The sequence below is a fragment of the Massilia oculi genome (assembly GCF_003143515.1).
GTDB classification, from domain to species: domain Bacteria; phylum Pseudomonadota; class Gammaproteobacteria; order Burkholderiales; family Burkholderiaceae_D; genus Telluria; species Telluria oculi.
The window spans coordinates 2,378,708-2,492,538 of the sequence record NZ_CP029343.1 but is presented as its reverse complement, the minus strand read 5'-3'; the positions used below and the strand labels follow the sequence as shown (position 1 = coordinate 2,492,538).

The 113,831-nt window shown below is 66.7% G+C and carries 103 protein-coding genes (2 of these 103 running past the window's edge); 68 read left to right on the top strand and 35 right to left on the bottom strand.

What is annotated here, in order from left to right; genetic code table 11:
- From DIR46_RS11515 to DIR46_RS11500, 4 genes are all read left to right on the top strand, one after another.
- A protein-coding gene (locus DIR46_RS11515; protein WP_109345359.1) for an RNA polymerase factor sigma-54 crosses the window boundary here: on the top strand, positions 1-1,057 show its 3' portion. Its footprint begins 419 nt before the window's first position; 1,057 of the gene's 1,476 nt are visible here — the last part of the coding sequence; the start codon falls outside the window, past its left edge; the stop codon is at positions 1,055-1,057.
- A gap of 75 nt (positions 1,058-1,132) precedes the next feature.
- Positions 1,133-1,492, top strand: a complete 360-nt coding sequence (gene hpf / locus DIR46_RS11510) for a ribosome hibernation-promoting factor, HPF/YfiA family (RefSeq protein ID WP_109345358.1) — start codon at positions 1,133-1,135, stop codon at positions 1,490-1,492.
- Between the two features lie 123 nt (positions 1,493-1,615).
- Entirely contained in the window at positions 1,616-2,701 is a 1,086-nt protein-coding gene (locus DIR46_RS11505; protein WP_109345357.1) for an enoyl-CoA hydratase/isomerase family protein, read from the top strand.
- Between the two features lie 84 nt (positions 2,702-2,785).
- The gene (locus DIR46_RS11500) at positions 2,786-3,856 is read left to right on the top strand and encodes a DUF5694 domain-containing protein (protein ID WP_109345356.1); all 1,071 of its coding nucleotides are present in this window, start codon (positions 2,786-2,788) and stop codon (positions 3,854-3,856) included.
- A gap of 63 nt (positions 3,857-3,919) precedes the next feature.
- On the opposite strand, the gene rapZ is transcribed toward DIR46_RS11500, so the two are convergent.
- The 5 genes from rapZ to ilvA all read right to left on the bottom strand — a co-directional run bounded on the left by rapZ (position 3,920) and on the right by ilvA (position 9,164).
- Positions 3,920-4,798 (bottom strand): RNase adapter RapZ, encoded by an 879-nt coding sequence (gene rapZ, locus DIR46_RS11495; protein ID WP_109345355.1) that lies wholly within the window; start codon positions 4,796-4,798, stop codon positions 3,920-3,922.
- 69 nt (positions 4,799-4,867) lie between these two features.
- Complete coding sequence (gene hprK, locus DIR46_RS11490; protein WP_005663306.1) at positions 4,868-5,803, bottom strand: HPr(Ser) kinase/phosphatase; 936 nt, start codon at positions 5,801-5,803, stop codon at positions 4,868-4,870.
- A 65-nt stretch (positions 5,804-5,868) separates the two neighbouring features.
- Positions 5,869-6,351 (bottom strand): PTS sugar transporter subunit IIA, encoded by a 483-nt coding sequence (locus DIR46_RS11485; RefSeq protein ID WP_109345354.1) that lies wholly within the window; start codon positions 6,349-6,351, stop codon positions 5,869-5,871.
- Between the two features lie 365 nt (positions 6,352-6,716).
- The gene (gene queF / locus DIR46_RS11480) at positions 6,717-7,544 is read right to left on the bottom strand and encodes an NADPH-dependent 7-cyano-7-deazaguanine reductase QueF (RefSeq protein WP_109345353.1); all 828 of its coding nucleotides are present in this window, start codon (positions 7,542-7,544) and stop codon (positions 6,717-6,719) included.
- Positions 7,545-7,625: 81 nt separating this feature from the next.
- A complete protein-coding gene (gene ilvA, locus DIR46_RS11475) occupies positions 7,626-9,164 on the bottom strand; it encodes a threonine ammonia-lyase, biosynthetic (protein ID WP_109345352.1) in 1,539 nt (512 codons plus the stop codon).
- Positions 9,165-9,369: 205 nt separating this feature from the next.
- Here ilvA and DIR46_RS11470 point away from each other — a divergent pair, with 205 nt between their 5' ends.
- The 6 genes from DIR46_RS11470 (at position 9,370) to DIR46_RS11445 (ending at position 18,190) form a co-directional block, all read left to right on the top strand.
- Entirely contained in the window at positions 9,370-9,873 is a 504-nt protein-coding gene (locus DIR46_RS11470) for a YqaA family protein (RefSeq protein WP_109345351.1), read from the top strand.
- A 10-nt stretch (positions 9,874-9,883) separates the two neighbouring features.
- Entirely contained in the window at positions 9,884-10,477 is a 594-nt protein-coding gene (locus DIR46_RS11465; protein WP_109345350.1) for a flavin reductase family protein, read from the top strand.
- A 198-nt stretch (positions 10,478-10,675) separates the two neighbouring features.
- The gene (locus tag DIR46_RS11460; RefSeq protein ID WP_109345349.1) at positions 10,676-14,698 is read left to right on the top strand and encodes a DUF3683 domain-containing protein; all 4,023 of its coding nucleotides are present in this window, start codon (positions 10,676-10,678) and stop codon (positions 14,696-14,698) included.
- Positions 14,695-15,123, top strand: coding sequence for an HIT family protein (locus tag DIR46_RS11455; RefSeq protein WP_109345348.1), 429 nt, complete (start codon positions 14,695-14,697; stop codon positions 15,121-15,123). The genes DIR46_RS11460 and DIR46_RS11455 overlap by 4 nt, the downstream gene beginning before the upstream one ends.
- An 11-nt stretch (positions 15,124-15,134) precedes the next feature.
- Positions 15,135-15,578 carry a gamma-butyrobetaine hydroxylase family protein gene (locus DIR46_RS11450; RefSeq protein ID WP_109345347.1) on the top strand — a complete coding sequence of 148 codons (444 nt, stop codon included), beginning with the start codon at positions 15,135-15,137 and terminating at the stop codon, positions 15,576-15,578.
- Between the two features lie 227 nt (positions 15,579-15,805).
- Positions 15,806-18,190, top strand: coding sequence for an eCIS core domain-containing protein (locus tag DIR46_RS11445; protein WP_229446576.1), 2,385 nt, complete (start codon positions 15,806-15,808; stop codon positions 18,188-18,190).
- 130 nt (positions 18,191-18,320) lie between these two features.
- On the opposite strand, the gene DIR46_RS11440 is transcribed toward DIR46_RS11445, so the two are convergent.
- The 7 genes from DIR46_RS11440 to DIR46_RS11400 all read right to left on the bottom strand — a co-directional run bounded on the left by DIR46_RS11440 (position 18,321) and on the right by DIR46_RS11400 (position 25,940).
- A complete protein-coding gene (locus tag DIR46_RS11440) occupies positions 18,321-18,527 on the bottom strand; it encodes a cold-shock protein (RefSeq protein WP_109345346.1) in 207 nt (68 codons plus the stop codon).
- A gap of 195 nt (positions 18,528-18,722) precedes the next feature.
- The gene (locus tag DIR46_RS11435) at positions 18,723-20,243 is read right to left on the bottom strand and encodes an SNARE domain-containing protein (protein ID WP_109345345.1); all 1,521 of its coding nucleotides are present in this window, start codon (positions 20,241-20,243) and stop codon (positions 18,723-18,725) included.
- A gap of 36 nt (positions 20,244-20,279) precedes the next feature.
- Positions 20,280-20,816, bottom strand: a complete 537-nt coding sequence (locus tag DIR46_RS11430; protein ID WP_109345344.1) for a hypothetical protein — start codon at positions 20,814-20,816, stop codon at positions 20,280-20,282.
- A gap of 14 nt (positions 20,817-20,830) precedes the next feature.
- Positions 20,831-21,505, bottom strand: a complete 675-nt coding sequence (locus tag DIR46_RS11425; RefSeq protein ID WP_109345343.1) for a C39 family peptidase — start codon at positions 21,503-21,505, stop codon at positions 20,831-20,833.
- A 7-nt stretch (positions 21,506-21,512) separates the two neighbouring features.
- Positions 21,513-21,914: a hypothetical protein gene (locus DIR46_RS11420; protein ID WP_109347994.1), complete on the bottom strand. Its 402-nt coding sequence runs from the start codon at positions 21,912-21,914 to the stop codon at positions 21,513-21,515.
- 99 nt (positions 21,915-22,013) lie between these two features.
- A complete protein-coding gene (locus DIR46_RS27630; protein WP_162819494.1) occupies positions 22,014-24,224 on the bottom strand; it encodes a hypothetical protein in 2,211 nt (736 codons plus the stop codon).
- A 378-nt stretch (positions 24,225-24,602) separates the two neighbouring features.
- Positions 24,603-25,940, bottom strand: a complete 1,338-nt coding sequence (locus DIR46_RS11400; RefSeq protein ID WP_109345340.1) for a sigma-54 dependent transcriptional regulator — start codon at positions 25,938-25,940, stop codon at positions 24,603-24,605.
- Between the two features lie 482 nt (positions 25,941-26,422).
- On the opposite strand from DIR46_RS11400, the gene ubiE reads away from it, so the two are divergent.
- The 17 genes from ubiE (at position 26,423) to DIR46_RS11315 (ending at position 44,705) form a co-directional block, all read left to right on the top strand.
- Positions 26,423-27,157 carry a bifunctional demethylmenaquinone methyltransferase/2-methoxy-6-polyprenyl-1,4-benzoquinol methylase UbiE gene (ubiE, locus tag DIR46_RS11395; protein WP_109345339.1) on the top strand — a complete coding sequence of 245 codons (735 nt, stop codon included), beginning with the start codon at positions 26,423-26,425 and terminating at the stop codon, positions 27,155-27,157.
- A gap of 22 nt (positions 27,158-27,179) precedes the next feature.
- Positions 27,180-28,163, top strand: a complete 984-nt coding sequence (locus DIR46_RS11390) for a Tim44 domain-containing protein (RefSeq protein ID WP_109345338.1) — start codon at positions 27,180-27,182, stop codon at positions 28,161-28,163.
- Positions 28,164-28,294: 131 nt separating this feature from the next.
- A complete protein-coding gene (locus tag DIR46_RS11385) occupies positions 28,295-28,972 on the top strand; it encodes a ubiquinone biosynthesis accessory factor UbiJ (protein WP_109345337.1) in 678 nt (225 codons plus the stop codon).
- The gene (gene ubiB / locus DIR46_RS11380) at positions 28,969-30,531 is read left to right on the top strand and encodes a ubiquinone biosynthesis regulatory protein kinase UbiB (RefSeq protein ID WP_109345336.1); all 1,563 of its coding nucleotides are present in this window, start codon (positions 28,969-28,971) and stop codon (positions 30,529-30,531) included. Before DIR46_RS11385 ends, ubiB begins: the two co-directional genes overlap by 4 nt.
- A gap of 340 nt (positions 30,532-30,871) precedes the next feature.
- Positions 30,872-31,195 (top strand): FmdB family zinc ribbon protein, encoded by a 324-nt coding sequence (locus DIR46_RS11375; RefSeq protein WP_109345335.1) that lies wholly within the window; start codon positions 30,872-30,874, stop codon positions 31,193-31,195.
- Positions 31,196-31,241: 46 nt separating this feature from the next.
- Positions 31,242-31,877 carry a DUF502 domain-containing protein gene (locus DIR46_RS11370; protein ID WP_109345334.1) on the top strand — a complete coding sequence of 212 codons (636 nt, stop codon included), beginning with the start codon at positions 31,242-31,244 and terminating at the stop codon, positions 31,875-31,877.
- Between the two features lie 69 nt (positions 31,878-31,946).
- Positions 31,947-33,749, top strand: coding sequence for an aspartate--tRNA ligase (aspS, locus tag DIR46_RS11365; RefSeq protein WP_109345333.1), 1,803 nt, complete (start codon positions 31,947-31,949; stop codon positions 33,747-33,749).
- A gap of 102 nt (positions 33,750-33,851) precedes the next feature.
- Complete coding sequence (gene nudB / locus DIR46_RS11360; protein ID WP_109347993.1) at positions 33,852-34,304, top strand: dihydroneopterin triphosphate diphosphatase; 453 nt, start codon at positions 33,852-33,854, stop codon at positions 34,302-34,304.
- A gap of 360 nt (positions 34,305-34,664) precedes the next feature.
- Positions 34,665-34,874 (top strand): hypothetical protein, encoded by a 210-nt coding sequence (locus DIR46_RS11355; protein WP_109345332.1) that lies wholly within the window; start codon positions 34,665-34,667, stop codon positions 34,872-34,874.
- Between the two features lie 141 nt (positions 34,875-35,015).
- On the top strand, positions 35,016-35,846 hold the full coding sequence (locus DIR46_RS11350) for an endonuclease/exonuclease/phosphatase family protein (protein ID WP_109345331.1): 831 nt from the start codon (positions 35,016-35,018) through the stop codon (positions 35,844-35,846).
- Positions 35,834-36,994 (top strand): cardiolipin synthase ClsB, encoded by a 1,161-nt coding sequence (clsB, locus tag DIR46_RS11345; protein WP_109345330.1) that lies wholly within the window; start codon positions 35,834-35,836, stop codon positions 36,992-36,994. Before DIR46_RS11350 ends, clsB begins: the two co-directional genes overlap by 13 nt.
- 18 nt (positions 36,995-37,012) lie before the next feature.
- On the top strand, positions 37,013-37,396 hold the full coding sequence (locus tag DIR46_RS11340) for an RNA-binding S4 domain-containing protein (protein WP_109345329.1): 384 nt from the start codon (positions 37,013-37,015) through the stop codon (positions 37,394-37,396).
- A 274-nt stretch (positions 37,397-37,670) separates the two neighbouring features.
- Complete coding sequence (locus tag DIR46_RS11335; RefSeq protein ID WP_109345328.1) at positions 37,671-38,288, top strand: TetR/AcrR family transcriptional regulator; 618 nt, start codon at positions 37,671-37,673, stop codon at positions 38,286-38,288.
- 46 nt (positions 38,289-38,334) lie between these two features.
- Complete coding sequence (locus DIR46_RS11330; RefSeq protein ID WP_109345327.1) at positions 38,335-40,125, top strand: acyl-CoA dehydrogenase C-terminal domain-containing protein; 1,791 nt, start codon at positions 38,335-38,337, stop codon at positions 40,123-40,125.
- 33 nt (positions 40,126-40,158) lie between these two features.
- On the top strand, positions 40,159-42,555 hold the full coding sequence (locus tag DIR46_RS11325) for a 3-hydroxyacyl-CoA dehydrogenase/enoyl-CoA hydratase family protein (protein WP_109345326.1): 2,397 nt from the start codon (positions 40,159-40,161) through the stop codon (positions 42,553-42,555).
- 27 nt (positions 42,556-42,582) lie between these two features.
- A complete protein-coding gene (locus tag DIR46_RS11320; RefSeq protein WP_109345325.1) occupies positions 42,583-43,779 on the top strand; it encodes an acetyl-CoA C-acyltransferase in 1,197 nt (398 codons plus the stop codon).
- Positions 43,780-43,931: 152 nt separating this feature from the next.
- The gene (locus DIR46_RS11315) at positions 43,932-44,705 is read left to right on the top strand and encodes an enoyl-CoA hydratase (protein WP_109345324.1); all 774 of its coding nucleotides are present in this window, start codon (positions 43,932-43,934) and stop codon (positions 44,703-44,705) included.
- A gap of 16 nt (positions 44,706-44,721) precedes the next feature.
- On the opposite strand, the gene DIR46_RS11310 is transcribed toward DIR46_RS11315, so the two are convergent.
- The 4 genes from DIR46_RS11310 to DIR46_RS11295 form a co-directional block, all read right to left on the bottom strand.
- Positions 44,722-44,886: a YdeI/OmpD-associated family protein gene (locus DIR46_RS11310; protein ID WP_502561151.1), complete on the bottom strand. Its 165-nt coding sequence runs from the start codon at positions 44,884-44,886 to the stop codon at positions 44,722-44,724.
- A 42-nt stretch (positions 44,887-44,928) separates the two neighbouring features.
- The gene (locus DIR46_RS11305; RefSeq protein WP_205289112.1) at positions 44,929-45,084 is read right to left on the bottom strand and encodes a hypothetical protein; all 156 of its coding nucleotides are present in this window, start codon (positions 45,082-45,084) and stop codon (positions 44,929-44,931) included.
- An 82-nt stretch (positions 45,085-45,166) separates the two neighbouring features.
- The gene (locus DIR46_RS11300; RefSeq protein WP_109345323.1) at positions 45,167-45,739 is read right to left on the bottom strand and encodes a hypothetical protein; all 573 of its coding nucleotides are present in this window, start codon (positions 45,737-45,739) and stop codon (positions 45,167-45,169) included.
- Between the two features lie 84 nt (positions 45,740-45,823).
- Positions 45,824-46,390 (bottom strand): GbsR/MarR family transcriptional regulator, encoded by a 567-nt coding sequence (locus tag DIR46_RS11295; protein WP_109345322.1) that lies wholly within the window; start codon positions 46,388-46,390, stop codon positions 45,824-45,826.
- Positions 46,391-46,651: 261 nt separating this feature from the next.
- On the opposite strand from DIR46_RS11295, the gene DIR46_RS11290 reads away from it, so the two are divergent.
- The 8 genes from DIR46_RS11290 to DIR46_RS11255 all read left to right on the top strand — a co-directional run bounded on the left by DIR46_RS11290 (position 46,652) and on the right by DIR46_RS11255 (position 54,324).
- Positions 46,652-47,047, top strand: a complete 396-nt coding sequence (locus DIR46_RS11290; RefSeq protein ID WP_109345321.1) for a DUF2946 domain-containing protein — start codon at positions 46,652-46,654, stop codon at positions 47,045-47,047.
- Between the two features lie 55 nt (positions 47,048-47,102).
- Positions 47,103-48,788 carry a thiol reductant ABC exporter subunit CydD gene (gene cydD / locus DIR46_RS11285; RefSeq protein ID WP_109345320.1) on the top strand — a complete coding sequence of 562 codons (1,686 nt, stop codon included), beginning with the start codon at positions 47,103-47,105 and terminating at the stop codon, positions 48,786-48,788.
- Positions 48,785-50,473: an amino acid ABC transporter ATP-binding/permease protein gene (locus DIR46_RS11280; protein WP_109345319.1), complete on the top strand. Its 1,689-nt coding sequence runs from the start codon at positions 48,785-48,787 to the stop codon at positions 50,471-50,473. The genes cydD and DIR46_RS11280 overlap by 4 nt, the downstream gene beginning before the upstream one ends.
- Positions 50,474-50,511: 38 nt before the next feature.
- Positions 50,512-52,137 carry a cytochrome ubiquinol oxidase subunit I gene (locus DIR46_RS11275; protein WP_109345318.1) on the top strand — a complete coding sequence of 542 codons (1,626 nt, stop codon included), beginning with the start codon at positions 50,512-50,514 and terminating at the stop codon, positions 52,135-52,137.
- A 4-nt stretch (positions 52,138-52,141) separates the two neighbouring features.
- Positions 52,142-53,299, top strand: coding sequence for a cytochrome d ubiquinol oxidase subunit II (cydB, locus tag DIR46_RS11270; RefSeq protein WP_109345317.1), 1,158 nt, complete (start codon positions 52,142-52,144; stop codon positions 53,297-53,299).
- 23 nt (positions 53,300-53,322) lie between these two features.
- Positions 53,323-53,499 carry a cytochrome bd-I oxidase subunit CydX gene (gene cydX, locus DIR46_RS11265; RefSeq protein WP_109345316.1) on the top strand — a complete coding sequence of 59 codons (177 nt, stop codon included), beginning with the start codon at positions 53,323-53,325 and terminating at the stop codon, positions 53,497-53,499.
- 130 nt (positions 53,500-53,629) lie between these two features.
- A complete protein-coding gene (locus DIR46_RS11260) occupies positions 53,630-53,950 on the top strand; it encodes an ArsR/SmtB family transcription factor (RefSeq protein ID WP_109345315.1) in 321 nt (106 codons plus the stop codon).
- A 47-nt stretch (positions 53,951-53,997) separates the two neighbouring features.
- Positions 53,998-54,324: a DUF4326 domain-containing protein gene (locus tag DIR46_RS11255; protein ID WP_109345314.1), complete on the top strand. Its 327-nt coding sequence runs from the start codon at positions 53,998-54,000 to the stop codon at positions 54,322-54,324.
- A gap of 47 nt (positions 54,325-54,371) precedes the next feature.
- Here the strand turns inward: DIR46_RS11255 and DIR46_RS11250 are convergent, their stop codons facing one another.
- Positions 54,372-55,001: a head GIN domain-containing protein gene (locus DIR46_RS11250; RefSeq protein ID WP_109345313.1), complete on the bottom strand. Its 630-nt coding sequence runs from the start codon at positions 54,999-55,001 to the stop codon at positions 54,372-54,374.
- A 119-nt stretch (positions 55,002-55,120) separates the two neighbouring features.
- Positions 55,121-55,708, bottom strand: a complete 588-nt coding sequence (locus DIR46_RS11245; protein WP_109345312.1) for an O-methyltransferase — start codon at positions 55,706-55,708, stop codon at positions 55,121-55,123.
- A gap of 104 nt (positions 55,709-55,812) precedes the next feature.
- Here DIR46_RS11245 and DIR46_RS11240 point away from each other — a divergent pair, with 104 nt between their 5' ends.
- The 3 genes from DIR46_RS11240 to DIR46_RS11230 all read left to right on the top strand — a co-directional run bounded on the left by DIR46_RS11240 (position 55,813) and on the right by DIR46_RS11230 (position 58,989).
- A complete protein-coding gene (locus tag DIR46_RS11240; protein ID WP_109345311.1) occupies positions 55,813-56,283 on the top strand; it encodes a GyrI-like domain-containing protein in 471 nt (156 codons plus the stop codon).
- A 263-nt stretch (positions 56,284-56,546) separates the two neighbouring features.
- A complete protein-coding gene (locus tag DIR46_RS11235) occupies positions 56,547-58,220 on the top strand; it encodes an acid phosphatase (RefSeq protein WP_109345310.1) in 1,674 nt (557 codons plus the stop codon).
- 136 nt (positions 58,221-58,356) lie between these two features.
- Positions 58,357-58,989 (top strand): DUF4142 domain-containing protein, encoded by a 633-nt coding sequence (locus DIR46_RS11230; protein WP_109345309.1) that lies wholly within the window; start codon positions 58,357-58,359, stop codon positions 58,987-58,989.
- Positions 58,990-58,994: 5 nt separating this feature from the next.
- Here DIR46_RS11230 and DIR46_RS11225 read toward each other — a convergent pair whose 3' ends face one another.
- Entirely contained in the window at positions 58,995-59,543 is a 549-nt protein-coding gene (locus DIR46_RS11225) for an FMN-binding negative transcriptional regulator (protein ID WP_109345308.1), read from the bottom strand.
- Positions 59,544-60,008: an OsmC family protein gene (locus DIR46_RS11220; protein ID WP_109345307.1), complete on the bottom strand. Its 465-nt coding sequence runs from the start codon at positions 60,006-60,008 to the stop codon at positions 59,544-59,546.
- A gap of 112 nt (positions 60,009-60,120) precedes the next feature.
- Between DIR46_RS11220 and pdxR the strand changes: the two genes are divergently transcribed.
- Complete coding sequence (gene pdxR, locus DIR46_RS11215) at positions 60,121-61,623, top strand: MocR-like pyridoxine biosynthesis transcription factor PdxR (protein ID WP_109345306.1); 1,503 nt, start codon at positions 60,121-60,123, stop codon at positions 61,621-61,623.
- Between the two features lie 4 nt (positions 61,624-61,627).
- On the opposite strand, the gene DIR46_RS11210 is transcribed toward pdxR, so the two are convergent.
- Positions 61,628-62,227, bottom strand: a complete 600-nt coding sequence (locus tag DIR46_RS11210) for a response regulator transcription factor (RefSeq protein WP_109345305.1) — start codon at positions 62,225-62,227, stop codon at positions 61,628-61,630.
- Between the two features lie 10 nt (positions 62,228-62,237).
- A complete protein-coding gene (locus tag DIR46_RS11205; protein ID WP_109345304.1) occupies positions 62,238-64,376 on the bottom strand; it encodes a sensor histidine kinase in 2,139 nt (712 codons plus the stop codon).
- A 154-nt stretch (positions 64,377-64,530) separates the two neighbouring features.
- On the opposite strand from DIR46_RS11205, the gene DIR46_RS11200 reads away from it, so the two are divergent.
- From DIR46_RS11200 to DIR46_RS11160, 9 genes are all read left to right on the top strand, one after another.
- A complete protein-coding gene (locus tag DIR46_RS11200; protein WP_109345303.1) occupies positions 64,531-65,892 on the top strand; it encodes an MFS transporter in 1,362 nt (453 codons plus the stop codon).
- Between the two features lie 471 nt (positions 65,893-66,363).
- Positions 66,364-67,140: a class I SAM-dependent methyltransferase gene (locus DIR46_RS11195; RefSeq protein WP_109345302.1), complete on the top strand. Its 777-nt coding sequence runs from the start codon at positions 66,364-66,366 to the stop codon at positions 67,138-67,140.
- Between the two features lie 151 nt (positions 67,141-67,291).
- Complete coding sequence (locus DIR46_RS11190; RefSeq protein ID WP_109345301.1) at positions 67,292-67,483, top strand: hypothetical protein; 192 nt, start codon at positions 67,292-67,294, stop codon at positions 67,481-67,483.
- Between the two features lie 138 nt (positions 67,484-67,621).
- Entirely contained in the window at positions 67,622-68,122 is a 501-nt protein-coding gene (soxR, locus tag DIR46_RS11185) for a redox-sensitive transcriptional activator SoxR (protein ID WP_109345300.1), read from the top strand.
- 10 nt (positions 68,123-68,132) lie between these two features.
- Positions 68,133-68,393: an antitoxin Xre/MbcA/ParS toxin-binding domain-containing protein gene (locus DIR46_RS11180; protein WP_109345299.1), complete on the top strand. Its 261-nt coding sequence runs from the start codon at positions 68,133-68,135 to the stop codon at positions 68,391-68,393.
- Entirely contained in the window at positions 68,393-68,959 is a 567-nt protein-coding gene (locus tag DIR46_RS11175; RefSeq protein ID WP_109345298.1) for a DNA-3-methyladenine glycosylase I, read from the top strand. The genes DIR46_RS11180 and DIR46_RS11175 overlap by 1 nt, the downstream gene beginning before the upstream one ends.
- Position 68,960: 1 nt before the next feature.
- Complete coding sequence (mnmC1, locus tag DIR46_RS11170) at positions 68,961-70,622, top strand: FAD-dependent 5-carboxymethylaminomethyl-2-thiouridine(34) oxidoreductase MnmC1 (protein WP_109345297.1); 1,662 nt, start codon at positions 68,961-68,963, stop codon at positions 70,620-70,622.
- Positions 70,623-70,735: 113 nt separating this feature from the next.
- The gene (locus DIR46_RS11165) at positions 70,736-71,437 is read left to right on the top strand and encodes a sensor histidine kinase (protein WP_109345296.1); all 702 of its coding nucleotides are present in this window, start codon (positions 70,736-70,738) and stop codon (positions 71,435-71,437) included.
- Positions 71,434-73,227, top strand: a complete 1,794-nt coding sequence (locus DIR46_RS11160; RefSeq protein ID WP_109345295.1) for a response regulator — start codon at positions 71,434-71,436, stop codon at positions 73,225-73,227. Before DIR46_RS11165 ends, DIR46_RS11160 begins: the two co-directional genes overlap by 4 nt.
- On the opposite strand, the gene DIR46_RS11155 is transcribed toward DIR46_RS11160, so the two are convergent.
- The 5 genes from DIR46_RS11155 to DIR46_RS11135 are packed head-to-tail and all read right to left on the bottom strand — an operon-like array spanning position 73,221 to position 82,278.
- Complete coding sequence (locus DIR46_RS11155) at positions 73,221-74,465, bottom strand: DUF2264 domain-containing protein (protein WP_109345294.1); 1,245 nt, start codon at positions 74,463-74,465, stop codon at positions 73,221-73,223. The two genes, DIR46_RS11160 and DIR46_RS11155, sit on opposite strands and share 7 nt — an antisense overlap.
- Before the next feature lie 31 nt (positions 74,466-74,496).
- Complete coding sequence (locus tag DIR46_RS11150; RefSeq protein WP_109345293.1) at positions 74,497-76,857, bottom strand: beta-galactosidase; 2,361 nt, start codon at positions 76,855-76,857, stop codon at positions 74,497-74,499.
- Positions 76,854-78,011, bottom strand: a complete 1,158-nt coding sequence (locus DIR46_RS11145; protein ID WP_229446575.1) for a glycoside hydrolase family 88/105 protein — start codon at positions 78,009-78,011, stop codon at positions 76,854-76,856. The genes DIR46_RS11150 and DIR46_RS11145 overlap by 4 nt, the downstream gene beginning before the upstream one ends.
- Before the next feature lie 8 nt (positions 78,012-78,019).
- On the bottom strand, positions 78,020-79,354 hold the full coding sequence (locus DIR46_RS11140) for a BNR repeat-containing protein (RefSeq protein WP_109345291.1): 1,335 nt from the start codon (positions 79,352-79,354) through the stop codon (positions 78,020-78,022).
- Positions 79,354-82,278, bottom strand: a complete 2,925-nt coding sequence (locus DIR46_RS11135) for a TonB-dependent receptor (RefSeq protein ID WP_109345290.1) — start codon at positions 82,276-82,278, stop codon at positions 79,354-79,356. Before DIR46_RS11135 ends, DIR46_RS11140 begins: the two co-directional genes overlap by 1 nt.
- A 306-nt stretch (positions 82,279-82,584) precedes the next feature.
- On the opposite strand from DIR46_RS11135, the gene DIR46_RS11130 reads away from it, so the two are divergent.
- Both DIR46_RS11130 and DIR46_RS11125 read left to right on the top strand, forming a co-directional pair.
- On the top strand, positions 82,585-83,598 hold the full coding sequence (locus tag DIR46_RS11130; RefSeq protein ID WP_109345289.1) for a LacI family DNA-binding transcriptional regulator: 1,014 nt from the start codon (positions 82,585-82,587) through the stop codon (positions 83,596-83,598).
- Positions 83,599-83,605: 7 nt separating this feature from the next.
- Positions 83,606-84,964: an MFS transporter gene (locus DIR46_RS11125; protein WP_109345288.1), complete on the top strand. Its 1,359-nt coding sequence runs from the start codon at positions 83,606-83,608 to the stop codon at positions 84,962-84,964.
- On the opposite strand, the gene DIR46_RS11120 is transcribed toward DIR46_RS11125, so the two are convergent.
- The 4 genes from DIR46_RS11120 to DIR46_RS11105 all read right to left on the bottom strand — a co-directional run bounded on the left by DIR46_RS11120 (position 84,955) and on the right by DIR46_RS11105 (position 90,083).
- Positions 84,955-85,242, bottom strand: coding sequence for a barstar family protein (locus DIR46_RS11120; protein ID WP_109345287.1), 288 nt, complete (start codon positions 85,240-85,242; stop codon positions 84,955-84,957). The two genes, DIR46_RS11125 and DIR46_RS11120, sit on opposite strands and share 10 nt — an antisense overlap.
- A gap of 51 nt (positions 85,243-85,293) precedes the next feature.
- Entirely contained in the window at positions 85,294-88,503 is a 3,210-nt protein-coding gene (locus tag DIR46_RS11115; RefSeq protein WP_109345286.1) for a patatin-like phospholipase family protein, read from the bottom strand.
- A gap of 105 nt (positions 88,504-88,608) precedes the next feature.
- Positions 88,609-89,358, bottom strand: a complete 750-nt coding sequence (locus DIR46_RS11110; RefSeq protein WP_109345285.1) for a PhaM family polyhydroxyalkanoate granule multifunctional regulatory protein — start codon at positions 89,356-89,358, stop codon at positions 88,609-88,611.
- A gap of 65 nt (positions 89,359-89,423) precedes the next feature.
- Positions 89,424-90,083: a TetR/AcrR family transcriptional regulator gene (locus DIR46_RS11105; protein WP_109345284.1), complete on the bottom strand. Its 660-nt coding sequence runs from the start codon at positions 90,081-90,083 to the stop codon at positions 89,424-89,426.
- 144 nt (positions 90,084-90,227) lie between these two features.
- On the opposite strand from DIR46_RS11105, the gene DIR46_RS11100 reads away from it, so the two are divergent.
- From DIR46_RS11100 to DIR46_RS11075, 6 genes are all read left to right on the top strand, one after another.
- Positions 90,228-90,968 carry an SDR family NAD(P)-dependent oxidoreductase gene (locus tag DIR46_RS11100; protein WP_109345283.1) on the top strand — a complete coding sequence of 247 codons (741 nt, stop codon included), beginning with the start codon at positions 90,228-90,230 and terminating at the stop codon, positions 90,966-90,968.
- A gap of 64 nt (positions 90,969-91,032) precedes the next feature.
- Positions 91,033-92,166 (top strand): DUF3108 domain-containing protein, encoded by a 1,134-nt coding sequence (locus DIR46_RS11095; RefSeq protein WP_109345282.1) that lies wholly within the window; start codon positions 91,033-91,035, stop codon positions 92,164-92,166.
- A 1-nt stretch (position 92,167) separates the two neighbouring features.
- Positions 92,168-92,935 carry a DUF3108 domain-containing protein gene (locus tag DIR46_RS11090; RefSeq protein ID WP_109345281.1) on the top strand — a complete coding sequence of 256 codons (768 nt, stop codon included), beginning with the start codon at positions 92,168-92,170 and terminating at the stop codon, positions 92,933-92,935.
- Between the two features lie 198 nt (positions 92,936-93,133).
- On the top strand, positions 93,134-94,510 hold the full coding sequence (locus DIR46_RS11085; protein WP_109345280.1) for a hypothetical protein: 1,377 nt from the start codon (positions 93,134-93,136) through the stop codon (positions 94,508-94,510).
- The gene (locus tag DIR46_RS11080) at positions 94,507-95,250 is read left to right on the top strand and encodes a hypothetical protein (protein ID WP_109345279.1); all 744 of its coding nucleotides are present in this window, start codon (positions 94,507-94,509) and stop codon (positions 95,248-95,250) included. The genes DIR46_RS11085 and DIR46_RS11080 overlap by 4 nt, the downstream gene beginning before the upstream one ends.
- An 8-nt stretch (positions 95,251-95,258) precedes the next feature.
- Positions 95,259-98,081 (top strand): ATP-binding protein, encoded by a 2,823-nt coding sequence (locus DIR46_RS11075; protein ID WP_109345278.1) that lies wholly within the window; start codon positions 95,259-95,261, stop codon positions 98,079-98,081.
- Positions 98,082-98,116: 35 nt separating this feature from the next.
- Here the strand turns inward: DIR46_RS11075 and DIR46_RS11070 are convergent, their stop codons facing one another.
- The gene (locus DIR46_RS11070) at positions 98,117-98,635 is read right to left on the bottom strand and encodes a CcdC protein domain-containing protein (RefSeq protein ID WP_109345277.1); all 519 of its coding nucleotides are present in this window, start codon (positions 98,633-98,635) and stop codon (positions 98,117-98,119) included.
- A gap of 119 nt (positions 98,636-98,754) precedes the next feature.
- Here DIR46_RS11070 and DIR46_RS26940 point away from each other — a divergent pair, with 119 nt between their 5' ends.
- Positions 98,755-98,916 (top strand): hypothetical protein, encoded by a 162-nt coding sequence (locus tag DIR46_RS26940; RefSeq protein ID WP_205289111.1) that lies wholly within the window; start codon positions 98,755-98,757, stop codon positions 98,914-98,916.
- Positions 98,917-98,980: 64 nt separating this feature from the next.
- On the top strand, positions 98,981-99,682 hold the full coding sequence (locus DIR46_RS11065) for a YjjG family noncanonical pyrimidine nucleotidase (protein WP_109345276.1): 702 nt from the start codon (positions 98,981-98,983) through the stop codon (positions 99,680-99,682).
- Positions 99,683-99,687: 5 nt separating this feature from the next.
- On the opposite strand, the gene DIR46_RS11060 is transcribed toward DIR46_RS11065, so the two are convergent.
- Positions 99,688-100,905: an MFS transporter gene (locus DIR46_RS11060; RefSeq protein WP_109345275.1), complete on the bottom strand. Its 1,218-nt coding sequence runs from the start codon at positions 100,903-100,905 to the stop codon at positions 99,688-99,690.
- Between the two features lie 141 nt (positions 100,906-101,046).
- On the opposite strand from DIR46_RS11060, the gene DIR46_RS11055 reads away from it, so the two are divergent.
- On the top strand, positions 101,047-101,652 hold the full coding sequence (locus DIR46_RS11055; RefSeq protein ID WP_109345274.1) for a TetR/AcrR family transcriptional regulator: 606 nt from the start codon (positions 101,047-101,049) through the stop codon (positions 101,650-101,652).
- A gap of 13 nt (positions 101,653-101,665) precedes the next feature.
- Here the strand turns inward: DIR46_RS11055 and DIR46_RS11050 are convergent, their stop codons facing one another.
- Positions 101,666-103,228 carry a GGDEF domain-containing protein gene (locus DIR46_RS11050; protein ID WP_109345273.1) on the bottom strand — a complete coding sequence of 521 codons (1,563 nt, stop codon included), beginning with the start codon at positions 103,226-103,228 and terminating at the stop codon, positions 101,666-101,668.
- A 202-nt stretch (positions 103,229-103,430) separates the two neighbouring features.
- Between DIR46_RS11050 and DIR46_RS11045 the strand changes: the two genes are divergently transcribed.
- From DIR46_RS11045 to DIR46_RS11035, 3 genes are read left to right on the top strand one after another with little or no spacing between them, the layout of a single operon-like run.
- Complete coding sequence (locus DIR46_RS11045) at positions 103,431-104,063, top strand: (2Fe-2S)-binding protein (RefSeq protein WP_109345272.1); 633 nt, start codon at positions 103,431-103,433, stop codon at positions 104,061-104,063.
- Positions 104,064-104,066: 3 nt separating this feature from the next.
- Positions 104,067-105,059 (top strand): FAD binding domain-containing protein, encoded by a 993-nt coding sequence (locus DIR46_RS11040; RefSeq protein WP_109345271.1) that lies wholly within the window; start codon positions 104,067-104,069, stop codon positions 105,057-105,059.
- Between the two features lie 7 nt (positions 105,060-105,066).
- Complete coding sequence (locus DIR46_RS11035; RefSeq protein ID WP_229446574.1) at positions 105,067-107,274, top strand: xanthine dehydrogenase family protein molybdopterin-binding subunit; 2,208 nt, start codon at positions 105,067-105,069, stop codon at positions 107,272-107,274.
- Here DIR46_RS11035 and DIR46_RS11030 read toward each other — a convergent pair.
- Positions 107,269-108,258, bottom strand: a complete 990-nt coding sequence (locus tag DIR46_RS11030; protein WP_229446573.1) for an AraC family transcriptional regulator — start codon at positions 108,256-108,258, stop codon at positions 107,269-107,271. The two genes, DIR46_RS11035 and DIR46_RS11030, sit on opposite strands and share 6 nt — an antisense overlap.
- Positions 108,259-108,366: 108 nt before the next feature.
- Here DIR46_RS11030 and DIR46_RS11025 point away from each other — a divergent pair, with 108 nt between their 5' ends.
- The 6 genes from DIR46_RS11025 to paoC form a co-directional block, all read left to right on the top strand.
- Positions 108,367-108,858 carry a (R)-mandelonitrile lyase gene (locus tag DIR46_RS11025; protein ID WP_205289110.1) on the top strand — a complete coding sequence of 164 codons (492 nt, stop codon included), beginning with the start codon at positions 108,367-108,369 and terminating at the stop codon, positions 108,856-108,858.
- 130 nt (positions 108,859-108,988) lie between these two features.
- Positions 108,989-110,038 carry an NAD(P)-dependent alcohol dehydrogenase gene (locus DIR46_RS11020; protein WP_109345268.1) on the top strand — a complete coding sequence of 350 codons (1,050 nt, stop codon included), beginning with the start codon at positions 108,989-108,991 and terminating at the stop codon, positions 110,036-110,038.
- Positions 110,039-110,115: 77 nt separating this feature from the next.
- Positions 110,116-111,324, top strand: coding sequence for an MFS transporter (locus DIR46_RS11015; protein WP_109345267.1), 1,209 nt, complete (start codon positions 110,116-110,118; stop codon positions 111,322-111,324).
- 102 nt (positions 111,325-111,426) lie between these two features.
- The gene (paoA, locus tag DIR46_RS11010; protein WP_109345266.1) at positions 111,427-112,083 is read left to right on the top strand and encodes an aldehyde dehydrogenase iron-sulfur subunit PaoA; all 657 of its coding nucleotides are present in this window, start codon (positions 111,427-111,429) and stop codon (positions 112,081-112,083) included.
- Entirely contained in the window at positions 112,080-113,033 is a 954-nt protein-coding gene (locus tag DIR46_RS11005) for an FAD binding domain-containing protein (RefSeq protein WP_109345265.1), read from the top strand. Before paoA ends, DIR46_RS11005 begins: the two co-directional genes overlap by 4 nt.
- A gap of 17 nt (positions 113,034-113,050) precedes the next feature.
- Positions 113,051-113,831, top strand: the beginning of a protein-coding gene (paoC, locus tag DIR46_RS11000; RefSeq protein WP_109345264.1) for an aldehyde oxidoreductase molybdenum-binding subunit PaoC. Its footprint extends 1,418 nt past the window's final position; only the first 781 of its 2,199 coding nucleotides appear in the window; its start codon is at positions 113,051-113,053; its stop codon lies off the right edge, out of view.

The window sequence follows — 113,831 nt, the reverse complement described above, 5'->3', positions numbered from 1 at the left end:
GATGGAGCAGGTGCGCGAAGCCACCTTGTCGGCGCGCGACCGTGCGCTGGCCGAGCTGGTGATCGATGCGCTGGACGACAACGGCTACCTCGAGGAGCCGCTCGACGAGATCCACGCCAGGCTGCCCGAAGAGCTCGGGATCGAGATCGACGAATTGCGCTGCGCGCTGGCGCTGGTGCAGAGCATGGACCCGGTGGGCGTCGGCGCGCGCAGCGCGGCCGAGTGCCTGGCGCTGCAGATCCGGCGCATGCCCGGTGTGCCGCTGGTGACGCGGCGCATGGCGCTGACCATCGTCGAGGGTTACCTGAGCTGGTTCGCCCAGCGCGAATACAGCAAGCTGAAGAAGGCGCTCGACTGCGACGACGAAGACTTGCGCGAGGTGCAGGCCGTGGTGCGCCAATGCAATCCGCACCCGGGCGCGGCGTTTGCCTCGAACGTGTCGGACTACGTGGTGCCGGACGTGATCGTGCGCCGTTCCAAGAGCGGCTGGGCGGTCACCCTGAACCCGGACGTGATGCCGCGCCTGCGCGTGAACAGCCTGTACGCCAGCCTGCTCAAGCAGGGCAAGAGCGAGGCGCAGATGGGCGCGCAGATGCAGGAAGCGAAGTGGCTCATCAAGAATATGCGCCAGCGATTCGACACCATCCTGCGTGTGGCGGAGGCGATCGTCGAGCGCCAGCGCAATTTTTTCTCGCATGGCGCGGTTGCCATGCGGCCCCTTGTTTTACGTGAGATAGCTGATACACTAGGCCTACACGAGAGCACAATTTCTCGTGTCACAACGCAGAAATACATGCTGACCCCGCACGGCATGTTTGAGTTGAAGTATTTCTTCGGCAGCCACGTTGCCACCGAGGCGGGAGGCGAAGCATCCTCGACGGCAATCCGTGCGCTCATCGCACAATTGACAGGAGCAGAAGACCCTAGGAACCCATTGTCCGACAGCAAGATCGCGGAGATGCTCGGGGAACAAGGCATGGTCATCGCGCGCCGGACGGTTGCAAAATACCGTGAAGCCCTCAAGATACCCCCTGTAAGCCTCCGCAAGTCCTTGTAACTGCGCCGTCCACACCCGTCGTGCCTTGTCGCGTTGGTGTGGTCCACACGGTGCAACCTTTTCAAAGGAGTGTGTATGAACCTCACAATCAGTGGCCATCATCTCGAAGTAACCCCCGCCATCCGTGAATACGTTCAGAATAAGCTCGAGCGCATCATTCGCCATTTCGACCAGGTGATCGACACCCACGTCTTCCTGGCCGTCGACAACCTCACTGAAAAAGAAAAAAGGCAGAAAGCAGAGATCAACGTCCAGGTGTCGGGCAAGACCCTGCACGTGGCAAGCGTCGCGCAAGACCTGTACGCCGCGATCGACACGCTGATGGATAAACTGGACCGACAGATCCTCAAACACAAGCAGCAATTGAAAGACCATAGCCGTACCTCGATCAAACGCATGCCGGAAATCGGCGGCGAAGACGCTGCTGTCGCCTGATCAGGCGCAGGGCTCACACTAGCTAAGGGCGTCTGAGGGGACGCCCTTTTTGCATCCAGCGTTTCAGTTCTACCCGAGGCGCGTGTTCGGTAAAATGCAGGTCTCTTCATGATGGATCAACCCATGACCGACCACGTCCTGACCCGCATCGCCAACCGCACCGGCATCATCACACTGGACCGCCCGAAGGCGCTCAATTCGCTGTCGCTCGAGATGGTGCGCGCATTGACCGACATCCTCCTTGGCTGGCGCGACAATGGGCGGGTCGATGCAGTCGTGCTCACCAGCAGCAGCGAGAAGGCCTTGTGCGCGGGCGGCGACATTCGCTTCTTCCATGAAGTCGGACAGAAGGGGCCGACCGGCGGCAGCGCGCTGCTCGAGGATTTCTTTACCGAAGAATACGCGCTGAACCACCTGATCCACTTCTATCCCAAGCCCTATATCGCCATCATGGACGGCGTCGTGATGGGCGGCGGCATGGGCATCGCCCAGGGCGGGCCGGATTGCGGCCTGCGCATCGTGACCGAACGAACGAAGATGGCCATGCCCGAAGTGAACATCGGCCTGTTCCCGGACGTCGGCGGCAGCCACTTCCTGTCGCATGCGCCGGGCCGGCTCGGCAACTACCTGGGCCTGACCGGCCTGACGATCAAGGCCGCCGACGCGCTCTACGTGGGCCTGGCCGACGTGTTCGTGCCCAGCGCCGAGCTGCCGGCCCTGAACGCGTTGATCGAGACGACCGGCGGCGCCGCACTTCCCGCCGCCATCCGCGCCTTCGCCGCGCCGTTCGCGCAAGCGGCAGGCGAGAGCGAGCTGCAGGCCCGGCGCACGCTGGTCGATACCCACTTCGGCGCCGGCTCGGTCGCCGCCATCATGGCCTCGCTCGAACGCGACGAGACGCCGTTTGCGCAGCAAGCCCTGAAGGCGATGCGCCAGCGCTCGCCGCTGTTGATGTGCGTGACCCACGAGCTGCTGGCGCGCGGCGCTGCGCTGTCCGTGGCCGATTGCCTGCGCATGGAGCGCTCGCTGGTGCGCCGCAATTTCGAGCATGGCGAAGTGCTCGAAGGCATACGCGCGCTCGTTATCGACAAGGACAATGCGCCGCAATGGAATCCGCCGGCGCTCGAACAGGTCACGCCCGACATGGTGGCGCGCTTCTTCGAACCGGTGTGGCCTGGTCACGCGCATCCGCTCAGGCATCTCGCATAAGCGGGAGCATGCATATCGATTTTTGCGTGACAGCGCATCGACGAGGTGTGAACATCGGGTCTTCATGACTCGAAAGGAAGACCGATGCGCCTGCGTGCCCTGCTGATCTCGATGACGCTATGCGGCGGCGCCGTCGCGCAAGATTACCAGCCGGCCTTCGATCCGAGCCGGCTCAAGGGCCCGGCCGCAGGGCCGGCCAGCGAGATCATGGTGCTCGGTTCGCCCCACCTGTCGCAACTGCCCAAGACCTTCCAGCCATCGAGCCTGTCCCTGCTGAACGACCGGCTCGCGGGCTGGAAGCCGCAGGCGATCGCGGTCGAGGAGCGTTCCGGGCCGCAGTGCGACTTCATGCACCGCTACGTGGAGCGTTACCGGGAGGCGATCGACAGCTATTGCTGGGACACCGCGCCGGCCAGGGCCGCCACCGGGCTCGATGTCCCGCAAGCCACTGCCGAAGCCGAAAAGCTGCTCGCCGCCTGGCCCGCGGCGCCATCAAGCGCCCAGCGGCGGCGCCTGGCGGCCGTATTCCTGGCCGGTGGCGAATCCACCTCGGCCATGGTCCAGTGGCTGCGTTTGCCCGCCGCCGAGCGCCACGCAGGCGATGGCCTGGATGAGGTCCTGGTCGCCCGGCTGCACCGGCTCGAGGTCCGTCCCGGTGAAAGCGTGATGATCGCGGCGCAGCTGGCGGCCCGCCTGGGGCATGACCGCGTGCATGCGATGGACGACCAGACGGCGGGCCGGCCCTACACCGACCGCAAGGCCGCCGGCGAGGCGATCATGAAGGCCTGGGACAATCCGGCCAACAAGCAGCGCGAGGAACAGGACAAGGTCCTGAAGCAGGAACTGGGCAGCGCCGAAGGCGTGCTGGCGCTGTACCGCGCCTATAACTCGCCGGCCCATGTCGCGGCGACCTTCGAGATCGATTTCGGCGCCGCCATGAACGAGCCGTCGCCGCAGCGCTTCGGCCGCAACTACGTGGGCTACTGGGAAACGCGCAACCTGCGCATGGCGGCGAACATCCGCGACGTGGTGGGCGTGACGCCGGGCACGCGCCTGCTGGTCATCGTCGGGGCGTCTCACAAGGGCTACCTGGAAGCCTACCTGCACCAGATGCACGATGTGCGCTTGGTGGATACGGCGCAGGTGCTGCGTTGATTCGCGCCGCCTGACTGCGCACGACGTCGGGTCGGCGGCACCGCCGCCAACCCTACCGCAGCATTATGCCGCCGGATTCTTCGGCTGCTCCCGGTGCCGCACGATCACGCGCTCGGTATCGGCGAAGTGCGCGCCGAGATGCTCGGCCATGTACACCGAGCGGTGCTGGCCGCCGGTGCAGCCCACCGCCACCGTCAGGTAGCTGCGGTTGTCGGTCTTGAACGACGGCAGCCACTTGGCCACGAAGTTGCGGATGTCGGCCAGCATCTCGATCGCGCTCGGCTGGGCGTCGAGGAAGTCGATCACCGGCTGGTCCTTGCCGGTGAGGGGGCGCAGGGCCAGGTCGTAATACGGGTTCGGGATCGCGCGCACGTCGAACACGAAGTCGGCGTCGAGCGGCACGCCGACCTTGAAGGCGAACGATTCGAAGAACAGGGTCAGCGGCGCATGGGCGACCTCGGCCAGCTCCTTGATCCAGGCGCGCAGTTTATTGGCCGAGAGTTCCGAGGTGTCGATCACGTGGCCCAGGTTCTCGATCGACGACAGGCGCTCGCGCTCTTCGGCGATGCATTCGATCAGGGTGCGGCGCGAGGCCGGGTTCTCGCCCGGGCGCAGCTCGTGCGACAGCGGATGGCTGCGCCGCGTTTCCGAAAAACGCGCGACCAGCGAATGGGTGCTCGAGGTCAGGAACATGACCTTGACCGCATGGCCGTCCCCGCGCATGCGACGCACGCTCACCGGCAGTTCGACCAGCGATTCGGCGCTGCGCGCGTCGACCGCGACCGCCATCTTCGCGGCGCCGGTCTCGTTGACCGTATTGACGAGGGCCGGCAGCAGGGCCGGCGGCAGGTTGTCGACGCAGTAGTAACCCGCGTCTTCCAGGACATTCAGGGCCACGGATTTGCCCGAGCCCGAGATGCCGGTGATGAGGACGATGTGCATGCGGCGATGATACCGCAACCTTCAGCCGATGGCACGCCGCCGGGCCGTCGATAGCGGTTCCTCAGTTGTTCAATCTGCGCTCATCGCCTGGCGCTGGCGCTCCATGAATTCCTGCAGCGTGTCGATGCCGCGCAGTTGCAGGATCGTGTTGCGCACCGCGGCCTCGAGCAGCACCGCGATGTTGCGGCCGGCCGCCACCGGAATGACGACCTTGCGGATCGGCAGGCCCAGCACGTCCTCGGTCGGGAAGTGGAAGGGCAGGCGCTCGACCTCCTCGTCCAGCGCGCCGCGCTTGACCAGGTGCACGATCAGCTTGAGGCGCATCTTGCGCCGCACAGCCGTCTCGCCGAAGATCGCCTTGATGTCCAGCAGACCCAGGCCGCGCACTTCGAGCAGGTTCTGCAGCAGCGGCGGGCAGCGGCCCTCGATCATGTTCGGCGCGATGCGCGAGAATTCCACGGCGTCGTCGGCCACCAGGCCGTGCGAGCGCGAGATCAGTTCCAGGCCCAGTTCGCTCTTGCCCAGGCCCGAGTCGCCCGTGATCAGCACGCCCACGCCCAGCACGTCCATGAATACGCCGTGCATGATCACGCGCTGCGCCAGCTTCTTGGACAGGTAGACGCGCAGGAAGTCGATCACCTGCGCCGCCGGCAGCGGCGTCGAGAACAGCGGGATGTTCTGCTCGTCGCAGATGGCCAGGATGTCGGGCGGGGTTTCCAGGCCTTGCGCGATGATCAGCGCGGGCGGGCCGCCGCCGATCAGTTCGCCAACCACGTGGCTGCGCGAATTGGCCTTGAGGCGGTGGTAGTAGTCGAGTTCCTGGTGGCCGAACACCTGGATGCGACCCGGGTGGATCAGGTTCAGGTGGCCGACCTGGTCGGCGGCCGAGGCGGCGTCGCCGGCGATCTGGCGTTCACCGCCGGGAAAGCCCGCGAACCAGCCGAGTTGCAGGCTGTCGCGGTTGTCGTCGTACAGCCGTTGGATGGTCAGCGGAGACTGCAGCATGGGCATTGTCGTCGTCGCAAGAATGGCGCGCGGCGTGATTGCCGCGCGTTCAGCAAACGATCAGTTTAACCCAGAGCCTGAAGGCTGGGTTGCCAGTTGATAATGCGGTCATGCACCGACTTCGGATCCGGGTCGGTCGCCAGGGCGGTGCGCACCGACTCGTCGGAGAACAGTTCGGCGATCTCGGACAGGATCTCGAGGTGCTGCTGGGTGACGTGATCCGGGATCAAGAGGAAGAACAGCAGGCTCACCGGCTGGCCGTCGGGCGACTCGAAGGGAATCGGCTCCTTCAGGCGCACGAAGGCGGCCAGCGGAGACTTGAGGCTCTTGCTGCCCTTGATGCGGCCGTGCGGGACGGCGACGCCGTGTCCCAGGCCTGTCGAGCCCAGGCGTTCGCGCGCGAACAGGTTGTCCGACACGATCGAACGGGCGATGCCGCAGTTGTTCTCGAAGATCAGGCCGGCTTGCTCGAAGGCTCGTTTCTTGCTCGACACTTCGATATCGAGTTGGACGTTCTCGAGCGAGAGGATTTTGCTTAGATTCGTCATAACGTGGGTGCGATGCACGCGTGGAGTGCTTGCGAGCACGGGATTATAGGCCTGTTTGGGGCCCGAGACACTCGATTTCGCGACAGTTTGGCCTTCTCGCCGAACGGCCGCACGATACCCGTCGAAACGGGATAAGCAGCTTGTTGACTTGCATCAACATCGTTACGCAATTTCCTCAACGAATCAGCTGTTGAGGCCAGCAATCGTATGCCGGTCCTCCTGTTTACCGATGATTGCTCGACGGTCTGCTCAGAACAAGGCAGGTCGTTCCGTATCGTATAGCAAAAGGTAAGGCCATGCACCGCGCATACCTGTCGCTAAAAACGCACAGGCGTGCGGGTAATATCCTGACAGAAATTGGATGTTTACTGGCGCGCGCCACGCAGATTACCCGGCTTGCCGGTGGTGAAATTGGCCCGCCACGGATTGATGTCCAGGCCGCCGCGCCGCGTATAGCGCGCATACACGGCCAGCTTGCTCGGCTGGCACTGGCGCAGCACGTCCATGAAGATGCGCTCCACGCACTGCTCGTGGAATTCGTTGTGCTCGCGGAAGCCGATCAGGTACTTCAGCAATCCCTCCTGGTCGATCTGCGGGCCGACGTAGCGGATCTGCACCGTGCCCCAGTCCGGCTGGCCCGTGACCAGGCAATTGGACTTGAGCAGGTGCGACACCAGCGTTTCTTCCACCGGCGCTTCCTCGTGGTTGGCCTTGAGCAGCTGCGGGGCCGGCGAGTAAGCGTCGACCTCGATGTCGAGGCGGTCGAGCAGCGTGCCTTCCAGTTCGCCCATCCTGATCGCCCCGAATTCTTCCGGGCTGGTCAGGGTGACGTGGACCGGCGCGCCGAAGCCGTTCGACAGGTCGTCGCGCAGCAGGGCCAGCAGGGCTTCGGGACCGGCGAGGCGGGTCTGGTTGAACGAGTTCAGGTAGAGCTTGAACGACTTCGATTCGATGATGTTCGGCGAATCGGCGGGCGCCGTCACGGTCGCGATCGCGACCTGCGGCTTGCCGCGCATGTTCAGCCACGACAGTTCATAAGCGTTCCAGATATCGACCCCGAAGAAGGGCAGGGAGCCCGAGAGGCCCAGCTCGTCGCGCTTTTGCTGGCGAGGGATCGGGAACAGCAGCTCGGGGGCGTACTGGCTCTGGTAGGCGGAAGATTTGCCAAGTGGCGATTGATCAGGAGTGTTCATAGTAGGGTGGACGGCATTGCCGTCCACGCGTTCAACAGGGGCATGCGCCCCCAAACAATTTAAAGAAGGGACAACCGGGGCCTACGCCCCCAAAAATAGCTTGTACACGGGATTCCCGCTCTCGTCCCAGTAGCGGTAACCGAGCGAGGCCAGGAATTGCCGGAACTCATCCATCTCGGCCTGCGGCACTTGCAGCCCGACCAGGATGCGGCCCACGTCGCCGCCCTGGTTGCGGTAGTGGAACAGCGAGATATTCCAGTTCGGCGCCATGCTGTCCAGGAAGCGCATGAGCGCACCCGGCCGTTCGGGAAACTCGAAACGATACAGCAATTCGTCATGCGCAAGTGAACTTTTCCCGCCCACCAGATGGCGGATGTGCAGCTTGGCCAGCTCGTCGTAGGTGAGGTCCAGCGTCTTGTAGCCGTGTTCCTCGAAGGTACGCGCCAGCAGGCCGGACTCGCTGCGGTTGCCCACCTGCACGCCGACGAAGACGTGGGCCTCGCTTTCATCGCTGATGCGGTAATTGAACTCGGTGACGTTGCGCGGGCCGACCAGCGCGCAGAAACGGCGGAAGCTGCCGCGCTGCTCGGGCACGGTCACGGCGAATACCGCTTCGCGCGATTCGCCCAGTTCGGCGCGCTCGGCCACGAAGCGCAGGCGGTCGAAGTTCATGTTGGCGCCGCAGGCCACCGCCACCAGCGTCTCGTTCCTGATCGGTTCGCGGTTCATCTGCGAGCGCTCGACATAGGCCTTGGCGCCGGCCACCGCCAGCGCGCCGGCCGGCTCGAGGATGCTGCGCGTATCCTGGAACACGTCCTGGATCGCGGCGCAGATGGCGTCGGTGTCGACCAGGATGATCTCGTCGACCACCTGCTGGGCGACGCGGAAGGTTTCCTCGCCCACCAGGCGCACCGCGGTGCCGTCCGAGAACAGGCCGACGTCGGTCAGGGTCACGCGCTGGCCGGCCTTCAGGCTGCGCGCCATCGCGTCCGAATCCAGGGTCTGCACGCCGATGATCTTGATGTCGGGCCGGATCTGCTTGACGTAGGCGCCGATGCCGGCGATCAGGCCGCCGCCGCCGATGGCGACGAAGATCGCGTGGATCGGGCTCGACAGCTGGCGCAGGATTTCCATGCCGATCGTGCCCTGGCCGGCGATCACGTCCGGATCGTCGAAGGGGTGCACGAAGGTCAGGCGTTGCTCTTTTTCCAGCAGCAGCGCGTGGTTGTAGGCGTCGGTGTACGAGTCGCCATGCAGCACGACTTCGACGCTGGCGCCGCCGCGTGCCTTGACCGCGTCGATCTTGACCTGCGGGGTCGTGGTCGGCATCACGATCAGCGCGCGGCAGCCGAGACGGCAGGCCGACAGCGCCACGCCCTGGGCATGGTTGCCGGCCGAGGCGCAGATCACGCCGCGCTTGAGTTGCTCGGGCGTCAGGTTCGCCATCTTGTTGTAGGCGCCACGCAGCTTGAAGCTGAACACGCTCTGCATGTCCTCGCGCTTGAAGTAAATGCGGTTGCCCATGCGCTGGGACAGGGTCGGGGCGAGGTCGAGCGGCGTCTGTTCGGCGACGTCGTAGACGCGGGCGGTCAGGATTTTTCTCAGGTAGTCGGTAGTCATGGTCGGATTGCAAAGGTCAGGCCGGCTGGGCCGGCGGGACGGACGACGCGAACTGTTCCGCTAGGGTGGGTGACCGTGGCGCGCAGTACGATTCGACAGGCTGGGTGACAGGCTCGTCGTATCGTGTCGTGACGAAAGTACCGGATCATTATAATGGAGGCTTATTGCCACCACTAGGCTGACGCAAGGCCGCAAATAAGCCCGCATGATCGAATCCGCTGTCCAATGGCTGCTTGACTTCCTGGCTGCACCGACCGTCGGGCTGACCTCGATCTTCATCGTCAGTTTCGTTTCCGCCACCTTGTTGCCGCTCGGCTCCGAGCCGGCCGTGTTCGCCGTGATCAAGGCCAATCCCGACATGTTCTGGCCGGCCATCCTGGTTGGGACGCTCGGCAATACCCTGGGTGGCGCCTTCGACTATTTCCTCGGCTACCGCGCCAAGGTCGCGTTCGCGAAAGAGCGCCAGAGCCGCTGGTTCGGCTGGCTCAAGCGTTATGGCGCCAAGACCATGCTGCTGTCGTGGCTGCCGGGCATCGGCGACCCGCTGTGCACCCTGGCCGGCTGGCTGCACCTGCCGTTCTGGCCCAGCGTGCTGTATATGGCGATCGGCAAGTTCGCGCGCTATCTGACCATGACGCTGGCGCTGCTGTATATCCCGGATGGTTTCTGGACCAATCTCGGTGATATGCTCACCCGTATCACCGGCTGAGGATTGCACGATGAGCGAACGCCTGCCCGTACCACTGGAAAAAGCCTACCGGCTGATGAACCACGGCCCGACGGTACTCGTGTCGAGCCGCCATGGCGAAGCCGTCAACGTCATGGCGGCCTCGTGGGCGATGCCGCTCGATTTCGCGCCGCCGAAAGTGGCGGTGGTGCTCGACAAGAGCACGCTCACGCGCAGGATGGTCGAGGCGTCCGGCGAGTTCGCCCTGATGGTGCCGTCGCGCGAACTGGCGCGGCTGACCCTGCAGGTCGGCGGGACCACGGGTAACGAGGTCGACAAGTTCGCCGCCTTCGGCGCCGGCTACTGGACCGGCACGCAAACCGGCGCGCCGCTGCTGGACGGCTGCCTGGCCTGGCTCGAATGCCGCCTGCTGCCCGAGCCGCACATCCAGGACACCTACGACCTGTTCCTCGGCCAGGTGGTCGCCGCCTGGGCCGATCCCGCCGTGTTCCGCGACGGGCACTGGCATATGGAAGAGGGCGGAAAGAAGAGCATCCACTACGTCGCCGGGGGCCATTTCTTTGAAACCGGCGCGGCTTTCGAGACGAGCGCGGCGCTGCCGGAACCGTCCAGCAATGCCGGATGACATATGCCGTTCGGGTCGCGCCGCATAACGAATGATGCATTGGCAGGCTTGCAAGCAAATTAAGTTTGGTCTTTGAAATTAGTATAGACATTTTGTTGTGTGGCCCAGCTTGGCGGCCCGGGCATTAACCGAGCGTGGTGCATCGCAATAAGCTAGAATGAACGTCCTTCGGGCCTGTCCGATCGTCGACCAGAATTCATGAACGCCCCCGCACACATCCATACCCTGCTTGCCGACAACGCACCCGCGCGCCTGCGCGAGATCCCCTATAACTACACCTCGTTCTCGGACCGCGAAATCGTGATCCGCCTGCTCGGTGAGTCATCGTGGGAGTTGCTCGACAGCCTGCGCGGCGCGCGCCAGACGGGCCGTTCGGCGCGCATGCTGTACGAGGTGCTGGGCGATATCTGGGTGGTGCGCCGCAATCCCTACCTGCAGGACGACATGCTGGACAACCCGAAGCGCCGGGCCAAGCTGATCGAAGCGCTGCACCACCGCCTGGGCGAGATCGACAAGCGCCGCACCACGGTCGATGCGCTCGACGCATCCGCAACGGACGGCGATCCGGCGATGGTCGCCATTCGCAGCGCCGCCGTCGAACAGCTGCTGGCGGCCGCGCGCCGCGCCGTGGACGACTTCGGCCGCGAGTTCGCCGAGACCTACGACCTGCGCAAGCGCGCCACCAGGGTGCTGGGCGCCTATACCGACAAGCGCAATATCCGCTTCGACGGCATGCACCGCACCTCGCACGTGACCGACGCCACCGACTGGCGCGTCGAGTATCCCTTCCTGGTCCTGCTGCCGGACAGCGAGGACGAGATGGCCGGCCTGGTCAAGGGCTGCATCGAGCTCGGACTGACCATCATCCCGCGCGGCGGCGGTACCGGCTACACCGGCGGCGCGATCCCGCTCACGCCGATGTCGGCCGTGATCAATACCGAAAAGCTGATCGGCATCGGCGAGGTCGAGATGACGACCATGCCTGGCCTGAACCGCGAATACGCGACCATCCACACCTATGCCGGCGTCGTCACGCAGCGGGTGTCGCAGGCGGCCGAGAAGGCCGGCTTCGTGTTCGCGGTCGATCCGACCTCGGCCCACGCCTCCTGCGTGGGCGGCAATATCGCGATGAACGCGGGCGGCAAGAAGGCCGTGCTGTGGGGCACGGCGCTCGACAACCTGGCGTCATGGCGCATGGTCGACCCGAACGGCGACTGGCTCGACGTCACCCGCATCAACCACAACCTGGGCAAGATTCACGACGCGCCGACGGCCGAATTCCTGCTCGAATGGACGCACCCTTCGGTCAAGGGCGCGCCAAAAGGCCAGCCGTTCCGCACCGAGACCCTGACCATCGAGGGCAAGCGCTTCCGCAAGGAAGGCCTGGGCAAGGACGTCACCGACAAATTCCTGGCCGGCCTGCCGGGCATCCAGAAAGAGGGCACCGACGGCCTGATCACGTCGGGACGATGGATCCTGCACAAGATGCCCAAGTTCACCCGCACGGTGGCGCTGGAATTCTTCGGCCAGGCGCGCGACGCGATCCCGTCGATCGTCGAGATCAAGGATTACCTCGACAGCCTGCCGAAGAACGGCGACCCGGCATTCGCCACCCTGCGCCTGGCGGGGCTGGAACACCTCGACGAACGCTACCTGCGCGCGGTCGGCTACGCCACCAAGTCCAAGCGCGGCGTGCTGCCCAAGATGGCGCTGTTCGGCGACATCGTCGGCGACGACGAGAACGCGGTGGCGCTGGCCGCCTCCGAAGTGGTGCGGCTGGCCAATACCCGCGTGGGCGAGGGCTTCGTCGCCGTCAGTCCCGAGGCGCGCAAGAAGTTCTGGCTCGATCGCGCCCGCACCGCGGCCATCGCGCGCCATACCAACGCCTTCAAGATCAATGAAGACGTGGTCATTCCGCTGAACCGGATGGGCGAGTACACCGACGGCATCGAGCGCATCAACGTCGAGCTGTCGATCAAGAACAAGCTGCAGCTGATTGACCAGCTGCGCGCCTACCTCGCCAGCGACCACCTGCCGCTGGCCAAGAGCGACGACGCCAGCGGCGACGGGGTCGACCGCGACGAGATCATGGGCGACCGTCCGCTGCAGGCGCGCGCCCTGGTCGACCTGGTCGACAAGCGCTGGACCTTCATCCTGGCCAATCTCGATGCGCCGCTGGCCGAAGTGCGCGAACGGCTGCAGACGCTGGGCCTGGACCACCTGAACGAAGCGATCCTGCAGCGCCTGGCGATCCAGCCCGATGCGCGCCTGTTCGACGCGGTGCAGGACCATACCGTGCGCGTTTCGTGGAAGGCCGAAGTGCGCGCGCCGCTGCGCCAGATCTTCAACGGCGCCGCCTACCAGTGCATCCTCGACGAAGCGGTCGCGATCCACAAGCGCGTGCTGCGTTCGCGCGTGTTCGTCGCCCTGCACATGCACGCGGGCGACGGCAACGTCCACACCAACCTGCCGGTGAACTCGGACGACTACGCGATGCTGCAGGACGCGCACAAGGCGGTCGAGCGCATCATGAAGCTGGCGCGCTCGCTGGACGGCGTGATCTCGGGCGAGCACGGCATCGGCATCACCAAGCTCGAATTCCTGCTCGATTCCGAAATCCAGGAATTCCGCGACTACAAGCTGCGCGTCGATCCGGAAGGCCGCTTCAACAAGGGCAAGCTGCTCAACCTGGAAGGCGCCCATGCCGACCTGCGCAACGCCTATACGCCGTCGTTCGGCCTGATGGGCCACGAATCGCTGATCATGCAGCAGAGCGATATCGGCGAGATCGCCAACAGCATCAAGGACTGCCTGCGCTGCGGCAAGTGCAAGCCGGTGTGCACGACCCACGTGCCGCAGGCGAACCTGCTGTATTCGCCGCGCGACAAGATCCTCGCCACCTCGGCGCTGATCGAAGCCTTCCTGTACGAGGAACAGACCCGGCGCGGCGTCTCGCTGCGTCACTGGGAAGAGTTCGAGGACGTGTCCGACCACTGCACCGTGTGCCACAAATGCGTCACGCCCTGTCCGGTCAACATCGACTTCGGCGACGTGTCGATGAATATGCGTAACCTGCTGCGCAAGATGGACAAGCGTAGCTTCAAGCCGGCCAACCGCGCGGCCATGTTCTTCCTGAATGCGACCGACCCGACCACCATCAACGCCACGCGCAAGGTGATGATCGATTTCGGTTTCAAGGCACAGCGCATGGGCAACCGCCTGCTGAAAGGCCTGTCCAGGCCACAGACCGCCGCGCCGCCGCCGACGGTCGGCAAGGCGCCGGTGCGCGAGCAGGTGATCCACTTCATCAACAAGAAGATGCCGGGCAACCTGCCGAAGAAGACGGCGCGCGCGCTGCTCGACATCGAGGACGACAAGATCGTCCCGATCATCCGCAACCCGAAAAAGACCAACGCCGACACCGAAGCCGTGTTCTACTTCCCGGGCTGCGGCTCCGAGCGCCTGTTCTCGCAAGTGGGCCTGGCCACCCAGGCGATGCTGTGGGAAGTCGGCGTGCAGACCGTGCTGCCGCCGGGTTACCTGTGCTGCGGCTATCCTCAGCGCGGCGCCGGCCAGTACGACAAGGCCGACAAGATGATGACGGATAACCGCGTGCTGTTCCACCGCATGGCCAACACGCTGAACTACCTCGACATCAAGACGGTGCTGGTCTCCTGCGGCACCTGCTACGACCAGCTCGCGACCTATGAGTTCGAGAAGATCTTCCCCGGCTGCCGCATCATGGACATCCATGAATACCTGCTCGAGAAAGGCGTCAAGCTGGAGGGCGTGAACGGCACCCGCTATATGTACCACGAGCCTTGCCACAATCCGATGAAGCTGCAGGATTCGGTGAAGACGGTCAATGCGCTGGTCTCCACGCATGACGACGTCAAGATCGAGAAGAACGACCGCTGCTGCGGCGAGTCGGGCACCTTCGCCGTGAGCCGTCCCGACATCTCGACCCAGGTACGCTCGCGCAAGGAAGCCGAGATGGTCAAGGGCGGCGATAAACTGCGCGCCGACGGCTTCAAGGGTGACGTGAAAATCCTGACCAGCTGCCCGTCCTGCCTGCAGGGCCTGAGCCGCTACAACGACGATTCGGGCACCACCGCCGACTACATCGTGGTCGAGATCGCGAAGCACCTGCTGGGCGAGAACTGGCTGCCCGAATACGTGGCGCGCGCCAATAACGGCGGCATCGAAAGGGTGCTGGTATGACGAGGGAAGCTGGCTGCGAGCTGTGCAACCTCGCCGTGCCGACCGTATGGCGCGGCGACAAATTCAGCGTCATCGTCGTCGACGACGCCAACTACCCCGGCTTTTGCCGCGTGATCTGGCACGACCACGTGCGCGAGATGAGCGATCTTTCGCGCGACGACCGGCTGCTGGTGAACGAGGCCGTGTTCCTGGTCGAGGAGGCGGTGCGCGACGTCATGCAGCCGCTGAAGGTCAATGTGGCCAGCCTGGGCAATGTGGTGCCGCACCTGCACTGGCATATCATTCCGCGCTACGCGGACGACGCGCACTTCCCGGCGCCCGTATGGGCCCAGGCGGTGCGTGAGACCGAACCCGACACCCTGGCCGCGCGCCGCGCGCTGGCCGGACAACTGGGCGCCGCGATCGCGCGCCGTTTCAACCCATAGAGAAAAGATTCATGCCTAATCCAACCGAACTGACCGTCCACCAGAAATCGCGCGTGCTCGACATCGCCTACGACGACGGCAGCGCCTATTCGATCCCGTTCGAGCTGATGCGCGTGTACTCGCCGTCGGCAGAAGTGAAGGGCCACGGCCCGGGCCAGGAAGTGCTGCAGGTCGGCAAGCGCGAAGTCGGCATCGCCGACGTCGAGCAGGTCGGCAACTACGCGATCAAGCCGACCTTCTCGGACGGCCACGATACCGGCATCTTCAGCTGGGACTACCTGTACGAGCTGGGCCGCAGCCAGGAGTCGCTGTGGAAGCAGTACGTGGCGCGCCTGCAGGCGGCCGGCTTCGACGAAGAAACCGGCCGCGCGCCGGGCAGCATGCTGCCGGGCTCGGCGCCGGCCAAGTCGGGCGGCGGCGGTTGCGGCTCGGGCAGCTGCGGCTGCAAGGGCTGATCGACGCCCGAGAGGCTGCATTCGTATCGGCGAAAAACGATCACGGCGACAAAAGAGAGAGCACGTCTACCCACGTGCTCTTTCTGCTTTTGGCGATGACACCGCCTATTGCTTCGTTTGTTCACACAAAGTTGGTTCTGGTACATTAGTTCATTCTGGAACAAGGCATCCCGGTCGATCCATTCCGCCAACGATCGCCAGGCTGCGCCAATGATGCGAGCTCAGTCATGAACGACACCGTCCCCTTGCAGCAAGGCGCTGAGGCACCTGTGCGCGACAGCGCCCGGGTGCAGGAGCTCACCCATAATGTCCCCGCAGTTACCGACCAGCGGGAGCAGACAAGAGCCCAGAAACAATTGCAGGAGCATGCCAACCATGGCGCTCGTAGTGTTCGCCTATCGCGTTTCGCCGGCACGTTGCAGGGCGGTGCGGGCGTCATGCAGCGTAGGACCATGCAGGCCATGGCGGATCGTCGGACTGCGGCGAGGGCCGGGGATGGCATGAGTGGGACCGCGATGAGTGCGCAGACGGTTCCGAACCCGACAGGTTTGCCAGACCAGCTCAAGGATGGCATCGAACACCTGTCCGGCTTGCGCATGGATCACGTGCGTGTCCATTACAACTCCTCGGAGCCGGCGCGGCTAGGTGCGCTGGCCTATGCGCAAGGTGCTGTCATCCATGTGGGACCAGGGCAGGAGCACCATCTGCCGCACGAAGCATGGCATCTGGTTCAGCAGGCCCAGGGGAGGGTGCGGCCGACAGTGCAAATGAAAGAAGGTGTCGCGATCAACGATGACTGCGGACTGGAGCGGGAAGCCGACGATATGGGGATGCGCGCCTTGGTCGCTGTCGCCGCGCAGGCGAAAGCGACAGGCGCCGCCGGGCGCGGCGGGCCGGCTTCCGTTCCAAGGCCAGCATCGCCAATTCAGCGCAAGATCAAGATCTCGAAGAAGGACGTTCCCTCCGAGACAGTACGGGACGTCATTGCGAGCATTCGGCAGTATCTCCGCACGAAAAGTTTGCTGTTTGTGCGCAAGGGCGACCGCAAACACGGTCTATTCAAGGCGATCGACAAGAAAGCCTACGAGGGACGCAAGGCGGCTATCTTGGACATCATCGAGAAGTGGCTAGGCGACGAGGTCGAAGATCGGGACTTTCGCAATTGGACCGAGGTCGTCAACCTGGCTAGCGTGCATCATGCAACACAGGAAGCCGCCAAGCAACGTACGCCGGAAGCACAGGAGCGGCTGAAGCGCAGCTTTGCGGAAATGATGGGCAACGACGACAGAGATGGCGAGGAACTCATCGAAGACAGCGCGCCTGGCACGGAAGCCGAGCAGCATCAGGCCAACAAATTGCCGCTGCTGCGGCGCAGGGCCAGCCTCACCACGGACCTCTTCAATACCGGGGATTTCGAGGACGAACGGATTTTGCTCGCCATCCGTCGACGCAAGAAACACAAGAGCGGCACTGGCGACTTGCCCGGCTATGCGATACGTTATCGCAGCTACAGCGGTACGATCAGTCCGAAGGCCAACGCGTTCGTTCTTGGCGGAAGCCTGGCCACCGATTACAAGCCGCTTATGAAAGAGCTGGTCGACTATATTAGTACCGAGATCGGCGAGCTCGACGGCGACGAGAGTGTAGGTGCGATTGATAAATATGTTGCGCGCCTGTTCTTGCGGGAAATGGCAGGGCATGATGCATTCAGCGCCTTTTCGCCGGACGCGCGCGAGCGCGCGCACAAGGTAATTGCGGTGATCCTGTTTGCCGAACTCTCGCGGCACTCGATTGCGTTGGTGAGCGCCGCGGCCGCGTTTCACGCGGTCGCAAGCAGAAAGGATGAGGCCGACCAGCCAGGCCTGGTCGAGTCCTTTGCAACCGGCTCGGGCGAAGAGCGTCCGCTGTTTGCAGGGACGAATGGCGCCGAGATCATGCGCAGCGAATCCACCGCCCTCTCGGACGTGACGGCGCGGACGGTCGTCACACGTCGGGCGCGCGGCGTCGTGGATCTCTTGAACTTCCTGGCTGCGAACAGGGCGGTGAAAGAAGAGCTGGGCGATGTCTTGAGCCGCAAAACCCTGGAATACCTGTTTGCCATGGCGCCGCATACCGGCGAAGATAAACTGACGATGAGCACGGTAGCCGGCGGATTGCACCGGTTCCTGGCGCGAGTGCAGATGGGGAAGAAGGACACGACCGATCCCCTTGTCACGCTGGCCGAACTCGGATTTAGCTATCGCGCCCAGGATGGTGACGAAAACAATTGCGCAATCTTTTCCTTGTACGATCAGCTTACGGTTCGCCATGGCATCCCGATTCCGAACCGGGCCGGCTTTGTCGAGCATGTGAGGGCCCGTGTCGGCGGGGCCACGGGAACGATGATCGACCTGGTTGCCCAAGGGCAGGCCCTGATCGACGCGGCCCGTGACTATATGAATACCTTGGGCTTACCGCAGGTAGACCTGTCACTGACCGTCTGGGCAAGAACAGGCGGAAGCACGCTGATGGAATTCAATGACGTTGCCAGTTCGGGCGCCAATGCTTTGCGATGCGTTTTTTATTTCAATGGTGTAAACCATTTCGATTCGCTGGGAGGCGGAGCGCTGTAGCTTGGCCGGGACATGCAGGATCGGGTTGCGGGCTGACGGTGAGTCCGCCACGGAAGGTGCAAAGCAAAAGAGCACGTCGGACGACGTGCTCTTTTGCTTTGCCTGCCCGCTGTCTGCGGGCAGCACGCCATTACGCCTGTGGCTGGATGTTTGCAGCCTGCTTGCCTTTCGGGCCGGCAGTGATGTCGAAGGTCACGCGCTGGTTTTCCTGCAGCGACTTGAAGCCGTTGGCGTTGATCGCCGAGAAGTGCGCGAACACGTCTTCGCCGCCGCCATCAGGGGTGATGAAGCCGAAACCTTTAGCGTCGTTGAACCATTTGACAATGCCAGTAGCCATGTTAATTCCCTCAAATATAAGTTGTTTTGCGTTGATGCCCTGTTTGCGTACCTAGGACAAAAACCAGGGCCACGCTCTACATTGCAAATCTGATTATAAGGATAATTTCTTAAAACGGAAGCAAGATTTTTCAACCGTGCTCGTATTTATCACACGTCATCCAGACCGCATGTTTGCACGCGGCCTTGACGCCGATCAGAACGTCATCGGCACACGCAGGGTCAGGGTGACGTCCGGGGTGTCGCGGGTCACGCCGGCGCCCACCGCGATGTTCAGCGTGCGCTTCGGGCTCAGGCGGTAGGAGTAGCCCAGCAGCAGGGTGCCGAGCTGGGTGCGCACCGAGCCGGCCACCGGCTGGCCGTTCTGCTTCATGCGCGCGATGGTGCTGTGGTCGTAGCCGAGGCTGAGCGAAGCCTTGTCGTTGAGCGCCAGGCCCATGCCGAAGTTAAAGCCGAGCACGTAACCCGGTTCCAGCTCGCCCAGCGGCTCGCGCACGCCGTTGCGCACCAGGCGCGTCACGTCCGAACGCTTGAAGTTGTGCACATAGCTCAGGTTGCCGAAGAAGACGGCCGGATCCGACGGATACAGCCAGGTCAGGGTGCCTTGCAGCGAATGGAAGCCGGAGCCGGTCGGCAGGTCCAGCGGCAGGCCGGTGCCGGTCACGTTCTCGCCGATGCAGCGCCGGTCGCAGTCGGTCACGACCTCGAACGGATCGCGCCCGGTGCGGCTCTTGTAGCGCAGGCCGGCGATGTAATAGCCCTGGTCCGGGCCGCCGTTGTTGAGCTGGTAGCGGCCGGCAACCTCGATGTCGCCCAGCCCCTTGCCGGAGGTGTCGAACACGCGCTCGACCGCGGTGCCGGTGAACAGCTCGCGGCTGACGGTGGCGTCCGAGCGGTACACATAGGGCACCTTGACCTCGACTTCCATCCGGTTGTTGATGCCGGTGCGGCCGGTGATCGCCGTGGTGAAGGTGTTGCGCTTGATCTCGCGCACGTCGACCAGGCCGATCAGGATCGCGGGGATCACCGTGTAGCCGACCAGGGCCACGCGGTTGCTCGACGAATAGCCGTACTGCACCGACGGCTCGAGCACATAAGTGCCGCGCTGGGTCAGCACGCCCGGCTGGTCGCCGATCGGCGCGACCTCGGGCGGACGGTTCGGCTCCTGCCGATTATTGTTCTGCGCCGTCTGCGGCTGCTGGCCTTGTTGCTGGGCCGGCCGCTGGGTCTGCGCCTGGGCCGGACCGGGGGTCGGAAGGGGAGGCTGGTTGGGACGCGGCTGCGGCGGCAGCGGGGCCGCCACGCCGCTTTCGGCCGGCGGCAGCACCGGCGGCTGGGCCACCGGCGCCTGCATCGACATGCCGGCGCCGCGCTGCTGCGACAGCAGCACGCCGTCGGCCAGCGCCGTCGGGATGGCGAACGGGGCGCCCGACAGCGGGGTGGCTTCTTCCACGACGCGCTCGCGCGCCGCCAGCGCCGGAGGCGTGGGGGCGGCCGTTGCCTGCATGCGCTGCAGCTGTTCGCGCTGCGCCTGGAGTTCGAGCATCAGACGGTTCACCATTGCCCGCTGTTCGGCCAGTTCGTCCTTGAGTTGGGACAACTCGGTCTGTCGGTCCTGCAGGCCTGGCGCGGCCGCGGGTTGTTGGGCGAGCACGGGCGGCGCCAGGAGGGCGGCCGCCAGGCCGGCGGCGCCAAGCCGCGCGACGTGTGGATACATCCAGATCTCCAGTTTTATATTAACAATATTGCAATGCTACAGTGTTCCCGGGGAACGCACTACGGCGTCACGAATCGTGCCGTGGAAATTCAAATCTTTTAGCAAGGACATGCTATTGACTGCCGAGGTAATGGTGGTGACCGAGCTGATCGCCTGGTTGTCGAGCGTGTTCTGTACCAGGGTCGCGCCATTGGGCAGGTTCAGGTCGGCTGCCGCGAAGTTGTTGCCGCCGATCTGGATCATGCGTGCGGCGCCCAGCGCGTCCTGGGTCAGGCGGGCCTGGTCGGCGGTCATCGCGGCCAGGTCGGGAATGGCGATATTGGTGCGCGACATGATTTCGCCGTTGACCGACACCACGCGCTCGATGCCGAGCGCTACCGACAGGCCGCCGGCGATTTCGAAGCCGCCTCTGGCGCCGTCGAGTGTCTCGGCCCCGACCGGGGCGCCGAAGCCGGCCACATTGTTCGCGCTGGCATCGGCGGCCTGCACCGCCGGCATCGTGCCGATCGCCGCGCACAGGGCGCCGAGCAGGGCGCCGCGTTGAATCATCGTCTTGAAGCTTGGCCAGCGCATATCACGTCCTTTGGTCAAAAGTCGCCCGGGCCGAACTTCGGCAGCGAGGCGCTCAGTTGGTCCTGGTGCATGCCGGTTCCGACTGGCGCGCGCGGGGCGCCGCGCCAGTCGCCCGGATTGTTGAAGGCGATGCCGTCCTTGTGGCTGTGGATCACGAACAGGATCTTGTTGCGCCAGATTTCCTGGAAGCGCTCCATGCTCACGACGCGGTTGCCGGTGGACGGGTCGCCGATCAGGATGCGGCCATCCTCGAAGCCCTTGACGACCACGAAGTGATTGAAGCCGCGGTCGGTGATCAAGACGATGGCCGGCAGTTTTTCGGCGATCAGTTTTTCGATCGGCAGCTTGAAGCCGTCGGCGCGAAAGCCCCGCGCGGCCAGGAAGCGCTGCATGTCGAGCAGCGAAAAGCCTTCCTTGTGAATCTTGGTCTTGTCCCCTTTTTCGTACATCTCCTGGAACACGTCCTGTTCTGGCGTCGGGGTGTTGTAGTGGTGTGATAGCAGGGTGGACAAGGCGGCGGCGCCGCAGCTGTAATCGTACTGCTGGCGCGTGGTGCGCTGGAATTTGATGTCCTTGAGGCTGGTGACGGGCACGTTGACGCGCCCGACCACCGCCAGTTCGAGTGCTGGCGCCGGAGCCGGCGCCAGCAGGGTGCCGCACAGGGCGGCGAGGAAGATCCCGTGCTTCATGCTCTTCCTATTGCAGTTGCAGGTTGATGACGGTCGCGTTCTGGATCAGGACGTTCGCGCCGGAGTTCTGGATCACGACAGGCAAGCCCGAGGAATTCGCGAACGAACCGTTGTCGATGACGTTGAAGCCGGTGGTCACGTTGGTGGCCGTGTTGTTGCCGACCGTGCCGCCGAGCGTCGCCTCGGTGGTCACGATGTCGGCGCCGCCACGCAGGCCGCCCAGTTCCTCGGCGTCGGTCGTCTTGCCCCAGCCTTTGGTGAAGTCGTCTTCCCGGCTCGGCGCGACATCCACCTTCGACAGGAAGCCCACCACCACCGGCAGCTTCGCCGGTTCCGACGCCTGGGCCGCCACCGGCAGCGCCATGCAGGCCGCCAGGAGGAGAGCGCTAATCTGGGTAATCCGTTTCATGATGCCTCGCTCGAAAAGCCGCCACGCGAAGAGGGCCGCGTGGCGGATCGCAGGCGGCTGGCCTGGCCGGCCGCCTGCGTGGTTGCAGCTCACACCAGATTACTGGCCGCCGACGTTCATGTTCGACTGAACGTTGACGCTTTGCTGGATCAGCGACGAGAAGCCGTTGTTCTGGCTGATGATCGAGATACCGGCAGCCGACTGGGCGATGTTGCTCATCGAGTTCGACATGTCGAAGGAACCCGCGCTCACGTTGTTGGTGCCGCCGTTGCCGCCCATGCCAGCGCCGCCGAAGCCGCCGGTGCCTGCGCCGGCAACCATTTCGCCGGTCGAGCCGCCAGCCCCGCCGGTGCTCGAGCCGCCTGCGCCGCCTGCGCCGCCGGCGCCCGAGGTGGCGTCGCCCGAGGTAGCCGAGCCGCCGGTAGCCGAGCCGCCGGTCGACGAGCCGCCTGCGCCGCCGGTGCCGGTCGATGCGGTCGCTTCAGCGCCCGAACCGCCCATGCCGCCCGCGCCAGCCGTGCCGCCCTGGCCCGCGCCGCCTGCGCCGCCCATGCCTTCGGCGCCGTTGCCGCCCATGCCTGCCGTGCCGGCAGCGCCCGAGCCGCCCGCGCCTGCGGTGCCGGTGGCGCCAGCGCCGCCGGTGCCGGCCAGTGCGGCGCCCGAACCTGCGGTGCCGCCGGTGGCCGCGCCGCCTGCTGCGCCGGCGCCCGAGGTGTTGGTGCCTGCCGCGCCCGAACCGCCTGCGCCGCCTGCCGCGCCCGCGCCGCCGGCGCCGGCCATCGAGTCACCCGCGGTGCCCGAGCTGGCGCCGCTGGTTGGGCTGCCTGCGGTCGAGGTGCCGCCGGTGTTGCCGGCTGCGCCGCTGGCGCCGCCCGCGGTTTCCGAACCCGCGGCGCCGCCGGCGCCCGAGGATGCCATTGCGTCGCCGATCGCAGCGCCGCCGCCGCTGGCGCCGTTCGATGCGGTCAGGGTCGAGCCCGACGAGTTGCCGCCCATGCCGCCTGCGCCGCCCATGCCGCCGGCCGCGCCTGCGCCGCCGTTGGATTCGCCCGCGCCGCCCATGCCGCCTGCGCCGGTGCCGATGGCGCCGTTCGCGCCGCCATTGCCGCCGGCCAGCGAGCCGGTCGAGCCACCGTTGCCGCCCATGGCCGCGCCGCCTGCCGCGCCGCTGCCGCCGTTGGCCGCGCCGCCCGAGGCGCCCGCGCCGCCCATGCCTGCGCCGCCAGCCGCGCCGTTGCCGCCGGCAGCATAGCCGCCAGCCGCGCCTGCGGCGCCCGCGCCGCCCATCGAATCGGCCGCGCCGCTCGCGCCGCCTGCGCCGCCGGCTGCGTTACCGACGGTCGACGCGCCGGTCGATGCGGTGCCGGCGGCAGCGTAGCCGCCTGCGCCGCCAGCCGCGCCAGCTGCACCCGAAGCCGAGCCGCCGGCTGCGCCGGTGGCCGAGGTCGAGCCGCCGTAGCCGGTGCCGCCGGTCGAGCCGGTGCCGGCTGCGCCGTTGGCGCCGCCTTGGTTCATGGCGTTGTTGCCGATGTTGCTGATGTTGTTGCCGGACACGGTGCCGGTCAGCGAGCTGACGGCGTTGGCCGACGAGGTGTTGAACGAGTTGGCGACCGACGAGGTGGCGCTGCCACCGTTGTTGGAAGCAGCGGCGCCGGCGGCTGCCGCGCGGGCGTCACCCGAGCTGTTGTTCTGGCCCGAGCTGTCCTGGCTGCTGTCGTTGGTGGTCGTGGTGTTGGTCGTGATCGTGTCGTTGCTGTCGATCATCTCGGTGTTGGTGCGGGTGTCCGACTGGGTATTCGTGTTCGTGGTGCTCGCGGTGCGGTTGTCCGAGTTGTCCACCTGGTTGTTGTTGTTGGTGGTGTTGGTGCTGTTGTTGTTCTGCTGGCTGTTGTTGTTGGCCTGGCTGTTGTTGGTGTTGGTCGTCGTATTGGTGCTGGTCGACTGGTTATTGCTGTCCGAGGTGTTGGTGCTGCTGTTGTTGGCCTGGCTGTTGTCGGTGTTGGTGTTGGTGTTCGTGTTGGTTGCCTGGTTGTTGCTGTTGGCCTGGCTGTTGTTGGTGTTGGTCGTGGTGTTCGTGTTGGTATTCGTGTTCGTCGCCTGGTTGTTGCTGTTCGAGCTGTCGGTGTTGGTCGACGAGTTGGTCGAGGTATTGCCGCTGTTACGGGTATCAGTGACGGTGCTGTTATCGGTGTTGGTCGTCATCGACGAGGTCTGGGTGTTGCCGCCGCGGACGTCGTTGACGGAGTTTTCTTGTGCGTGAGCCATGCTGAATGCCAGGGCGATCGCGGTTGCCAGGATAGTGCGCTTCATTGTTGCTCCCCTAATTGTCACTGAGTTGAATTCCCGGGGTCCCATGACACCCGGTCCACTCGTCCAATAGCAGTTCCCATGCCAGGTGAATGCCGCTTTTTTAACTCCTTGATTATGTAGGACTATTTTGATGAGTTTCAGCGGTGCTACAGGGGGAAATGAAGCAGAACAATAGCTAAAAAATAAAGTGTCTCAGACCTGTGACAAACTTAACAGAACGGTCATAAAACTGTATCAAGTTGCAACCATCGGGCCCCCGCGCCAGAGTGATAATGGCGCTGCAACGCGCTGCCGGGTGGCAACGCGCTGGCGGGAAAAGCCTGTCAAATCAAGGGGGATGGTCGTAGGAAGAGGACGACGCGAGGGGAGGGCCGAGGCTTACGAGGAAATCGCGTGCTTGGCCATCAGGCGATACAGTGTCATGCGCGAGACACCGAGGTCGCGCGCGGCCTGGCTGATGTTGTTGCCGCTGCGCGCCAGGCTCTCGCCGATGGCGATGCGTTCGGCCGAGAGGCGCGAATTGCCGAGACCTTCCCTGACCGGGCAGATCGGGCCGGCGCTGGGCAGGTCGAGGTCCTCCGGCATGACCAGGCGGTGTTCGGCCAGCACCATGGCGCGCCGTACCCGGTTGATGAGTTCGCGCACATTGCCCGGCCAGTCGTAGCGCGCCATCGCCTGCAGCGCTTCGCGGCTCACGCCCTTCAGCTGCGGACTGCGTTCGGCGGCGTACTTGTTAAAGATGAGGTCGGTCAGCAGCGGCAAGTCTTCCTTGCGTTCGCGCAGCGGCGGCACCCGGATCGGGAACACGCTGAGGCGGTAGTACAGGTCTTCGCGGAAGCGTCCTTCGGCCACGGCCTGCGGCAGGTTGACGTGGGTGGCGGCGATCACGCGCGCATCGACCGCGATGGTGCGGGTGCCGCCGACGCGATAAATGACGCGTTCCTGCAGGAAGCGCAGCAGGCTGGCCTGCAGGTCGAGCGGCAGGTCGCCGATCTCGTCCAGGAAGATGCTGCCGCCGGACGCCGCCTCGAGCAGGCCCTGCTTGTCGCGGGTGGCGCCGGTGAATGCGCCGCGCTCGTGGCCGAACAGTTCGGAATGGATCAGGGCAGGCGCCACCGCCGCGCAATTGATGGCGATGAAGGGGCCGCCAGCGCGTTGCGAGCGCAGGTGGATTTCCTGGGCCGCGAGTTCCTTGCCGCTGCCGCTCTCGCCGGCGATCAGCACCGGCGCGTCGACCATGGCGATTTTGTCGATGTGGGCGCGCAGGTGCACGATGGCGCGCGAGGCGCCGTCGATGTGGCTGGCCCGGTGCGCGGACTGGCGCCGCGGCGCCGTGTCCTTGGCCAGCGCGGCCATGCCGTGCGCGTGCCCCAGCGAATGTTTCAGGCGCAGGGCGTCGACCGGCCGGGTATGGAAATCGAACAGGTGGGCGGCGATCAGCTCGCGCAGCGCCGGCTGGTCGAGGCGCCCCGCATCGAACACGCCGATCCAGCGCGTGTGATGGTGCTGGCGCAGGAAGCGTTCGATCTCGGCGTCGCCCGCGCCGTCGCTGCTGTCGAGCAGCAGGCCGACGCCATAGTGCTGCTGCGACAGGACCTTGCGTGCGGCGGCAATGCTCTCGACCACACACAGGTCCCAGCCGGCCAGCTCGCCGTGGCAGGCCCGTGCGCGGGTGCTGCCTTCACCCGAAATGCATAAAAGACGTTTTACAGACACCGTGTCCCTCGTTATGACCGGCATTCGCCAGCTTCGTTGTTATGAGTTCCGGTGCGCGACGACGCGACGCATCCGTGCGCCAGCCGATCCCGTCAGGCGGATTGCTGACACGAAAAGTATTGTTCAATTAAACCTGAAAAACGCATGGCATGGCGCACAAACATTAATAGAAAATTAATGACATGTGCAACGGTGAACGAAGTATTTACTTTTCGGTATGAGTCTTGATGCTATTTCATTGATGGTATGGCATTGATCCTACCGGGGTCAGGCCTGGCGGGGAAGGGTGGATATGTCGAAGTGTCGCTGCTGAGCGCCTTGTTAGCGCTCGATGCGTTGTGCCTGTCCAACAAGGGCTTGTGAACGATGCCCCGAGGCAGCAAACGGTGTCGATCGGGCCGTGGCGGCGCCCCGGCCGCCAATGGCGCGGTCCAGCGCCGGCCTGCTTGTATAATGCGGCAACACCCAACCGTTTCGCACATATGACCAATACCACTCACTTCGGCTACAAGACTGTCGCCGAGGACCAGAAGGTCCAGGAAGTCGCCAAGGTTTTCCATTCGGTCGCCTCGAAGTACGACGTCATGAACGACCTGATGTCGGCCGGCCTGCACCGCGCCTGGAAGATGTTCACGATCGCCCAGGCCGGCGTGCGTCCCGGCTTCAAGGTGCTCGACATCGCGGGCGGCACCGGCGACCTGGCCAAGGCGTTCGCGAAGCAGGCGGGCAAGACCGGCGAGGTCTGGCTCACCGACATCAACGAGTCGATGCTGCGCGTCGGGCGCGATCGCCTCTTGAATAAAGGGCTTGTCACCCCAACCATGTTGTGTGATGCCGAAAAACTGCCGTTCCCGGACAATTATTTCGATCGGGTCAGCGTTGCCTTCGGGCTGCGCAACATGACCCACAAAGACCAGGCCCTGGCCGAGATGCGCCGGGTGCTCAAGCCGGGCGGCAAGCTGCTGGTGCTGGAATTCTCGAAAGTGATCGCACCGCTGCAGAAGCCGTACGATGTGTATTCGTTCTCGGTGCTGCCGTGGCTGGGCCAGAAGATCGCCGGCGATGCCGAGAGCTATCGCTACCTGGCCGAATCGATCCGCATGCATCCCGACCAGGACACCCTGAAGGGAATGATGCAGGAAGCAGGACTGGAGCGGGTCCAGTATTTCAACCTGACGGCGGGTGTGGCCGCATTGCACACCGGTATCAAACTGTAGTGTCATTCTAAGGACGGAGACGATGAAAAAATTCCTGGTCACGACGATGTTGGCGGTCACCGCGTTCGCGATGGTGGCGGACGCCTTCGCCCGACCAATGGGCGGCAAGCGCTCGATCGGACGGCAATCGCAGTCCGTGCAGCAGCAGGGCCCGGCCCCGGCGCCAGCCCAGAACATGCAGCGCCAGACCCCGAATTCGGCAGCGCCGGCTGCAGCGGGCGCAGGCGCCGCTGGCGCGGCTGCGGCTGCCAAGAAACCCAGCATGATGCGTAATATTCTGGGTGGCGCACTGCTGGGCCTGGGCCTGGGCGCGCTGCTGTCGCACCTGGGCATCGGCGGCGCACTGGCCAGCATCATCTCGACCATCCTGATGGTCGCGTTGATCGGCCTGGTCATCATGTTCATCGTGCGCATGGTGCGCCGCAAGGACACCCCAGCCAATCCGACCGCGGCGACCGCGGGCGGCTTCGGTGGCTTCCAGCCGCCTGCCGGTTCGACCGCCACGCCGGAGATCGGTTCCGGCCTGCGCAATCAGCCGGCTGCTTTCCAGGGCAATGTAGGCCTGGATAAAGGCGCCACAGCCGGCTTCGGCGGCGCTGCTGCTGCCGCGCCGGCCTACCAGCAATGGGGCGTGCCGGGCGACTTCGATACCGAAAGCTTCCTGCGCCATGCGAAATCGTCCTTCATCCGCATGCAGGCGGCCTGGGATCGCGGCGACACCGACGACCTGCGCGAATTCACCGCGCCTGAAGTGTTCGCCGAGCTGAAGATGCAGATCCAGGAGCGCGGCGGCGTGGCCGACTATACCGACGTCGTCAACATCGACGCCCAGCTGCTGGGCATCGAGAAGACCGCGACCGACTACCTGGCGAGCGTGCAGTTCAACGCCATGATCCGCAGCGCCAAGGACGCGCTGCCGGAACCGTTCGTCGAGGTCTGGAACATGTCGAAGCCGTTGTCGGGCTCGGGCGGCTGGGTGCTGGCCGGTATCCAGCAGACCAGCTGAGCTCGCATGGTTTTGACGGAATTATTTTTCGATAAACATTCCGTGCCACCGGGTTTGCGCCCGGCAAACTGGTAAGATCAAAACCGCCCGCATCAACCCGGGCGGTTTTGTTTTTTGAGGGTCGTTCTTCCATGTTTCCTAGTCTTTCCTCGTTGTCGCCTCAGCACGCTTTCACGCTGCCCGCGGTCGCCGCGATCAACCACTTGCTGGCCCAGGAAGCCTGGGCCAGGGCCTTGCTCATGCGCCATGCAGGCAAGGACGCCTGCATCGACGCCGGCCTGGCCCGGTTGCGCATGCGCGTCGGCCGCGATGGCCTGCTCGAAGCCGGCCAGGGAGAAGCCGCGGCCAGCGTCACGATCCGCGTGAAGCCGGCCGACCTGCCGCTGATCGCCCAGGACCGCACGCGCGCGCTGTCGTACGTGAAGATCGAAGGCGACGCCGAGTTCGCCAACGTGATCTCGCAGCTGGCCAATGGCCTGCGCTGGGACGCCGAGCACGACCTCGAGCGGGTGGTGGGGCCGCTGGGCGCCCATCGCCTGGTCAAGACCGCGCGCCGCGCCGCCGGCGGCGCGACCGAGGCGACGCGGCGCCTGGCCGAGAACCTGGCCGAGTTCCTGGCCGAGGAAAGGCCGGTGCTGGTGCGGCCCGCGCAGCGCGAAGCCTTCGCCGCCGACGTGGTGCGCCTGCGCGACGACGTCGAGCGTACCGCCAAGCGCGTGGCAAGACTCGAGCAAGCGCTGGCCCAGCGCGATGCCGCCACCCCCTCCGTCATATTGACCAGCGCAGACCACCACCCGGATCGTCGATGATATTGAAATTCCTGCGCCTGCTGCGCATCCTCACCGTCTTCACCAAGTACGGCCTGGACGAGATCGCCGTTACCAGCATCAATGCCCCGCGCACCGCGCGCCTGATGAACACCTTCTTCTTCTGGCGCAAGATCACCTCGCCGCGCGCGATCCGCCTGCGCCAGGCGCTGGAAGAGCTGGGCCCGATCTTCGTGAAGTTCGGCCAGGTGCTGTCGACCCGGCGCGACCTGGTGCCGCCCGATATCGCCGACGAGCTGGCGCTGCTGCAGGACCGGGTGCCGCCGTTCGGCTCCGACCTGGCGGTGGCCCAGATCACGCGCTCGCTGGGCGCCCATCCCGACGAGCTGTTCGCCCGCTTCGACCGGGAGCCGGTGGCCTCGGCCTCGATCGCCCAGGTCCACTTCGCCCAGCTCAAGGATGGCAAGGAGGTGGCGGTCAAGGTGCTGCGTCCCGGCATGAAGAAGCTGATCGACGAAGACATGGCCCTGATGAATCTGGCGGCCAGCCTGATCGAGCGCGTGTGGGGCGAGGCCCGGCGCCTGAAGCCGCGCGAAGTCGTGGCCGAGTTCGACAAATACCTGCACGACGAGCTGGACCTGATGCGCGAGGCGGCGAACGCCAGCCAGCTGCGCCGCAACTTCGCCGGCTCCGACTTGCTGATGGTGCCCGAGATGTACTGGGACTACTGCTCGAGCAGCGTGATCGTGATGGAGCGCATGTACGGCATCCCGATTTCGCAGATCGACCGCCTGGCCGCCGCCGGCGTCGACCTCAAGAAGCTGTCGAGCGACGGCGTGGAGATCTTCTTCACCCAGGTGTTCCGTGACGGTTTCTTCCACGCCGATATGCACCCGGGGAACATCCTGGTCTCGACCGCGCCGGAGACCCTGGGCCGCTATATCGCGCTGGACTTCGGCATCGTCGGCACGCTGAACGATTTCGACAAGGATTACCTGTCGCAGAACTTCCTGGCCTTCTTCCGCCGCGACTACAAGCGCGTGGCCGAGGCCCACATCGAGTCGGGCTGGGCGCCCTCGACCACGCGCGTGGACGAGCTGGAGGCCGCGGTGCGCGCCTGCTGCGAGCCGATCTTCGACCGCCCGCTGAAGGACATCTCGTTCGGCCAGGTGCTGCTGCGCCTGTTCCAGACCTCGCGCCGGTTCAACGTCGAGGTGCAGCCACAGCTCGTGCTGCTGCAAAAGACCCTGCTCAATATCGAAGGCCTGGGACGCCAGCTCGATCCCGACCTCGACCTGTGGAAGACGGCCAAGCCGTATCTCGAGCGCTGGATGACGGAGCAGGTTGGCTGGAAAGGCCTGACCGACCGCCTGCGCGCCGAAGCGCCGCGCTACGCCCAGATCTTCCCGCAGCTGCCGCGCCTGGTGTTCCAGCTGCTGGAGCGCGAGTCGAAGGGACAGTTGACCAACCCGCATGTTGGCAATGGCGACATGATGGCCATGATGCTGCTCGAGCAGCGCCGCACCAACCGCATGCTGGCCTTCCTGACCTGCATGGCGGCCGGGTTCGGGGTGGGGCTGGTGGCGCTGTACCTGCTCTGACGGCAGGACATAAAGAAAAAGCCCGCATACGCGGGCTTGGCAAACGAGTGTTCTTGTACGGACCGCGCTGATGGGGGCATCGCGCAGTCTTCTGTTTCTTCTTTGCGGTGAGTGGCAGGAGTTTCCTGTCACCAACATTCGGTGAAACAGGCCGTATTAAAACATCTGCGGCATCCTTGAGCAAACGAAACACCTGTTGACGATGGTGAAAAACAACATCGAAACGTGCGCACTTGCCCATACGCCGGGTCTGTGCCAGCCGGGGTAACCCGCAAACGGCAAATGCCCGTGTAAAAGCTTTATAATTCAGGGTTTTGAAGATTTTTGCGGAGCACCCAGCATGCCGATTTACGCCTACCGCTGCGAAGAATGCGGTTTTACCAAAGATGTGCTGCAAAAAATGTCGGATCCGGTCCTGACCGTGTGCCCGTCCTGCGCCAAGCCGTCCTTCAAGAAACAAGTGACCGCTGCCGGCTTCCAGCTCAAGGGCACCGGCTGGTACGTGACCGATTTCCGTGGCGGCACGCCGCCGGCTACCGGCGCCGCCGGCAATGGTGCGGCCGCAGCCACGCCGGCCGCGTCGACCGAGGCCAGTGCCCCGGCGGCGGCCCCAGCGGCCCCGGCCGCGCCAGGCACGTCCGGCGGCGACAAGAGCGGCGCCTGATCCGGCGCGGCTGGAGCCGCGCGCCAACAAGAACAACGGGAATCCGATGCGCAAATATTTCATCACCGGCCTGCTGGTCCTGGTCCCCCTGGTCATCACGGCCTGGGTGCTGAACCTGATCATCAGCACGCTCGACCAGTCGCTGCTGTTCGTGCCCGACGCCTGGCAACCACGCAGCATGTTCGGCATGGACGTGCCGGGCTTCGGCGCGGTGCTGACCCTGGCCATCGTGTTCCTGACGGGCCTGCTCACGAACAACCTGGTCGGCAAGTACATCGTGCGCCTGGGCGAACGCCTGCTCAAGCGCGTGCCGGTGGTCAGCTCGTTGTATGGCAGCGTCAAGCAGGTGTCGGACACGCTGTTCTCGCCGTCGGGCAATGCCTTCCGCCAGGCGGTGCTGGTGCCGTATCCGCATGCCGATTCGTACACCATCGCTTTCCTTACCGGCGCGCCGGGCGGCGAAGTGGCGCGACACCTGGGCGGCGACTACGTCAGCGTCTACGTGCCGACCACGCCGAACCCGACCTCCGGCTTCTTCCTGATGATGGAGCGCAGCCGCGTCAAAGAGCTGGACATGTCGGTCGATGCGGCATTGAAGTACATCGTCTCGATGGGCGTGGTCGCGCCGGTGGACGCAGTTGCCAACGCACCTGCCAGCGCGCCGGTCGCAACGATCAAGTAACACCGAATCAAAGAATAGTGGCCGCCTTCGATGGCGGCGCGAGCAATCAACCAACCTGGAACGAAAACTATGTCCACCATGCGTACCAACTACTGCGGCCTCGTGACCGAGGAACTGCTGGGCCAAACCGTCAGCCTGTGCGGCTGGGTGCACCGCCGCCGTGACCACGGCGGTGTGATCTTCATCGACCTGCGCGACCGCGAAGGCCTGGTGCAGGTGGTCTGCCATCCGGACAACGCCGCCGTCTTCAAGGCGGCCGAGCACGTGCGCAACGAGTACTGCCTGCGCATCGTCGGCACCGTGACCAACCGCCTGGAAGGCACGGCCAACGCCAACCTGAAGTCGGGCAAGATCGAGATCAACGCGACCGAAGTCGAAGTGCTCAACGCCTCGGTGCCGGTGCCGTTCCAGCTGGACGACGACAACCTGTCGGAAACGACGCGCCTGACGCACCGCGTGCTCGACCTGCGCCGCCAGCAGATGCAGCACAACCTGCGCCTGCGCTACAAGGTGTCGATGGAAGTGCGCAAATACCTGGACAACCTGGGCTTCATCGACATCGAAACCCCGATGCTGACCAAGTCGACCCCGGAAGGCGCGCGCGACTACCTGGTGCCGTCGCGCGTCAACGCCGGCAACTTCTTCGCGCTGCCGCAGTCGCCGCAGCTGTTCAAGCAGCTGCTGATGGTCGCCAACTTCGACCGCTACTACCAGATCACCAAGTGCTTCCGCGACGAAGACCTGCGCGCCGACCGCCAGCCTGAATTCACCCAGATCGACTGCGAGACCTCGTTCCTGACCGAACAGGAAATCCGCGACCTGTTCGAAGAGATGATGCGCGTCGTGTTCAAGAACACCACCGGCATCGAGCTGGCCAACCCGTTCCCGGTGATGGACTTCGCCACCGCGATGGGCAAGTACGGTTCGGACAAGCCGGACATGCGCGTCAAGCTCGAGTTCACCGAACTGACCGAGCTGATGAAGTCGGTCGAGTTCAAGGTGTTCAACAGCGCCGCCAACCTGCCGAACGGCCGCGTGGTCGGCATGCGCGTGCCGCAGGGCGGCTCGATGCCGCGTTCGGAAATCGACGCCTACACCCAGTTCGTCGCGATCTACGGCGCCAAGGGCCTGGCCTACATCAAGGTCAACGAGAAGGCGAAGGGCCGTGACGGCCTGCAGTCGCCGATCGTCAAGAACATCTCGGACGAGGTGCTGGCGCAGATCCTGGAACTGACGGGCGCCGAAGACGGCGACCTGATCTTCTTCGGCGCGGACAAAGCCAAGGTCGTCAACGACGCCCTCGGCGCGCTGCGCGTCAAGATCGGCCACTCGGAGTTCGGCAAGAAGGCCGGCCTGTTCGACGACGTCTGGGCGCCGCTGTGGGTGATCGACTTCCCGATGTTCGAATACGACGAAGACGGTGACCGCTGGAACGCGACCCACCACCCGTTCACCGCGCCGAAGGACGGCCACGAAGACATGCTCGAGACCAACCCTGGCGCCTGCATCGCCAAGGCCTACGACATGGTCCTGAACGGCTGGGAACTGGGCGGCGGCTCGATCCGTATCCACCGCGAAGAAGTCCAGAGCAAGGTGTTCCGCGCGCTGAAGATCGACGCCGAGGAAGCGCAGCTCAAGTTCGGCTTCCTGCTGGACGCGCTGCAGTACGGCGCGCCGCCGCACGGCGGCCTGGCCTTCGGCCTGGATCGCCTGATCACGCTGATGACCGGCTCCGAGTCGATCCGCGACGTGATCGCCTTCCCGAAAACCCAGCGCGCGCAGTGCCTGCTGACCAACGCCCCGTCGGAAGTCGACGAGAAGCAGCTGAAGGAGCTGCATATCCGTCTGCGTAACGAGCCGAAGGTGGCTTGATAACTGGCGTGGGGCGGACGGCGTCATTCGGTCCACTCGGCCGAATGACGCCACGCGTCCCGCCGGCGCGTGGATGGCCCGTCCCGCCATCCTTACCCCATGATGAAACCCCACAAGATCCCCGAATCGGTCCTGGTCGTCATCCACACTTCGGAGATGGAAGTGCTGCTGCTGGAACGCGCCGACCGCCCGGGCTTCTGGCAATCGGTCACCGGTTCGCTCGACACGCTCGACGAACCGTTGATGGCGACCGCCGCGCGCGAACTGTTCGAAGAGACCGGCATCGTGGCCGATGGCCAGCGCATTCGCCTGCGCGACTGGCGGCTTTCGAACGTCTACGAAATCTATCCCGTCTGGCGTCACCGCTACGCCCCCGGCGTGACCCACAATACCGAGCACGTGTTCTCGGTCTGTGTGCCGCGCGACATCCCCATCCTCCTCAGCCCGCGCGAGCATCTGCGCCATGCCTGGCTGCCGCACCTGGCGGCGGCGGACCGCTGCTTTTCGTCATCCAACGCAGAAGCCATCCTCCAATTGCCCCGCAAAATCGCTTAAAAATTGCGAAAAGAAAATAAAATTGCCTTAATGCAGGTAATTTGCCCAAAATCATCATTGAAATGTGGCATGCCTGAGCAATAAAATGACGTTTTTTAACAAAAGTACGTAGGTACTTTTTTTAGAAAACGGTCTGTGCGTGACCGCGCATATGCGCTGGCGCAAACGCACTCTCTCCTATGAAAATACATTTGAATACACTTCACCTGTCTTTTTCATAACAAGAGGAAATTTTGTTGAATTGCACGTGCACAAGATATTCCATGTTTGACAGCTGTAAATGCGTGGATTAAGGTCAACGGCTCACCCATGGTGAATTTTTGATGTGCAACTTTTAAGTGGATGATTCTGGGAGATAAAATGGATAACCTCGAACTGAATAGCGACAAGAAAGTTAAGGCAATCACCCTAGGGGACGACTGCATCTATATCGACCTCTTCGACGGCCTGCGCCTGAGCGGGCCGCTGGCGCCGCGCGAGGAACAGCAGGGCGCGCAAGAGCGCCGTCCGCGCCGCATGATCGTGTCGGGGCACGAAGCGGTGTACGACACGGCGCTGGCGCTTGCCTGAATGTCGGATTCAGCTCAGTTTCAGTAAGAGCGCGACGGCATTCACATCAACCGCCGCGCTCCGCGCTTCGCGCCAGCTTGGGAAGCGCACGATTGGGCCCGTTTCACGAGAACGCCGGTCCGATCCGGGTAGAATGCTTTCATGAAAATCCGTGTAGCCACCTACAACATTCATAAGGGCGTCTCGTCCCTGCGCAGCACGCCACGCGTGATCGCACTCAAGAAAGCCATTGCCGAATTCGACGCCAACGTCGTCTTCCTGCAAGAGGTGCAAGGGCGGCACGACCGCTTCCAGGCGCGCTACGGCAAGGAAGACCGCGGCCACCGCCATTGGCCAGAAACGGCCCAGTACGATTATTTCGCCGCCGACGCCCACCACACGGCCTACGGGATGAACGCGGTCTACGACCACGGCCACCACGGCAATGCCTTGCTGAGCTGCTGGCCGATCGAGAATTCGCACAACCACGACGTCTCCGACCACGCCTACGAGCAGCGCGGCATCCTGCACTGCATCCTGGGCGCGCCCGAATGCCGCGTGCACTGCTACGTGGTCCACCTCGGCCTGTTCGAGGGCAGCCGCGGCCGCCAGACCGCTTCGCTGATCGAGGCCGTCAACGCGTCGGCGCCGAACGGCGAACCGGTGATCATTGCCGGCGACTTCAACGACTGGCGCAATACCCTCAGCGACAAGCTGCGCAACGCCCTGGGCGTCAAGGAAGTGTTCGACGAACTCGGACCGCGCTCGCCGATGGGCGATATGGTGCGCAGCTGGGCTGGCCGCCAGCCGCGCCTGGCGCCGGCCCGCACCTTCCCGGCCATGCTGCCGTGGTTCAGGCTCGACCGCATCTATGTGCGCGGCTTCAAGGTCAACAACGCCAGGGTGATGCACGGCCCGCTGTGGGCCAAGCTGTCCGATCACGCCCCGATCGTGGCCGAGCTCGAACTCACACAAGGGCCATGCGCAGTCTGACCTTTGTCGACGACAATGACATCACGCTGCTGCAGAGCGGCATCGCTTTCTTCCCGGCGCTGATCGAGGCGCTCGATGCCGCCCAGCACGAGGTCTTGTTCGAGACGTATATCTTTGCCGAGGACGAGACCGGCGCCGCCGTGCGCGACGCTCTGGCGCGCGCGGCCCGCCGCGGCGTGAAGGTGAGGGTGCTGGTCGACTGGTTCGGCACCGGCCACCGCTGCTGCGGCCGGCTCGGGCCCATCCTGCTTGACGCCGGCGCCCAGTACCGCGTCTTCAATCCCTGGTGCCGGCGCGGCATCGCCCGTTCGCACCGCAAGATCGCCGTGATCGACCGCGAAGTCGCTTTCGTGGGCGGCATCAACGTCAACGACGACTGGCTGTGCGACCACGCCGACGGCCACCGCCTGCCGGCGCCGCGCTGGGATTTCTCGGTGCGCGTGCGCGGGCCGCTGGTGGCCCAGATCCACCACGAGGCGCAAGTCCAGTGGACCCGCAGCGGCCGCCTGCGCCTGCGCAAGCGCTTCCAGTTGTTCCGCGAGATGCGCAAGCAAGCCATTCCCTCTTGCGAAAGCCCGGCACGGGCCGCATTTGTGGTGCGTGACAACCTGCGTAACCGCAGCACGATCCAGAAAGCCTATCTGCAAGCGCTGGGGCATGCGCGCCACAGCGTGCTGCTGGCGACGCCGTACTTCGCGCCGGGCCGCAAGTTCCGCAAGGCGCTGGCGCATGCGGCGCGGCGCGGCGTGCAGGTGACGCTGCTGATCGGGGTGGGGGAGTTCAGGATCCAGGATGCGGTCGCGCATTCCTTCTATCCCAAGCTGCTGCTCGATGGCGTGCGGGTGGTCGAATACCGCAAGACCCAGCTGCATGCGAAGGTGGCGGTGGTCGACGATGACTGGGCCACGGTCGGTTCCAGCAACTGCGACGGCCTGTCGCTGTTCCTGAACCAGGAGGCCAATGTCGTGGTGAGCGATCCGGTGTTCGCCGCCACCATGCGCGCTCACATCGAGCGCGGCATCCTGGACGGCACCGAGGTCTGTCCTCAGGAGTTCGCGCACACCGGCTGGCTGCGCCGCGCCACCTATGGCATGGCGTATATGGCGTACAAGCTGGTGATGCGGGTGGTCACGTTCGGCTATACCTAGGGATATGTGAAAGAGAACATGGAAAACGAGAACGTACGAATCGATAAATGGCTGTGGGCGGCGCGCTTCTTCAAGACCCGCTCGCTGGCCCAGGACGCGGTGGACCGCGGCCGGGTGCGCATCGGCGGGGAACCAATCAAGCCGGCGCGCGCCGTCAAGATGAACGACCGCATCCTGATCGACAACGGTTCCGATCGCTGGGAAGTGATCGTGGCCGCGATCTCGGGCTCGCGCGGCCCGGCGCCGGTAGCACGCACCCTGTATTTCGAGACCGACGAGAGCATCGCGCGGCGCGAGAACGACAAGACGGCGCGCCGCCTGTATCCCGAGCCGAGCATGGACATCAAGGGCCGGCCGACCAAGCGCGACCGGCGCGCGATGGAGCGCGTCGGCGAGGAGTGACGACGGCGCAATGCCCCGTCAACGGGATACCCCGCTCCCTCAAAATGCTGTACCTTAATGGTTGAAACAACAAACTTCCATTCGCCGCCCGCAGTGGCGGATGGAAGCGCCTCACGACGCCGTCTCCCGGCATCGGTCCTTGTCTTGCGTTGTCTTGCATCAATAGAACGCCACCTCTAAGTTCCCGTTTGACATTCCTCGGCTGATAGATAATAGTACGAGCGTTCGGATTTTTTTCGATTCAGGGGCAGCCATCAGTACTTCAGCAAAATTCATGCGCAAGGGCGAACAGACGCGGGCCGCGATCCTCGACGTCGCGCTCGAGCTCGCCAGCCGAAACGGCCTCGAAGGCTTGACCATCGGCCTGCTGGCCGACCGGATGAGCATGAGCAAATCGGGCGTGTTCGCCCACTTCGGTTCGCGCGAAGATTTGCAGCTCGAGGTGGTCAAGCTGTACCACCACCGCTTCGAGCAAGAGGTGTTTTATCCGAGCATCAAGGAAGCGCGCGGCTTGCCGCGCCTGGTGGCGATGTACACCCGCTGGGTCAAGCGCGTGTCGGTCGAGATCGCGTCCGGATGCATCTATATCAGTGGCGCGGTCGAATACGACGACCGCGAAGGCCCGATCCGCGAGCAGCTGGTGTCGATGGTGCGCGCCTGGCAGGAAGCGCTGCTGCGCAGCGTGCAGCAGGCGGTCGAGCTTGGCCACCTGCGCGCCGACCTGGATGCCGCCCAGCTGGTGTTCGAGATGCACGGCCTGATCCTGGCGCTGCACCACGACGCCCGCTTCCTGCGCAATCCAGGCGCGGTCGAGCGCGCGCGGGCCGCTTTCGAGCGCCTGGTCGAGAATTACCGCAATCCCCAACTACCGCAAGACCATCAGGCGGCATGAGCCGCCTGCCACGTCCAACATCTTTACCATCGTTCAGGAGATAACCATGGGTCAGTACGTCGCGCCAATCCGGGATATGCAGTTCGTTCTGCACGAATTCCTCAACGTCACCGAAGAATTCAAGAATCTGCCGAAGTACGCGGAGATCGATGCCGACATCATCAACCAGGTGCTCGAGGAAGGCGCGAAGTTCACGCAAGAGGTGCTGTTCCCGCTGAACCACTCGGGCGACCGCGAAGGCTGCCATTTCAACGCCGCGGATAAAACCGTCACGACCCCGAAGGGTTTCAAGGAAGCCTATCAACAGTACGTCGAAGGCGGCTGGGCGGCATTGGCCTGCGATCCCGAATACGGCGGCCAGGGCCTGCCGATCTCCCTGAACAACTCGTTCTACGAGATGCTGAACTCGTCGAACCAGGCCTGGTCGATGTACCCGGGCCTGTCGCACGGCGCCTACGAGTGCCTGCTGGAGCACGGCACCGACGACCAGAAACGCCTGTACCTGCCAAAACTGGTCTCGGGCGAGTGGACCGGCACCATGTGCCTGACCGAAGCGCACTGCGGCACCGACCTGGGCCTCTTGCGCTCGAAGGCCGAACCGCAGGCAGATGGCACCTACCTGATCACCGGCTCCAAGATCTTCATCTCGGCCGGCGAGCACGATATGTCCGAGAACATCGTCCACCTGGTGCTGGCGCGCCTGCCGGACGCGCCGGAAGGCTCGAAGGGCATCTCGCTGTTCCTGGTGCCGAAGTTCCTGCCGAACGACGACGGCTCGCTGGGCGAACGCAATGGCATCGCCTGCGGCGCCATCGAAGAAAAGATGGGCATCCACGGCAACTCGACCTGCCAGATGAACCTCGACAATGCCCGCGGCACCCTGATCGGCCAGCCGCATAAAGGCCTGCAGGCGATGTTCGTGTTCATGAACGCGGCCCGCCTGGGGGTGGGCATGCAGTCGCTGGGCCTGACCGAAGTCGCCTACCAGAACGCGCTGGCCTATGCCAAGGACCGCATCCAGATGCGCAGCCTGTCGGGTCCGAAGGCGCCGGACAAGCCGGCCGACCCGATCATCGTGCACCCGGACGTGCGCCGTATGCTGCTGACCGCGAAAGCGTATGCCGAAGGCGCGCGTGCGTTCTCGTCCTATGTCGCGCTGCAGATCGACCGCGAGCTGAACCACCCTGACGAAGACGTGCGCAAGGAAGCGGCCGACGAAGTGGCCCTGCTGACCCCGATCATCAAGGCCTTCATCACCGACAACGGCTGGATCGCGACCTCGGAAGCGATGCAGGTGTACGGCGGCCACGGCTACATCGCCGAATGGGGCATGGAGCAGTATGTGCGCGACGCCCGCATCAACATGATCTACGAAGGCACCAACACCATCCAGTCGCTGGACCTGTTGGGCCGCAAGATCCTGATGGACAACGGCGCCAAGCTGCGCAAGTTCGGCGAGAAGATCAAATCGTTCGTTGAAGACAACGGCCTGGACGAGCAATTGTCCGAGTTCGTGACGCCGCTGGGCGAACTGGGCGACAAGGTCACCAAGCTGACCATGGAAATCGGCATGAAGGCCTTCCAGAACCCGGACGAGGTGGGCGCCGCCGCCGTGCCTTACCTGCGCGTGGCCGGCCACCTGGTGTACAGCTACCTGTTCGCGCAACAGGCCAAGATCGCGCTGTCCAAGCTCGATTCGGGCGACAAGTTCTACGAATCGAAGCTGGCGACCATCCGCTTCTACTTCGCGCGCCTGTATCCGGAGACCGCGATGCTGATCCGCCAGGCACGTTCCGGCGCCGCGAACCTGACGGCGCTGGACGCCGAACTGTTCTAACCATCACGCCGAGCTCAATTAAGGAATACTTACATGTCCAATTTCATCGTCAAGAAAGTCGCCGTGCTGGGCGCCGGCGTGATGGGTGCGCAGATCGCCGCGCACTGCGTGAACGCCAAGGTGCCGGTCGTGCTGTTCGACCTGCCGGCAAAGGAAGGTGCTAAAAACGGCATCGTCCTGCGCGCCATCGAGAACCTGAAAAAACTGTCGCCGGCCCCGCTGGGCAACAAGGACGACGCGGCCCTGATCGAAGTGGCCAACTACGAGGACAACCTCGACGTGCTGGCGGGCTGCGACCTGATCATCGAAGCCATCGCCGAGCGCATGGACTGGAAACACGACCTGTACGCCAAGGTCGCGCCGCACATCGCGCCGCATGCGATCTTCGCCTCGAACACCTCGGGCCTGTCGATCAACAAGCTGGCCGAAGGTTTCGACGCCGAGCTGAAGGCGCGCTTCTGCGGCGTGCACTTCTTCAACCCGCCGCGCTACATGCACCTGGTGGAGCTGATCCCGACCGAAGCCACCCGCCCGGAAATCCTGGACCAGCTCGAAACCTTCCTGACCTCGACCCTGGGCAAGGGCGTCGTGCGTGCGAAAGACACGCCGAACTTCATCGCCAACCGCGTCGGCATCTTCGGCATGCTGGCCACCATCGTCGAAGCCGAGAAGTTCGGCCTGTCGGTGGACGTGGTCGACGACCTCACCGGCGCCAAGCTGGGCCGCGCCAAGTCGGGCACCTTCCGCACCGCGGACGTGGTCGGCCTGGACACCATGGGCCACGTGATCAAGACCATGCAGGACAACCTGAAGGACGATCCGTTCTTCAGCGTGTACAAGACGCCGGACATCCTGGCCAAGCTGATCGAGAAGGGCGCGCTGGGCCAGAAGACCGGCGCCGGCTTCTACAAGAAGGTCGGCAAGGAGATCCAGCGCCTGGACTTCGCCACCGGCGACTACGTGCCGAGCGGCGCGAAGGCCGCCGACATCGTCGGCCGCATCCTGAAAGAAAAAGACCCGGTCAAGAAGTTCAAGGCCATGCGCGATTCGACCAACCCGCAGGCGCAGTTCCTGTGGGCGATCTTCCGCGACGCCTTCCACTACATCGCGTTCCACCTCGACACCATCGCCGACAATGCGCGCGACGTCGACTTCGCGATGCGCTGGGGCTTCGGCTGGAGCGTCGGTCCGTTCGAGACCTGGCAAGCCGCCGGCTGGACCCAGATCGCGCAGTGGGTGAAGGAAGACATCGAAGCGGGCAAGGCCCTGTCCGATGCGCCGCTCCCAGGCTGGGTGTTCGAGGGCTCGGTCGCCGAGAAGGGCGTGCACACCCCTGAAGGTTCGTACTCGGCTACCCGCAACGCCTATGTGCCGCTGTCCGACCTGCCGGTCTACAAGCGCCAGCAATTCCGCGCACCGGTGGTCGGCTCGACCACCTCGGACGCCAGGACCGCCGGCACCACCGTGTTCGAAGACGACTCCGTGCGCCTGTGGCACTCGGACGACGAGATCCTGGTCATCTCGCTCAAGACCAAGATGCACGTCATCGGCGATGGCGTCATCAAGGGCATCCAGCGCGCCTTGAAAGAAGCCGAGCAGGGCTACAAGGGCGTGGTGATCTGGAACACCGACGCGGCCGAAGGCGGCGCCTTCTCGGCCGGCGCCGACCTGCAATCGGCACTGCCAGCCTTCATGGCCGGCGGCGCGAAGGCGATGGAGCCGATCGTGCGCGAGCTGCAGGACACCTTCATGGCGATGAAGTATTCGAACATCCCGGTCGTGGCGGCCGTGGCCGGCCTGGCGCTGGGCGGCGGCTGCGAGCTGGCGCTGCATGCATCGAAACGCGTGGCCTCGATCGAATCCTACATCGGCCTGGTCGAAGTGGGCGTGGGCCTGGTGCCTGCCGGCGGCGGCCTGAAGGAAGCGGCACTGCGCGCGGCGAATGAAGCCAAGGGCAACGACATCCTGCAATTCCTGAAGAACGGCTTCATGAACGCGGCCACCGCGCAAGTGTCGAAGTCGGCGCTGGAAGCGAAGGCGATGGGTTACCTGAAGGAAGACGACGTCATCGTGTTCAACGCGTATGAACTGCTGCACGTGGCGAAGACCACCGCGCGCGCCATGTTCGACGCGGGTTATCGCGCACCGGCACGCCGTACCTTCCCGGTCACCGGCCGCTACGGCTGGGCCACCATCCGCGGCCAGATGGTCAATATGCGCGACGGCGGCTTCATCTCGGCCTACGACTACCACCTGGGCGACACCATCGCCGAGATCGTGACCGGCGGCGACATCGACCAGGGCAGCGTGGTGAGCGAGCAGTGGATCCTCGACCTGGAACGCAAGGCCTTCGTGGCCCTGCTGAACAATCCGAAGACCCAGGAACGCATCATGGGCATGATGCAGACCGGTAAGCCCGTGCGCAACTAACGCTGACGACTGAACAGGACTACTGACATGAGCAAACAACTTCAAGACGCATACATCGTCGCAGCGACCCGTACCCCGATCGGCAAGGCGCCGCGCGGCATGTTCAACAAGACCCGCCCGGACGACCTGCTGGTGCACGCGATCCGCGGCGCCATGGCCGCCGTGCCGAACCTGGACCCGGCCCTGATCGTCGACGCCATCGTCGGCTGCTCGTTCCCGGAAGCGGAGCAGGGCTTCAACGTGGCGCGTAACGCCGTCGTGCTGGCCGGCCTGCCGAACACCGTGGGCGGCGTCACCGTCAACCGCTACTGCGCTTCGGGCATCACCGCGCTGGCGATGGCGGCCGACCGCATCCGCGTGGGCGAAGCCGACGTGATGATCGCCGGCGGCGTCGAATCGATGTCGATGGTGCCGATGATGGGCCACCACCCGTCGATCAATATGGACGTGTTCAAGGACGAGAACGTGGGCCTGGCCTACGGCATGGGCCTGACCGCCGAGAAGGTCGCCAACCAGTGGAAGGTGTCGCGCGAAGACCAGGACGCCTTCGGCCTGGAATCGCACCGCCGCGCCATCGCCGCCCAGCAGGCCGGCTACTTCAAGGACGAGATCACCCCGGTCGAGATCATCACCCGTACGCCGAACCTGGCCACCGGTGAAATCAGCGTCAAGAAACGCACCGTGGACAGCGACGAAGGCCCGCGCGCCGACGCCAGCCCGGAAGGCATGGCCAAGCTCAAGCCCGTGTTCGCGGCCAAGGGGTCGGTCACCGCCGCGACCTCGTCGCAGATGTCGGACGGCGCCGGCGCGCTGATCGTCGTCAGCGAAAAGATCCTGAAGGAGCACAACCTGACCCCGCTGGCCAAATTCTCCTCGTTCGCCGTGCGCGGGGTGCCGCCGGAGATCATGGGCATCGGCCCGAAGGTGGCGATCCCCGCCGCGCTGGCCGCCGCCGGCATCACGCAGGACCAGCTGGACTGGATCGAGCTGAACGAAGCTTTCGCCGCCCAGGCGCTGGCCGTGATCCGCGACCTGGACCTGGACACCAGCAAGGTCAACCCGATGGGCGGCGCGATCGCCCTGGGCCACCCGCTGGGCGCCACCGGCGCGATCCGCGCCGCGACCGTCGTGCACGCGCTGCGCCGTAACAACCTCAAGTACGGCATGGTGACGATGTGCGTCGGCGCCGGCATGGGCGCCGCGGGCATCATCGAGCGCGTCTAAGCAAACATGGCGGCGCCTTGCAGCGCCGCCGCACCTCAAGCGTGGGCGGGAAATCCAAGCACCGTACGTCAATGCCGCGAGCGTGACGTGGGGTGGGCGGATCTCCCGCCCACGCGTCCAATCGGCCCATGAACAATTCTGGAGACAACACCATGAGCATCCGCCTCACCAAAGCCGACGGCATCCTCACCATCGAATTCAACCGCGTCGAACGCAAGAACGCGATCACCGGCGCGATGTACCAGGCCATGGCCGACGCGCTGCGCGACGCCGATCAGGACGCCGCGGTGCGCGCCATCCTGATCACCGGCCAGCCCGAGATCTTCACCGCCGGGAACGACCTCGACGACTTCCTGAACAACGTCGGCGAAGGCCCGATGACGGCCGAGCGTCCGGTATTCCAGTTCATGACGGCGCTGGAAGGCGCAACGAAACCGGTGGTGGCGGCCGTGGCCGGCGCCGCGGTCGGCATCGGCACCACGCTGTTGATGCACTGCGACCTGGTCTATTGCTCCGACAGCGCCAGGTTCTCGATGCCGTTCACCCAGCTCGGCCTGTGCCCGGAATTCGCCTCGTCGCTGCTGGTGGCCCAATCGGCGGGCTATACGCGCGCGGCAGAAAAGCTGCTGCTGGGCGAGCCGTTCCTGGCCCAGGAAGCGCTGGAGATGGGCATCGTGGCGCGCGTGCTGCCGGATGCAGAACTGCTGTTCTTCGCGCAAGGGCAGGCCGCCAAGCTGGCCAAGCTGCCGCCAGCGTCGATCCGCACCACCAAGGCGCTGATGAAGCGGGCACGCGGCGCGCTGGTGAAGGAGACCATCGCCGCCGAGAACGAGCGTTTCAGCGCCATGCTGACCGGCGCCGAGGCGAAAGAGGCGTTCACCGCCTTCTTCGAGAAGCGCAAGCCGGATTTCAGCAAGTTCGACTGAACGGCGATGCCGGGCCTTACTGCGCCTCGCGAGGCGGAGCGAGGCTCTTGCTGTAACACCCCGACGGATCGAAACAGCAGACCCGCTTCTTGCCCGATGCAAGCATGTCGCCGGCATCGGCCACGCGCTTCAGACGGGTCCTGGCCTGCCTGGCCGATTCGATCCAATGGATCCAGTCGATGAGGGCGATGGTGGTGGTAGCAATCCAGGCAATCCGGCAGTGTCAACGGCGCTCGCCGAGCAGCGCTGCGCCGCCCCTGGCGACGTGGCGCTCCACGGGCTGGCCCTGGTCGTCGGCGCCGGTGCGCACGCATGCGAGAAAGGTGTCCGCCGGCGTGACGATCCGGATCGGGAAAAGGGAGGACGAGGGCGTGGTCATGGCGGCGTCGCCATGACAGTGGAGATGCCGTGATCCTCGCGCAATCCCGCCAGCTTCGCTCGTTCCTTGCTGTCGAATCCCGTCAGCGCGCCTGGGTGACGTGCGCTTCGCGCAGCGACCGCCATCCGAGCCGCGCCTCGATCGCGCGCCGGTTGCGGGTGTCGATATGGGCCGGCGTGCGGCGGATATAGTCTTCGGCGGCGGCGCGCTGCGCGCCGACGCGGCTGTCCAGCCAGTCCACCACTTCGTCGGCCGTCGGCACACGGCCATTCTCGCCGTCGAACTTGGGCGGCACGGCGGTCCACACCGCCGCGTCGATGCGCCTGGCGCGCAGCCATGCCGCGATGCGCGGATCTTCCCGCGTGCCGTCGCGGGCAGGGATGCTGCCGATCCATTCAGGCCGCTCCGGCGTGATCTTTTCGCGCACTTGCAACATGGCGCGCGCGCGATCGAGGTCGCCCGTGGCGACATAGGCCCAGTAGGTCGGCGCCAGGCGCGCGGTTTCGCACAGCACCAGCGCCAGTTCGGGACTGTCGTCGCTCTGGCGCGCGAATTCGAGGGGGAGCGGCGGGCCGCCAGGATGCCAGCTTGACGCCAGCTTGAGACCCTGGGGCTTCCACAGCAGCGAGCCCCAGGCGATACAGACAATGTTCATGACGGGATGGCCTGGCAATCAAAACCCCAGTCTAGCCCCTCATGAGAAAGCGGCGAGCACGGCTATGCAGCCGCCAGCACGGGGCTATTCTTCTTTGGCTTCCTTGGCCGCCACCGCCGCGCCGAACAGGCGGTCCTTGGCCGACAGCAGCTTCTGCACCTTGGAACCCATCTTCATGAGCTGCGACATCGACTCGGGCGACAGGCGCTGCAGGTCGTCGAACCAGTTGTTGGCCAGGTCGACCAGCTCGTGCATCTCGCGCATGCGCTCTTGCGCAAACTGGTCTTCGGGGCTCTTGGCGGTGGCAAGCAGCGACTCGCGCAGCACCGACAGCGTCGGCGCGACTTCGCGGCGGCGGCGTTCGGCGGCCACCACGCGGAAGATTTCCCAGACGTCGCCGAGCGAGGTGAAATACTCGCGCCGGTCGCCGGGAATGCGCGACAGGCGCACCAGGCCCCAGGACTGCAATTCCTTCAGGCCGATGCTGACGTTGGAGCGCGAGATGCCGAGCTTCTCGCCGATGTCGTCGGCGTGCAACTGCTCCTCGGTGACGAAGAGCAGGGCATAGATCTGCCCCACCGTGCGGTTGATGCCCCAGCGGCTGCCCATCTCACCGAAGTGACTCACGAATGTTTGGACGAGTGGCGTCATGGTTGAGAACTTTTCGATGCTTTTGAAAGATGGATTATCCCACGGTCCCACGACACGCACACGGACGGCCTTACCGCGGTGCTGCAGGCAAGCCGTTAAACCATGCGTAATTCCCGACCAAGTCACTCTCCTTTCCAGACAAACTTGAAGTTTCAGTGCATAATTTCACTAACTTCTGAAAATTCGGAATGTTTAGAAAGTTTGGCGTAAGCCAAGAATAACGCAGATCAAGGCATCGGCTTCACCGCAGGACTGAACACCATGAACGCGCAACGCAACCGCTCCATCATCCTCTGGCTCGCCGCCCTGGCGATCCTGTGGGGCATGCTTGCTCCGTCGCTGGCGTCGAATTTCGCATCACCTCGGGCGGACCAGGGCAAGACCTGGATCGAAGTCTGCATGTCGGCCGGCGCCAGGCTGGTGGCGCTCGATGCCGATACCGGCAATGCCGGCAGCGACGAGGCCGTCCACCCCGGCATGCATTGCCCGGCCTGCGTGTCATTGTACGACCTGGCCATCGTCGGGCATCCTCCGGGCAGCCTGGTGCTGCTGGACACCCCGCTCGACGCTGCCCTGCGCCCACACGGGCCGGCGCTGCCGCCCGCTTCGACCTTCCGCTCCGACCACCGCAGCAGGGCGCCGCCAGCCGCCGACTGACCCGGTTTCACCACGCGGCCCGTCGCCGCACCACGCAATCATCTGGAGAACCACCATGCTTCGCCGTCAAGGCCGTGGCCCGGCCACGCACGTCCCATCCACCCGCAGCGCCACCTTCGTGATGAGCGCGGCGGCGCTGCTGTGGATTCCGCAGGCAGCCCTGCTGGCCCATGCCGTGCAGCGGCTGGCCGATGGCGCCGGCCTGGCGGACATGCTGGCGCCGGCCTGCGCCTTCGTGGCGCTGGGCGTGCTGCGCGCCAGCAGCGAAGCCTGGGGCGCGCGCCGCCTGTTCGCGGCGTCGCGCCTGCACCTGGCGCTGCTTCGCAGCAAGGCGGCGCAAGCCCTGGGATCGCGTTCGCCGCTGGACCGTGAGCGCCTGGCCAGCGGCCGCGCCGCCAGCGCATTGGCCGAGCAGGCCGAAGCCGTGCTGCCCTGGCTGGTGCGCTACCAGCCGGCGCGCATGCGCACGATGCTGGCGCCGCCCGCGATCGCGCTCGTCGTCCTCCATTACTCGTGGGTGGCAGCCCTGATCCTGGTGGTGGCCGCGCCGCTGATCCCGATCTTCATGGCCGTCATCGGCTGGCGCGCCAAGGCGGCCAGCGAAGCGCAGTTGCAGGTCATCGGCGGCATGAGCGGCTTCCTGCTCGACCGCCTGCGCGGCCTGTCGACCCTGCGCGCGCTCGGCGCAGTGGACGCCACCGCACAGCGCGTGCGCGCCACTGCCGACAGCGTGCGCGCCAGCACCATGCGCGTGCTGCGCATCGCCTTCCTGTCTTCCACCGCGCTGGAACTGTTCTCGGCGCTGGGCGTGGCGCTGGTCGCCGTCTATGTCGGCTTTCACTTGCTGGGCGAGATCGGCCCCGGCAGCTGGGGCGTGCGCCTGACGCTGGCCGAAGGCCTGTTCATCCTGCTGCTGGCCCCGGCCTTCTTCGAGCCGCTGCGCGAACTGGCCGCGGTGTGGCACGACAAGGCCTCGGGTGAGGCGGCGCTGAAGGAACTGGAACAGCTCCAGCACGCCGGCCTGGCGCTGCCGGGGGCGCTGGCCCCGCAGCGCAAGCAGCCTGCCTGCCGCGCACCGGTGGCGCCTTCGGTGGATATCGAGGGCCTGGTGTTCCAGCACCCCGGCGAAGCACCGCTGTTCGATGGCGAAGATTTGTACGTCCGCGCCGGCGAGCACGTGGCCCTGGTCGGCCCCAGCGGCAGCGGCAAGACCACGCTGCTGTCGCTCATCGCGGGCCTTGCGCCTGCCAGCGGCGGCGCGGTGCGCATCGGTGGCGTGCAACTCGATGCACAGTCGGCCGCCGGCTTGCGCGCGCGCATGGCCTGGATCGGCCAGAAGCCGCATGTGTTTTGCGGCTCGGTGCGCGGCAACGTGTCGCTCGAGCGCGACGGCATCGACGGCGCGGCGGTCGGCGCCGCCGTGCGCCGCGCCGGCCTGGGGCACGTGGGCCACGCGACGCCGGGGACCAGCCTGGGCGAGGGTGGTCTCGGCCTGTCGGGCGGCGAGCTGGTGCGCCTGGCGCTGGCGCGCGCGGTGTGCGCGCCGCATGCCGGCCTGCTGCTGGCCGACGAGCCCACCGCCCACCTCGACCGCGACACCGCCGCCAGCGTGATCGACGCGCTGGTGGAACTGGCCCAGGGCCGCACCCTGATCGTCGCCACCCACGACCTGGCCCTGGCCGCGCGCCTGGGTCGTATCGTGCGCATCGGCGAACCCTTCACCAAACGGAGCGCCGCATGAGATCCCGTCACGACCTGCAACCGGTCCTTGCCCTGTTCCTGAAAACGGGCGGACGCCGCCTGGCGCTGGGCGCCTTCCTCTCCACCCTGGTGGTGCTGGCCGGAATGGCGCTGCTGGGCACCTCGGGCTGGTTCATCACCGCCACCGCGCTGGCCGGTCTCGCCGGCGGCATGGTCATGTTCAACGTCTTCGTGCCGAGCGCCGCGATCCGCCTGCTGGCGCTGGGCCGCACCTTTGGCCGGTACGCCGAGCGCATGGTGACCCACGACGCGACGCTCGGCGTGCTGGCCGCGCTGCGCGAACGGCTGTTTCGCGGCTGGGCCGGCCCGCAGGCGGCGCGCGCCTTGCTGCGCCGTCCCGCACGACTGCTGCTGCGCCTGACTGGCGACATCGACGCGCTCGAATCGATTTACCTGCGCCTGATCGTGCCGGCCATCGCCGCCCTTGGCGCGGCGCTGCTGGCCGGCGTGGTGCTGGCGAATCTCGACTGGCGCCTCGGGCTGGCGATGTTCGCCTGGCTGCTGGTCTTCGGCTGGGGTGTGACGGTCCTGGTGGCTCGCCTTGCCCGTCCGGTGGCGCTGCGCCGCGCCCGCGCGCTGGAACGGCTGCGGGCCCTGGCCATCGACCTGGTCGCCGGCCAGACCGATCTGGCCATGGCCGGCCGGCTGCCGGCCCAGTGCGCACGCCTGGCGCGGATCGACGACAAGCTGGCGCGCGCCGACGATGCGCTGCACCGGCTCGAGACCGGCGCCGGCTGGACCTATGCGGTCGGCGGCCACCTGACCGTGGCGGCGACCTTGCTGGCGGTGGCCGCGCTCGCGCAGCTCCATACCTTGGGCGCACCGGCGGCGGCATTGGCCTTGCTGATCGCCCTGGCCGCGCTGGAGCCGTTCGCCGCGATGCGCCGCGGCGCCATCGAGGCGGGCCGCAGCTGGCTGGCGGCCCGCCGCATCGGCCCCCGCTTGCAACAGGAAGCGGATGACGCCGTCGCCGTCGGCGCGCCGGGCGAGGACGAGGCGTTGCTTCTGTGCGACGCCAGCGTCGTGCATCCGGGTCGCGAAGGCGCCGCGCTGCACGAGGTCAGCCTGCGCATCGCGCGCGGCGAGCGGGTCGCGGTGGTGGGCGGCAGCGGCGCCGGCAAGTCGACCTTGCTGGGACTCGTCGCAGGCGAACTGGCGCCGCATACGGGGCAGGTGAGGGCGCTCCCCGCCACCTGGCTGACCCAGCGTACCGAATTGTTCCAGGACAGCCTGCGCGACAACCTGCGCCTGGCCGATCCGCAGTCCAGTGACGAAGCGCTATGGAACGCGCTGCGCGCCGCCGGCCTCGAGGTCGACGTGCGCCTGCTGGCGCGCGGCCTGGACACGCCGCTGGGCGAGGGCGGCCTGGGCCTGTCGGGCGGGCAGTCGCGCCGCCTGGCGCTGGCGCGGCTGCTGCTGCGCCGGGCCGGTTTCTGGCTGCTGGACGAGCCGACCGAGGCGCTCGACGCCGCCACCGCCGCCGACGTGCTGGCGCGCCTGGCCCGTCATGCGGACGGACGCACCGTGCTGCTGGCCACGCACCTGCGGCGTGAGGCGCAACTGGCCGATCGCCTGCTGGTGCTGCGGGCGGGACGCCTGGTCGCCGACCACCGGCGCGGCACACGAGGATTCGATGCGGCGCTGCTGGCGCTGCGTCAGGACTAGACAACCAACATCGATTCACCAATAAGAAAGGATTCACCATGGATCTCGACGTCGTCGGGCTCTCCCGACTACAGTTCGCCCTCACGGCGCTGTACCACTTTTTGTTCGTTCCCCTGACACTGGGGCTGTCGATGGTCATCGCCATCATGGAAACCGTGTACGTGATGACCGGCCGCCCGATCTGGCGCCAGATGACCAAGTTCTGGGGCGTGCTGTTCGGGATTAACTTCGCCATCGGCGTCTCGACCGGCCTGGTGATGGAGTTCCAGTTCGGGATGAACTGGAGCTACTACAGCCACTACGTCGGCGACGTGTTCGGCGCACCGCTGGCCATCGAAGGCCTGATGGCGTTCTTCCTCGAAGCGACGTTCGTCGGCCTGTTCTTCTTCGGCTGGGACAGGCTGTCGAAGCGCCAGCACCTGATGGTGACCTGGCTGACCGCCATCGGCACCAACTTCTCGGCGCTGTGGATCCTGATCGCCAACGGCTGGATGCAGAACCCGGTCGGCGCGTCGCTCAATCCGCAGACCATGCGCATGGAAGTGTCGGACTTCGGCGCGGTGCTGGCCAATCCGGTGGCGCAGGCCAAGTTCGTGCACACCGTGTCGGCCGGCTACGTGATCGCCGCGCTGTTCGTGCTCGGCGTCTCGGCCTGGTACCTGCTCAAGGGCCGTCACATCGAGCTGGCCAAGCGTTCGATGACGGTGGCCGCCTCGTTCGGCCTGGCCGCCTCGCTGTCGGTGGTGGTGCTGGGCGACGAAAGCGGCTACCTGGCCACCGAGCACCAGCACATGAAGCTGGCCGCGGTCGAAGCCATGTGGGATACCCAGCCGGCGCCGGCCGCCTTCACCGCGGTGGGCTTCCCGGACCAGGGTGCGCGCGAAACCCACTACGCCATCCACATACCCTGGGTGATGGGCCTGATCGGCACCCGTTCGCTCTCCAGCGAGATCCCGGGCATCAACGACCTGGTCAAGCTGGCCGAGGTGCGCGTGCGCCAGGGCATCCTGGCCTATGACGCGCTGGAGAGAATCCGCGCCCTTGGCGGCAAGGGCCCCGTGCCGGCCGAACTGCAGGCCAGGTTCGAAGAGAACAGCAAGGTGCTGGGCTATGCGCTGCTGCTCAAGCGCTACGTCGACGATCCGCGCCAGGCTACCGATGCGCAGATCCAGCAGGCCGCCAACGACACCGTGCCGCAGGTGGCGCCGCTGTTCTGGTCGTTCCGCGTCATGGTCGGCCTCGGCATCTACTTCATCGTGCTCACCGCGGTGTTCTTCTGGCTGTCGGCGCGGCGCCGCCTCGATGCCCATCCATGGCTGCTGAAAGTGGCCGTGTGGTCGATCCCGCTGCCGTGGATCGCCGCCGAAGCCGGCTGGATCGTGGCCGAACTGGGTCGCCAGCCATGGGCCGTCGAAGGCGTGCTGCCGACCGCGGTCGCGGTGTCGAACATCGGCATCCAGACCGTACTGGCCACCCTGGTCGGCTTCGTGGTGCTGTACTCGATCCTGATCGTGGTCGAGATGAAGCTGATGCTGGGGGCGATCCGCAAGGGTCCCGAAGAGGAGGTCGAGCATTCGCCCGGCGCCCACAGCCCCCTGGTCGGCGCCACGCCGGCAATGCGCACTGCGCCAATGATTACTGCGCAGACTCTCACTACGGAATAACGACATGATTCTTCATATGCTTCTCGACTACGACACCCTGCGTGTCATCTGGTGGGCGCTGCTGGGCGTCCTGCTGGTCGCCTTTGCCGTCACCGACGGCTTCGACCTCGGCACCGGCACCCTGCTGCCTTTCGTGGCCAGGACCGACCTCGAACGGCGCGTCGTCATCAACACCGTCGGCCCCGTGTGGGAAGGCAACCAGGTCTGGCTGGTGCTGGGCGGCGGCGCCATCTTCGCCGCCTGGCCGCAGCTGTACGCGGTCTCGTTCTCGGGCTTTTATCTCGCCATGGCGGCCGTGCTGCTGGCGCTGATCCTGCGCCCGGTCGGCTTCAAATACCGCAGCAAGCGTGACAGCAGCCAATGGCGCGCGGCCTGGGACTGGGCCCTGTTCGTCGGCGGCTTCGTGCCGGCGCTGATCTTCGGCGTCGCCATGGGCAATGTGCTGCAGGGCGTGCCGTTCCGCATCCAGCCCGACATGCAGATTTTTTATGAAGGCGGCTTCTTCGGGCTCCTGAATCCGTTCGCGCTGCTGTGCGGCCTGGTGTCGGTGGCGATGCTGGTGATGCATGGCGCGGCCTGGCTGGTGCTCAAGACCGACGGCCTGGTGGCCAGCCGTGCGCGCGCCTGGGGCATCCGCGCGGCGCTCGCCACGGTGGCGCTGTACGCCGTGGCCGGCGTGCTGCTGTGGAACGTGGTCGACGGCTACCGCATCAGCAGCGAGCTGGTGACGACCGGTCCATCGAATCCGCTGTTCAAGACCGTGCAGGCGAATGTCGCCGGCGCCTGGTTCGCCAACTATGCGGCCCATTCCTGGACCCAGCTGGCGCCCGCCGCCGGCATCGTCGGCGCGCTGCTGGCCTGGATGGCGCTGGTCAAGCGCAAGGAAGGCGTGGCGATGCTGGCCTCGAGCCTGTCGGTCGCCGGCATCGTGCTGAGCGTGGGCGCCTCGATGTTCCCCTTCATCCTGCCCTCGTCGATCCAGCCGCAGGCCAGCCTGACGGTGTGGGATTCCTCCTCGAGCCACCTGACCCTGTTCATCATGCTGTTCTGCGCCTGCATCTTCCTGCCGCTGATCATCATGTACACCAGCTGGGTCTACAAGGTCTTGTGGGGCAAGGTGAATCCGACCGACATCCGCGATGGCCAGGGCCACGCCTACTAATCGAAGAAAGAAAGGACACCATCATGTGGTATTTCGCCTGGTTGTTGGGACTGCCGCTGGCAGCGGCGTTCGGCGTGCTGAACGCGATGTGGTATGAGCTGATGGACGATGCGGCGGTCGCCACCGCTGCCAAGCAGAGGAATCCGTCCGTGCTGCCCGTATCCGGGCCGACGCAGGAAGCGCTGCGCAAGCGCGCCTGACGGTGATGCGCGCCGGGGCGCTGGTCCCGGCGCGCGTTTTGTCATCACCCTGTCAAAGTCTTTCGACAGTATTCGAACCGTGGCTCCAGCATCGACGCGCGGGCCCTTGAATCGAAAGAATACTGTTCGCATGCAAACCAATCTCGCCATCGCGGCGCTTTCCGCGCTCGCCCAGGAGTCGCGCTTCGCCGCCTTCCGCCTGCTGGTGCAGGCCGGTCCCCAGGGCCAGTCCGCCAGCAACATCGCCGCCGCCCTCGAAATGCCGGCCTCGTCGCTGTCTTTCCACTTGAAGGAACTCACCCATGCCGGCCTGGTGTCACCGCGCCAGCAGGGCCGCTACATCATCTATGCGGCGCGCCTGGAGACACTGCAGCGCTTGATGGAGTTCCTCGCGTCCACTTGCGGCAGCGCTGGCGCGCAGTCGATGCAGGAGCGCCTGGCCCCGGTATGATGGCTTGCGCCGGAAGAGCCGGCGCGTATCCATCATGAGGAAAGCCGATGACGCCACACCGTGTGCAATTGAGTCGCAAGAAGGGCTGGCGTATGCCGCCGAACACGATTTCGGTGGCGCGTCCGGGCCGCTGGGGCAATCCCTTCTCGGTGTTGCCCGAGGTGGCGCCGGGCACGCCGGTCGGGCGCTACGTGGCGATGCCGACAGTGGAAGAGGCGGTTGCCGCCTATCGCCGCTGGCTGAGCGACGATCCCGACGGCCGCCAGCTGGCGCAAGAAGCGCAGAGCATCCTGCGCGGGCACCACCTGGCTTGCTGGTGCCGGCTCGACGGACCTTGCCATGCGCAGGTATTGCTCGACCTGGTCAACCGGTAACCGCGTCGGCAGCGGAGCTGCCAACCCTGCGGAGGGAGTGTGCGGCGTTATTTGGCGGCGGTGACGTTGCCGATGCCCGACACCGAGCGGCTGACCGAACGCGGCTGGCCGTAATAGGTCAGGTTGCCCAGGCCCTGCACGCTGGCGTTGAGCCGGTTCCTGGCGTGCACCGACACTTCGCCGATGCCGCGGAAGGTGACGTCGGCATCCTGGGCCACCAGGTCCTTGGCCACGACTTCGCCCACGCCCTCGGCGTTCAGGCGCAGGTGGCCTACGCGGCCATTCATCTGCAGGCTGCCGGCGCCGCGGTAGTTGACGTCGAAGTTATCGCCGCGAACGTTATTCAGCACCATCAGGCCGGCGCCTTCGCCGCGGAAGCTGGCGAGTTCGGGCATGGTGACGACGACCCGCTCGCCATCCTTGATATTGACGTTGTTCCTGTTCTTGTCTTCGAAGCCCAGGCGCAGCTCGCCGTTCACGACTTCGGTCGTGACGCGGTCGATGAATTTCTGGTTGCCTTCGACCCGCACCGAATGGGCCTTGCCCACCTCGACCACCAGGCTGACCGGGCCGCGCGCGTCGATGGTCTTGAACGGCGTGACGTTGCGCACTTGGTCGGCGGCTTGGGCCGACAGGGAGGCAAGGGCGAGAAGGGCGGCGATGGCGGCGCGTTTCATGGTGGTCTCCGGTAAGTTGATGAAACCATTCTAGGGAGCGCGTCCTTGCCTTGCGCGCGCCGTGCGATGGACTGCACAAAACCGTGCCTGAACTGCACAGGCGCCGGAACCAGGTGGCATCAATGCTTGGTCGCCAGGAACTCGCCCTTGCCCACCGGGACCAGGCTGGTGCTCCAGCCGGACGCGCAGCGCAGCGCCTGCATGAAGGGCGCCAGTTCCTGGGCGTGCGAGGTGGCGTTGTCGACCACTACCAGCCCGCCCGGACGCAGGATGCGTTCGATGTGCGGCAGCCAGCCGAGGTAGGCGCTGCGTTCGGAGTCGAGGAAAAGCAGGTCGAACGATTCGTCGGCGCTGCTGGCCAGGAAGTCGGCGGCCTGGCCTTCGACCTGCACGATGCGATCCTGTAAAGACGCGCGCGCAAAATTCTCGCGCGCCAGCGCAACCTTCTCGGCCGACAGCTCGACTGTGGTGACGCTGCCGTTGATGCCTTGCGCGGCGTCGGCCAGCCACAAGGTGGAATAGCCGTTCGAGGTGCCGATCTCGAGGATGCGGCGGGCGCCCATGGCGCGCACCAGCACCGCCAGGAATTCGCCGGTGTCGTGGGTGATGTTGAGCAGGCGTCGCGCGCGGTTGGCGGGGACCGCGTCATGGCTGACGCCATGGGTTTCCAGCTCTTTCAGCAGGGCTTTGAGTGAGGTAGGCAACATTGTTCTCCTTTTGACACGAGAAATCGATCCGCACGATTGCGCGGATGCTAATCTTGTCGAAGAGATAAGGCTATAATCTTTTCGTCCATTAGCAAGCCACTATCATGCACATCTCAACCGTTACACTACCTGAAATGAAGCTCGCCGGGCTGCCTGTCGCAGGGCCCGCCTCGGTGCTGGAAACGGAGTTGCCAGAGATCTGGAAATCCTTCCTTGCCCGCGAGGCGGAGCTGGGCGAGACCGATGGCCTGCACTATGGCGTGCGCATGCCGCAATATGGCGGCATGAAACTCGAATGCATCGCCGTCGCCGTTGCCGACCTCAACAACCTTCCTCCCGGCATGATCGGCATCCGTATCCCGGAACGTCGCTACGCCCTGATGACCCATCGCGGCCCCATGGTGCACGCCCAGGCCAGCACCGTGACCGGCATCGCGACCATGGAGCAATTGGGGATGGAAGAAGACGAGGACGGCATCCGCCTCGAGCGCTACGACCGCCGCTACACGCCGACGGTCGACAACGATGCACGGCCAGACAATGCCTACGACATCCTGATTCCGCTATACGGCTGAAGCGGGGCTGGAAAAAATGCAGGCCCACACATGTGGGCCTGCATTAAGAGAAATTGGTGCCGGTATGTTTCCCGACCGCCGGCGCCGGTAGGGCGGTGTACACCGCCAAGTGCCCTTCCCTAGGAGCACTTGCATTGTGCCCTCGAAATGTGACGCCTCGTTGACGCACCCCACTTTATTTGTTCCTGATTGTTTCCATTCGTAAATTGCGCGGATAATAGTTCCTTCGCGGCCGCCAGGGCCGACAGCAAGAGGAGCAATACGTGCAAGATCAAGAGCGAGAGCAACACCGCGGACCCGAGGCGTCCATCCAGCCAGAGAACCCCACGCGCCGGCGCATCTTCCAGGCCGCCGCCGCGGTCGGCGCCGCCGCCAGCCTGCCCGGTGTGACGAATGCGGCCGCAGCGCCGGCAAAGCCCGCCGCCAGGGGATCGCTCGACGCCAAGCTGCGCGCCCACGTCAAGAACGTCGTCGTGATCTACCTGGAAAACCGCAGCTTCAACAACCTGTTCGCCGACTTCCCCGGCCTGGCCGTGCCGCTGGCGAGCGTGCCGGCAGCCAGCGTCCAGCAGCGCGACCGCGATGGCTCGATCCTGCCGACCTTGCCCAAGGCCTGGGGCGGCGTGGTGCCGGGCCGCCAGAACATCGGCGGCAAGGACTACATCACCACCGAAGCCCAGTCGGCCAACCTGCCGAACGCGCCGTACAAGCTGACGGATGCGGAAGGCAGGCCGCTGCCGGAAGGCGTGATCACGCGCGACCTGGTGCACCAGTTCTACCACAACCAGATGCAGATCAATGGCGGCCGCAACGACGGCTTTGCCGCCTGGTCCGACGCCGGCGGCATGGTGATGGGGTATTACGGCGAGACCTCGAAGAACCTGGGCCTGTACCAGATCGCGCGCGAGTTCACCCTGTGCGACAACTTCTTCATGGCGGCTTTCGGCGGCTCCTACCTGAACCACCAGTTCCTGATCAGCGGCCGCGTGCCCGAATACTTCAATGCGGCCGAGACGGCGGCGAAGAGCAAGATCGCGGTGCTGGAAGACGGCCCGCAGGGCGTGCGCCTGGCGCTGGCCCCCGATTCGCCGGCCTCGGCGCTGGACGGCAAGCCGAAGTTCGTGCGCAACGGCGCGATGACGCCCGATGGCTACGCCGTCAACACGATGGCGCCGCCGTACCAGCCGAGCTGGGTGCGTCCGGCCTTCGACGGCGACCCGCTGCACGCCGACCCCGCGGACGCCTCGACCCTGCCGCCGCAGACCTATGACACGATCGGCCACCTGCTGTCGCGGAAGGGCGTGAGCTGGGCCTGGTATGGCGGCGGCATGCAGGCGGCGCTCGACGGCCGCGGCGCCGGCGAACGGCCGAACTTCCAGTACCACCACCAGCCGTTCAATTACTTCAAGCAGTTTGCGCCGGGAACGAAGGAACGCGCGGAACACCTGCGTGACGGCGGCCTGGGCGACAGCCCGATCTCCAACAAGTTCATCGCCGACATCGTCGCCGGCAAGCTGCCGGCGGTGGCCTTCTACAAGCCGCAGGGCAACCTGAACCTGCACGCCGGTTACTCGGACATCGAGTCGGGCGACGCCCACGTGGCCAACATCATCGAGCACCTGAAGAAATCGCCGCAGTGGAAGGACATGGTGGTGGTGATCACCTTCGACGAGAACGGCGGCTGGTGGGACCACGTGGCGCCGCCGCAAGGCGACCGCTGGGGCCCGGGCTCGCGCATCCCGGCGATCGTGGTGTCACCGCACGCCAAGCGCGGCGCGGTCGACCACAATTTCTACGACACAACCTCGATCCTGCGCTTCATCACGCGCCTGCATGGCCTGCCGCTGCTCGAGGGCCTGGCCACCCGCAACGCCGCCTTCGAAGCGCGCGGCGCCCGCCCGCCGGGCGACCTGACGGCGGCGCTCAGCTTCCGCTGATCGCACCTGCTTTCCTCGCAAGCCAGCCTGTCCGGGCTGGCTTTTTCTTTATGAGCTTGCTTGTCGGCTAACGCGCGCTAGTCTTGAACAGGCAGGACTACACTCGGCTCATCCAACTATTTCAACGGAGAGTCACATGAAAAAGAATCACATTCTCAAGCGCCTGATGGCGGTTTCGGTTGCCGCGGCCCTGTTTGGTGCGGTCGGCGCGCAGGCACAGACCAGCCAGGCCGGCCAGCAGTCGGGCGCCAGCAGCACTTCCGCCACCGCCAGCAGCGACGCCAGGCTGACCGCCGCCGACCGCAAGGCGATCATGGACATGGGCATGTCGAGCATGGCCGAAGTCGACATGGGCAAGCTGGCACAAAGCAAGAGCCAGAACGCCGACGTGAAAGCCTTCGCCACCAAGATGGTCGACGACCACGGCAAGGCGCTGACCGAGGTGCAGACCCTGGCCCAGTCGAAAGGAGTGACCCTGCCGACCGAACTTGACGCCAAGCACAAGGCCATGTCGGCCAAGCTCGAGAAAATGTCGGGAGACGCCTTCGACAAGGCTTATGTCAAGCAGGGCGGCGTCGGCGCCCACAAGGAAACCCTGACCAAGCTGCAGGCGGCCTCGAAAGGCGCCAAGGATCCGCAAGTCAAGGCGCAAGTCGACAAGACCATCCCGGTGGTCCAGGAACACCTGAAGCATGCCGAGCAATTGGCGCAGGGTAAGTCGAGCAGCACCGGCAGCTCCGGCGCCGGCAATACCGGTTCCAGCCACTAAGCGGCTTAAGCTAGCTGAGCCGTTGCCACCCGCGGCGGCGGCTCGCTTTTCCACTTTCCCTCGATGCGGTCGATCGCGATCTCGATGCCGACGATGGCGGCCAGCAGCTTGTCCGTGTAGTCGGACGGCGCGTCGTCGACCGACCACGGATCCGGCAGCGCCGCTTCCTGATGGTCGGTCTGGCGCTCGACCAGTGCGCGCAGCCAGTCCCGATCGTCGATCGCGCGCAGCGTGCCGTGCACGTGCACGACGTTGTAGGTCCAGGTCGGGACCATGCGGCCGCCGCGTGCCACCTTCTCGATCCGGTCCGGTGTCGCATAGCCGGACGGTCCGCGAAACACCACCAGCACCCGCTGCCCGGCGCGCTGCCACACCGGATTGCCGCGCGCCACGTGGGCGCGCAACACGCCTTCATCGGGCAGCAGTTCGAACGGCAGGTGATCGGCGTCCGGCATGCCGTCGCGCTGCGTGACCAGCATGCCCAGCGGATGATCGGCGACCAGGGCGTGCATCGGGGCGGACTCGGATTGCGTGAAGCGGGCAGGGCAGTACATCTAGGCGTTCTCCAGGATGACGATCTCGGTGTTGAGGGAATTGGCGATATAGCAGCGTTCGTGCGCCAGGTGGTGGATGGCGGCGAGTTCGCGCGCATCGGGCCTGCGCTCGCCGGCGAACGCGATGTGTGGCCTGAGTTCGATGCGTACCATCGCCATGCGGCCAGCCGTATTGCTATCGAGCAGCCCGCGCGCGGCATCGTCGTAGCGATCGACCACGAAGCCCTGCTGCGCCGCGATCGCCAGGAAGAACAGCATGTGGCAGCTCGACGCCGCCGCCACCAGCGCTTCCTCGGGGTCGACGGCGGCTGGATCGGACATGGGCAGCGGCACCGACAGCGGGGAAGACGAAGCGGGAATGGTCAGGCCGCCATCGAAATGCCAGGAATGGGCGCGGCTGTAGCGGCCGCCCTGGACGGGTTGGCCGGCGCGGTGCCACGTGACGCGGGCGTCGAACTGTTTCATGCGGGGGCTCACGGAGTGTGGTTGTTCAATGGCCTTATCGTAGGCTGTACATTGGCTTGCTGAAATAGCCAATTCCGGGGAAGATGGGCGGTCCAATTCTTTGCCATCCGCCATGCACGTCCACGACCTGATCGCCAGCGCCTCGCTCGATCGCAGCAGCGACGTGCCGCTGTTTCGCCAGTTGTACGCCCGCCTGAAAGAGGCGATCCTGCACGGCGCGCTGGCGCCGTGCGCGCGCCTGCCGGCCACGCGCGACTTGTGCCGGCAGCTGGGCGTATCGCGCCAGACCGTGCTGGCGGCCTACGACCAGCTGACCAGCGAAGGCTATCTGCGCGGCGGCGTGGGGCGCGGCACGTTCGTCGACGAAGCCCTGCCGCTGGCGCGCCAGGCGCCGGCGGCGCCGGGACTGCTGCGCGCGCTGCCGGAACGCGGCGCGGCGCTGGCGCAAGCCATGGGAACGCGCCGTCTCTACGAGGGCCCGGTGCGCGCCTTCCGCCCCAGCATGCCGGGCCTCGACCTGTTTCCCTTCGACCTGTGGCGCAAGCTGGAAGCGCGCCACCTGCGCCATGCGCAGCGGGGACCCTACCTCGGCTATGGTCCCGCCAACGGCTACGCCCCGCTGCGCGAACTGCTGTGCGCCTACCTGCGCGCCTCGCGCGGCGTGGTCTGCACGCCGGAGCAGATCGTCATCACCTCGGGCTCGCAGCAGGCGCTGTACCTGCTGACGCAGCTGCTGCTGGCGCCGGGCGACGAAGTCTGGGTCGAGTCGCCCGGCTACCAGGGCGCCTGCGCGCCGATGCTGGTGGCCGGCGCGCGCATCCGCACGGTGCCGGTGACGAGCGAGGGCATGGACGTGGCCCATGGCGCGCGCCACTATCCCGATGCGCGCCTGGTGTTCGCGACGCCGTCGCACCAGCTGCCGCTGGGCGCGACCATGAGCCTGGCGCGCCGGCTCGAGCTGCTGCGCTGGGCCGCGGCCAGACGCGCCTGGGTGATCGAGGACGACTACGACAGCGAGTATCGCTATACCGGAGCGCCGCTGGCCTCGATGCAGAGCCTGGACCGCGCCGGCTGCGTGATCTACGTCGGCACCCTGTCGAAGGTGCTGTTCCCGGCGCTGCGCCTGGGCTATGTGGTGGCGCCGCCGGCGCTGGCCGAGCCGCTGGCGCGCGCCAAGGCGGTGGTCGACATGCACCACGCCATGCTGCCGCAGGCGGTGCTGGCGGACTTCATTGCCGAAGGCCACTTCATGCGCCATATCCGGCGCACGCGCGAGGCCTATGCCGAACGGCGCGCGGTTCTGATGGCGGCGCTGGAAGACCGGCTCGGCGAACGCCTGGCATGCGGGCCGGCCGACGTGGGGCTCGACCTGTGCACGCATTTCAGGCCAGACCGCAAAGGGCGCATCCCGGAAGAAGCGGGGGTTGCGCAGGCGGCCCTCGAAGCCGGCATCGAGCTGCGGCCGCTCGGCTATTACGCGAACGCCGCCGCCACGCCCGCATGCGCGGTGGCGCCCGGCCTGCTGCTCGGCTTTTCGGCGGTGAAGCCGGAGGCGATCCGGCAGGGCGTCGAGGCGCTGGCGCGGGTGATCGAGGCCCAGTGGCCGCGCAAATAAGAACCTATCGAAGCCACGGATAGGCCGCCAGCAACCTTCCGAGCTCGTTGTCGTTGGCGCACCCCAGCTTGTGGAAGATGTTGGCGCGGTGGGTCTCGACCGAGCGCGGACTGCAGGGCGGCACCAGCACCCGCGCGATCTCCTTGTTGGGCTGCCCCAGGCCGACCAGGCGCGCGACTTCGCGCTCGCGCGGCGTCAACTCTCCCCACAGCCGGCTCGCGTGGCCGCGCGCGCGGGCCTCCACGATCGCGTCGGGCAGCTTGTCCAGCAATTGCTGGGTGTCCGGCTTGGCCACCCAGTCCCAGGCGCCGCTGCGCACCGCCTCGAGGGCCATCGGGATGTCGCCGTGCCCGGACAGGAACACCGTCACCAGCGGACTGTGTTCGGCCCGCAGGCGCTCGAACACGGCCAGGCCGCTCATGCCGCCCATGCGCAGGTCGAGGATCACGCATCCCGGCTGGCTTGGGTCGACGGCCTCGAGGAAGGCTTCGCCGGAATCGAAGGCCTGCACCGCCAGCCCTTGCGAAAACAGCAGGAGCAGCATCGAGCGGCGCAGGGCTTCGTCGTCGTCGACGACGTACAGGGTGAGTGGTGAATCTTTCATGGTGCTGCTTTCATGGGACGATGGGCAGGATGAACGAGAAGGTGGCGCCGCCCTCGGCGTCGTTCGCCACCGTCATCGACCCGCCATGGGCTTCGACGATGGTGCGGCAGATGTTCAGGCCCAGGCCAAGGCCGTCGGGCTTGGTGGTGAAGAAGGGGGCGAAGATCTGGTCGAGCTGCTCGGGCGGAATGCCCGGACCCTGGTCGCTGACGGCAATGCGTACACCTTGCACGCCCTGCGCGACCCGGCACGTGGCCAGCACGATGCGGCCGCGATGGCGGGGCTGGTCGTGCATGGCCTGCGCCGCGTTGTGGATCAGGTTGACCAGCACCTGCTCGAGCAGGACCTGGTCGCCGCGCACCTTCACCGCGGGGTCTTCCAGCATCACGCGCAGCTGCACGCCCTGGCCGTTCAGCTCGGGCCTGAGGAGCGTTTCGACGTGATCGATCACGGCGCCGATGACGAGGGTGGCGTAGTCGGCGCGCTGCGGATTGATCATGGCGCGCACCCGCTTGACGATCTCGCTGGCGCGCCGCGATTGCTCGACGATGTCGTCGAGCGCGCCGGTCAGCATGGCGGCATCGCCCCTGGCGGCGAGGGCGCGCGAGGCGATCGCGAAGTTGGACAGCGCCATCAGCGGCTGATTCAGTTCGTGGGCCAGGGTCGAGGCCATCTCGCCGGCGCTGGCCAGGCGCGCGCTGCGCTGCAGGCGCAGTTCCTGGTCGCGCTGGCGCGCCTCGGCCTGCTTCTGCGCGGTGATGTCCACGATCGAACTCATCCACCCCCGGTGCACGCCGTCGGCGTCGATCAGGGGCGCGGTGTACACCATGGTGAGCACGTCGTGTCCGTCCTTGTGGCGGATGCGCGATTCGAAGCCGTGCGGCGCGGCGCGTCCGAGCAGGGCGTCGTCGCTGTCTCGCTCGTGCTTTTCGAGGTCGTCCGGGTGCCAGTACGGATAGGGCGGGCGGCAGCCGAGCAATTCGCCCGGACTGTAGCCGACCATGGCGCAGAAGGCGGGGTTGACGTAGATGATCTTGCCCTCCGGGTCGCGCGCGCGCATGCCGACCAGCAGGGAGTCCTCCATCGCCTTGCGGAAGGCGTATTCCTGCTGGAGGTCGCGGGTGCGCTCTTCGACCCGGTGCTCGAGCTCGAGCCGTGCCGACTGCTGCTCGGCGTAGCGCCGCTCGCGCAGGCGCCAGTACAGCACGCCGAGCAGCAGCAGGGCCACCGCCAGCGTGCCCAGCGCGAGCGCCAGGCGCCGCGCCTCGCGCACCTCGCGCATGTCTTCGGTGACCGTCAGGGTCCAGTCCAGGCCGGGCAAGGGCGTATCCAGCGCAAGGTAGTCGCGCGATCGCCCGCCGGCGCTGGTCCGGAGGACGAAGCCCGGCACGTCGTCGCGCAGCCGGATCGTCCAGGGCAGGACGTCGAAGCGGCGCCGCGCGCCGTACTGGCCGTGGTCCGCGATCCAGGCCGCGTCCAGCGCGGACACCTGCCCGACGCTCTTGAACAGCCATTCAGGCACGCCGCTCAGGAACACCACGCCGCGGCTGTCCCTGAGGACCACCGGGTTGGCGCCATGGCGCCACGTCTGCTCCAGCGGATCGAGGCTGATCTTGACGACCATGACGCCGGTCACGTCGTTGCCGTTGCGGACGGGCTCCGCGATGAACAGGCCGGCCTGGCCGGTGGTCAGGCCCACGCCGTAGAACAGCCCGCGGCGGCCCTCCACCGCATCCTCGAAATAGGGGCGCTGGCGGTAGGATTCGCCGACGAAACTCGATGGCAGGTTCCAGTTGCTGGAGGCGATGGTCAGGCCCGCGCGATCGATCAGGAACAGCGCGGTGGCGCCGGTCGTCGTCTGCAGGTCGGCGAAATAGGCATTCACGCGCGACTGCAGGGCGGCGTCATGGGGCGCCTGCAGCAGGTGGCGCACGTCGGGGTGGCGCGCCGCCGCATGCGGTAAAAAGTCGTGCTTTTCCACCAGGCCGCGCAGGCCCAGCACGTGCGCCGCCGTCGCCTGGTGCAGCGCCTCCATCTTGGCCTGCAGCTCGCGCTGCTCGGCGAACCAGCCGGCGGCGAAGATCAGGGCCAGCGCGCCCGCCACGGCGAGCAGCTTGCGCCAGAGATGTCGTTTGAACAAGGATGACATCGAATAGTCCCTGGCCAAAATAGCCAACAATAGCAGCTGTACGGGCTTCGCGCGGCCTCCTCCGTATTTTTACGGAGGAGGCCGCGCCAATATTGCGGATGTGCCGCCTGCTGGCGGTGTCGACAATGGGGTATCCAGAAGAGGAGACACTTTCATGACAACAACCACCAGCAATCCGGTCGCCGGCGCGCGGCCGCAAGCGGCCGAGCCCACCTTGCAGGCCGCCGAACCCATTTCCGGCGCGCGCCTGCGCGCCATCTTCGTCGGCTCGGCCGGCAACCTGGTCGAGTGGTTCGATTTCTACTGCTACGCGGCCTTCGCCCTGTACTTCGCCAATTCCTTCTTCCCGGCCCAGGACCCGACGGCCCAGATGATGTCGACCGCCGGCATCTTCGCCCTCGGCTTCTTCGTGCGCCCGATCGGCGGCATCCTGTTCGGCCACCTGGGAGACCGCCACGGCCGCAAGGTGGCCCTGATGGCGTCGGTGCTGCTGATGTGCGCCGGCTCGCTGCTGATCGCCTGCGCCCCGACCTATGCCACCGCCGGCATCCTGTCGCCCTGCATCCTGCTGCTGGCGCGCCTGCTGCAAGGCCTGAGCCTGGGCGGCGAATACGGCGCCAGCGCGACCTATCTGTCGGAGATGGCGGATTCGAAACGGCGCGGCTTCTACGCCAGCTTCCAGTACGTGACCCTGATCGGCGGCCAGCTGCTGGCCCTGGTGCTGCTGCTGGTGCTGCAGCATTTCCTGCTCACAGATGCCCAGCTGCGTGAATGGGGCTGGCGCATTCCCTTCGTCTGCGGTGCGGCGCTGGCCCTGATCGCGCTGATGATGCGTCATGATATGCCAGAGACCGACTCGTTCGAGAAGGCGCGCAAGAAGGCCAAGCCGATGGGCGGCCTGAAGCAGCTGGCCCAGCATCCGAAGGAAGTGCTGCTGGTGATCGGCCTGACCATGGGCGGCACACTGGCTTTCTACGTCTACACCGTCTACATGCAGAAGTTCCTGCGCCTGTCGGTCGGCCTGACCGACTCGCAGACCACGGCCGTCTCGGCCGCCTCGCTGCTGTTCGCCATGTGCCTGCAGCCGCTGTACGGCGCGCTGTCGGACCGCATCGGCCGCCGCCCGCTGCTGGTGGGCTTCGCGCTGCTCGGCACGATCTTCACCGTGCCCCTGCTGACGGCCATCCGTCACGCCAGCGGGCCGTGGGAAGCGTTCGGCCTGATCGCCTGCGCCTGGATCATCGTCTCGGGCTACACCTCGATCAATGCGCTGGTGAAGGCCGAGATGTTCCCGGCCTCGATTCGCGCTACCGGCGTCGGCGTGCCGTATGCGTTCGCGGTGTCGATCTTTGGTGGAACGGCCGAGTATGTCGGGCTGTGGTTCAAGTCGGTGGACCTGGAATCGGGGTTCTACTGGTATGTCACCGGGGTGATTGCCTGCACCTTGATCGTGTGCTGGTTCATGCGCGATACGGCGGCGCATTCGAAGATCGATGCGGAGTTGCGCGGGCATTGAGCCTGAAAAGGCGCCGGTTCTGATGTGACGAGGCTGGCGCGTCCGCACAGGGTCGCATCCGACCTTCGAACACCCCCTTGGCGGTATCAGCGAGCCGGTGCTCAGACCTCGGGAAATTGACGTTGTCCTTGCTGACCCTGGCGCCTGCGCCGCCAGGCCGATCAGCGCTGAGACCGTGTCCGAGTGCCAGACCTGACCCCGACTACGAATGCCAGACCTGACCCCGACTATGACCCTGACCCCGACTATGACCCCGACTATGGCTCCGACGATGACGCTGACCCGATGATGACCCCCGTACCTTCGGTCGATGCCAGTCGCCTCTGGTAAAGTCGGATAACGCTCTTGCAGGGATGTAGGAAGTTGTCATGTGGCCAGCGCAGGTCAGCCAGCGCAGCTACACCGATCGTTCCCATTCACGGCAAGCTTGCCGACCCCATTGCAGGCAGCGACTTCTTACGGAAACCGATCATGCACCGCACCCGCTCGAGCCATTGCGACACCAGCCACCCCCGCCGTGCCCTACCCATCCTGCTGGCCTGTCTGTCGGCGCTGGCGCTGCTGTCATCGGCCAGTATCGAAGCCGGGGCACAGGCAGTGGCCGCCGATACGCGCTATGAGCGCGTCGTGGCCAGCCCGGATGGCATCGGAAAACGGTATATGGGTCGCGAGATTGCTGGCGTGATGGGGTGGCAGGGCGCGCAATGGTTGGAGCGCGAAAGCCGCGCACACGAGGAGCGGCCGGAACTGCTTTTGCGTGAACTTGCGCTGGCGCCCGGCATGACGGTGGCCGATATCGGCGCTGGCACCGGCTACTACACCTGGCAGCTGGCAAAAAAGGTCGGGCCCGGCGGCCGTGTGTATGCAGTCGACGTGCAGCCTGAAATGATCGGCATGCTCGACAGCCAGATGGCAAAGCGCGGCGTGCGCAACGTGGTCTCGGTGCTTGGCAGCGAAACCACCGTCAAACTGCCGCCGGCCAGCGTCGACCTGGCAATCATGGTCGATGTCTATCATGAGCTCGCCTATCCCGCGGAAGTCCTCGACAGCATCGTCAGCGCCCTCAAGCCGGGCGGGCGTGTCGTCTTCGTCGAATATCGCGCCGAGGATCCGGCAGTCGCGATCAAGCCACTGCATAAGATGAGCGAGACGCAGGTGCGGCGTGAAGCCACGGCGCATGGCCTGAAATGGGAACGCAGCATCAGGTCGCTGCCGATCCAGCATGCGATCGTGTTTCGGAAGCCCTGAGCGCGGATTTCCTGCCGTTGCTGGCGATGAGCAGCTGCCCGAGGGCTGAAGTGGCATGGCGCCTTGCGCCGCTGGGCAGACGTGGACAGATCAAAGCTGAGCCCGTGTCTGAATGTCAGACCTGAATGTCAGACCTGAATGTCAGACCTGAATGTCAGACCTGACCCTGATGAATGTCGCTCGCGCCTGTGCATGCTATCGCCAGCCTGCTCCCTTGGCCGAGCGCTGCCGATATCAAGAGGTCGGCAACGACGTCACCCCGAAGTGGACCATCTGCAAGCTCAGCGAATTCAAGCATCTGGTTTCGTGGCTCGACCATGCGTGGAGCAGGCTCGGCTTGTGAAGATCAGAAACTCTGGTCGCGAGGGGAAGATGTCCTGCTCGCGGGTATGTCGTCCATCTCTTTGCTCATACTTTTTTCCTGGTTGTGATGGGAGCGAGAAAAAGTATAAAATCTCAACTTAACTTGAGGTCAAGCGCAATGACGACGATCGATCCCGACAGGAAAGCCCTCACCGTGGGCGAAGTGGCGCGCCGCAGCGGTGTGGCGGTCTCCACCATCCATTTCTATGAGTCGAAAGGCCTGATTAAGGGCTGGCGCACCGACGGCAACCAGCGCCGTTATGCGCGCGAGGTGCTGCGCCACATCGCCATCATCAAGGTGGCGCAGCGCACCGGCATCCCGCTCGAGACGATCCGGGAAAACCTGGCCGGGCTGCCGGAAGGGCGCACGATCAGCGCAAAGGAGTGGCGGGTGCTGGGTGCAGGCTGGCGCGCGGAACTCGACGAGCGCATCGCGCGCCTTCAGCGGCTGCGCGACGAACTCGATACCTGCATCGGCTGCGGCTGCCTTTCCCTCGCCGATTGCCCGCTGCGCAACCCGGCCGACAAGCTTGGCGAGGACAGCGCCGGCGCCGTGTTCCTCGATCGTCCGGCCGAGGCGGGGTATGATGCGGTCTCCACCAGCAAGCCGACGCCATGAGCGCGACGCCATGACCGATTCCGAACGCCTCTCCCCCGACTCCATCGCCGCGCTCCAGGCGCGCTTCGACGGCCACTCGCGCAAGGCGCAGGCCTATTACGCCGTCATGCACGAGGCGCGCAAGGTGCTCAAAAATGACGATGCCGCCGATGCCTGGATGAAGGCGCCCCAGCCGGCGCTGGACGGACGGACGCCGGCCGAACTGGTGGCGGATGGCCATACCGACGACGTCCTGGCCTGCCTGCGCGGCGCAACACCGGGAGCGGCGTGATGACGGTCAAGCGCTGCTCCTGGGCCAATATGGCCAATCCGCGCTACATCGCCTACCACGACAACGAGTGGGGCGTGCCCTGCCACGACGAGAACACCTTGTTCGAGATGCTCAACCTCGAAGGCGCGCAGGCCGGCCTGTCGTGGGAAACCATCCTGAACAAGCGCGACACCTACCGCGCCGCCTTCGACGGCTGGGATGCGGAAAAGATCGCCGCCTACGATGACGACAAGAAGGCCGAGCTGCTGCTCAATCCCGGCATCGTGCGCAACCGCCTGAAGGTCGCCGCCGCGATCACCAACGCCAAAGCCTATCTCGCGCTGCGCGAGCAGGGCCTGACGCTCGACGACTACCTGTGGGCTTTCGTCGACGGCAAGCCGATCGTCAACGACTGGCCGGACCACGCCCGCCCGGCGCGCACCGAGCTGTCCGACCGCATCTCCAAGGATCTCGCCAGGCGCGGCTTCAAGTTCGTCGGCTCGACGATCGTCTATGCCTATATGCAGGGCATCGGCCTGGTCGACGACCATGACCGCGAGTGCCACTGCCGCAGCAGGCGCCGCTGACATGCATGTGCAGGACCACTGGCGCGGCCGCGCGCGCTATACCGTCTTCGACAGCGACCATGGCGACGGCAGCCGCTTCGCCGCCCTGGTCGCGGCCTGGCGTCTGGATGCGCAGCGACCTGCGCACCTGCACGTGGTGGCGCTCACCGGCGCCTTGCAGCCGGGCTTTCACCGCATCCCGCAGGACGACGACAACGTCACGCTCGACCTGCTGTCAGCGCCGCTCGAGACCGCGCTGGCCGAACTGAATGCGCATCCCGATTTCATCCGCCTGCACGGCGCGCAGGGCACGGCCTTCGTCCGTCCTCTCGCGCGCCTGACGGCGCTGGGCGCGCGACTGCAAGCGCAGGGCCTCGATAGCGAACAGCGCGCGGCCCTGAGCGCACAGGGATTCGCCTTCGATGGCGATGGGGCGACCTTCTCGACCCGCAAGCCGCGCCTGCCGTCGACGCCGGAACCGGACCGGCGCGCGTTGGTGCTGGGCGCCGGCCTGGCCGGCTGCGCCGCGGCCGCGCGCCTGTGCGCGCGCGGCTGGCAGGTCACGCTGATCGAACGTCATCCGCAGGTGGCGATGGAAGCGTCGGGCAACCTGGCCGGCATCTTCATGCCGCTGCTCTCGCGCGACGACAATATCCCGACCCGGCTGACGCGCGCCGCCTACCTGTACGCGCTGCGCCTGTGGGAGCAGCTGGGCGGCGTCGGCCATGCCTTCGACGGCGACGGGTGCGGCGTGCTGCAGCTGGCGCGCGATGCCGGCCACGCGGCCGTCTCGCGCGCGATCGCCGGCGACGGCAAGCTGCCGCCCGACTTCGCGCGCTGGCTCGAGCCACTGGAGGCCGAAGCGCTGCTCGGCCTGCCCGCGCCGGATGGCGGCTGGTTGTTCCCGCAGGGCGGCTGGGCGCGACCGGGCAGCGTGTGCGAGGCGCTGCTGGCGTCCTGCGGCGACCTCCTGACGCGGCGCTTCGGCGCCGGCTTGGCGAGCCTGGAGCGCAAGGGCGACGAATGGCAGGCGCGCGGCGGCGATGGCAATGTCATCGGCCAGGCGCCGACCGTGTTGCTGGCCAGCGGCGCCGGCGCGCGCAAGATGGTGCAGACCCGTGAGCTGCCGCTGCAGGCGCTGCGCGGGCAGGTGACGCACCTGGCGCCGCAGTACGCTCCCCAACTGCCGCTGGTCCTGTGCCGCGAAGCCTACCTGACGCCGTCCGCCCATGGCGTCACCTGCGCCGGCGCCACCTATGACCTGGACGACGATTCGCAGTTGCGCGCCGCCAGCCAGGAAGAGAACGTGGCGCGCCTGCGCGGCCTGGTAGCCGATGCGCACGCCGCCGAGGGCGCACCGCTGGCGGGCAGGGTGGGTTTCCGCTGCGTGGCGCCGGACCGCCTGCCCCTGGTCGGCCGCCTGCCGGACTTCGCCGCCGCCGGCGCCACCGAAAGATTGCGCGACGTGCCGCGCCATTCGGGCCTGTACGGCTTGCTGGGCTATGCCTCGCGCGGCCTGATCTGGGCGCCGCTGGCCGCCGAGCTGCTGGCCGCCCAGCTGGAAGGCGAGCCGCTGCCGCTCGAGATGGTCCTGGTCGATGCGCTCGATCCGGCCCGGTTCGTGTTGCGCGCACGGCGCAACAGTCGCCACCCTGTTCCGAACGCCACGGATATCGGTCCTTGACCGTTGCGCCGCCGCAAACGTGCGCGCGGAATCGGCGTGTGCGGCCAAACTCTGGAATGCCTGCGGGTATAATTTACTGGTAGCAACTTTTTTGGCCGAAAGGGCCTGTCCGGATGGAAGATTCTCACCACTCGCCCGAGCTGTTCCTGTTCCTGGCGTCCACCGCGCACGACATGAAGAACTCGATCAGCGTCCTGTCCGGCACGCTCGAACGCCTGCTCGACGGCGCCTCGCCCGAGACCGAGAAGGCGTACGCCCAGATGGCGCAGATGCTGTACCAGACGCGCCGCCTGAACGACAACCTGATGCAGCTGCTGGCGCTGTACAAGCAGGTCGGCAAGCCCGGCTATCCGTTCGACGTCCAGCCGATCGAAGTGGGTCAGCTGGTCGAGCAGGTGGTGGCGCTCGAGCGCGTGCTGCTGGAGTCGCGCGGCGTGGCCCTGGAACTCGACGTCGATCCCGAACTGATCGCCCATGTCGACGAAGACCTGATCGTGGGCGTGGTCTCGCACGCCGTCAACAACGCGCTGCATTACACGCGCGACCGCATCCGCCTGTCGGCGCGCGAAGTCGACGGCGTTCTCGAGATCCGGGTCGAAGACAATGGCGCCGGCTTTCCGCCCGCGCTGCTGGCGGCGGGCACGCCGGGCAGCGGCGACAGCGGCGTCAACTTTCTCACCAACAGCGCGGGCCTGGGCCTGTACTTCTCGGGCGAGGTGGCGCGCATGCACCGCCACCGCGAGCGGTCCGGCGCGGTGCGGCTCGAAAACGGCGGCCCGCTCGGCGGTGGCTGCTTCATCCTGACCCTGCCATGAACACGCCCGCCGCCCCCGCAAAACCGGACGCCCAGCCGGACGCAAAAACGGACGCCAAGCCGGCCGCGCCGGCCGTGTCCAAGCCCAAGGTGCTGGAAGAGATCGACTGGGCCAGCAAGCACTACCTGATCGTCGACGACTTCGTCGGCATCCGCCAGCTGCTGCGCGAGAGCCTGCGCAGCCTGGGCGCCAGGAATATCGACCAGGCGTCCAGCGGCGGCGAAGCCATGGGCCTGCTCAACAAGCTGCGCTACGACGTGGTGCTGTGCGACTACAACCTGGGCGAGGGCAAGAACGGCCAGCAGGTGCTGGAAGAAGCGCGCATGCGCCATCTCCTGATGCCGTCGTCGGTGTTCGTGATGGTCTCGGCCGAGAAGAGCGTGGAGTCGGTGATGGGCGCGGCCGAGCACCAGCCGGACGCCTATCTGGTGAAACCGATCACCGAGGGCGTGCTGCTCACGCGCCTGAACCGGGTGTGGCGGCGCAAGCAGATCTTCCGCCTGATCGACCAGGCCTTCATCGAGAAGGACTACCTGCGCGCGGCGCGCCTGTGCGACGAGCAGATCGCCGCCAACCGGGTGCACGTGATCGAGCTGCTGCGCATGAAGGCGCGCATGCTGGAGCGTAGCGGCCAGCCGGCGCGCGCGCGCGAAGTGTACGAGCAAGTGCTGGCCCAGCGCGAATACCACTGGGCGCGCGCGGGCCTGGGCAAGATCCGCATGGCCGACGGCGATTTCGAGCAGGCGCGCCAGATGTTCCAGACCGTGATCGCCGAGAACCGCCACTACATCGACGCCTATGACCAGCTGGCGCGCGCCTACCAGGGCATGGGCCAGCACGAAGAGGCGGCCGCGGTGCTCGAGCGCGCGGCCAAGCTGTCGCCCAACTCGGTGCCGCGCCAGCGCCACCTGGGCCAGGCCGCGCTGCGCCTGGGGAACGTGCCGATGGCCGAGAAGGCCTTCCGCAAATGCCTGGTGATCGGCGAGTATTCGATCCGCAAGGCGCCCGACGACTACCTCGGCCTGGCGCGCGTGTGCGGCCTGAAAGGCAATACCAAGGATGCGCTGCAGCTGCTCCTGCTGGCCCAGCGTGAATTCGGCAGCGAGCACGAACACATGGTGCTGCGCGCGAAGATCACCGAAGGCCACGTTTACCACGAGAGCGGCGACTACCTGAACGCGCGCCGCGCCGGCGACGAGCTCGATGCGATGCTGCAGGCCGATCCCAAGCGGCCCGGCACCGCGATCTGCATCGAGATGGCGACCCTGCTGTTCGCGGTCGGCGTCAAGGGCACGCCCAACGAGGTGCTGGCCCACGTGATCCGCAACAACCACGACAACACGCTGCTGCAGGACGAAGTGCAGAAGATATTCGACCGCGCGCGCCTGCACGACGAGGGCGCGCTCATCATCCGCACCGCGCGCAAGGAGGCGGTGGACCTGATGAACCAGGGCGTGGTGCTGTGGAAGACCGGCAAGCTGCCGGACGCCGTCAAGTGGATGCGCAAGGCGCGCGAGCGGCTGCCGGACAACGTCCGGGTGCTGTTCAACGCGGTGCAGATCCTGATCTCGCACATGCAGCAACGCGGCTACGAGCCCGAGCTGGATGAGGAGGCGCGCGATGTGCTGGAGCACGTCGACCGGATGCAGCCGGGCCAGCAGCGCTTCGCGCAGCTGATGGAGCAGCTGAGTGCTTTGCAGCCGAAACCCGAGCCCGCCGAGCCGGTCCCGGATGCGCTGCAAGCCCAGGAGGAAGAGGCCGCGGCGCCCAAGGTCAGCGCCGTTCAGTAATCGACCGGGTAGTCCTTGCGGAACCTGGCGCCGCTGAAGGCCTTCTTCTGGGTCCAGTCCTGGGCCGGGCTGGTCCAGTAGGAATCGTCGGCCGGCAGGCCCAGCGCCAGGAAGCTGGCGGAGGCGATGTACATGCTGCCGTTGTTGGAATACCAGTCGCCCAGCTCCGGCTGGTGGCCGGCGAAGCCGATGGTGAGGTAGCCGTCGTCGGTGAAGTTGCCGGGAGCGGTGTACAAGGCCTGGTGCACCGCCTGCAGCGCCGCGCGCACCTGGCCTTCGGGAAGGTTTGGCGGCAGCTGCTTGCGCCAGGCCAGCAGGGCCAGCGGCTGGAAAGCGGCGCTGCGGTAGGTCAGCGAGCGGCCGATCGGCGGGAAGGTTCCTTGCGGCGAGATGAAGCGCTCCAGGTGCTCGCCGTAGCGCTGGACGCGCTTGAGGGCCTGGGCGCGCAGCTCGGCCGGCTTGCCGTTCCAGAACGGCGCGTTATGGCGTTCGAGCACTTCGAGGATCTCGAGCAGCATCGGGTACATCACGAAGGAGCTGTAGTAGTCGAAATGGAAGGATTCGCCATCCTTGATCCAGCCGTCGCCCACATACCATTCGTTGATCTTGCGGATCGCGATATTGGTGCGCAGCGGGTCGGCTTCCTCGCCGACCGACAGCAGCCAGGCTTCGTTCATCGCCGCGAACAACAGCCAGTTGATATAGGGCGGCTCGATCCGGCGCAGTCCCTTGATCTCGGCGACGATGCGCTTCCTGGTGGTCGTGTCGAGCGGCTCCCACAGGGCCTTCGGCGCGCGCATCAGCGCATTGGTGAAGTAGGCCGAGTCGACCAGCGCCTGGCCATGTCCGCGCCAGGCCAGGTAGTCGGGACTCTTCGGGTCGACCGAGTGCACATAGCTCTGCAGCGCCTGCTGGCGCAGGCGCGCGCGAACCTTGCCTTCCGGACTGGCGTCGTCCGGCAGCGCCAGCCAGGGGGCGACGCCGGCGATCAGGCGGCCGAAGCACTCCAGGTAGGCGACGTTCCTGTCGCGTCCATCCCAGGTCGGGCTGACCTCCAGCGCGAAACGCTTTTTCAGCTCGCCGCGCGCCATGGTCGACAGCACCGGCTCGGCCATCTTTTGCAGCAGGCCGGCCATGTAAGCGCGGTCGCTCCCCGTGGTGGCCGCGGTTGCCGGCATGGACAGGCTACCGAGCGCGGCGCCCGCCGCCAGGCTGCCGATGAAATCTCTTCTCTGCATTGCGTCTCCTCGTCGTGATGGGAGTCCCGGTTCAGGGTTCGCCGGCCAGCCTTTCGCCGGCATAGGCGCGATACCTGCGGATGCGCCCGGTGACGTCGTCCTTGCCCTGGCGCGGCACGTAGCGCAGGCCGGCCACCCCGACGTCCTTGCCCAGGTCGATCACCAGGCGATGCGGGTGCGCCGTGCCGGCGCCCGGGCCGCTGTAGGCCGTGTGCCAGTAGTCGCTGTTCTGGCCATTGATCGCATTGAGCGCGCCGCCGTCTTCCTTGTGCGCTTCTTCGCTGTCGACCCAGGCGATGGTCCAGGCGGACTGCTCGATCGTCTTGCCGTTATTGTCCAGCAGCGCCAGCTCGGCCACCGCGGCGTAGGGCTTGCCGTCGAAGGCGTCGAGCGACTCGAGACAGAACTGGCGCGCGCGCAGCGGCGCCGCGAAGCGCACGTCCTGGGTCGCGGAGCCGGACGCGAACACGCCTTCGTGCGCGGGCTTCACGCCGTCGAGCTGCAGCCTGACGCTGCTGGGCGGGCGCTCGAGGTCGCGCTCGCGGTGCAACTGGTCGAGGATCGGTCTGGCCAGACCGGCGAGGCGCGCCTCGCGCGGGCCGGTCAGGTCGAGCACGACCACCTCGTTGCGGCCCCGCCTGATCCACGGTCCTGGCAGGTACATGGTCTGGGTCGGCCCGATGCTCCAGTAGCGGCCCAGGCAGCGGCCGTTGATCCAGACGATGCCCTGGCCCCAGCCCGACATGTCGAGGAAGGTATCGTGGGTGGCGCTCGTGTCGAAGCTGCCGCGCCAGAAAGCCGCATCCTTGCTGCGGCCGCGCTTGAAGGCCAGCGGCGGCAGCACGCCTTCGGCATCGAAATCGATGGCGCGGATCTCCCAGTTCTCCAGCGCCTGGGCTGCGCCGCCGTTCGGCGTGAACGTGACCGGGCCATGCATGCCCTTGCGGTCATGGATCTCGACCCCGAAGTTCACGCGCGCGATCGTGTACAGCAGGATCTCGACGACCGCCGGCTTGCTGCGCGCGGGGATCGAAACCTTGAAACGGCGGTAGCGCGTGTCCATCGTGCCCACCGGCTTGCCGTCGACCCGCACCCAGGCCAGGTCGCGCACCCTTGACGCCGCCAGCATCCCGGCTGGACCGGCCGGCAAGGTGACGCGGTAGACGACGATGCCGCGGCTGATGTCGTATTCCTCGATCGGGCGCGGAGACGCATCGCGGATCGTGCGCGCCGGCAGATTGGCTTTCAATGGCGCGGTCTCGTGCAGGGCGAAGGCGGGAATCGTCATCACCGGCATCGGCGCCGGCGGCTGCGGCAAGGTTTCTCCGGCGGCCAGGAAGGGCGTCATCGCGGCGCGGTAGGCCTCGAACTTGGCGCCGATCCAGCCGGCCTCGCTGATCGGGGCGTCGTAGTCGTAGCTGGTGGTGTCCGGGCGAAACGGCCGGTCGCAGCCGCCCCACAGCCCGAAGGTGGTGCCGCCGTGCGCCATGTAGAGGCTGAACGAGCCGTTCGCCGCCAGCATCGTCTTGATGTCGGCCACGGCGTTCTCGACGCCGCCGCGGCGGTGCGGTGCGCCCCAGGTATCGAACCAGCCGGAATAGTATTCGCCGCACATCAGCGGTCCTTGCTGCACCTCGGCCAGCGCCTTGAAGCCGGCCTCGGGATTGCTGCCGAAGTTCGCCACCGAGTACAGCTCCGGGATATGGGTCTTGGCCACCGCATTGGTCGGGTTGCACTGGAACAGCGGGACGTCGAAGCCGGCGTCCAGCACGGTCTGGCGCAGCGCGCGCATATAGTCCAGGTCTTCGCCGTAGAAGCCGTATTCGTTCTCGACCTGCACCATCAGGATCGGGCCGCCCCGCGTCACCTGCTGCGGCCCGAGCACGCGGCCGACCTCGCGCAGCCAGCGCCGTGACGGCGCCAGGAAGGCCTCGCTGGTGGAGCGCAGGAAGGCGTCGCCCGGCTGCTTGAGGAGCCACCATGGCAGGCCGCCCATCTCCCATTCGGCGCAGGCATAGGGACCGGGGCGCAGGATCACCCACAGGCCTTCCTGCTGCGCCAGCCGGCAGAACTCGGCGGCATCGCGCTGTCCGGTCCAGTCGAATTTCCCTTCGCGCCACTCGTGGTAGTTCCAGAACAGGTAGGCGCAGACGCTGTTCAGGCCCATCGCCTTGATGGTCTTCAGGCGGTGGGTCCAGTACTCGCGCGGCACGCGCGAAAAATGCATCTCGCCGCAGCGGATCTGCAGCGGCTTGCCGTCCAGCAGAAAGTCATTTCGGCCGATCGTGAAGCGGGGCGAGGCAGCGGCGTGGACCTGGGCCGGCAGCAGCGCCAGCGCCGAGCTGGCGGCGGCGCCCTGCAGCAGGCGCCGGCGCGGCAGTGATCTCGTCATCGTGCGCCTCCCGCGTGATCGACCAGGCGCGCCATCTCGCTCGCCGCCAGCAGGAAGGCGCCGACGCCGAAGGGGGCGGTGGAGTCCTGGTTCACGACCTGGCCGGGGATCGCGCGCTCGCCGATCGGCTGCACATAGCCGACCCGGCCATCGGCCTGCAGCGCGACCCGGCTCAGGAAGCGCCAGCTGCGCAGGGCGGTCGGCGCATACGCGGCGCGGTCGAGGTAGCCGTGGTTGATGCCCCAGGCGTAGGCATAGGTGAAGAATGCGGTGCCGCTGCTTTCCGGGCCCGGCGCATGGCCCGGGTCGAGCAGGCTGCGGGTCCAGTAGCCATCGTCCTGCTGCAGCGGCTTCAGGGCCGCCGCCATGCGGCGGAAGCGCTCGGTCAGCAGGGGCCGGCTGGGATGGTCCTGCGGCAGGTCGGCCAGCGTCCTGGCCAGCGCGGCGAACACCCAGCCATCGCCGCGCGCCCAGAAGTCCTTGCCGCCGTTGGCCGACTTGTGCTTGGGGTAGATGTACTTGGCGTCGCGGTAGTACAGGCCGGCATCCGGGTCGTACATCAGCTGGTCGGCATACGTGAAGTACTCGTGCAGCTTGTCGAGGTAGCGCGGCTCGCCGGTAGCCTTGTACAGCTTCGTCATCGCCGGCATCACCATATAGATGCCGTCGGCCCACCACCAGTAATCGCGGTTGGAAGTGCTCATCTGGTATTCCATGACCTCGCGCGCACGGGCGATGCGGCGTGGGTCCTTGCGGCTATCGAGTTCGTACAGGTCGACATAGGTCTGGAAGCAGGTCTGCCAGTCGCCGAACAGCACGTACTCCTGGGTCTCGCCATAGCTGTACTTCCACTCGGCGCGCTTGTCCGAGTCGGCGCCGCGCCAGCGGTTATGCTCGGCCCAGGCGGTCGAGTAATCGCGGTAAGCCTCATTGCGGGTGAGGGCGTAGGCCGCCATATTGCCGGTGTGGTAGGCGGCGACGTCCCAGAATGCCCACTGCTGCGGGGCGTGCTTGCGTTGCCAGTAATCGTTGGCGCGGGTCAGGTCGGCAAGGACGTCGGCCCGTGTCGGAATTTGAGCACCGGTGCTGGCGCAGCCGCCGGCGAGGGCGACCAGCGTGGCCAGGGCAAGCTTGAGGTAGAGTCGTCTCGTCATGTCGTCTTTCACTGAATGTGGGTGTCGCTTGCGGGTCGCCACTGCAAGACCTGCACGGTGGATGGCGGCACGTCGGCCAGCCCTTCGCCATCGACTTGCCGCACCGCCTGCAGATACAGGTGCAGCTCGCCCTGGCGCCGCCACAACTCGGTGTCGTAGCTCGGTTCCCAGGCGCCGACGGCGCTATTCGTCAGGTCGTGCACCGACCAGCGCGGCGCGTCGAAGCCGGCGATGCGGACCACCGACACGCGCTCGCCGCGCCCGCTGTCGCGAAACACGAGCAGGCCCGACGGGTCGCCCGCTTGTCCTTCGATCAGCAGCTGCGGGCGTGCGATCGGGATGGCCTTGGTGCCCATGCCTGCGAGCGAGAAGGCGGTCTTGCGAAAATCCAGGTCGAGCCGGCGCCAGCCTTCGTCGCGCCGGTACAGCACGCGGTACTGGGGCACGGCGCTGTCCTTCGTCCTCCAGTAGCTGGCGATATAGGGCCGGCCCTGGACGTCGAAGGCCATCGAGGTCTGGTTGATCAAGTCGCTGGCTTGCGGGATGCGCGCCGCGTACTCGGCGCTGGCGGCGCTGATCGGTAACTGGTAAGGCCTGCCGTTGCTGTCTTCCCAGCTCGCGCCGCCGTCGCGCGAGCGCGCATAAGCCATGTCGTGGTTGCTGGCGACGTCGGGCGATTCGCGCCAGACCCAGGACAGGTGGATGACCCCGAGGCCATCCACGCCGGCCTGCCAGTAGGCGTTGCGCCGGCCCTCGCCGCTGATCAGCTTGTCGGCCACGCGGCGCCAGCCGGTGGCCGGATGGTAGCGGTTGGCGACCAGGTTGCCGCGTCCCGAACCGCCGTCGCGGTACAGGAACAGCAGGCCGCCATCGGGCATGCGGAAGAACTCCGGATACGACACCGAGGCTTCGTCGCGCCCCAGCATCGGCGCCATCCGCAGCTCGAGGCTGCCCGCAGCGACCCCGCGTGCGTAGTTCAGCGCGTTGTTGTGCTGGTCCCAGGCCATGTGCAGCACGCCTTCGCCATCGACCATGATGCTGATCGCATTGTGGGCGTCGCGCACATTGCCGCGCCAGGCGGTCCGGCGCAGTTCCCAGGCGTCGCCGCCGAGGCGGCGCTTGCCCAGTACGACCTGGCCGGCGCCGTCGTAGTAGGCGATGTACTGGTGCGCGCCGTCGCTCGTCAGGGCGTTCTTGCGAAACACCACGGCGTTGACCGAGTTGCCGGCCCAGCCGGGGCCGACGTCGACGATGCTGGCTCCGGGCCTGCTGGCGCAGCCGTGCAGCAGCGCGGCGCCAGCAGCGAGCCCGACGCAGCGGACGAGAAAGCCGGTCTTGCGCATCACAGCTTGCCGCGGATGCCGATCTTGAACGTGCGCCCGTCGTACTTCGCGTAGTCCATCCGCGTGTGCTTGCCGCTGCCGTACTGGCCGGTGGCGTCCTCGAAGTAGTCGTAGTTCAGGGTGTCGGTCAGGTTCAGCGCATCCAGGCGCAGCTCCAGGTTCTCGGACAGCTTGTAGCTGATGGTGCCGTCCAGGTAGCCGCGCGCGGCGCGCCAGCGTATCAGGTCGTCGCCGTTATTCCTTGGATTGTCGCCATGCAGCGAGCGGTCCTTGTAGTTGTAGGACAGGCGCATCGCCAGCGGGCCGCGCTCGTAGTAGGTCGTGATGCTGTAGGCGTACTTGGGCACCGAGTTGACCTCGATCTCCTTGCCCGCGTTGGTGATCCAGCGCATGCTGTTGAAGGGATCGATGTGGGTATAGCTGGCCAGCGCGCCGAAGCCCTTGAACGGGTCGGGCAGGAAGGTGAAGTCCTGCTGGTAGGCCAGTTCGTAGCCCTTGAGCGTCTGTTCGCCGGCGTTGCTGTAGGTGCGCAGCACCATCGGCAGGTTCGGATCGACCCGGCCGCTGCTATCCTGGAAGATCGCCCCGAGCGCGGTGTCGGGCAGGCCGAGGGCGCCGAAGGTGGTGTTGGTGGTGGTCGACACCGTGGCGTCGGTCAGCTTCTTCTTGAAGTAGGCCGCCGACAGCAGGCTGCCCGGCTTGAAATACCATTCCAGGCTGGTGTCGAAGTTCTTCGACTGCTGCGGCCGCAAGTTCGGGTTGCCGGCGGTCGCGGTATTGTCGAAGGCGTTCGGAATCACCGTCTGGGCCGCGATGATCGACAGCGAGGCGCGGCTGATGGTCTTGCCCCACGAGGTACGGAAGATCAGCTCGTCGTTCAGGTCCCAGGCTGCGCTGACGGCCGGCAGCACATTGGTGTACTTGCCCTGCTCGCTGTTCGGCTGGTAGGTGTTGCCGCTGCCGCTCCTCTTGAAGTTCTCGATGTCGAGCTTCGTCTGCGACCAGCGCACGCCGGCGTTCAGGCGCAGCTCGCGTCCCAGCACGTCGCCCTTGAAATCGGACTGGACGAAGCCGGTGCTGACCTTCTCGGCCGCGCCGAAGCTCTGCGCCGGCGTGAACGCTTCGCTCGTGTTGAAGGCGACCGGGTTGTAGGTCGAGAACGCATAGTCGCGGGTGAAGGTGCCGAAGCGGTTCGGCCAGCCGGCGCCCATGTCCAGGTCGGGGATCGGCAACACCGAAACCATATTGGCGCGCACGCTGGCGTCGCCCAGGCCGACCATCTTCGCCTTCATGGCGGCGCCGGCATTGCGTTTTTCGACGTCCTTGCTGGTGTCGACGTAGACCAGGCCGGTCTTGAGGCGCCCGGTCCAGCCACCGAACAGGTCGTAGTCGTAGTCCACCACCAGGCGCGCCTGGCGGCCCTTGTCGCGCTCGCGGGTCCAGCCGGTGGTGACGTCGAAGCCGCTGAAATTGGCCGGGTCGGTGTAGTCGACTGGCGAGGACATCGACGGGTAGACATGGTCGGCGCCGTAGTCGATGGTCGTGTCGACGCCGAAGATCTGGCCCGACAGGGTATCCGAGTAGCTGGTGGCCTTGCTGTTGTTGGCGCTCACCTGGCCGGTCACCACCAGCCCCGGGCGCGCCTCCCAGCGGCCGTTGAGCGCCAGGTAGCCGAACTCGGTCTTGTCTTCGCCATAGGTCACGCCGCTGCTGTACGAGGTGTTGCCGAAGGTGCCGGTCAGGAGGTTCGAGCCGGGATCGATGCGCACGTCGATCGGCACCAGGCCGTTGTGGCCGTTGGTTCCCGGCGGCGCGTTGCGGTTGGTGGTGCGGGTGTTGCGGATCAGGAGGCCGTAATAGAGCTCGTCGCGGCTGTTCTCCAGGCGCGAGTACAGGCCGTCCAGGCTCAGGTTCAGGCCGCCCTGCTTGAACTGCAGGGAGCTCACCAGGCCGTCGCGGCTGCGCCGGTTCTGCGAGCCGTAGTAGCGGTAGATGCGCGGCAGCAGGGCGGCGTCGACCTGCTCGCGGCTGTAGCCCGACAGGTTGGCGCGCGGGTCGTCGTAGTCGAGGGCGAGGGCGAAGTTGCCCATGACCGGACTCCGGCTGCCGTTCTTCGAGCTGTTGTAGCCGCCGGTGGCTTCGAAGCCGGAGCGGTTGTTGACCGCCTTCGAATGGGCCACGCCGGCCAGGAATCCCCACGAACCCCAGGTGTTCGAATACAGCGCGAAGCCGGTCGGATCGGCCTCCCTGGCGCTGGTGTTGTAGGCGCCGGAGACCGCGTAGCGGATGGTGCGCTTGGGACTGTCGAAGGGGCGCGGGGTCTGCAGGTCGACGATGCCGCCCATGCCGCCCTCGGTCAGTTCGGCCAGCGGCGACTTGTAGAAGTCGACCCGTCCGAACAGTTCGGACGCGAACACGTCGTAGTTGAAGCCGCGCGCCGCGCTGCCGATGGTGCTGGTCGACGTGGTGTTGACCGGCGCGCCGTTCAGGGTGGTGACCGAATACTCGGTGGGCAGGCCGCGGATCGAGATGCGCTGGCCTTCGCCCGAACTGTCGTCGCGGTTCAGGATCACGCCGGGAACGCGCTGCAGCGACTCGGCCACGTTCGCCTCGGGGAATTTGCCGATGTCCTCGGCGACGATCGAGTCGCGCACGCCGATCGCCTGCTGCTTGAGGTTCAGCGCCTTCTGCAGGCTGGAACGAAAGCCCGTGACCACCACGGTGGTGGGCGCGGCCGTATTGTCCGGCGGCGCGCTCGCACTGGCGGCGGCGGGCGTGTCCGCGGTAGCGTCGGCAATGGTGTCCGCGGTGGCGGCGTCGGGCGGGGAGGGGGGCGCGGTGGGCGCCTGCTGGGCCAGCGCGGGTGTCATGGTTGCGGCGGCCAAAGCCAGCGGCAGCGCCGCGGCCATAATCTTCTTCTGCATAGTGTCTCCTGACCGCGAACTTCGAGGTTCGCTTGTAATGTCGGGCCGCCGTGCTCGGCACGTGCGGCTGAAGATGAAGCACCGGTCGCCGGACCATCGCAATTCTTGTATGACAACCGTATGGTTACGTTACCATGCGTCTCGTAAATACTCAACGAGGGTCAGGCATAGGCTGTACTGGTGGGATAAGCACCTGATTTTGCAGAAAAATATCTGGAATCGGCCGAGTTCGACGTGGTATCGTAACCACAGCTTGGTGTTGAGTTACTGCAAACACTCAACAATATGATCGATTGAAGGAGACCAATGGCCAAAGCCAGCAAACTGAGCGAGGTCGCCCGCCTGGCCGGCGTCGCGCCGATCACCGCCTCGCGCGCGATCCGCGGCACCGGCTATGTGTCGGACGCGGCGCGCGAGCGCATCATGGCGGCGGCGGCCCAGCTGAACTACACGCCGGACATGCTGGCGCGCCGCATGCGCGGCGACAAGAGCAAGCTGATCGGCGTGTTCATGAACAACTACGGCCCGGTGGTGCTGCACGAGCTGGTGCGCGCCATCGGCGAGCAGGCGAGAAAACGCGACTACGACCTGCTGCTGTTCAACGCCGACCGCTTCGACAGCCCCGACCGGATGACCACCTGCGCCACGCTCAGCAAGCTGTGCGACGGCCTGCTGCTCCTGATGCCGACCGCCGACGACCGCTTCCTCGATGCGGTTGAACGCCAGCAGCTCAATTGCGCGCTGGTGTTCTTCGATGCGCGCCAGCTGGCGCTGCCCACCATCGTGCTGGAAAACCGCATCGGCGCGCGGCGCGCGGTCGAGCACCTGCTGGGCCTGGGGCACCGCCGCATCGCCTTCATCGCCGGCACCAAGCGCACCGGCCAGAGCGCCGAGCGCGAACGCGGTTATGCCGAAGCGCTGGGGGCGGCCGGCATCGCCGTCGACCCGGACCTGGTGGTGGACGGCGCCTTCAACCAGCCCGGCGGCTTCGCCGCCACATGCCGTCTGCTCGACCTGGCGGCGCCGCCCACCGCCATCTTCGCCGCCAACGACGAGATGGCCTTCGGCGCCTTCGACGCCATCGCCAGCCGCGGCCTGAAGGTGCCGGCCGACGTCTCGGTGGTCGGCTTCGACGACATCTCGACCGCCAGCCACGTGTTCCCGCGCCTGACCACGATGCACCAGCCCTACGAGGCGCTGGCCGAGCGCGCAGTGCGGGAAGTGGTCGAGATGATCGAAGGCCGCCCGCCGGCCGCCGCCCGCATCGCCTTCGATACCGAACTGGTGGTGCGCGACTCGACCGGCCCCGCGCCGACCTAGATCCAGGATGCGGCGCGCCGCCCTCGCGAACGTACGCTGGCAGGCCGGCACGCTGCGCTATGGCGCCTGGGGTTTGTGCGTGCTGGTCGGCTGGCTGCTGGTCGGCGCCCTCGGGATCGCGGTGCGCGAGCGCTGGGCCGGACCGATCGGGCTGGTCGTGCTGCGCAACCACGGCGCCTCGGACACCGCCGTCGCGATGCTGCTGTCGACCGTGCCGGCGCTCATCAGCCTGCTCGTGGTGCCGGCGATCGGGCTGAGGTCGGACCGCAGCCGCAGCCGCTGGGGACGGCGCCGTCCTTACCTGGTAGTCAGCGCGCCGCTGGCCGCCGCCGCCATGTTGTGCGTGGCCCTGGCGCCGGCGTTCGCGGCCGGCGTCCACGCGCTGCTGGGCGCCTGGTCGCCCGGCCTGCGCATGCTCGAACTGGGCTTGTTCTGCCTGTTCTGGACCGTGTTCGACGCCGCCGCCATGACCACCATGGCGCTGTTCGCCGGGCTCGTGGCCGACGTCATTCCCTTCGGGCTGGCGGGCCGCTTCTACGCCGCGGTGCGCGTCGTCGGCCTGGGCGTGGCGATCGGCTTCAACATGACGCTGTTCGCCCTGAGCGAAGCCTGGCTGGCCGAGATCCTGGTGGCGATCGCCCTGATCTTCGGCCTGACGATACCGTTGATGTGCCTGATGGTGCGCGAGGGAGACTACCCGCCGCCGGCGTCGACGGTGGATGACGACGCGGCCGGCGGGCGGCTGGCGCTGGCGCGCACGCAGCTGCGGCACTGCTGCGCCCAGCGCCGCTACCTGTGGATCTTCGGCGCCTTCATGCTGGCCGCCGTCACCTTCGTCCCCTTCAACACCTTTTCGCTGCACTACGCGCTCGACCTCGGGCTGTCGAAGGCGGAGCTGGGCGAGCTGACCGCGCTGGCCTATGCGGTGTCGATCGCCAGCGCCTTCGTCATCGGCTGGCTGGTCGACCGGCGCGGCGCGGTGCGCGTGGCCGCCGCCATGATGGCGCTGTACTTCGCGATCGCGCTGGGCGGCTGGCTGCTGGTCGACGGCGCCGCCAGTTTCCGCCCGTTCTACGTGGCCCACGTGATCTGCTCGGGCGCCTATTTCACCGCGGCGGCGGCGATGCCGCTGGCGCTGTTCCCGCGCGAGGAGTTCGTGCGCTACAACGCGAGCAAGGACATCCTGGTCGCTTTCGCCAACATCCTGGTGGCCAGCTGCATCGGGCCCCTGCTCGACCATTCGGGCCACGATTACCGGCTGACGCTGGGCAGCGCGGTGCTGTTCTCGCTGCTGGCGCTGGCCTGCCTGGGGCGGCTGCTGGCGACGCCCGCCGTGCCGGCGCGGGCGCCGATCCTTCAGAGATAGTCGACGTCGGACGCGTTCGCGGGGTATTCCTCGGCCAGCTCGGTCAGGCATTTCTTCATGATGAAGGCGTCGCGCGGGAAGCGCTGCGCAAAGTCGTCCCAGCCGATCAGGCGCAGCTTGTCCGGCATCGGGACGAGGCCGATGATCACATCCCAGAAAGCGTCCCAGTTGGGGCCATACCATTCGGGGAAATGCAGGGTCTTCGCCATCAGTTCGTGCAGCTCGCGGATGCTGGCGATGGTGGACAGGTCGAAGGTGACGACGGTTGCGCGGGTCATCGGGAAGCTCGATTCATCATGTTGCCTGGCATGGTTGGTGGACGCAGCCTATCACGACCTCTGCGGCCGCGGCGCCGGCCCATGCCGCTGCAGCAGCTGCGCGCACAGTGCCTCGATATCCTGTTCGCCGTTCGCGCCCACGGTGGCGCGCGCCGCCTCGCGCAGCGCGCAGTCGACGATGTGGTCGCCCAGTGCGCGGTAGCTCTCGAACTGGGCTTCGTCGAACCACTGGTCGGCGATGCTTTCGTGCGGATAGTCGGGATGGAGCTTGCGGTAGTTGAGCAGGTCGGCGTTCTCGCTGCCGACGATGGCCGGTTTCACGTACAGGAGCACGCCGTCGGCCGCGCCGCGGTCGGCCTGGCTGTAGCGGATGCTGCCGGCCGCGGCAGCCGGCATGCCGGCTGCGGCGCCGCACCCGCCGCCAGCGGCGGCGGCCGCCAGGCGCGAGACGTCGAGGTCGATCCGCACGTGCAGGTCGGTGCCGCAGCGCCGGATCGCATTGCCCAGGTCTTCGAAGGCGAGATGACGGTCGCTGCCGACGTCGATCGCGATCACCAGCCGGCAGCGGCGCCTTACCAGCTCGTAGATGCCCAGGTTGTCGAAGTGGCCGCCGTCGGTCAGGTGGACATAGGCGGCGTCGGAGTCGAGCTGGCCGAACAGCTCGGACAAGAGGCTGAACAGGCCGATCGGCGGCGAGGCGCTGGTCCAGGCGCGGCGCGCGGGATTCGGGCACCAGCGTCCCAGGCGGACGTTGAACATCGTCATCAGGAAGTTCAGCGGCGGCGACGAGTGCGCGCCCGTGTTCGGGCTGGCCGCGGCGCCGGACAAGGCCACCGCCATCCCGAGCCGCACGCCGGCGTCGTCGTCCAGGCCGACCCCGGAGCGCGAAGCATACGTGTCGGTCGGCCGGTAGCAGCCCGCTGGCGCGCCCGCGCCGCCGGGAACCGCGCTGGCTTGCTCGTAACCGCACCAGCGCGGCGTGAAGGCGAACGAGGCGGTGCGCCGCGTCTGCCAGGCCAGTTCGGCGCCGCTTACCAGGTTCAGCGCGGTGTTCACGATGGGATAGGGCCGGCCGTAGCGCAGCTCGGCCAGCAGCATGTCGTCGTTGGGATCGAAGCCGGTGAAGGGATGCGGCTGGCGCGCGCGGTTGTCGGCGCCGAACCAGGCCCGCACCACCCGGTTGCGGTACAGCATATAGAGGGAAAACTTGTTGATGTCGACCCGCCAGCCGAGCAGCAGGGCGGCGCCCAGGAAGGCGCTGAAGGCCAGCAGCAGGGTCGTGCCCCCCGTTGCCAGGGTGGCGTCGGCATGGGCGCGCAGCACGCAGGTCAGCTCGGCCTTCGGGCAGGCGACGTTCGGCAGCGCCACCGCGGCCTGTACCAGGCTGCTCAAGAGGGCGAAGATCCCGACCGAGAACACATAGGGCGCGAGCCGCGCGACCAGTTCGAGCTTCGGATCCGGGGCGCCGCGCGCGCCGGTCGACATGCTGCTGCCGGCCTTGAGCCCGAAGGCGGTCATCGCCAGCCAGCCGAGCAGGGTGCCCAGGTTCGACCAGGGTTCGTAGGTCAGCCAGGCCCAGTGCAGCAAGGGAGGAATGTAGAAGCACGTGGCGTACACGGTCAGCCACAGGAGGGCGAAGATCGCGGTCCAGGCGCCTTGCCGGCTCCACCATTCGCGGCTGGCGTCGCTGTACAGGCGGCCGACCAGGCCGATCATCAGGGTCATGGTGGCGGCGAACAGCGCCATCATCAGCGGCATGCCGAAGGTGGCGAGGGCGATCGCGTCGTTCAGCACGCGCTGGCCGGCGGGATCGGGCAGCACCGCCATCCCGCCCAGCAGCAGCAGGGTGCCGAGGGTGAGCGCGCCCATCGCGCACAGGAAGTGGGACAGGCCTTCGCCCAGTTCGGCGCGGGAGAGGTCGCGCAGCGGCGGGTCGGCGTGCAGCCGCGTGTAGATGGCCAGCCAGCCGGCCAGCACCAGCAGCACGCCCACCGTCCAGCACAGCAGCAGCGACAGCCGGGCGGCATCGACCCGCAGCAGCGCCAGGATCCCGGGGGCGAAGGCGCGGCCGGCTTCCAGCAGCACCAGCAGCACGGCCGCCGCACCTGCGGCGCACACGGTATAGCCGGTGCGGCGGAAGGGACTGGAGCGGTCGTGGGCCAGGTACCAGCCGCAGGCCCAGACGATGAAATACACCAGGCCCGGGGCCAGCAGCCAGTACCAGCGGCCTTCGAGCTGGGTGGGCAAAAAAAAGCTCGATGGCGCCGCCCCGCCGTGGCGCCACAGTCCAAGGCTGCCGAGGAAACCCGCCAGCAGCAGGGGCAGGTTGATGCACCACAGGACCGCGCCCTGGGACAGTGGAAAGCGGCGCATCCCGCGCGAGCTTTCGGGCTTGCTCGAAATCGACAGCGCGATGCAGAACACGGCGAACAGGAACAGCAGCACGCCCAGGATCCAGGCGACGTCGGCCAGGTGCGTCCATGGACCGCCCGGCGCGACCACGCGGTGCACGGCCCAGACGGCGAAGCGCGGCAGCAGCAGCAGGGCGCACATCCAGGCCACCAGCATGGCCAGGTTGAGGCCCGTGTTGCGCACATAGGTGCCGACCAGGGTCCAGGTGTCGGCGCTGAACATGCCGCCCTGCGGCGACAGGTAGTTGCTGTACTGGCGCAGGTAGCGCAGTTCCGGGGCTTCGCCGCTGCCGGCCTGCGGCGCCAGCATGGCTTCCACCTTGCCGATGTCGCCGCCGTTGGCATGCAAGCATCTGGATAACCAGCCGCCGACGAAGCCGCCGCCGGACACGGTGGACAGGTAGTCGATGTGGCGCAGCAGGCCGCAGCGCGCCAGCGCCTGCAAGGCGCCCAGGCTGAAGGTGGCGCTGCGCACGCCGCCGCCGGACAGGGCCAGGCCGGCCAGCATGCCGCCATGGGCGCGCTGCAACAGGCGTTCGCGGTCGGGCGGCAGGGCGGCCTCGAGCGCGGCGTCGCCCTCTTGCGCGGTCTCGGGGCGCAGCATGTCGAGTTCGTCCCGCAGCACCTCGCCGAACAGGTGGCCGGCGGCGGCGTCGAGGTAGCGGAGCAGCGCCGCGTCGATCCTGTCCGACGGCGCCAGGCCGTGGCGCTTGCGCAGCAGGGCGAAGGCGTCGCGCAGCTCGGCGACCGTGCGCGCACCGGGCGGCGGATCGCAGCCGGCGGCGGCGAGCTTGCGCCGCAGGTCGTCGACCTGCGAGGGCGTCAGGTGGGTCAGGTCGCTCGGCAACATGGCGCTCGCTCCGGCTGGACGGGGAAGCGGCCGGGCCGGGCAGGCCGGGCCGCTGCGTCAGTTCAGCACGGTTTGGAGGCGAGCGCCACCGTCTGGATCAAGCGTTCAGGCCTTGTCGGTCTTGCCGCGCGCGCCGCGCCGGCTGGGGGCCGGATTGCCGTTGCCATTCTGGGCGCTGGCGGATTGGCCTGCGGCGGGTGGCTTGCCGGCGGCAGCGGCGCCGGCTGCGGGGCGGTCGCCGCCATCGGACGGCGCGCCGCCGGCCTGGTCGGGATGGGCGCTCTCCGGCGGCATGGCGCTGGCCACGGCCTGGCGGAACTGGTCCTGCAAAAGATTCCACCATGCGACGGCGGCCGGCATGGCCGCAGCCGATGCGTCGGCGCCCGGTGGCGGAACCGGGGTGTCGGGCGCCGTCGCGGATGGCGCCGGCGGCGGTGGCGCGGCGCTGTCAGCGGGCCTGGCGGCGGCGGGCGCGGCGGCCTGCGCGGCCTGGGTGAAGAATTGCGCGAAGGGCGCCATGGCGGCGTCGCTGGCGGCGCCGGTCTGGCTCATGGCCTGGGCCATGCTGTCGCCCATCGCCTTGAGCGTGGCCAGGGTGCCGCGCTGGATTTCCAGCGCCTGGATCGAACCGCGCAGCATGCCCAGGTTGAGGTTGAGCCAGGACTCGACCGCCTTCAGGTCGGCGATCTTCTTGTCGAGGTCTTCCACCGACAGGCCGGCGCCCGGCATGTGCATGCCGCCCATTCCTGGCATGCCGCCCATGCCTGGCATGGCGCCGGGGATGTTCATGCCGCCCCACAGGTTCTTGACGAATTCGAGCGTGTCGGTCATTCCTGGCATGGGCTGATTCAGCATGGTTGGTCTCCAGTGGTTGTGCGGCAAGCGTAGCAGATTACGCACGGATGGGCCATGCGGCGGCGCTAGCCCTCGACCTGGGCGTCCCAGCCGCGCATGGCCACCTTCACCGCCGCCTCCAGTTCGGTGCGGCTGGCGCCGTCGCGCGCGTGGAGCGACATCCCGTTCTGGACGATCTGCACGTAGCGGGCGAGTGCGTCCAGGTCGACCGAGGCCGGAATCTCGCCGTCCGCGACGCCCTGCTCGAGGCGTTTCCTGACGACCGCCCGCGGCGCGGCGCGCGCGGCGCGCGTCTGCTCGCACAGTTGCTGGTGGCCCGCGGCGCCGATCACCGCCAGGGTCGCCATGCAGCCGAGGGGGACGTCTTCGACGCCGCCGGTCAGGAAGGCGGCGGAATCCATCAGCCATGCCTGGACCGCGTCGCGCGCGGTCGGGGCGTCGAGGAAGTTCTTCCAGCCCCAGGCATAGGTGGCGCCGTAATGGTTCAGGGCTTCGACGAACAAGGCCTCCTTGGAGCCGAAGGCTGCGTACAGGCTCGGCGAGGCGATGCCCATCGCGGCGGTGAGGTCGGTGAGCGACGTGGCTTCGTAACCCTTTTGCCAGAATAGGCGCATGGCCTTCGACAAGGCGGCTTCGCGGTCGAAGGCGCGTGGCCGGCCGCGGGCGCGCGTCGCCGGCGCTGGGGAGGCCGCTTCGTCGAGGAGAGGTTGGTCGGGCGTCTGCATCGCGCACAGTATATGTCCGGCTGCGGGTCGGGACAACGCCGCACGCCGTTCACAATATATGTGTCGGTCACTAAAAAATCAATTGACAGCGCGCCGGCAGCGGATCTACTATTTCTGTATCGATCAACACATAAAGGGAATGTCATGAACAACTTGCAAGGAAAACGCGCCATCGTGACCGGCGCATCGCGCGGCATCGGCGCCGCGATCGCCCTCGAACTGGCGCAGCAGGGCGCCGACGTGGCGATCACCTACGAGCGTTCGGCCGAGCGGGCCCAGGAAGTCGTGCGCACCATCGAAGGCCATGGCCGCAAGGCGGTCGCGATCCAGGCCGACAGCGCCGATCCGGCAGCGATCCGGCGCGCGGTCGACGCGGCGGCCCAGGCTTTGGGCGGCCTGGACATCCTGGTCAATAACGCCGCCATCGCCCGCTATGCGCCGATCGCCGACATCGCCGTGGACGATATCGACGCCCTGCTGGACGTGAACGTGCGCGGCCCGATCCTGGCGGCGCAGGCGGCCATCCCGCACCTGGGCCAGGGTGGCCGCATCGTCAACATCGGCTCGGCCGGCGCCGACCGCATCGTCGGCGAGGGGGCCACCGTGTATTTCCTGACCAAGGCCGCGCTCAAGACCTTCACCAGCGGCCTGGCGCGCGAACTGGGTGCGCGCGACATCACCGTCAACCTGGTGCAGCCGGGATCGACCGACACCGAGATGAATCCGGCCAATGGCGAATTCGCCGAATTCCAGAAGTCGCTGATCCCGCTGGGACGCTTCGGCGAGCCGCGCGACGTGGCGGCGGCGGTGGCGTTCCTGGCCAGCCCGGCGGCGCGCCAGATCACCGGGGCCGTGCTCACCGTCGACGGCGGGGCGATCACCTGAGGTTGCTGAAGGAAGATCCAAGGCGCCGTGCAGCGCGGGCCGCGCCCGCGCTACACTAGCGGATATGCAATCCGCACCACTTCTACTTCCGCGTCGCCGCCGGCTGCTGCCGGTCGCGCTGGTCGTATTGCTGCACTGGATCGCGCTGAGCGTGCTGCTCGACGTCAACCTGGAGCTGCCGCGCCAGGGCCATGGCGACGGCGGGGCGGCGACGATCCTGGCGCAAGTCCTGCCGGCCGCCGTGCCGCCGCCACCGCCGCCGCCCGCGCCGCTGCCGGTGCGGGAGGCGGCGCCGCTGCCCTTGCCCGTGATTGCGCCGGTCGAATTCGGGATGCCGGCCCCGGCGAACGGCATCACCGTCGGGATGGAACCCGGCGCGGTCGATGGCGTCGCCGGGGGAAGCGGCATGGAGCCGGCGCCTGCCGTGCCGGCGCCGCCACCCGCTGCGCCGGCGCCAGCGCCAGCTGCAGAAACGCCGGCGCCCGTTGAGCCGGCCGCCCCAGCCGCTCCCGAGATGCGCCGCTACAAGGTCGACATGCCGCCCCCGGCTTCGATCACGCTGGACGTCGCCCGCACCGACAAGGACGGCACCGAATGGTCGGGAGAGGCATTATTGGCGTGGCAACTGAACGACGACACCTACAAGATCCAGGTCGAGGCCGGCATTCGGGTGGTATTTACGCGGGTCAACCTGGTGGTCTTGCACAGCGAGGGCGCGGTGGCAGCAAGCGGCTTTGCACCGATCAAGATGACGGAAAAGCGGCGCGGCCGTTCGCTCACTGCCACCCATTTCGATTGGGGCCAGAACAAGGTGACCTTCTCGGCGTCACAGGCGGCCTATCCGCTGGTGCCCGGCGCCCAGGACAAGGCCAGCGTCCCGCTGCAGCTGTCGGCGATCGCGCGCGGCGACGTCAAGCAACTCAGCGGGGATATCGACATCTTTGTCGGCGAAGACCGCGACGCCGCCGTTTACCGGTTCAATGTGGTGGGGCAGGAAGAGATCGATACGGGGCTGGGCAAGCTGCAAACCTGGCACCTGACGCGCCCGCCTCAGCCCGGCTCCTACAAGTCGACACTCGACATCTGGCTGGCCCCGCAACACGGCTGGTATCCGGTGCGGATTCGCAATACGGAGGCCAACGGAGCAGTAACCACGCAAACAGTGAATAATATCGTCTTGAACCATTCAGGATTTTGATATGCTCCTAGACAACATTCGAAAAGCCGGCGTCGCATGCACGCTGGCACTCGCCCTGGGCAGCACCGCCCAGGCCGCCAATCCATCGGCTGCGGCGCATCCAGCCGTCAAGCGCGCCTTCGAATTGCCGCCATCGGCGGACCTGCAGTATGACCTGAACGCGCGCCAGCGCGGCCTGTCGCTCAAGGGCGACGCCACTGTCGCCTGGCGCGCCGGCGACGGTAAATACGACCTGCACGTCGAATCGCGCGTGGCCATCCTGGGCACCCTGCTCGACAACCGCAGCCAGGGCGCCATCGATGAGTTCGGCCTGGCGCCGGTGGAATTTTCCGAAAAGCGCCTGCGCAAGGACCCGACCTCGATCACCTTCGACCGCGGCGAAAAAGTCATCAGTTTCTCCGAAGGCGACAAGACCTATCCGCTCAAGGGCGGCGAGCAGGACCGGGTATCGATCACCTGGCAGCTGGCGGCCATCGCGCGCGCGGCCGGCGACAAGTTCAAGCCGGGCTCGGAATGGCCGTTCTTCGTGGCCGGCCGCACCAGCGCCGAAGCCTGGACCTTCAAGGTGGTCAGGCGCGAGAAGGTCAAGACCGGGCTGGGCCAGGTCGACGCCGTGCTGGTCAGCCGCGAAGCCTTGCCGGACAGCCGCGACCAGAGCATCGAGGTGTGGCTGGCGCCGGCGCATGAATGGTATCCGGTCAAGATCCGTTTCACGGAAGGCGACAAGGAAACCATCGAACAGACGCTGAAGAGTATTGCTAAGCCGTAAGTCACATCTGTGTCTTTCCCGCAATTGTCGGCCCCCGGTCGGGGCCGGCAATCGCTGATTGGCCAGTCCAGCCTGTTATACTGACGCCCCCGCGACGCCGGTCGGGCCTGTCAGTACGTTCATGTAGATATTGTCAATATTGTCAATATTGCGCATGCCAGGCCCGTCTCGACCGCGCACGAGAGACTGGTAACAACGATGATCGATCCCCTTGCCGGCGCGGCCCTCGCTGCCGACTCCCCGGCCACGGCGCCGGAACTTGATCCGCTGCAGGCACACTTCCAGGAAGGCGTCGCTCCCGACGAAATCGAGCAGGTCTTCCACCTCAAGCGTGCCCAGCCGATGCTGTCGGCCTTCACGGCCCTGTTCCACGGCACCCAGGACGGCGTGCTGGTGCGCCTGCTCGTCCTGCGCGAACTGGCCGGCGACACCGCCAGCTCGGCGTTCTCGCGCGCCGACATCAACCAGAAGCTGGCCTACCTGATTCCCGAGAGCCTGGAGACGGTGCTCAACCGCCTGCGCGGCCACGGTCTGCTGGCCTGGGACGCACCAAACGCGGTGTACCGCATCACGCCGCTGGCGCGCAACGTCCTGTCCGCGCTCGAGACCCTGCTGGCGCTGGGCAAGCCGGAAGACGACGACGCCGAGATGGGCTTCCTGCTGTCGCAGGTGGCCGGCGCCCAGGCGGTCGGCGGCGTGACCGTCGACCAGCTGAAGCACCTGCTGGGCCGCCTGATCGAGCTGACCGAGGAATTCCGCGACGCGATCGCTTCCGGCTCCGAGTTCCGCCTGCGCACCTCGCAGGCCAAGTGGCATATGGCCTGCGACTGGGTGGAGAAGGGCTCGGTCATCCTGCGCGCCATCACCTCGGACGAACGGGCCGACAGCGCCACCCACCGCGCGGCCCAGGCCATCGGCCGGGCCCAGAGCGCGCTGCTCAATATGCAGGGCATGTTCTCGCGCGCGCTGAACCAGATCGAGCGCCAGCGCGTGCACCTGGGCCAGTCCGGCCTGTCGACCACCGACGTCAAGCGCTGGCTGCTGGCCCATGAAGACCTGGCGAGCCTGGCATCGGATGCGATCGACCGCCCGGTGACGCCGCTGTTCGCCACCCCGGCCGAGATGATCGACGTCGCCGAGACCGAGCTGCTGGCCGAGCGCGTGATCTCGACCGGCCCGAAAGGCCTGCCGAGCGGCCAGGATGCGCCGCTGACGATCAACGACAACCCGGCCATGATGGTCGAGCTGAACGACTGGATCAACAAGCTCGCCGACTTCGCCAACCTGGGCAACTTCCCCGAATTTTCGGACGTCGGCCCCAAGAAGGTCCAGCTGCACGAGTCCCTGCTGCCGGCCAGTTTCGCCGTCGCGTCCTACCGCGCCTCGCTGCTGCCGCTGCTGGGCGACGCGGCCGAGGCCAGCCTGCAGGGCGCGACCGCCGACCTGGCGCGCCTGCCGCTCGCCTTCGAGGCCCAGGACCAGATGATCGAACTCGACGACCCCGAGGTGGCGGCCATGTCGATCGCGACCCTCTCCCTCAATCTAGATCACCCTTCGGACGGCACGCCCACATGAATGACGATGCACAAATCCTGATCGCGCGCCTGCTGACGCACCAGACCCTGCGCCGCGACGACAAGATGGTCAAGCGCGCGCTGTCGGACGACCAGTTCCGCGCCGAAGTCGACAAGCGCCTGCTCGAATCGGGCCTCAAACTGCTCGACAACGTGTATGCCGACCACGTGACCGTGGCCCTGCACCGCAACGTCGAGCCGAAGATCTTCGGCGCCAAGGACATCTGGCAGAACAATAACTTCGGCCTGACCCGCGACGGCGTGGCCCTGCTGGTGGTGCTGTGGGCCCAGATCATCCTGCCCAAGCGCGAACGCCAGGAAACCCACACCACGGTGGACGACGACCAGAACGATATGTTCGAGAAGGAGACGCCGATCCCGCGCGCCGAAGACGCGTCGATCGGCATCTCGTACACCGCGCTGCTGTCGGACTTCGGCGACAAGCTCGGCAAGAAGACCCGCATGGACATGAACCTGGGCGTGCTGTCCAAGCTGGGCTTCATCGAACGGCGCGGCGACGTGATCCTGGAAGGCCCGCTGCTGGACCTGATGATGGACACCGACGTGCTCAAGGAGCGCATCATCAACGGCGCGCTGTCCGAAGTCTTCAAGCGCGCGCCGCTGGCCGCCGCCCCGCGCAAGGTGGCCGTCGACGCCGAAGCCGCCAACGATGCGGTGGCGGTCGAGCAGCTCGAGCCTGCCGCTCATGTAGCCGATGACGCAACCGATACCCCGAACTGAGATAGCCGATGTTCCACATTAAATCACTCGAACTGGTCCACTGGGATTACTGGCAGCGGATCAAGAACATCCCGCTGGACGCCAAGATCATCACGATCGCCGGCCAGAACGGCTCGGGCAAGACCACGCTGCTCGACGCGATGCGCACCCTGTTCGGCCTCGATTGCTCGATGGGCCGGACGTACAAGCACTATGCGCGCCACTCGGGCCAGCAAAGCGCCTGGCTGCGCGCCGTGGTCGACAACAAGCCGATCGGACGCCAGCTGTCGAACCGGCCGTTCCGCCATTCGGGCTTCTTCTCGGACGACGAGGTGACCCTGTTCTGCCAGGTGCAGAAGAATGGCGGCGACTGGAAGCGCCAGTACCTGATGCGACCCGGTAACGTCGAGATCGAGGAAGTGACCGAAGCCACCGACTGGCTGGGCGTCGAGAACTATCGCAAACGCCTGGCCTCGGCCGGCCTGTCGCCGGCGATGTCGAAGGTGCTGGCGCTGGAGCAGGGCGAGACCGATAAACTGTGCGAATACGCGCCGCGCCAGTTGCTGGACCTGGTGTTCCAGGTCTTCGGCGACAAGGAAGTGCTGGACGCCTACGACGAAGCCAAGCGCCACCAGCGCGACACCGAGGTCGAGCTCAAGCGCTTCGAGACCGAGCTCGAGACCTCGCGCACCAACCTGGAGGGGCTGCGCCTGCGCGTGGCCAACCACCACCAGTGGTCCGACCTGAACAAGGAGAAGCGCGAGCTGCAGGAAGAAGTGCTGCCGGCGCTGCAATACCACGAAGCGCGCGAAAAGGCCGCCAACAACAGCCGCATGCTGCGCGAGGCGAAGAAGCCGCTGGTGCAGGCCGACGGCCAGCTGGCCGAGAAACGCAGCCAGCTGGCGGCGCAGCAGCGCGCCCTCACCGAGGCGCAGAAGCAGGAAACCGAACTGGAGCTTGAAGCCGGCCAGCTGGCCAAGCGCCTGTCCGAGGTGAACACGCGCCTGAAGCCCCTGGAAAGCCTGCTCGAGCAGCGCGACCGCTTGCAAAAGCTGGCGGCGGATGCCGGTGCCGACATCGCCGAAGTGGCGAAGCAGCTCGAGGAAAAGGAAGCCGAGCTGGCGCGCCAGAAGAGCGCGCGCGAAGCGGTATCGAACAAGATCGCGGGCGAGATGGCGACCATCTCGGCGCTGCAGGGCAAGACCTCGATGCCGGAGCCGGAAGCGCAGCGCCTGATGCGCCGCGCCCTGCGCGACGAGGGCATCGCCCACGCCATGCTGTCGGACATCGTCGAGGTGACCGATCCGAAGTGGCAGGGCGCGGTCGAGGGTGTGCTGGGCGGCTACGCCTCGGTGGTGCTGCTGGAGAATGCGAAGGATGCGCCGGCGGCCTACCGCCTGGCCGAGAAGGAACGTTATCGCCACTTCATCGTGCCGGACTGCGTCAACGCGCCGGTGGTGAAGGACGACAGCCTGCTCTCCGTCGTGCGCTTCTCGAGCAAGGCGCCGGGCTGGCTGATCGACCAGCTGGAACGCATCGAACGCGTCGACTCGGTCGACGAAGGCTTCAAGAGCCGTTCGGACGAATGGATCACGCCGGACGCCTACCACCGCGAACGCCGCGGCGGCCGCTCGCTGTTCGTCGAGGCTTCGCGCTACCGCTTCGGTGCGGCGGGCAAGACCCAGCGTCTGGAGGCAATCCAGAAACTGATGCCGGCGCTGGAAAAGCGCGAAGACGAGCTGACCCTCGCCATCTCGAAGCTGGCCGCCGAAGTGGGCGGCCTGAAGGCGCGCATCGCCGGCGTCGACGCCGCCAAGGAGCTGTCGGCGCGCCAGGAAGAATTCGAGGAGGCCGCGCGCGCGATTGCGCCGCTCAAGGCCGAGCGTCTGGAAGTGGGCGCGCGCCTGGGCGAGCTGCAGACCCTGAGCAAGAACGCCACGGTGGCGCGCACCCGCGCCGACACCGTGTGGCAGAACGCGCGCATGGCCTTGTCGGAAGCCGAAGCCGGCATGCGCCTGAACCATCGCCGCCAGATCGAGCAGCGCAGCGAGCACGCCAGGGCGCTGCTGGAGCTGCGCCGCGGCTGGCGCGCGGTGCCTGTCGCCTGGAAGAACCCCAACTGGCGCGGCGACCTGGTGGCCAGGCACCAGAACGCGCACCAGGTCAACCTGCGCCTCGGCTCGCTGGAGCACTCGCTGGCGCGCGAGGACTGGGAACTGGACCCGACCGTCATCGACCAGTATGCGCGCCTGCACGAGCAGCTGGAAAGCCGCCAGAGCGAGACCGAGGAGCGCCGCTACCAGAACAACCGCGCGATCGAGGCCACCGGCAATGCGCGCGGGGCCTATATCGAGCGCCTGCGCTACACGATCAAGACCTATACCAAGAACATCCGCGAACTGGGTTCGCTGGCCGGCATCGACGTCCAGGCCGACCCGGTGCGGCTGGAGAACGACGACGTGCAGCTGGCCCAGGCGGGCCTGCACGTGCGCTTCAAGTTCGACGGCAAGGACCAGATCGGGATGAACGACGGCGAAGCCTCGGGCGGCCAGCAGGTGATGAAGTCGCTGGTCTTGCTGATCGGCCTGTTGAAATCGGAAGAAGGCTCGGGCGGCTTCGTGTTCATCGACGAACCGTTCGCCCACCTGGATATCCGGAATATCCAGCTGGTCGGCGAGTTCCTGAAGAACACCGACGCCCAGTACCTGATGACGACGCCGCTGACGCACAATACCGACGTCTACGATCCTTCGGAACTCACACTCATCACGAGCAAGAAGAAGAAGGACATGCAGTGGGCGCAGCCGATCTTCGTGCTGCAGCGAAGGAAGGACGAGGCGAAGGCCGCGTAATCAGGAAAGGGGCCATCGGCCCCTTTCTTGTTGGATCACACCTGATCGATCGCCTTGCGCACCCGCCGCCGCCAGCGCAGCAGCGCCGCCGAGTAGTAGCCGAAGTAGCCCGCCGTGATCCCCACGCACAGCATGGTGAGCGGGCTGTCGGTCAGGCGCGGGGTGGGGATGCCCTTGCCCTGGTTGGCATACACCTCGATGCCGATGTACAGCAGGCGCGCCACCAGGATCATCGCCATCACCAGCCCCAGGCGCGCGGGCGGCGTGAAGAGATAACCCTGCGGGGTTTCCTCGAACCGGGTCAGTTTCAGGCCCCAGACGGCATAGCCGATGCCGCCGCCCGCGCCGACCAGCAGCGCCGCCAGGTTGTAAGGAGTGTCGAACAGCTGCGCCAGCGGCACCAGGATCATCGCGCCGAATACCAGCACGCCGGTGTAGTGGCGCGAGACGATCGAGCGCTGGCGCTGCATCTGCGTCTTGATGCGGCTGTAGATGCGCCACACCAGCAGTGGAGTCAGGACGAGCAGGGCCAGGGTGGTGATCGAGAATTCCATGTGCGGCAAGGAGGCTGTGTTCAGGGAAAGCGCATTGTAGCCCACTGCCGGGCGCGCGCCGCGCTGCGGGGCCGCATGATAAGGTAATCCGATCCGCATTCCAGCAAGGAGATCGCATCATGCACGCAGCTCATCATGCCGCCTATCACGCCCACCGCGCGCCCGATCCGGCCCCGATCGAAGAGCCGATGCCCGAGCCCTTCGACACGCCGCACCCGCACCACCAGCCGGTGCACCTGCCGCACGACGAGGAACCGGTGCCCGATCCCAAGCCGAGCTGACCCGGAGCGCGTCCCGGATGAGCGTGCTACCATGAAGCCATAGTTGTACTCTCATCCCGACGTAATGAAACACCGACTCTTCCTGTTCGACCTCGACGACACCCTGCTCGACTTCCGCGCTTCCGAACAGCGCTCCTTCATGCGCACCATGGAGCAACTGGGCGTGCGCGAGCAGCTTGGCGTCTTGTTCCAGCAATACCAGGCGACCAATCTGGCGCTGTGGCGCAGCTTCGAACAAGGCGCCGTGACCAAGGATTTCCTCAAGGTCGAGCGCTTCCGCAAGACCTTCGCGGACAACGGCATCGAGATCGATCCGCAGCGCGCCAGCGACCTGTACCTTGAATCGCTGACCGATACCGTGGTGCTGGTCGACGGCGCGGCCCAGCTGTGCGAAACCCTGGCCGGCATCGGCGAAGTGGGCATCATCACCAATGGCGCCCACCAGATCCAGCACCGCCGCATCGCCAGCTCGGGGCTGCAGGACCACCTGTCCTTCGTCGCCACTTCCGAAGCCTGCGGCTTCGCCAAGCCCGACAGCCGCTTCTTCGAGTTCACCAGCAAGATGGCGCGCAGCTTCGCCAAGCTCGAGACCGTGATCGTCGGCGACCGCCTGGACGCCGACATCCTCGGCGCCAACCGCTTCGGCATCGAGAGCTGCTGGTTCAATCCCGGCCGCCTGGCCAACGACTCGCAGGCGATCCCGAGCTGCGAGGTCGCCAGCCTGCACGACATCGTCACTTCATTGCGCGGCCTGGCCACCGCCTGATCGGTTCAGTGCCCGGCGATGGCCGGGCCAGAGCGGGGGCCGGGCCGGAAGCCGTGCGTCCTGCTCGACCAGGCGATCGCGAAGCCGAGCGCGGCCAGCAAGGCCGTGGACCATGGGAAAGACGCCGCGCCCCACCGGTCGAGCAGGAAACCGCCGAGCAGGCCGCCGCCCGCGATCGCGCCATTCCAGGCCACCACGTTCATCGACAGCGCCACGTCGGCGCCATCGCCCGCGGCGTCGGCCAGCGCCGTTTGCAGCAGGGTGGCCGCGCCGCCGAAGCTCAGGCCCCATGCGGCCACGCCCGCGTACACGACCAACGGCGCCGCCGACAGCCAGGCGAACAGCAGGGACAGGACGGTGAAACCGCCCAGGCTGGCCAGGACGGTGGCGCGCAGGTGGCTGTCCACCAGCCGGCCGGCGATCCAGATTCCGCCCAGCGCGGCGACACCGAAGACCAGCAGGACCACGTCCACGCGCCCGGCCAGCCCGGCCTGCGCCACGAACGGCGCGATATAGGTGTACAGGATGTTATGCGCCAGCATCCACGCGATCACGGTCGCCAGCACCGGACGCACGCCCGGCGTGGCGAATACCTCGCGCAGGGGCAAGCGCTGCCGGTCCGACTGGCCGGGGTAGTCGGGCACCTTGGCCACCACCCATACCATCAGCACCACGCACAGCGCCGACATGAAACCGAACGCCGTGCGCCAGCCAACCGCGCCGCCGAGCCAGGCGCCGAGGGGCACGCCGAGCGATAGCGCGATCGGAGTGCCGACCATGGCGATGGCCATGGCCTGTCCCTGCTGGTGGACGGCGACCATCCGGCGCGCGTAGCCGGCCAGCAGGCTCCAGGCCAGGCCCGCAGCCATCCCGGCGCAGAAGCGCGCCGCCAGGGTGAGCGTGACATCGGACGACAGCGCGGTCAGCGTATTGAAGACCAGGAAACCGACGATGGTCAGCATCAGGACGCTGCGGCGCCGCCAGCCGCGGGTGGCGATCGTGAGCGGAATGGCTGCCAGCACAGAACCGAGGGCATAGGCAGTCACGGTCTGTCCAGCCATCGAACTGCTTATGCCGAGGCCCTCCGCAACCAGCGGCAACAGGCCGGCCGGCAGGGTTTCGGTGGCGATGCAGATGAATCCGGTCATGGCCAGGGCCAGCAGCGCCGCGACCGGCAGGCTGCCGGCGCGGGCGGCCGGGTGGGGGGAATGTGTTGCTTCCATCAAGACTCCTGTCGAGGATGAACCGACCAGGCTGGCCGGTTACTTATGTACTGATCGGTATAAATGTAGTGCGGCCAAGCATGGCTTGTCAATGATTTTTGTACCGATTAGTATTGAAGTCGATCGAAAAAGGAGAACGACATGGCGACAATGGGCCGCCCCCGACAATTCGACCGCAGCGCGGCGGTGACGACCGCGATGCACCTGTTCTGGGAGCACGGATATGAATCGACCTCGCTCAGTCAGTTGAAGGCGGGCCTGGGTATTTCGGCGCCAAGCTTCTATGCCGCCTTCGCGTCGAAGGAGGCGCTGTTCCAGGAAGCGGTGACCTGTTACCTGGCGTCCCATGGGCGGGTGACGGAATGCCTGTGGGAGGCCGACCTGGCACCTCGCGCCGCCATCGAGCTGGCGCTCAGGCGGTCTGCGGCGATGCAGTGCGAGGACGGCCACCCGAAAGGATGCATGGTGTCGCTCGGCGTGATGAGCGCGAGCGGTGCTGGGAACGAGGGTGTGACGGCCGCGCTGGCAGAATCGCGCGCGCGCACGTGCGCCGGCATCCTGGCCTGCGTCGAACGCGGCATCGCGCAGGGGCAGCTTGCGCGCGATGTCGACCCGCAGGCGCTGGCCACGGTGTTCGACAGCTTCCTGACCGGCCTGTCGACGCTGGCGCGCGACGGTGCGACGCATGCAAGCCTGGATGCGGCCATCACGCAGGTGATGAGGTTGTGGGACGCGGCCTCGCGCTAGTGCGGATGCAGCTTCAAATCGCAGGACCGGCATCCACCCGATTGCGGCCCGCGTGCTTGGCGTTGTACAGATGCCGGTCGGCGTGTGCGACGAGTTCACCCGGGTCCGCATTGTTGCCGGAAGCCCGGACGAGGACCGCGACGCCGATGCTGGCCGTGACGACGCCGGACGGCGACTCCTGGTGCGGCAGTTGCAGGGCCTGGATCTCATGGCGAAGCCGTTCCGCCACCGCCATCGCGCCGGCCAGTTCGGTATGCGGCAGGATCACCGCGAATTCCTCGCCGCCGTAGCGTGCCGGCAGGTCGCGGTTGCGGTTGACCTGGGCCGCCAGGATGCGGCCGACCTCCTGCAGGCAGGCGTCGCCGGCCGGATGGCCGTAGCGGTCGTTGAATTTCTTGAAGTAGTCCACGTCCAGCAGCAGCAGGGCGGTCGGAGTGCCGGCAATTCGCGCATGGCGCAGCTCATGCGCGAGCACCTCGTCGAAGCGGCGCCGGTTGGCCAGCCGCGTCAGCGTGTCGGTATGGGCCAGTTCCTGCAGCCCGAGGTTATCGCGCCGCAGGTCCTGCGAATAGGCGCGCAGCTTCTGGTCGAGACGGTCGCGGATGACGAATTGCCGGATCAGCTTGCGGGCGAAGAGCGCGAACATGGCGGCGATCAGGAGGACCGCCGTGCCCATCAGGATGCTGAAGCGCCTCCAGGGGGCGAGCAGTTCTTCCTTGGTCTGCCCGACGGCAATCACGAAGGCGAAATTGTCGACCCGCCGGTAACTGTACAGGCGCTCGATATTGTCGATCCGGGCCACCATGAAATCCGAGCCTGCGGCGTGCTTCCTGATCGCCTGGAACACGGCGCCGTGCGCGAGGTTGGTGCCGATCAGCTTGTCGTCGAAGGGACGGCGGTAGACCACCGTCCCGTCTTCCAGGGCCAGCAGGACCGTGCCGGTCTCGCCGACGTCGATTTCGTCGTAGATGCGCTCGAAGAAGTTCACCTTCAGCGTCACCAGCGCCACGCCGGCGAAGCTGCCGTCGGGATGGTCGATGCGGCGCGAGATCGGCAGCACCCAGACGCCGGTGGAGCGGCTCCTGATCGGATGCGCCACATAAATGTCGCGCCCAGGGTGGGCGCGGTGGTACTGGAAGTAGGCACGGTCCGAATTATTGCCCTGAGGAGTGCCGGTAAGGGAGGTCGCCAGCCAGCGGCCATCGGCGGCGTACACGAAAATGCCGTGCAGTTCGGGCGTCGTCCTGGTGAGCACCATCAGGTGGGCCTGTAGCCGTTTCAATGCGTCGTCGCCGGTGCCATCGTGCTCCACCCGTTCGACAACGTCCGCCAGCGCCATGGTGGTCGCCTTCATCGCGGTTTCCACCTGGACCCCGACCATGCGCGCCACGTTGGAGGTCGCCACTTCGGTCTGCCGGATCTGGGTCTGCCGCGCCGACCAGACGAACCAGGCGGCGAAGGCGAGCAGCAGCAGGCAGCCCAGGGCCGTGATGCCCACCACCATGCGTACGACCGGGCGCCGCTTGCCGCTCAGGCGCTCGACGTGGTTATCCAGGCTGTCGGTGGATGATTTCAATGCGCCTCGCCAGAAGATGGTTGCGATGCTTGTCCAAAAATTTTGCCATTAGAAAGAAAACCCTGTCGCCGGACTGCGCCGGCGCGCTTGCGTTTGCCTGATCCTGCACAGTTGTTGCCTTTTCCATTCAGGCGGCTCGTGCGTGCGAAAAGCTTGGTCTACATTCTTGGCACACCCCCATTCCAGACAGAAGGAGTTCGCCATGACAACCGGCCCCGATCCATCCAGCCAGCTTTACCAGGCGACACAGGTCAACCGGCGCGAGTTCGTGCTGTCGGTGCTGTCGGTGGCCGCGGCGAGCGGCGCCGTCAGTGCCGGCGAGGCCCAGGCCGGGCCCGCGGACGCCGCGCCGCAAGTCCACGCCGGCGGCGTGCCGCTCAGCTTCGAGGTCAACGGCCGGCAGCACTCCCTGACGGTCGATCCCAGGACCTCGGCGCTCGACCTGCTGCGCGAGCGGCTTCGCTTGAGCGGCGCCAAGAAGGGCTGCGACCATGGCCAGTGCGGCGCCTGCACCATCCACGTCGACGGCCGCCGCGTGGTGTCGTGCCTGACGCCGGCGCTGCAGCTCGAGGGCCGCCGGGTCGACACCATCGAAGGCCTGCAGCGGCCCGACGGCAGCCTGCACCCGATGCAGCAAGCCTTCATCGACCACGACGCGCTGCAGTGCGGCTACTGCACGCCGGGCCAGATCATGGCGGCGATCGCCTGCGTCCGCGAAGGCAATGCGGGTTCGCCCGAGCGCATCAAGGAAACCATGAGCGGCAACCTGTGCCGCTGCGGCGCCTACAACGGCATCGTGGCCGCCATTGGCCAGGCCGCCGCCGAAAAGGCGTGAACCATGCGTGAATTCACCCTGATCCGCGCCCGTTCGCCCGCGCAGGCCGTGCAGGCCATGGTCACCTACCCGGAGGCGCGCCTGATGGCAGGCGGCACCACCCTGTACGACCTGATGAAGCTGGGCGTCGAGCGTCCGCCCGCCATCGTCGACATCAACGCGATCGAGGAATTGCGCGCGTTCGATACTTCCGGCGCGCGCGAGCTGGTATTCGGCAGCCTGGCGCGCATGAGCGACGTGGCGGCCGACCCGCGCCTGGTGAAGGACTATCCGGCGCTGTCGGAATCGCTGTGGCGCGCGGCGTCCCAGCAGCTGCGCAATATGGCCAGCCTGGGCGGCAACGTGCTGCAGCGCACGCGCTGCGCGTATTTCCGCGGTGGCGAGCCGTTCGCCTGCAACAAGCGGCAGCCGGGCAGCGGCTGCGCGGCCCTGGACGGCATCGACCGCGGCCACGCCCTGCTGGGGACGAGTCCCAGCTGCATCGCCACCTATCCCGGCGACTTCGCGGTCGCGCTGGTCGCCCTTGACGCGGTGCTCGACGTGCTGGGTCCGGACGGCGTGCGCAGCATCCCGGTCGAGGCCTTGCACCGTCTGCCGGGCGACCGGCCCGACCTCGAGACCACGCTGGCGCCGGGCGAGATCATCACCCGCATCCGGGTCCCGGTCACGTCCCTCGGGCGCGCCTCGACCTATCACAAGATCCGCGACCGCGAATCGTATGCCTTCGCTCTCAGCTCCGCCGCCGTGGCCCTGGCAATGGACGGCAAGCGGGTGGCGCAGGCGCGCATCGCGCTGGGCGGCGTCGCCACCAAGCCGTGGCGGGCGCGCCTGGCCGAGGAGGGACTGGCCGGCCGCGAACTCACCATCGAGACGGCGCTGGCGGCCGGATTCGCCGCCTTCGCGGATGCCAGGGCCGGACACCACAACGCCTTCCGCATCGAGCTCGGCGCCCGCACGGTGGCCGATGCGCTGATGATCGCAGCACAAAGGACTTGAGATGAGCATGGATATCAATGAGTCGGCATTCCCCAGACAGGCGCGCATCGACGCGCGCGACAAGGTCCGCGGCGCCGCGCTGTACGCGGCCGACCAGGCGCTGCCCGGCATGCTGCATGCGGCGCTGGCGGTGTCCACCATCAATCGCGGCGAGGTGCGGTCCATCGATACCCGGGCCGCGCGGGAGGCGGGAGGCGTGCGGCTGGTGCTGACCCACGCCGACATGGGCGAGTACAAGCCGGCCGGCCATGTGCTGGGCGGCGGCTTCGCGTTCCAGAGCATGCAGCCGATGCTGGAGTCAGGAATCGCGTATCGCGGCCAGCCGATCGCGCTGGTGGTGGCCGACACGCTGGAGGCGGCGCTCGAAGCGGCCTCCCTGATCCGGGCGAAGTATGAAGAACAGCCATTTCAGGTGACGCTGGACGCGCCGGCGAAGGACATCGTGCCGCAACAGGGCTCGCCGCTGCCGCAGCAGATGTTCGCCGACAAGGTGGCGGGCGATGCCGACGCCGCCTACGCCGGCGCGACGCACAGGATCGATGCCGAGTACCTGCACCCGCCCCAGCACCAGAACCCGATCGAGCTGGTGTCGACCGTGGCCGAGTGGCGCAAGGGCACGCTGGTGATCCACGAGGGCACGCAGAACAGCGGCGCGATCCGCCACGGCCTGGCGCGCCAGTTGAACCTCGACCCGGCGCGCATCGACGTGGTTTCGCCGCAGTGCGGCGGCGGCTTCGGCCTCAAGAACTCGCTGCAGATGCAGACCCTGTTCGCGGCGGTGGCGGCGCGCAGGCTCGGCCGGCCGGTCAAGCTGGTGGTGCCGCGCAGCCAGCTGTTTCACGACGCCAGCTTCCGCCCGGCCAGCCGCCACCACATCCAGCTGGGCGCAGACGCCTCCGGCAAGATTCTGGCGGCCATCCACGAAGCCGACCAGCAGACCTCGCGCCACGACCTGTTCCCGGCATCGTACGCCGACATGAGCGCGCGCCTGTACGGCATCCCGAATTTCCGCGGGCGCGAGCGGCTGGTGCGCACCGACGTGCAGACGCCGGGCTATATGCGCGCGCCGTTCGAGCAGCCGGCGGCGTTCGCCTTCGAGTCGGCGGTGGATGAACTGGCCCAGCAACTGGGCATCGATCCGGTCGAACTCCGGCTGCGCAACGATACCCAGACCGACGCGCTCACCGGCAAGCCGCTGTCCTCGCGCTTCATGGCCGAATGCCTGCGCGAAGGCGCGCGCCGCTTCGGCTGGAGCCGGCGCGATGCGCGGCCGGCCTCGATGAAGGCGGCGGACGGCGCCGCCATCGGCTGGGGCGTGGCCTGCGGCGCCTATAAGGCCGCGACCACTCCGGCGATCGCGCGCATCGCCGCCACCCGCGACGGCCGTATCCTGTTCACGGTGGCTGGCCACGAGATGGGGCAGGGGATGCGCACCGCGATCGCCAATGTGCTGGTGCGCCGTTTGCGGGTCGAGCCGCAGGCGCTGGCGATCCAGATCGGCGACACCCGCGGCGCGCCCCAGCACCTGACCGCCGGCTCCTGGGGCACGGCCAGCGTGGCGCCGGCGGCGGAAGAAGCCGCCCAGGCGCTGCTGGACGCACTGGCGCAGCTGGCGCCTGGCCACGACCCTGCCTTGAAGCCGGCCGAGGTGCTGGCGCTGGCCCAGCGCGAGCGCATCGAGGCCGAGGTGCGGCGCAAGGCGCCGGGCCAGCCGGACGCCGTCTATGGCCGCCTGCAGGGCGGCATGCCGGCGCCGGCCGGGCCGGTGTACCCGGAATTCGTGTCGATGAGCTATGCGGCCCACTTCGTCGAGGTGAGCGTGGAGCCGGTGACGCGCCGCATCCGCGTGCCGCGCGTGGTGAGCATGATCGACTGCGGCCGCGTGGTGAGCCCGGTGACGGCCGACAGCCAGGTACGCGGCGGGGTGGTGTGGGGCATCGGCGCCGCCCTGCGCGAAATCAGCGAGGTCGATCCGCGCTACGGCGGCTTCCTGAACGCCGACCTGGCCGAGTACGTGCTGCCCGTGCATGCCGACATCGGGCACATCGACGTGGGTTTCGTCGACCGGCCCGACCCGCTGCTCAATGCGAGCGGCGTCAAGGGACTTGGCGAGGTGGCGATGGTGGGCGTGGCGGCGGCGATCGCCAATGCGGTGCATCACGCGACCGGCAAACGCATCCGCCGCCTGCCGATCCGGATCGAAGACGTTTTATAGAGCGGCTTCGGCCGCCAGCTCCGGCGCCGCAACGGTGGCCGGACGCCGCGCATCGCGCCGCGGCGGCGCGCCGAACAGGCGCGCATACTCGCGCGTAAACTGCGAGCTGCTCTCGTAGCCGACCTCGAACGCCGCCTTGTTGGCGGTGGCCCCCTCGTACAGCATCAGGCGCCGCGCCTCGATCAGGCGCAGGCGCTTCTGGTACTGCACCGGCGTGAGCGAGGTGTAGTCCTTGAAATGCTTGTGGAAGGCCGACAGGCTCATCGACGCAGCCTGGGCCAGTTCCTCGACCCGCAGCTTCTGGTGGTAGGACAGGCGCAGCATCGCCACCGCGCGGTTCAGGCGCACCGGATGGGCATCCGGCGCTATCGATGCGCGCAGCTGGCGGCCATGCGCGCCGTTGAGCAGCCAGAAATGCAGCTCGCGCATCAGGCCCGGGTGCAGGATGGCCACCGCCTCGGGATGCGCGATCAGGTGCATCAGGCGGCGCGCGCAATCGAGGATCGCCGCGTCGACGTCGTGCACCAGCATCGTCGCCGCCGGGTCCGGTGGCGGCGGTGCGGTTGCAGCGTCAACTTTTCGCAGCTGGTCGGCCAGTTCGGACAGCAGGGCCATGTCGAGTTCGATCGCCAGCGCGATATAGGGACGCTCGCTGGATGCGGTCACCACCTGGCCCGTCACCGGCAGGTCGGCGCTGACGATGATCGCCTGGCCTTCGGCGCACAGCTTTTCCTGGCGCCCGGCCAGCAGGTGCTTTTCGCCCTGGAGCACGAGGCAGACCAGCGGCCGGTAGGTCGATTCGAGCTTGTCGCCCGGCTGGTCGAGGCACATCATGCGCAGGCCGGGGATGGGCGTGAGCGCCAGGCCGTCGCGGTTGGCGTGGGCACGGGCGTAGGCGGCAACGGCGTCGAGTAATTCCTGGTTCATGGCCGATAGTGTGCCGTTGGTTGGCGCGGCTGTCCAGCGCAGCACGGATGAGTGCATTCATGACGCCGGCGCATATGCCCAATGAGCGGCGCCGGGCTACTCGCACGCTTGGGCGACGGCTATATTGGTTTTTCTTCCATCAATGCTGCATTCCAAGGAGAACCCATGAAACTGCTCGCCGCGACCGCGCTGTCGCTGATGTTCGCCGCATCCGCATTCGCCCAAACCGCCAAGGACGCGGCCTCGACCATGGTCATCGCGCGCGCCGGCAGCCAGCCGTCGAGCCAGGGCCCGGCCCAGCACTTCACCGGCGGCGTGCGCGTCGACCCCCTGTTCCCGGCGCGCGCGCCGGCAGTCACTTCGGGCGCCCTCGTCACCTTCGAGCCGGGCGCGCGCTCGGCCTGGCATACGCATCCGCACGGCCAGGTGCTGGTGGTGACGGCCGGGGCCGGACGCATCCAGCAATGGGGCGGGAAGGTAGAGGACATCCGTCCGGGCGACGTGATCTGGACCCCGCCGGGCGTCAAGCACTGGCATGGCGCGGCGCCGGCGACGTCCGTGAGCCATATGGCGATCCAGGAAGCCGTCAATGGCAAGAACGTCGAATGGCTGGAAAAGGTGAGCGACGCGCAGTACGACAACCGAGCCGATTCATGAATGGACGTCATAAGCCTAGTCAAAATCCGCGTCGTTTTTCGCATGAATTTGCGACTACCATGCTCTCCTGACAAATCGCGTCACCCATGCCGGGTGCGCTAAAACGACATTGAACGATACGGAAAACCTCATGACAGTCAAAGCCTACGGCGCGCATGCCGCCGACAAACCCCTTGAATCCATCGACATCACCCGCCGCGCCCCCGGCGCCCACGACGTCCAGATCGATATCGACTTCTGCGGCGTCTGCCACTCCGACCTGCACACGGTGCGCGCCGAATGGGCCGGCACCCTGTATCCCTGCGTGCCGGGCCACGAGATCGTCGGCCGCGTGTCGGCGGTCGGCGCCCACGTGAGCGGCCATAAGGTGGGCGACCTGGTCGGCGTCGGCTGCATGGTCGACAGCTGCAAGGCATGCGCCGATTGCGGCGAAGGCCTGGAGAACTATTGCGACAATATGGTGGGCACCTATAACGGCCCGACCGCGGATGCGCCGGGCCATACGCTGGGCGGCTATTCGCAGCAGATCGTGGTCAATGAGCGCTTCGTGCTGCGCGTGCGCCATCCGCAGGAGCAGCTGGCGGCCGTGGCGCCGCTGCTGTGCGCCGGCATTACCACCTGGTCGCCGCTGCGCCACTGGAACGCCGGTCCCGGCAAGCGCGTGGGCATCGTCGGCATCGGCGGCCTGGGCCACATGGGCATCAAGCTGGCCCACGCCCTGGGCGCCCACGTGGTCGCCTTCACCACCTCGGAATCGAAACGCCAGGATGCCCTGAACCTGGGCGCCGACGAAGTCGTGGTCTCGAAGGATGCGGACGCGATGGCGGCCCAGGCCAGGAGCCTGGACCTGATCGTCAACACGGTCGCCGCGCCGCACGACCTGGACGCCTTCCTCAACCTGCTCAAGCGCGACGGCACCATGGTGCTGGTCGGCGCGCCCGAGTCGCCGCATCCGTCGCCGCAGGTGTTCAACCTGATCACGAAGCGCCGCGCGATCGCCGGCTCGATGATCGGCGGCATTCCGGAAACCCAGGAAATGCTCGACTTCTGCGCCGAGCACGGCATCGTGGCCGACATCGAGATGATCCGCGCCGACGATATCAACGGCGCCTACGAGCGCATGCTCAAGGGCGACGTCAAATACCGCTTCGTGATCGATAACGCCAGCCTGGCCGCTTGATCCACCCACCGGCCCGCAACGCGGGCCTTCACGAGCGGCGGCGCCGCTCGTCCCGCCTCAACCCTGTTTGATCAACAATGAATCCAACCATTTCCGCCGCTCGCGACAGCAGGCCGGCCCAGAGCGCGGCATGGGGCGCCGTGATGGCGATGTCGCTCGCCGCCTTCGCCCTGGTCGCCTCCGAATTCATGCCGGTCAGCCTGCTCACGCCGCTGGCGGCCGAGCTGCGCATCAGCGAAGGCCAGGCCGGCCAGTCGATCGCGATTTCCGGCCTCTTCGCCCTGGTCACCAGCCTGTTCCTCGGTTCGGTCGCCGGACGCCTCGACCGCAAGACCCTGCTGCTTGGCCTGACCTTCCTGATGATCGTCTCCGGCACCGTGGCCGCGTTCGCGCCCAACTACTTCCTGTTCATGGTCGGCCGCGCGCTGATCGGCGTCGCCATCGGCGGCTTCTGGTCGATGTCGGCGGCGACCGTGATGCGCCTGGTGCCGGCGCGCGGCGTGCCGCGCGCCCTGGCGCTTCTCAATGGCGGCAATGCGCTGGCGACCGTCATCGCGGCGCCGGCCGGCAGCTATCTCGGGGCCGTCATCGGCTGGCGCGGCGCTTTCTTCTGCCTGGTGCCGGTGGCGGCGATCGCGCTCGCCTGGCTGATGTTCAGCCTTCCCGCGTTGCGCGTCAACGAGCGCGCGACGTCCAGTGGCATCCCGCGACTCCTGAGGCGGCCGGCGGTCGTCCTCGGCATGGCGGCGGTGAGCCTGCTGTTCATGGGGCAGTTCGCGCTGTTTACTTACCTGCGCCCGTTCCTGGAGGGCGTCACCGGCGTGAGCGCCGCGACCCTGTCGCTGATGCTGCTGGCGCTGGGCGTGGCCGGCTTCGTCGGCACGACCCTGATCGGCGCCGTGCTCAAGGACCGATTGTACCGGGTGCTGGTGGCGATGCCGCTCGCGATGGCGCTGGTGGCCGGCGCGCTGGTCGCCTTCGGCCATTCGGCGGCGGCGGTGACCGCGCTGCTCGCGCTCTGGGGGCTGGTCGGGACCTCGGCGCCGGTCGGCTGGTGGACCTGGCTGGCCCAGACCCTGCCGGACGACGCCGAAGCCGGCGGAGGATTGATGGTGGCCGTGGTCCAGCTCGCGATCATGCTCGGCGCGACACTCGGCGGCCTGCTGTTCGACGCCGGCGGCTATCGGGCAACCTTTTACCTGAGCGCAGGCCTGCTGGCGACCGCCGCGGTAGTTGCCCTGCTGGCGGCATGGTCGACACGGTCGGCACGCCGCGCCGATTCATGAGCCGGGGACATAAGCCTATGCCGCGTTCTTCATGAATCGCAGGAAGGGCTTGCCGTAACATCAACTGGATTAATTAACCGCTGACAGAAGGAAGCACACCTGATGGACGACTCCACCAACATCAACCAGACCCGCCGCGGTGTCCTGATCGGCGGCGCGCTCGGCGCGACGGCGGCGGCCTTGCCGCTGGCCGGCGCCCAGGCCGCGGGCCAGGGCGACGCCGCCGCGGCCCGGACGCCGGCGCCGGTGACCAGCAAGGTCACCCTGCGCGTGAACGGCCAGCCGCGCGAACTCACGCTGGACACCCGCACCACCTTGCTCGACGCATTGCGCGAAAACCTGCACCTGACCGGCACCAAGAAGGGCTGCGACCAGGGCCAGTGCGGCGCCTGCACGGTGCTGGTCGACGGCCGCCGCATCAATTCCTGCCTGAGCCTCGCGATCATGCACGACGGCGCCGAGATCACCACCATCGAAGGCATGGGCACGCCCGACAAGCTGCACCCGATGCAGGCGGCGTTCGTCAAGCACGACGGCTTCCAGTGCGGCTACTGTACCCCGGGGCAGATCTGTTCGGCCGTGGCGGTGATCGACGAGATCCGCCAGGGTATCCCGAGCCACGTGACCGGCGACCTGAACGCCAAGCCGCTGCTGTCCGTCGACGAGATCCGCGAGCGCATGAGCGGCAATATCTGCCGCTGCGGCGCCTATTCGAACATCATCGACGCGATCAAGGAAGTCGGAGGAGTTAAGGCATGAAGGCATTCAGTTACCAGAAGGCCGCGACCCCGGCCGAGGCGGCGGCGGCCGCCGCCAGGACCCCCAACGCGCGTTTCATCGCTGGCGGCACCAACCTGCTCGACCTGATGAAGCTCGAGATCGAAACCCCGGCCCACCTGATCGACGTGAATGGCCTGGCGCTCGACAAGATCGAGCCGACGAAGGAGGGCGGCCTGCGCATCGGCGCGCTGGTGCGCAACACCGACCTGGCGGCCGACGCGCGCGTGCGCAAGGATTACGCCGTGCTGTCGCGCGCGCTGCTGGCCGGCGCCTCGACCCAGCTGCGCAACAAGGCGACCACCGCCGGCAACCTGCTGCAGCGCACCCGCTGTCCCTACTTCTACGACACCAATATGGCGTGCAACAAGCGCGTGCCCGGCAGCGGCTGCTCGGCCATCGGCGGCCACACGCGCGGCCATGCGATCGTGGGCGGTAGCTCCGCCTGCATCGCGACGCACCCGAGCGATATGGCGGTGGCCATGCAACTGCTGGACGTCGGCGTGGAGACCGTGCGTCCCGACGGCAGCGCGCGCACGATCCCGATCGCCGACTTTTATCGCCTGCCTGGCGATACGCCGCACATCGAGCACAGCTTGATGCCCGGTGAATTGATCACGGCGGTGACCTTGCCCAAGCCGCTGGGCGGCAAGCACTATTACCGCAAGGTGCGCGACCGCGCCTCTTACGCTTTCGCCCTGGTTTCGGTGGCGGCCGTGGTGCAGCCGGACGGCAGCGGCCGCGTGGCCGTGGGCGGCGTGGCGCACCGGCCGTGGCGCGTACCGGCGGCGGAAAGCCAGCTGCCGCGCGGCGGCAAGGCCACCACCGCGCAACTGCTGGCCGGCGCCCGCACCACAGACGACAACGCATTCAAGATCCTGCTCGTCGAGCGCACGCTCGACGCCATCCTGGCGCAAGAGCGCGCGAGCTGAATGAAAGGCTTGAGACCATGAAATTTACCAAACCAGAAACCACCAATCCGATCGACCAGATGAAGGTCGTCGGCAAGCCGCTCGACCGCATCGACGGTCCGCTCAAGACCACCGGCTCCGCGCCTTACGCCTACGAGCAGCATGCGGCGGCGCCGAATGCCGCCTACGGCTACGTGATCGGCGCGGCGATCGCCAAGGGCCGCATTGTCTCGATCGACACGACGGCCGCGCGCCGCGCGCCGGGCGTGATCGCCGTCGTCACCCATGAGAACGCCGGCAAGCTGGGCAAGGGCAACTTCAATACCGCCCACCTGCTGGCCGGCCCGGAAGTGCAGCATTACCACCAGGCGGTCGGCGTCGTCGTGGCCGAGACCTTCGAGCAGGCGCGCGCGGCGGCCTCGCTGGTGAAGGTCGAGTACGCGAAGGCGAACGGTTCCTATGACCTGGCCGCTGCAATGAACGCGGCGGTCACGCCCAAGACCGGCGACGCCGAGTCGAAGGTCGGCGATTTCGACGGCGCCTTCGCGGGCGCGCCGGTCAAGCTCGACGCCACCTACACCACGCCCGACCAGTCGCACGCGATGATGGAGCCGCATGCCTCGATCGCCTCGTGGGATGGCGACAAGGTCACCGTCTGGACGTCGAACCAGATGATCGACTGGGGCAAGCAGGACCTGGCCAGGACGCTCGGCGTGCCGGCGCAGAACGTGCGCCTGGTCTCGCCCTATATCGGCGGCGGCTTCGGCGGCAAGCTGTTCCTGCGCGCCGAGGCGGTGCTGGCGGCGCTCGGCGCCCGCG

Coding starts and splice junctions, on each gene's coding strand:
- pdxR (WP_109345306.1), top strand. CDS start 60,121: ATGCACGTCCACGACCTGATCGCCAGCGCCTCGCTCGATCGCAGCAGC.
- DIR46_RS11150 (WP_109345293.1), bottom strand. CDS start 76,857: ATGACGAGATCACTGCCGCGCCGGCGCCTGCTGCAGGGCGCCGCCGCC.
- DIR46_RS11085 (WP_109345280.1), top strand. CDS start 93,134: ATGATCGATCCCCTTGCCGGCGCGGCCCTCGCTGCCGACTCCCCGGCC.
- DIR46_RS11295 (WP_109345322.1), bottom strand. CDS start 46,390: ATGACGCCACTCGTCCAAACATTCGTGAGTCACTTCGGTGAGATGGGC.
- DIR46_RS11315 (WP_109345324.1), top strand. CDS start 43,932: ATGAGCATCCGCCTCACCAAAGCCGACGGCATCCTCACCATCGAATTC.
- DIR46_RS11180 (WP_109345299.1), top strand. CDS start 68,133: ATGACCGATTCCGAACGCCTCTCCCCCGACTCCATCGCCGCGCTCCAG.
- DIR46_RS11355 (WP_109345332.1), top strand. CDS start 34,665: ATGGATAACCTCGAACTGAATAGCGACAAGAAAGTTAAGGCAATCACC.
- clsB (WP_109345330.1), top strand. CDS start 35,834: ATGCGCAGTCTGACCTTTGTCGACGACAATGACATCACGCTGCTGCAG.
- DIR46_RS11100 (WP_109345283.1), top strand. CDS start 90,228: ATGAACAACTTGCAAGGAAAACGCGCCATCGTGACCGGCGCATCGCGC.
- DIR46_RS11055 (WP_109345274.1), top strand. CDS start 101,047: ATGGCGACAATGGGCCGCCCCCGACAATTCGACCGCAGCGCGGCGGTG.
- DIR46_RS11165 (WP_109345296.1), top strand. CDS start 70,736: ATGGAAGATTCTCACCACTCGCCCGAGCTGTTCCTGTTCCTGGCGTCC.
- DIR46_RS11320 (WP_109345325.1), top strand. CDS start 42,583: ATGAGCAAACAACTTCAAGACGCATACATCGTCGCAGCGACCCGTACC.
- DIR46_RS11005 (WP_109345265.1), top strand. CDS start 112,080: ATGAAGGCATTCAGTTACCAGAAGGCCGCGACCCCGGCCGAGGCGGCG.
- soxR (WP_109345300.1), top strand. CDS start 67,622: ATGACGACGATCGATCCCGACAGGAAAGCCCTCACCGTGGGCGAAGTG.
- DIR46_RS11330 (WP_109345327.1), top strand. CDS start 38,335: ATGGGTCAGTACGTCGCGCCAATCCGGGATATGCAGTTCGTTCTGCAC.
- DIR46_RS11465 (WP_109345350.1), top strand. CDS start 9,884: ATGAGCGAACGCCTGCCCGTACCACTGGAAAAAGCCTACCGGCTGATG.
- DIR46_RS11500 (WP_109345356.1), top strand. CDS start 2,786: ATGCGCCTGCGTGCCCTGCTGATCTCGATGACGCTATGCGGCGGCGCC.
- DIR46_RS11155 (WP_109345294.1), bottom strand. CDS start 74,465: ATGCAGAGAAGAGATTTCATCGGCAGCCTGGCGGCGGGCGCCGCGCTC.
- DIR46_RS11325 (WP_109345326.1), top strand. CDS start 40,159: ATGTCCAATTTCATCGTCAAGAAAGTCGCCGTGCTGGGCGCCGGCGTG.
- DIR46_RS11425 (WP_109345343.1), bottom strand. CDS start 21,505: ATGAAGCACGGGATCTTCCTCGCCGCCCTGTGCGGCACCCTGCTGGCG.
- DIR46_RS11430 (WP_109345344.1), bottom strand. CDS start 20,816: ATGCGCTGGCCAAGCTTCAAGACGATGATTCAACGCGGCGCCCTGCTC.
- DIR46_RS11120 (WP_109345287.1), bottom strand. CDS start 85,242: ATGACCCGCGCAACCGTCGTCACCTTCGACCTGTCCACCATCGCCAGC.
- DIR46_RS11160 (WP_109345295.1), top strand. CDS start 71,434: ATGAACACGCCCGCCGCCCCCGCAAAACCGGACGCCCAGCCGGACGCA.
- DIR46_RS11240 (WP_109345311.1), top strand. CDS start 55,813: ATGCACATCTCAACCGTTACACTACCTGAAATGAAGCTCGCCGGGCTG.
- cydD (WP_109345320.1), top strand. CDS start 47,103: ATGCTTCGCCGTCAAGGCCGTGGCCCGGCCACGCACGTCCCATCCACC.
- DIR46_RS11485 (WP_109345354.1), bottom strand. CDS start 6,351: ATGACGAATCTAAGCAAAATCCTCTCGCTCGAGAACGTCCAACTCGAT.
- DIR46_RS11250 (WP_109345313.1), bottom strand. CDS start 55,001: ATGAAACGCGCCGCCATCGCCGCCCTTCTCGCCCTTGCCTCCCTGTCG.
- ubiB (WP_109345336.1), top strand. CDS start 28,969: ATGATATTGAAATTCCTGCGCCTGCTGCGCATCCTCACCGTCTTCACC.
- DIR46_RS11090 (WP_109345281.1), top strand. CDS start 92,168: ATGCTCCTAGACAACATTCGAAAAGCCGGCGTCGCATGCACGCTGGCA.
- DIR46_RS11045 (WP_109345272.1), top strand. CDS start 103,431: ATGACAACCGGCCCCGATCCATCCAGCCAGCTTTACCAGGCGACACAG.
- DIR46_RS11175 (WP_109345298.1), top strand. CDS start 68,393: ATGACGGTCAAGCGCTGCTCCTGGGCCAATATGGCCAATCCGCGCTAC.
- DIR46_RS11305 (WP_205289112.1), bottom strand. CDS start 45,084: ATGACCACGCCCTCGTCCTCCCTTTTCCCGATCCGGATCGTCACGCCG.
- DIR46_RS11505 (WP_109345357.1), top strand. CDS start 1,616: ATGACCGACCACGTCCTGACCCGCATCGCCAACCGCACCGGCATCATC.
- ubiE (WP_109345339.1), top strand. CDS start 26,423: ATGACCAATACCACTCACTTCGGCTACAAGACTGTCGCCGAGGACCAG.
- DIR46_RS11040 (WP_109345271.1), top strand. CDS start 104,067: ATGCGTGAATTCACCCTGATCCGCGCCCGTTCGCCCGCGCAGGCCGTG.
- DIR46_RS11460 (WP_109345349.1), top strand. CDS start 10,676: ATGAACGCCCCCGCACACATCCATACCCTGCTTGCCGACAACGCACCC.
- DIR46_RS11340 (WP_109345329.1), top strand. CDS start 37,013: ATGGAAAACGAGAACGTACGAATCGATAAATGGCTGTGGGCGGCGCGC.
- DIR46_RS11260 (WP_109345315.1), top strand. CDS start 53,630: ATGCAAACCAATCTCGCCATCGCGGCGCTTTCCGCGCTCGCCCAGGAG.
- DIR46_RS11370 (WP_109345334.1), top strand. CDS start 31,242: ATGCGCAAATATTTCATCACCGGCCTGCTGGTCCTGGTCCCCCTGGTC.
- DIR46_RS11190 (WP_109345301.1), top strand. CDS start 67,292: ATGTCAGACCTGACCCTGATGAATGTCGCTCGCGCCTGTGCATGCTAT.
- DIR46_RS11225 (WP_109345308.1), bottom strand. CDS start 59,543: ATGTACTGCCCTGCCCGCTTCACGCAATCCGAGTCCGCCCCGATGCAC.
- DIR46_RS11350 (WP_109345331.1), top strand. CDS start 35,016: ATGAAAATCCGTGTAGCCACCTACAACATTCATAAGGGCGTCTCGTCC.
- DIR46_RS11140 (WP_109345291.1), bottom strand. CDS start 79,354: ATGCGCAAGACCGGCTTTCTCGTCCGCTGCGTCGGGCTCGCTGCTGGC.
- rapZ (WP_109345355.1), bottom strand. CDS start 4,798: ATGCACATCGTCCTCATCACCGGCATCTCGGGCTCGGGCAAATCCGTG.
- DIR46_RS11200 (WP_109345303.1), top strand. CDS start 64,531: ATGACAACAACCACCAGCAATCCGGTCGCCGGCGCGCGGCCGCAAGCG.
- DIR46_RS11025 (WP_205289110.1), top strand. CDS start 108,367: ATGAAACTGCTCGCCGCGACCGCGCTGTCGCTGATGTTCGCCGCATCC.
- DIR46_RS11255 (WP_109345314.1), top strand. CDS start 53,998: ATGACGCCACACCGTGTGCAATTGAGTCGCAAGAAGGGCTGGCGTATG.
- DIR46_RS11060 (WP_109345275.1), bottom strand. CDS start 100,905: ATGGAAGCAACACATTCCCCCCACCCGGCCGCCCGCGCCGGCAGCCTG.
- DIR46_RS11385 (WP_109345337.1), top strand. CDS start 28,295: ATGTTTCCTAGTCTTTCCTCGTTGTCGCCTCAGCACGCTTTCACGCTG.
- DIR46_RS11450 (WP_109345347.1), top strand. CDS start 15,135: ATGCCTAATCCAACCGAACTGACCGTCCACCAGAAATCGCGCGTGCTC.
- DIR46_RS11095 (WP_109345282.1), top strand. CDS start 91,033: ATGCAATCCGCACCACTTCTACTTCCGCGTCGCCGCCGGCTGCTGCCG.
- DIR46_RS11195 (WP_109345302.1), top strand. CDS start 66,364: ATGCACCGCACCCGCTCGAGCCATTGCGACACCAGCCACCCCCGCCGT.
- DIR46_RS11280 (WP_109345319.1), top strand. CDS start 48,785: ATGAGATCCCGTCACGACCTGCAACCGGTCCTTGCCCTGTTCCTGAAA.
- DIR46_RS11105 (WP_109345284.1), bottom strand. CDS start 90,083: ATGCAGACGCCCGACCAACCTCTCCTCGACGAAGCGGCCTCCCCAGCG.
- DIR46_RS11030 (WP_229446573.1), bottom strand. CDS start 108,258: ATGCACTCATCCGTGCTGCGCTGGACAGCCGCGCCAACCAACGGCACA.
- DIR46_RS26940 (WP_205289111.1), top strand. CDS start 98,755: ATGCACGCAGCTCATCATGCCGCCTATCACGCCCACCGCGCGCCCGAT.
- DIR46_RS11110 (WP_109345285.1), bottom strand. CDS start 89,358: ATGCTGAATCAGCCCATGCCAGGAATGACCGACACGCTCGAATTCGTC.
- DIR46_RS11135 (WP_109345290.1), bottom strand. CDS start 82,278: ATGCAGAAGAAGATTATGGCCGCGGCGCTGCCGCTGGCTTTGGCCGCC.
- DIR46_RS11080 (WP_109345279.1), top strand. CDS start 94,507: ATGAATGACGATGCACAAATCCTGATCGCGCGCCTGCTGACGCACCAG.
- DIR46_RS11065 (WP_109345276.1), top strand. CDS start 98,981: ATGAAACACCGACTCTTCCTGTTCGACCTCGACGACACCCTGCTCGAC.
- DIR46_RS11125 (WP_109345288.1), top strand. CDS start 83,606: ATGCGGCGCGCCGCCCTCGCGAACGTACGCTGGCAGGCCGGCACGCTG.
- DIR46_RS11455 (WP_109345348.1), top strand. CDS start 14,695: ATGACGAGGGAAGCTGGCTGCGAGCTGTGCAACCTCGCCGTGCCGACC.
- DIR46_RS11470 (WP_109345351.1), top strand. CDS start 9,370: ATGATCGAATCCGCTGTCCAATGGCTGCTTGACTTCCTGGCTGCACCG.
- queF (WP_109345353.1), bottom strand. CDS start 7,544: ATGAACACTCCTGATCAATCGCCACTTGGCAAATCTTCCGCCTACCAG.
- DIR46_RS11445 (WP_229446576.1), top strand. CDS start 15,806: ATGAACGACACCGTCCCCTTGCAGCAAGGCGCTGAGGCACCTGTGCGC.
- DIR46_RS11335 (WP_109345328.1), top strand. CDS start 37,671: ATGCGCAAGGGCGAACAGACGCGGGCCGCGATCCTCGACGTCGCGCTC.
- hpf (WP_109345358.1), top strand. CDS start 1,133: ATGAACCTCACAATCAGTGGCCATCATCTCGAAGTAACCCCCGCCATC.
- DIR46_RS11420 (WP_109347994.1), bottom strand. CDS start 21,914: ATGAAACGGATTACCCAGATTAGCGCTCTCCTCCTGGCGGCCTGCATG.
- DIR46_RS11275 (WP_109345318.1), top strand. CDS start 50,512: ATGGATCTCGACGTCGTCGGGCTCTCCCGACTACAGTTCGCCCTCACG.
- ilvA (WP_109345352.1), bottom strand. CDS start 9,164: ATGACTACCGACTACCTGAGAAAAATCCTGACCGCCCGCGTCTACGAC.
- cydX (WP_109345316.1), top strand. CDS start 53,323: ATGTGGTATTTCGCCTGGTTGTTGGGACTGCCGCTGGCAGCGGCGTTC.
- nudB (WP_109347993.1), top strand. CDS start 33,852: ATGAAACCCCACAAGATCCCCGAATCGGTCCTGGTCGTCATCCACACT.
- DIR46_RS11115 (WP_109345286.1), bottom strand. CDS start 88,503: ATGTTGCCGAGCGACCTGACCCACCTGACGCCCTCGCAGGTCGACGAC.
- mnmC1 (WP_109345297.1), top strand. CDS start 68,961: ATGCATGTGCAGGACCACTGGCGCGGCCGCGCGCGCTATACCGTCTTC.
- DIR46_RS11130 (WP_109345289.1), top strand. CDS start 82,585: ATGGCCAAAGCCAGCAAACTGAGCGAGGTCGCCCGCCTGGCCGGCGTC.
- DIR46_RS11075 (WP_109345278.1), top strand. CDS start 95,259: ATGTTCCACATTAAATCACTCGAACTGGTCCACTGGGATTACTGGCAG.
- DIR46_RS11440 (WP_109345346.1), bottom strand. CDS start 18,527: ATGGCTACTGGCATTGTCAAATGGTTCAACGACGCTAAAGGTTTCGGC.
- DIR46_RS11145 (WP_229446575.1), bottom strand. CDS start 78,011: ATGACGAGACGACTCTACCTCAAGCTTGCCCTGGCCACGCTGGTCGCC.
- DIR46_RS11435 (WP_109345345.1), bottom strand. CDS start 20,243: ATGTATCCACACGTCGCGCGGCTTGGCGCCGCCGGCCTGGCGGCCGCC.
- DIR46_RS11290 (WP_109345321.1), top strand. CDS start 46,652: ATGAACGCGCAACGCAACCGCTCCATCATCCTCTGGCTCGCCGCCCTG.
- DIR46_RS11300 (WP_109345323.1), bottom strand. CDS start 45,739: ATGAACATTGTCTGTATCGCCTGGGGCTCGCTGCTGTGGAAGCCCCAG.
- cydB (WP_109345317.1), top strand. CDS start 52,142: ATGATTCTTCATATGCTTCTCGACTACGACACCCTGCGTGTCATCTGG.
- DIR46_RS11020 (WP_109345268.1), top strand. CDS start 108,989: ATGACAGTCAAAGCCTACGGCGCGCATGCCGCCGACAAACCCCTTGAA.
- hprK (WP_005663306.1), bottom strand. CDS start 5,803: ATGCTGCAGTCTCCGCTGACCATCCAACGGCTGTACGACGACAACCGC.
- aspS (WP_109345333.1), top strand. CDS start 31,947: ATGTCCACCATGCGTACCAACTACTGCGGCCTCGTGACCGAGGAACTG.
- DIR46_RS11035 (WP_229446574.1), top strand. CDS start 105,067: ATGGATATCAATGAGTCGGCATTCCCCAGACAGGCGCGCATCGACGCG.
- DIR46_RS11220 (WP_109345307.1), bottom strand. CDS start 60,008: ATGAAACAGTTCGACGCCCGCGTCACGTGGCACCGCGCCGGCCAACCC.
- DIR46_RS27630 (WP_162819494.1), bottom strand. CDS start 24,224: ATGAAGCGCACTATCCTGGCAACCGCGATCGCCCTGGCATTCAGCATG.
- DIR46_RS11210 (WP_109345305.1), bottom strand. CDS start 62,227: ATGAAAGATTCACCACTCACCCTGTACGTCGTCGACGACGACGAAGCC.
- DIR46_RS11375 (WP_109345335.1), top strand. CDS start 30,872: ATGCCGATTTACGCCTACCGCTGCGAAGAATGCGGTTTTACCAAAGAT.
- DIR46_RS11230 (WP_109345309.1), top strand. CDS start 58,357: ATGAAAAAGAATCACATTCTCAAGCGCCTGATGGCGGTTTCGGTTGCC.
- DIR46_RS11070 (WP_109345277.1), bottom strand. CDS start 98,635: ATGGAATTCTCGATCACCACCCTGGCCCTGCTCGTCCTGACTCCACTG.
- DIR46_RS11015 (WP_109345267.1), top strand. CDS start 110,116: ATGAATCCAACCATTTCCGCCGCTCGCGACAGCAGGCCGGCCCAGAGC.
- DIR46_RS11245 (WP_109345312.1), bottom strand. CDS start 55,708: ATGTTGCCTACCTCACTCAAAGCCCTGCTGAAAGAGCTGGAAACCCAT.
- paoA (WP_109345266.1), top strand. CDS start 111,427: ATGGACGACTCCACCAACATCAACCAGACCCGCCGCGGTGTCCTGATC.
- DIR46_RS11205 (WP_109345304.1), bottom strand. CDS start 64,376: ATGTCATCCTTGTTCAAACGACATCTCTGGCGCAAGCTGCTCGCCGTG.
- DIR46_RS11390 (WP_109345338.1), top strand. CDS start 27,180: ATGAAAAAATTCCTGGTCACGACGATGTTGGCGGTCACCGCGTTCGCG.